Source organism: Streptomyces sp. NPDC015125 (genome assembly GCF_043080045.1).
In the GTDB taxonomy this organism is placed as follows: Bacteria; Actinomycetota; Actinomycetes; order Streptomycetales; family Streptomycetaceae; genus Streptomyces.
The window spans coordinates 57,672-156,236 of record NZ_JBIBVF010000025.1; the positions used below are offsets into that span (position 1 = coordinate 57,672).

The 98,565-nt window shown below is 70.8% G+C and carries 86 protein-coding genes, 2 tRNA genes and 4 pseudogenes; 31 read left to right on the forward strand and 61 right to left on the reverse strand.

Annotated elements, in window-relative coordinates:
* The first annotated feature begins 71 nt into the window (after window positions 1-71).
* Window positions 72-701 (forward strand): DNA-binding response regulator, encoded by a 630-nt coding sequence (locus ACF088_RS34945; RefSeq protein WP_392379898.1) that lies wholly within the window; start codon window positions 72-74, stop codon window positions 699-701.
* Between the two features lie 53 nt (window positions 702-754).
* Window positions 755-827, forward strand: a tRNA-Gly gene (locus tag ACF088_RS34950).
* Window positions 828-984: 157 nt separating this feature from the next.
* On the opposite strand, the gene ACF088_RS34955 is transcribed toward ACF088_RS34950, so the two are convergent.
* Entirely contained in the window at window positions 985-1,884 is a 900-nt protein-coding gene (locus ACF088_RS34955) for a phosphoribosylaminoimidazolesuccinocarboxamide synthase (RefSeq protein WP_392379900.1), read from the reverse strand.
* A 98-nt stretch (window positions 1,885-1,982) separates the two neighbouring features.
* On the reverse strand, window positions 1,983-3,371 hold the full coding sequence (locus ACF088_RS34960) for an MFS transporter (RefSeq protein ID WP_392379901.1): 1,389 nt from the start codon (window positions 3,369-3,371) through the stop codon (window positions 1,983-1,985).
* A 100-nt stretch (window positions 3,372-3,471) separates the two neighbouring features.
* Between ACF088_RS34960 and ACF088_RS34965 the strand changes: the two genes are divergently transcribed.
* Window positions 3,472-4,371, forward strand: a complete 900-nt coding sequence (locus tag ACF088_RS34965) for a LysR substrate-binding domain-containing protein (protein ID WP_392379902.1) — start codon at window positions 3,472-3,474, stop codon at window positions 4,369-4,371.
* Between the two features lie 109 nt (window positions 4,372-4,480).
* Here the strand turns inward: ACF088_RS34965 and ACF088_RS34970 are convergent, their stop codons facing one another.
* From ACF088_RS34970 to purD, 3 genes are all read right to left on the reverse strand, one after another.
* Window positions 4,481-5,962, reverse strand: a complete 1,482-nt coding sequence (locus ACF088_RS34970) for a N,N-dimethylformamidase beta subunit family domain-containing protein (RefSeq protein WP_392379903.1) — start codon at window positions 5,960-5,962, stop codon at window positions 4,481-4,483.
* A 303-nt stretch (window positions 5,963-6,265) separates the two neighbouring features.
* Entirely contained in the window at window positions 6,266-8,089 is a 1,824-nt protein-coding gene (locus tag ACF088_RS34975) for a hypothetical protein (RefSeq protein ID WP_392379904.1), read from the reverse strand.
* Window positions 8,090-8,653: 564 nt separating this feature from the next.
* On the reverse strand, window positions 8,654-9,928 hold the full coding sequence (gene purD / locus ACF088_RS34980; protein WP_392379905.1) for a phosphoribosylamine--glycine ligase: 1,275 nt from the start codon (window positions 9,926-9,928) through the stop codon (window positions 8,654-8,656).
* 419 nt (window positions 9,929-10,347) lie between these two features.
* On the opposite strand from purD, the gene ACF088_RS34985 reads away from it, so the two are divergent.
* Entirely contained in the window at window positions 10,348-11,115 is a 768-nt protein-coding gene (locus ACF088_RS34985; RefSeq protein WP_392379907.1) for an SLATT domain-containing protein, read from the forward strand.
* A gap of 413 nt (window positions 11,116-11,528) precedes the next feature.
* On the opposite strand, the gene ACF088_RS34990 is transcribed toward ACF088_RS34985, so the two are convergent.
* The 4 genes from ACF088_RS34990 to ACF088_RS35005 form a co-directional block, all read right to left on the reverse strand.
* Entirely contained in the window at window positions 11,529-12,179 is a 651-nt protein-coding gene (locus tag ACF088_RS34990) for a hypothetical protein (RefSeq protein WP_392379908.1), read from the reverse strand.
* 95 nt (window positions 12,180-12,274) lie between these two features.
* Window positions 12,275-12,952 (reverse strand): GntR family transcriptional regulator, encoded by a 678-nt coding sequence (locus ACF088_RS34995; RefSeq protein ID WP_392379909.1) that lies wholly within the window; start codon window positions 12,950-12,952, stop codon window positions 12,275-12,277.
* Between the two features lie 164 nt (window positions 12,953-13,116).
* Window positions 13,117-14,484, reverse strand: a complete 1,368-nt coding sequence (locus tag ACF088_RS35000) for an aspartate aminotransferase family protein (RefSeq protein ID WP_392379910.1) — start codon at window positions 14,482-14,484, stop codon at window positions 13,117-13,119.
* A 133-nt stretch (window positions 14,485-14,617) separates the two neighbouring features.
* Window positions 14,618-15,430: a VTC domain-containing protein gene (locus ACF088_RS35005; protein WP_392379911.1), complete on the reverse strand. Its 813-nt coding sequence runs from the start codon at window positions 15,428-15,430 to the stop codon at window positions 14,618-14,620.
* Window positions 15,431-15,907: 477 nt separating this feature from the next.
* On the opposite strand from ACF088_RS35005, the gene ACF088_RS35010 reads away from it, so the two are divergent.
* The gene (locus ACF088_RS35010) at window positions 15,908-17,599 is read left to right on the forward strand and encodes a protein kinase (protein WP_392379912.1); all 1,692 of its coding nucleotides are present in this window, start codon (window positions 15,908-15,910) and stop codon (window positions 17,597-17,599) included.
* Between the two features lie 225 nt (window positions 17,600-17,824).
* Window positions 17,825-19,648 (forward strand): serine/threonine-protein kinase, encoded by a 1,824-nt coding sequence (locus ACF088_RS35015; protein ID WP_392379913.1) that lies wholly within the window; start codon window positions 17,825-17,827, stop codon window positions 19,646-19,648.
* 139 nt (window positions 19,649-19,787) lie between these two features.
* On the opposite strand, the gene ACF088_RS35020 is transcribed toward ACF088_RS35015, so the two are convergent.
* The gene (locus ACF088_RS35020; protein WP_392379914.1) at window positions 19,788-21,074 is read right to left on the reverse strand and encodes an adenylosuccinate synthase; all 1,287 of its coding nucleotides are present in this window, start codon (window positions 21,072-21,074) and stop codon (window positions 19,788-19,790) included.
* Window positions 21,075-21,310: 236 nt separating this feature from the next.
* On the opposite strand from ACF088_RS35020, the gene ACF088_RS35025 reads away from it, so the two are divergent.
* On the forward strand, window positions 21,311-22,270 hold the full coding sequence (locus ACF088_RS35025; protein ID WP_392379915.1) for a hypothetical protein: 960 nt from the start codon (window positions 21,311-21,313) through the stop codon (window positions 22,268-22,270).
* 15 nt (window positions 22,271-22,285) lie between these two features.
* Here the strand turns inward: ACF088_RS35025 and ACF088_RS35030 are convergent, their stop codons facing one another.
* Entirely contained in the window at window positions 22,286-22,831 is a 546-nt protein-coding gene (locus tag ACF088_RS35030; protein ID WP_392379916.1) for a GbsR/MarR family transcriptional regulator, read from the reverse strand.
* A 91-nt stretch (window positions 22,832-22,922) separates the two neighbouring features.
* Here ACF088_RS35030 and ACF088_RS35035 point away from each other — a divergent pair, with 91 nt between their 5' ends.
* The 3 genes from ACF088_RS35035 to ACF088_RS35045 all read left to right on the forward strand — a co-directional run bounded on the left by ACF088_RS35035 (window position 22,923) and on the right by ACF088_RS35045 (window position 26,358).
* Entirely contained in the window at window positions 22,923-23,870 is a 948-nt protein-coding gene (locus tag ACF088_RS35035) for an ATP-binding cassette domain-containing protein (RefSeq protein ID WP_392379917.1), read from the forward strand.
* Window positions 23,867-25,507, forward strand: coding sequence for an ABC transporter permease (locus tag ACF088_RS35040; protein WP_392379919.1), 1,641 nt, complete (start codon window positions 23,867-23,869; stop codon window positions 25,505-25,507). Before ACF088_RS35035 ends, ACF088_RS35040 begins: the two co-directional genes overlap by 4 nt.
* Window positions 25,508-25,893: 386 nt before the next feature.
* Window positions 25,894-26,358 (forward strand): calmodulin-binding protein, encoded by a 465-nt coding sequence (locus tag ACF088_RS35045; RefSeq protein ID WP_392379921.1) that lies wholly within the window; start codon window positions 25,894-25,896, stop codon window positions 26,356-26,358.
* A 78-nt stretch (window positions 26,359-26,436) separates the two neighbouring features.
* Here ACF088_RS35045 and ACF088_RS35050 read toward each other — a convergent pair whose 3' ends face one another.
* The 14 genes from ACF088_RS35050 to ACF088_RS35115 all read right to left on the reverse strand — a co-directional run bounded on the left by ACF088_RS35050 (window position 26,437) and on the right by ACF088_RS35115 (window position 41,336).
* Window positions 26,437-27,093, reverse strand: a complete 657-nt coding sequence (locus ACF088_RS35050; RefSeq protein WP_088798580.1) for a response regulator transcription factor — start codon at window positions 27,091-27,093, stop codon at window positions 26,437-26,439.
* Entirely contained in the window at window positions 27,090-28,406 is a 1,317-nt protein-coding gene (locus ACF088_RS35055; protein ID WP_392380004.1) for a sensor histidine kinase, read from the reverse strand. The genes ACF088_RS35050 and ACF088_RS35055 overlap by 4 nt, the downstream gene beginning before the upstream one ends.
* A gap of 115 nt (window positions 28,407-28,521) precedes the next feature.
* The gene (locus tag ACF088_RS35060) at window positions 28,522-29,358 is read right to left on the reverse strand and encodes an alpha/beta hydrolase family protein (RefSeq protein WP_392379922.1); all 837 of its coding nucleotides are present in this window, start codon (window positions 29,356-29,358) and stop codon (window positions 28,522-28,524) included.
* A complete protein-coding gene (kynU, locus tag ACF088_RS35065; protein ID WP_392379924.1) occupies window positions 29,355-30,662 on the reverse strand; it encodes a kynureninase in 1,308 nt (435 codons plus the stop codon). Before kynU ends, ACF088_RS35060 begins: the two co-directional genes overlap by 4 nt.
* Window positions 30,655-31,563, reverse strand: coding sequence for a tryptophan 2,3-dioxygenase family protein (locus ACF088_RS35070; protein WP_392379926.1), 909 nt, complete (start codon window positions 31,561-31,563; stop codon window positions 30,655-30,657). Before ACF088_RS35070 ends, kynU begins: the two co-directional genes overlap by 8 nt.
* Window positions 31,564-31,843: 280 nt before the next feature.
* The gene (locus tag ACF088_RS35075) at window positions 31,844-32,257 is read right to left on the reverse strand and encodes a DUF3151 domain-containing protein (protein ID WP_392379927.1); all 414 of its coding nucleotides are present in this window, start codon (window positions 32,255-32,257) and stop codon (window positions 31,844-31,846) included.
* A gap of 226 nt (window positions 32,258-32,483) precedes the next feature.
* On the reverse strand, window positions 32,484-34,049 hold the full coding sequence (locus ACF088_RS35080; protein ID WP_392379929.1) for an MFS transporter: 1,566 nt from the start codon (window positions 34,047-34,049) through the stop codon (window positions 32,484-32,486).
* 162 nt (window positions 34,050-34,211) lie between these two features.
* Window positions 34,212-35,234 carry a class II fructose-bisphosphate aldolase gene (gene fbaA, locus ACF088_RS35085; protein WP_392379930.1) on the reverse strand — a complete coding sequence of 341 codons (1,023 nt, stop codon included), beginning with the start codon at window positions 35,232-35,234 and terminating at the stop codon, window positions 34,212-34,214.
* A gap of 217 nt (window positions 35,235-35,451) precedes the next feature.
* Complete coding sequence (pyrE, locus tag ACF088_RS35090; protein WP_392379932.1) at window positions 35,452-35,994, reverse strand: orotate phosphoribosyltransferase; 543 nt, start codon at window positions 35,992-35,994, stop codon at window positions 35,452-35,454.
* A 99-nt stretch (window positions 35,995-36,093) separates the two neighbouring features.
* Window positions 36,094-36,957, reverse strand: coding sequence for an aldose 1-epimerase (locus ACF088_RS35095; RefSeq protein WP_392379934.1), 864 nt, complete (start codon window positions 36,955-36,957; stop codon window positions 36,094-36,096).
* A gap of 76 nt (window positions 36,958-37,033) precedes the next feature.
* Window positions 37,034-38,032, reverse strand: coding sequence for a carbon monoxide dehydrogenase subunit G (locus ACF088_RS35100; RefSeq protein ID WP_392379936.1), 999 nt, complete (start codon window positions 38,030-38,032; stop codon window positions 37,034-37,036).
* 130 nt (window positions 38,033-38,162) lie between these two features.
* Complete coding sequence (locus ACF088_RS35105) at window positions 38,163-39,890, reverse strand: polyamine aminopropyltransferase (protein ID WP_392379937.1); 1,728 nt, start codon at window positions 39,888-39,890, stop codon at window positions 38,163-38,165.
* Between the two features lie 265 nt (window positions 39,891-40,155).
* The gene (locus tag ACF088_RS35110) at window positions 40,156-40,677 is read right to left on the reverse strand and encodes a DUF2617 family protein (protein ID WP_392379938.1); all 522 of its coding nucleotides are present in this window, start codon (window positions 40,675-40,677) and stop codon (window positions 40,156-40,158) included.
* 374 nt (window positions 40,678-41,051) lie between these two features.
* On the reverse strand, window positions 41,052-41,336 hold the full coding sequence (locus tag ACF088_RS35115) for a hypothetical protein (RefSeq protein ID WP_392379939.1): 285 nt from the start codon (window positions 41,334-41,336) through the stop codon (window positions 41,052-41,054).
* 198 nt (window positions 41,337-41,534) lie between these two features.
* Between ACF088_RS35115 and ACF088_RS35120 the strand changes: the two genes are divergently transcribed.
* Complete coding sequence (locus ACF088_RS35120) at window positions 41,535-42,713, forward strand: pyridoxal phosphate-dependent aminotransferase (protein ID WP_392379941.1); 1,179 nt, start codon at window positions 41,535-41,537, stop codon at window positions 42,711-42,713.
* A gap of 526 nt (window positions 42,714-43,239) precedes the next feature.
* Here the strand turns inward: ACF088_RS35120 and ACF088_RS35125 are convergent.
* Entirely contained in the window at window positions 43,240-43,776 is a 537-nt protein-coding gene (locus ACF088_RS35125; RefSeq protein ID WP_088798597.1) for a YbjN domain-containing protein, read from the reverse strand.
* A 166-nt stretch (window positions 43,777-43,942) separates the two neighbouring features.
* Entirely contained in the window at window positions 43,943-46,573 is a 2,631-nt protein-coding gene (gene clpB / locus ACF088_RS35130; protein WP_392379943.1) for an ATP-dependent chaperone ClpB, read from the reverse strand.
* Between the two features lie 264 nt (window positions 46,574-46,837).
* Between clpB and ACF088_RS35135 the strand changes: the two genes are divergently transcribed.
* The 3 genes from ACF088_RS35135 to ACF088_RS35145 all read left to right on the forward strand — a co-directional run bounded on the left by ACF088_RS35135 (window position 46,838) and on the right by ACF088_RS35145 (window position 48,720).
* Window positions 46,838-47,419, forward strand: coding sequence for a Uma2 family endonuclease (locus ACF088_RS35135; protein ID WP_392379945.1), 582 nt, complete (start codon window positions 46,838-46,840; stop codon window positions 47,417-47,419).
* Window positions 47,420-47,469: 50 nt separating this feature from the next.
* Entirely contained in the window at window positions 47,470-47,874 is a 405-nt protein-coding gene (locus tag ACF088_RS35140; RefSeq protein WP_392379946.1) for a pyridoxamine 5'-phosphate oxidase family protein, read from the forward strand.
* A gap of 441 nt (window positions 47,875-48,315) precedes the next feature.
* Window positions 48,316-48,720 (forward strand): hypothetical protein, encoded by a 405-nt coding sequence (locus ACF088_RS35145; RefSeq protein WP_392379948.1) that lies wholly within the window; start codon window positions 48,316-48,318, stop codon window positions 48,718-48,720.
* 178 nt (window positions 48,721-48,898) lie between these two features.
* Here the strand turns inward: ACF088_RS35145 and ACF088_RS35150 are convergent, their stop codons facing one another.
* Genes ACF088_RS35150 through dnaK form a run of 4 tightly spaced genes read right to left on the reverse strand, consistent with a single transcriptional unit; the run spans window position 48,899 to window position 53,083 of the window.
* The gene (locus ACF088_RS35150) at window positions 48,899-49,351 is read right to left on the reverse strand and encodes a heat shock protein transcriptional repressor HspR (protein WP_088798603.1); all 453 of its coding nucleotides are present in this window, start codon (window positions 49,349-49,351) and stop codon (window positions 48,899-48,901) included.
* Window position 49,352: 1 nt separating this feature from the next.
* The gene (dnaJ, locus tag ACF088_RS35155; protein ID WP_392379950.1) at window positions 49,353-50,528 is read right to left on the reverse strand and encodes a molecular chaperone DnaJ; all 1,176 of its coding nucleotides are present in this window, start codon (window positions 50,526-50,528) and stop codon (window positions 49,353-49,355) included.
* Window positions 50,529-50,573: 45 nt separating this feature from the next.
* Window positions 50,574-51,224 carry a nucleotide exchange factor GrpE gene (grpE, locus tag ACF088_RS35160; RefSeq protein ID WP_392379952.1) on the reverse strand — a complete coding sequence of 217 codons (651 nt, stop codon included), beginning with the start codon at window positions 51,222-51,224 and terminating at the stop codon, window positions 50,574-50,576.
* Complete coding sequence (gene dnaK / locus ACF088_RS35165) at window positions 51,221-53,083, reverse strand: molecular chaperone DnaK (protein WP_392379953.1); 1,863 nt, start codon at window positions 53,081-53,083, stop codon at window positions 51,221-51,223. Before dnaK ends, grpE begins: the two co-directional genes overlap by 4 nt.
* 289 nt (window positions 53,084-53,372) lie before the next feature.
* On the opposite strand from dnaK, the gene ACF088_RS35170 reads away from it, so the two are divergent.
* The 4 genes from ACF088_RS35170 to ACF088_RS35185 all read left to right on the forward strand — a co-directional run bounded on the left by ACF088_RS35170 (window position 53,373) and on the right by ACF088_RS35185 (window position 58,860).
* Complete coding sequence (locus ACF088_RS35170) at window positions 53,373-55,640, forward strand: heterodisulfide reductase-related iron-sulfur binding cluster (protein WP_392379954.1); 2,268 nt, start codon at window positions 53,373-53,375, stop codon at window positions 55,638-55,640.
* A gap of 208 nt (window positions 55,641-55,848) precedes the next feature.
* A complete protein-coding gene (locus tag ACF088_RS35175; RefSeq protein WP_392379956.1) occupies window positions 55,849-57,168 on the forward strand; it encodes an FG-GAP repeat domain-containing protein in 1,320 nt (439 codons plus the stop codon).
* 72 nt (window positions 57,169-57,240) lie between these two features.
* A complete protein-coding gene (locus tag ACF088_RS35180; RefSeq protein WP_392379957.1) occupies window positions 57,241-57,804 on the forward strand; it encodes a GNAT family N-acetyltransferase in 564 nt (187 codons plus the stop codon).
* 99 nt (window positions 57,805-57,903) lie between these two features.
* On the forward strand, window positions 57,904-58,860 hold the full coding sequence (locus ACF088_RS35185) for a Yip1 family protein (protein ID WP_392380005.1): 957 nt from the start codon (window positions 57,904-57,906) through the stop codon (window positions 58,858-58,860).
* Window positions 58,861-58,972: 112 nt separating this feature from the next.
* On the opposite strand, the gene ACF088_RS35190 is transcribed toward ACF088_RS35185, so the two are convergent.
* The 4 genes from ACF088_RS35190 to ACF088_RS35205 all read right to left on the reverse strand — a co-directional run bounded on the left by ACF088_RS35190 (window position 58,973) and on the right by ACF088_RS35205 (window position 62,282).
* The gene (locus tag ACF088_RS35190) at window positions 58,973-60,493 is read right to left on the reverse strand and encodes a ricin-type beta-trefoil lectin domain protein (protein WP_392379958.1); all 1,521 of its coding nucleotides are present in this window, start codon (window positions 60,491-60,493) and stop codon (window positions 58,973-58,975) included.
* Window positions 60,494-60,814: 321 nt separating this feature from the next.
* Window positions 60,815-61,312, reverse strand: a complete 498-nt coding sequence (locus ACF088_RS35195) for a phosphoribosyltransferase (protein WP_088798612.1) — start codon at window positions 61,310-61,312, stop codon at window positions 60,815-60,817.
* Window positions 61,313-61,396: 84 nt separating this feature from the next.
* The gene (gene dcd / locus ACF088_RS35200) at window positions 61,397-61,972 is read right to left on the reverse strand and encodes a dCTP deaminase (protein ID WP_392379959.1); all 576 of its coding nucleotides are present in this window, start codon (window positions 61,970-61,972) and stop codon (window positions 61,397-61,399) included.
* A 151-nt stretch (window positions 61,973-62,123) separates the two neighbouring features.
* Window positions 62,124-62,282: a hypothetical protein gene (locus ACF088_RS35205; RefSeq protein ID WP_016573140.1), complete on the reverse strand. Its 159-nt coding sequence runs from the start codon at window positions 62,280-62,282 to the stop codon at window positions 62,124-62,126.
* 291 nt (window positions 62,283-62,573) lie between these two features.
* Here ACF088_RS35205 and ACF088_RS35210 point away from each other — a divergent pair.
* The 3 genes from ACF088_RS35210 (at window position 62,574) to ACF088_RS35220 (ending at window position 65,933) form a co-directional block, all read left to right on the forward strand.
* Window positions 62,574-62,647 (forward strand) — tRNA-Gly (locus tag ACF088_RS35210).
* Window positions 62,648-62,949: 302 nt separating this feature from the next.
* Window positions 62,950-63,276: a trypco2 family protein gene (locus ACF088_RS35215; protein ID WP_392379960.1), complete on the forward strand. Its 327-nt coding sequence runs from the start codon at window positions 62,950-62,952 to the stop codon at window positions 63,274-63,276.
* A gap of 8 nt (window positions 63,277-63,284) precedes the next feature.
* Window positions 63,285-65,933 carry a serine protease gene (locus tag ACF088_RS35220; RefSeq protein WP_392379961.1) on the forward strand — a complete coding sequence of 883 codons (2,649 nt, stop codon included), beginning with the start codon at window positions 63,285-63,287 and terminating at the stop codon, window positions 65,931-65,933.
* Between the two features lie 47 nt (window positions 65,934-65,980).
* Here the strand turns inward: ACF088_RS35220 and ACF088_RS35225 are convergent, their stop codons facing one another.
* From ACF088_RS35225 to ACF088_RS35235, 3 genes are all read right to left on the reverse strand, one after another.
* A complete protein-coding gene (locus tag ACF088_RS35225) occupies window positions 65,981-67,132 on the reverse strand; it encodes a tyrosine-type recombinase/integrase (protein ID WP_392379962.1) in 1,152 nt (383 codons plus the stop codon).
* Complete coding sequence (locus ACF088_RS35230; RefSeq protein WP_392379963.1) at window positions 67,132-67,356, reverse strand: excisionase family DNA-binding protein; 225 nt, start codon at window positions 67,354-67,356, stop codon at window positions 67,132-67,134. Before ACF088_RS35230 ends, ACF088_RS35225 begins: the two co-directional genes overlap by 1 nt.
* A 199-nt stretch (window positions 67,357-67,555) precedes the next feature.
* Window positions 67,556-68,071, reverse strand: coding sequence for a helix-turn-helix domain-containing protein (locus tag ACF088_RS35235; protein ID WP_392379964.1), 516 nt, complete (start codon window positions 68,069-68,071; stop codon window positions 67,556-67,558).
* Between the two features lie 364 nt (window positions 68,072-68,435).
* On the opposite strand from ACF088_RS35235, the gene ACF088_RS35240 reads away from it, so the two are divergent.
* From ACF088_RS35240 to ACF088_RS35255, 4 genes are all read left to right on the forward strand, one after another.
* Window positions 68,436-69,896: a DnaB-like helicase N-terminal domain-containing protein gene (locus ACF088_RS35240; RefSeq protein WP_392379966.1), complete on the forward strand. Its 1,461-nt coding sequence runs from the start codon at window positions 68,436-68,438 to the stop codon at window positions 69,894-69,896.
* A 260-nt stretch (window positions 69,897-70,156) separates the two neighbouring features.
* On the forward strand, window positions 70,157-71,005 hold the full coding sequence (locus ACF088_RS35245) for a DUF2637 domain-containing protein (protein WP_392379968.1): 849 nt from the start codon (window positions 70,157-70,159) through the stop codon (window positions 71,003-71,005).
* Window positions 71,006-71,121: 116 nt separating this feature from the next.
* Window positions 71,122-71,724, forward strand: coding sequence for a MobC family plasmid mobilization relaxosome protein (locus tag ACF088_RS35250; protein ID WP_392379969.1), 603 nt, complete (start codon window positions 71,122-71,124; stop codon window positions 71,722-71,724).
* Between the two features lie 4 nt (window positions 71,725-71,728).
* Complete coding sequence (locus ACF088_RS35255) at window positions 71,729-73,429, forward strand: mobilization protein (RefSeq protein WP_392379971.1); 1,701 nt, start codon at window positions 71,729-71,731, stop codon at window positions 73,427-73,429.
* Here ACF088_RS35255 and ACF088_RS35260 read toward each other — a convergent pair.
* The 11 genes and pseudogenes from ACF088_RS35260 to ACF088_RS35310 all read right to left on the reverse strand — a co-directional run bounded on the left by ACF088_RS35260 (window position 73,409) and on the right by ACF088_RS35310 (window position 84,206).
* Window positions 73,409-74,266: a hypothetical protein gene (locus tag ACF088_RS35260; RefSeq protein WP_392379973.1), complete on the reverse strand. Its 858-nt coding sequence runs from the start codon at window positions 74,264-74,266 to the stop codon at window positions 73,409-73,411. The genes ACF088_RS35255 and ACF088_RS35260 overlap by 21 nt on opposite strands.
* 6 nt (window positions 74,267-74,272) lie before the next feature.
* Window positions 74,273-75,445, reverse strand: a complete 1,173-nt coding sequence (locus ACF088_RS35265; RefSeq protein ID WP_392379974.1) for a cupin domain-containing protein — start codon at window positions 75,443-75,445, stop codon at window positions 74,273-74,275.
* Window positions 75,446-75,618: 173 nt separating this feature from the next.
* Window positions 75,619-75,816, reverse strand: coding sequence for a hypothetical protein (locus ACF088_RS35270; protein WP_392379975.1), 198 nt, complete (start codon window positions 75,814-75,816; stop codon window positions 75,619-75,621).
* 1 nt (window position 75,817) lies between these two features.
* Window positions 75,818-76,201: a DUF6415 family natural product biosynthesis protein gene (locus tag ACF088_RS35275; protein WP_392379976.1), complete on the reverse strand. Its 384-nt coding sequence runs from the start codon at window positions 76,199-76,201 to the stop codon at window positions 75,818-75,820.
* Window positions 76,202-76,358: 157 nt separating this feature from the next.
* Window positions 76,359-77,837: a helix-turn-helix domain-containing protein gene (locus ACF088_RS35280; protein WP_392379978.1), complete on the reverse strand. Its 1,479-nt coding sequence runs from the start codon at window positions 77,835-77,837 to the stop codon at window positions 76,359-76,361.
* Between the two features lie 654 nt (window positions 77,838-78,491).
* The gene (locus ACF088_RS35285) at window positions 78,492-79,541 is read right to left on the reverse strand and encodes a hypothetical protein (RefSeq protein ID WP_392379979.1); all 1,050 of its coding nucleotides are present in this window, start codon (window positions 79,539-79,541) and stop codon (window positions 78,492-78,494) included.
* A 1,289-nt stretch (window positions 79,542-80,830) separates the two neighbouring features.
* A complete protein-coding gene (locus ACF088_RS35290) occupies window positions 80,831-81,160 on the reverse strand; it encodes a hypothetical protein (protein ID WP_392379981.1) in 330 nt (109 codons plus the stop codon).
* A 415-nt stretch (window positions 81,161-81,575) separates the two neighbouring features.
* A pseudogene (locus ACF088_RS35295) lies at window positions 81,576-81,683 on the reverse strand (aminoglycoside phosphotransferase); the annotation flags it as partial.
* A 388-nt stretch (window positions 81,684-82,071) separates the two neighbouring features.
* Window positions 82,072-82,482 (reverse strand): hypothetical protein, encoded by a 411-nt coding sequence (locus ACF088_RS35300; RefSeq protein WP_392380007.1) that lies wholly within the window; start codon window positions 82,480-82,482, stop codon window positions 82,072-82,074.
* Between the two features lie 95 nt (window positions 82,483-82,577).
* Window positions 82,578-82,691: pseudogene (locus ACF088_RS35305) on the reverse strand (hypothetical protein); the annotation flags it as partial.
* Window positions 82,692-83,234: 543 nt separating this feature from the next.
* Window positions 83,235-84,206, reverse strand: coding sequence for a hypothetical protein (locus ACF088_RS35310; RefSeq protein ID WP_392379982.1), 972 nt, complete (start codon window positions 84,204-84,206; stop codon window positions 83,235-83,237).
* Window positions 84,207-84,449: 243 nt separating this feature from the next.
* On the opposite strand from ACF088_RS35310, the gene ACF088_RS35315 reads away from it, so the two are divergent.
* On the forward strand, window positions 84,450-84,590 hold the full coding sequence (locus tag ACF088_RS35315; RefSeq protein ID WP_392379983.1) for a hypothetical protein: 141 nt from the start codon (window positions 84,450-84,452) through the stop codon (window positions 84,588-84,590).
* Window positions 84,591-84,785: 195 nt separating this feature from the next.
* Here the strand turns inward: ACF088_RS35315 and ACF088_RS35320 are convergent.
* Window positions 84,786-85,254, reverse strand: a pseudogene (locus tag ACF088_RS35320) (site-specific integrase); the annotation flags it as partial.
* Window positions 85,255-85,455: 201 nt separating this feature from the next.
* Here ACF088_RS35320 and ACF088_RS35325 point away from each other — a divergent pair.
* Window positions 85,456-86,151: a DUF4232 domain-containing protein gene (locus tag ACF088_RS35325; protein ID WP_392379984.1), complete on the forward strand. Its 696-nt coding sequence runs from the start codon at window positions 85,456-85,458 to the stop codon at window positions 86,149-86,151.
* 66 nt (window positions 86,152-86,217) lie between these two features.
* On the opposite strand, the gene ACF088_RS35330 is transcribed toward ACF088_RS35325, so the two are convergent.
* The 5 genes from ACF088_RS35330 to ACF088_RS35350 all read right to left on the reverse strand — a co-directional run bounded on the left by ACF088_RS35330 (window position 86,218) and on the right by ACF088_RS35350 (window position 89,655).
* Complete coding sequence (locus ACF088_RS35330; RefSeq protein ID WP_392379985.1) at window positions 86,218-86,388, reverse strand: hypothetical protein; 171 nt, start codon at window positions 86,386-86,388, stop codon at window positions 86,218-86,220.
* 186 nt (window positions 86,389-86,574) lie between these two features.
* On the reverse strand, window positions 86,575-87,591 hold the full coding sequence (locus ACF088_RS35335) for a hypothetical protein (protein ID WP_392379986.1): 1,017 nt from the start codon (window positions 87,589-87,591) through the stop codon (window positions 86,575-86,577).
* Complete coding sequence (locus ACF088_RS35340; RefSeq protein ID WP_392380006.1) at window positions 87,588-87,965, reverse strand: PadR family transcriptional regulator; 378 nt, start codon at window positions 87,963-87,965, stop codon at window positions 87,588-87,590. Before ACF088_RS35340 ends, ACF088_RS35335 begins: the two co-directional genes overlap by 4 nt.
* 481 nt (window positions 87,966-88,446) lie before the next feature.
* Window positions 88,447-88,893, reverse strand: a complete 447-nt coding sequence (locus ACF088_RS35345) for a cupin domain-containing protein (RefSeq protein WP_392379988.1) — start codon at window positions 88,891-88,893, stop codon at window positions 88,447-88,449.
* Between the two features lie 30 nt (window positions 88,894-88,923).
* A complete protein-coding gene (locus ACF088_RS35350) occupies window positions 88,924-89,655 on the reverse strand; it encodes an SDR family oxidoreductase (protein WP_392379989.1) in 732 nt (243 codons plus the stop codon).
* An 869-nt stretch (window positions 89,656-90,524) separates the two neighbouring features.
* Here ACF088_RS35350 and ACF088_RS35355 point away from each other — a divergent pair.
* Window positions 90,525-91,652 carry a zinc-dependent alcohol dehydrogenase family protein gene (locus ACF088_RS35355; RefSeq protein WP_392379990.1) on the forward strand — a complete coding sequence of 376 codons (1,128 nt, stop codon included), beginning with the start codon at window positions 90,525-90,527 and terminating at the stop codon, window positions 91,650-91,652.
* A gap of 196 nt (window positions 91,653-91,848) precedes the next feature.
* Here ACF088_RS35355 and ACF088_RS35360 read toward each other — a convergent pair whose 3' ends face one another.
* Entirely contained in the window at window positions 91,849-92,376 is a 528-nt protein-coding gene (locus ACF088_RS35360; protein ID WP_392379991.1) for a MarR family winged helix-turn-helix transcriptional regulator, read from the reverse strand.
* Between the two features lie 258 nt (window positions 92,377-92,634).
* Here ACF088_RS35360 and ACF088_RS35365 point away from each other — a divergent pair, with 258 nt between their 5' ends.
* A complete protein-coding gene (locus ACF088_RS35365) occupies window positions 92,635-93,705 on the forward strand; it encodes an alkene reductase (RefSeq protein WP_392379992.1) in 1,071 nt (356 codons plus the stop codon).
* A gap of 83 nt (window positions 93,706-93,788) precedes the next feature.
* Window positions 93,789-94,694 carry an NADP-dependent oxidoreductase gene (locus tag ACF088_RS35370; protein ID WP_392379993.1) on the forward strand — a complete coding sequence of 302 codons (906 nt, stop codon included), beginning with the start codon at window positions 93,789-93,791 and terminating at the stop codon, window positions 94,692-94,694.
* A 210-nt stretch (window positions 94,695-94,904) separates the two neighbouring features.
* On the opposite strand, the gene ACF088_RS35375 is transcribed toward ACF088_RS35370, so the two are convergent.
* Window positions 94,905-95,318 carry an ATP-binding protein gene (locus tag ACF088_RS35375; RefSeq protein ID WP_392379994.1) on the reverse strand — a complete coding sequence of 138 codons (414 nt, stop codon included), beginning with the start codon at window positions 95,316-95,318 and terminating at the stop codon, window positions 94,905-94,907.
* 651 nt (window positions 95,319-95,969) lie between these two features.
* On the opposite strand from ACF088_RS35375, the gene ACF088_RS35380 reads away from it, so the two are divergent.
* Entirely contained in the window at window positions 95,970-96,308 is a 339-nt protein-coding gene (locus ACF088_RS35380; RefSeq protein ID WP_392379995.1) for a MerR family transcriptional regulator, read from the forward strand.
* 301 nt (window positions 96,309-96,609) lie between these two features.
* On the opposite strand, the gene ACF088_RS35385 is transcribed toward ACF088_RS35380, so the two are convergent.
* The 4 genes and pseudogenes from ACF088_RS35385 to ACF088_RS35400 all read right to left on the reverse strand — a co-directional run.
* Window positions 96,610-97,275, reverse strand: coding sequence for a hemolysin III family protein (locus ACF088_RS35385; RefSeq protein ID WP_392379997.1), 666 nt, complete (start codon window positions 97,273-97,275; stop codon window positions 96,610-96,612).
* 278 nt (window positions 97,276-97,553) lie between these two features.
* The gene (locus ACF088_RS35390) at window positions 97,554-97,862 is read right to left on the reverse strand and encodes an SCO5918 family protein (protein WP_392379998.1); all 309 of its coding nucleotides are present in this window, start codon (window positions 97,860-97,862) and stop codon (window positions 97,554-97,556) included.
* Between the two features lie 15 nt (window positions 97,863-97,877).
* On the reverse strand, window positions 97,878-98,063 hold the full coding sequence (locus ACF088_RS35395) for a hypothetical protein (RefSeq protein ID WP_392379999.1): 186 nt from the start codon (window positions 98,061-98,063) through the stop codon (window positions 97,878-97,880).
* Window positions 98,064-98,200: 137 nt separating this feature from the next.
* Window positions 98,201-98,565: pseudogene (locus ACF088_RS35400) on the reverse strand (ATP-dependent helicase); the annotation flags it as partial.

Consider the following 98,565-nt stretch of genomic DNA (forward strand, 5'->3'; position numbering starts at 1 on the left):
GACTCGGCCCGGAGACTCGGCTCGGAAATTCGGCTCGGAAATTCATGAGGGGCGGAGAGGTGGGGCGGCCGGTGAGTGACGGGGTGCATGGCGAGGTGATCCGGGTGTTGCTCGCGGATGACGAGCATCTGATCCGGGGAGCGCTGGCGGCGTTGCTGTCGCTGGAGAACGATCTGCTGGTGGTGGCCGAGGCGGCGTCGGGGCCGGAGGCGCGGGCGATGGCCCGGGCACACGGGCCGGATGTGGCGGTGCTGGATCTGCAGATGCCGGGGGCGGACGGTGTGGCGGTGGCCACATCCCTGCGGGGTGAGGTGCCGGGGTGCCGGTCCATGATCGTGACGAGTCACGGCCGGCCGGGACATCTGAAGCGCGCACTGGCAGCCGGGGTGCGGGGGTTTGTGCCGAAGACGGTGTCGGCGCAGCGGCTGGCGGAGATCATACGCACGGTCCATGCCGGAAACCGTTATGTGGACCCGGAGTTGGCGGCGGATGCGATCAGTGCCGGGGAGTCACCGTTGTCGGCCCGGGAGGCGGAGGTGCTGGAATGCGCCGAGGCCGGGGCGCCGGTCGCGGAGATCGCGGAGCGGGCCTCGCTGTCGCCGGGGACGGTGCGGAACTACCTCTCGTCGGCGACCGCGAAGCTGGGCGCGGAGAACCGTCACGCCGCGGCGCGCCTCGCCCGCGAGCGAGGTTGGCTATAGTGGTGCCCGCACCGCGCGGCGGCGACTGATGTCAGGAGCTGTGCACGGAGCATGCGGACGTAGCTCAGTTGGTAGAGCGCAACCTTGCCAAGGTTGAGGTCGCGAGTTCGAGCCTCGTCGTCCGCTCAGCAGGAGAAGGCCCCGGCCGGCAGTGATGTCGGACGGGGCCTTTTCGTGTTCCCGGGGTGCGGTGTCGCCTGGGCCTGCACAGGTCGTCCCGCCCGGGTACGGACCGGGTACGAACCGGAACCGGCCCGGGTGCGCACCCGGGCCGGAAACGGGTTCACGACCAGCTGAGACCCGTGAGGCGCTCATAGGCCTCGACGTACTTGGCGCGGGTGCTCTCGACGATCTCGTGCGGGAGGGCGGGCGGCGGCAGCTCGCCCGTGCGGTCCCAGGCCGCGGCGGGAGAGGTCAGCCAGTCGCGGACGAACTGCTTGTCGAAGGACGGCTGGGCGCGGCCCGGCTGCCACAGGTCGGCGGGCCAGAAGCGCGAGGAGTCGGGCGTCAGGACCTCGTCGGCCAGGGTCAGCTGCTCGCCGTCGAAGCCGAACTCGAACTTGGTGTCCGCCAGGATGACGCCGCGCTCGCGAGCGATGTCGCGGGCCCGGCCGTAGACGGCGAGGGTCGTCTGCCGGAGCTGGGCGGCCACGTCGGCGCCGATCTGGTGGACGACCTCCTCGTAGGAGACGTTCTCGTCGTGGTCACCGACGGCAGCCTTGGTGGCCGGGGTGAAGATCGGCGCGGGGAGCTCGGAGCCGTCGACGAGGCCTTCGGGGAGGGCCAGGCCGCAGACGGTACGGGTCTGCCGGTATTCGGCGAGGCCGGAACCGGTGAGGTAGCCGCGGGCCACGCACTCGACGGGGACCATCCGCAGCGACTTGCAGACCAGGGTGCGGCCCGCCCAGTCGGCGGGAGCGCCGGCCGGGAGGTCGGTGGAGACGACGTGGTGGGGGGCCAGGTCGGAGAGCTGCTCGAACCACCACAGGGACAGCTGGGTGAGGATGCGGCCCTTTTCGGGAATCTCGGTGGGCAGCACCCAGTCGTAGACGGAGGTGCGGTCGCTGGCGACCATGATCAGGTCGCCGGCGGCGTTCTGGTAGAGGTCGCGCACCTTGCCGGTGTGAAGGTGGGTGAGCCCGGGAACCTCCACCGGCTCAGGCTTTTCTACAAAACCGGGCACGCTTCCTCCGCGTAGGTTGATCCAGGAGTCATACCGATTCTCCCTTACCCGGGCCGGTGGTGGCGGACGGGGGGCCGGGGACGCCGGGGAGCTGGGCGTCAGGCGGTGGAGCGGGGGCCCTGGTGGGCACCCCGGCGGGCGACCAGCGCGAGGGTGGCCGTGGCCGGGACGACCACCGCGAGCAGCACCGTGGCCGGGGCGACCAGGCGGGTGAGCAGCGTGATCGCGTACGGGGTGCAGAAGCCCAGGTAGCACAGCGCCCAGAAGCGGGCGGTCAGGTGGGCCAGCCGGTCGGGGGGCGCGAGGGCGGCGACCTCGGTGAGGCCGTACGCCACACACAGTCCGTATCCGGCGCCGAGCACGGCGGCGGCGAGCAGTGCGGCATCCGGCCGGACGCGGGCGACCGCGAAGGCGGCGAGGAGCAGGCCGGCGATGACGGCGGCGAGTCCGGCCACGGCGGTGGCGACGCGGTGGCGGGCGGCAAGGCGACGGGCGAGGGGTGCGACGAGCAGGCCGGCACCGGGGGTGACGGCGGTGACGATCCCGGCGTACACGGTCTGCCAGCCGGTGAGCCCCGTATCGACGAGCCCGGGGAGGGTGGCGAGGGCGATGCTGGGGGCGACGAACACCCAGGGGGCGACGGGGGCGACCAGACGGCGGAAGGCCGGGCCGGGGGCGGGTGATGCTTCGGGTGCGGGGCCGTGCGCCGCGGAGAACGGTTCCGGCGCAGGGTCGTGCGGCGCGGACGACAGCCCTGCCGCCGGGCCGTGCGGCGCGGAGGCCGGTGCCGTCGCGGGTGCGTCGGGCGTGCGGGCCGCGCCCCGCCCGCCGGTACGGGCCGCCCCCTGCCCGCCCGTGCGGGCCGTTTCCGGTGTGCGGGCCGCCAGGAGCGCGGCTGTCACGGAGAGAACGAGGTGGGGCAGGTATGCGGTGATCATGGGCGCCGGGGCCCACTGGGCTATCAGCGCCGCCACCAGCCCTCCGGTGGCGAAGCCCGCGGAGAGGAAGAGCCCCGAACGGCGGGCCGCGGCACCGGCCGTCGAGTGGGTGTCGTACGGAGCCGAGGACAGCTCCTTGATCCAGGCGCTGCCGGCGCTGAGCAGGGCGCCGGCCCCGATACCGGTCAGGAAGCGGCCGGGCCACAGCAGGCCGGTGGCCACCGAACCCGCCATCAGCAGCACGGTCGCCAGCGCGGAGAGCGCGAGAGCGGCGAAGACGACGGGGCGGCGGCCCCGGCGGTCGGCGGCCGGACCGCCCAGCAACAGACCGGGGATCAGGCCCAGGACATAGATGCCGAAGAGGGCGGTGGTCGTGGCCGCGGTGAGACCGAGATCCGAGTGGTAAGCGCCGAGGAGGGCGGAGAACTGATTGGCGCTCCAGCCCGAGGTGGTCATCACCCAGCCCGTGCGCAGCCAGTGACGGTGACGGAGGTGACGGATCGGACGGCGGGTGGTCCGGGAGGTGGCGGGGGGTGCCGTGGTCGTCATGGAACGTTTGTACGGGCCGCGCGGGCGGCGGCGCCTCCCCCGTTCAGGAAAACTGAACGGCCCCCGTTGGCAGCGCGAGCCCGGAATTATCGTGGGCTGCATGGATCTGCGGCGGCTCTCCTCCTTTCTTGCCGTGGTCGAGGAGGGGCACTTCGGGCGGGCGGCGGCCCGGCTGTTTCTGTCTCCCGCGGCGGTGACCGGCCATGTACAGCAACTGGAGCGGGAGTTCGGCACCCTCCTGCTGGAGCGCAGCCCCGTGGCGCCGACCGCGGCGGGGCGGCGGCTGGTCTCCCACGCCCGTACGCTGCTCGCCGCCGCCAACGCCGCGATGGACGATGTGGCGGACGTGGCGCAGGGGGCGGCACCGGCCCGGCCGCTGCGGGTCGGCGTCATGGGGCACGGGTCGGCCGAGGTGACCCCGGCCGCGATCAGCGCCTTCCGCCGGGCGCGGCCCGACGTCCCGTTGTCGCTGGTGCAGTTGACCTTTACCGAGCACTGCAGTGCGCTGTGCGAGGACCGGGTGGACGTGGCGTTCGTTCGGCCGTTGGTCCGGAGTGCGGAGATCGAGTCCGATGTGCTGACGACCGAGCAGCGGATCGTGGCAGTGCCGGCGGCGTCCTCGCTCGCGGACGCCGCGCACGAGGGGGTGCGGATGGCGGACATCATCGACCTGCCGTATCTGCGGCTGCCCTCGCACACGCCGCAGCCCTTCACCGACTACCTGTACTTCAACGAGGGCCGACGGCGCGGCCTCGACTACGCGCTGACCCCGCAGGATGTGCTGACGAGCGTGGCGGCGGGCCGGGGAGCGGGCTCGGGACTGAAGTCGTTCGCGCGCTACTACCCGTGGCCGGGGGCGGTGTTCGTACCGGTCTTGGATGCGCCATGGGCGCAGAGCGTGCTTGCCACTCGTGCCGGGGACCCGAATCCGGAGGTGCGGATCTTCCGGGCGCTGACGATCGCACTGGCACGGGAGTTGGGGCCGGCCGCCGCGCGGTAGCGGGCGGGCCCCCGCGCAGCCGGGCGGGGGCGGACGGCAAGGGCGGGCAGACCCCGGCGGGCGCGGCGTTGCGCGGGTGGGGCGGGCTGCGGGCGGGCTGCGGGCGAGGTCAGTCGCTTTTGCAGATGCGGTCGAGGAGGTTGGCGGTGGCGCGTTGGATGCGCTCGTCGACATGGCCGGGGCGGTCGAGAGCGGGGGACCAGGCGAAGGTGCCGGAGGCGAAGACCCAGGCGCCGCTGGGGGCACGGTAGAGGGAGGTCTCCTGATGGCGGCGGGCGCCTTCGCTGTCGCGGTAGGGGGAGTGGGCGAGCAGGATGCGTTCGGTGTGCTCGGGGAGGCTGGTGCGCGGGAAGTAGCGGTCGGCCTCGCCGGCGACCAGACCGGGGAGCTCGTCGCCTTCGTGCGCGCCGGTGGCATCCCACAGCCAGTGGCTGCCGTTGCGTACGACCATGGGGGCCGGCTCGGGGACCCGGCCGGCGTACTGGATGCCCATCAGCCGTTGTTCGGGGTTCCCCAGCTCCCGCCAGAGCGCGGGACGTCCGGGGCCCTGCCGCTTGCGGCAGTGGAGCAGCGCGTCCGGGCCCGAGGGCGAGGGGGCGAGATCGACCTGCCAGTACATGGTGTTGGCGGAGAGGAAGACGAGGGAGGTGCCGGTGTCGCGGGCGTGCTCGACCGTACGGCGCATGGGCACCGACCAGTACTCGTCGTGGCCGGGGAAGACCAGGCCGCGGTAGCGGGACGGGTCGACGCGTCCGGCGTGCAGATCGCGGGCGTCGGCGTAGGCGAGGTCGTAGCCGTAGCGCTCGGCCCAGCGGATGAAGTCGTAGGCATGGCCGACGTGGAGGGGCAGTCCCGCGCCGGCGTAGGGGCGGTCGAAGGAGACGGTGGTGGCGGCGTCCCCTTCGCCGAGCAGCGCACCCTCCTCGTCCCACGCGTGGTAGAGGCTGGCGCCGGTCCGGCCGTCCTCCGGGTAGAGGTTGTAGGCCTGCCAGGTGATGTCGGGCAGCAGCAGGAGGAGGTCGGCGGGCTGGTGGTCGCGGACCGTGAAGGGGATGTGGGAGCGGTAGCGGCCGTCGGCGGTGGTGAGCACCGCGACATAGGCGCCGAGCTGCCAGGACAGCGGGACCTGGAGGCGCCAGGACAGCCACCAGTGGTGGCAGGAAGCCGTGCGGTCGGCCGTCAGCGGGGGCGGCTGGACGATGCCCGCCAGACGGGGGCTGGTGGTGATCTTGGAGGCGCCGGTGCCCGCGTAATGGCCGATGCGGTAGATGTCGATGTTGAACGGCTGGGGCGGATCCACCGAAACGCGGAAGTCGATGGCCTCGCCGGGGGCCACCGCGCCCGGGCCGGCGAAGCCTTTGATCTGACGGTGGACGTCATCGGCGGTACGCGGGCCGTTGTGCTTGCCGGGGTCGCGCACCGGCAGTGCGCCCTGGGCGACGGCGGGGTCGACGTACCAGGGAATGATGCGGCCGGAGTCGAAGTAGTTCTCGCTGCCGCGCAGCCAGGGCAGCGGGCCCTGCCCGAACGGGTCCGTGACCGCGTGGGCGAGCGCACCCGACTCCCAGCGCCTGATCTGATCCGTCGCCACCTTCCACTCCCCTCCCGCATCCCCCATCGGCCGCAGCCGATCGAGCCGGTGCTGCGTCCGACCGGGCGAACCCGGCCGGCCATCCCTCAGCACATCACATTACGCACTCACTTCGTCACCCTTCGTCGTGAATTTAGAGGGTGCAACCCCCGAAATGCGAACTGGAAGGGAACATTCAGCCGGTGGTGCGGGAGGCCCGGGACGAGGTGCCCGGCCCCCGCCCGGCGGATAAGCGCGACCTTGAGTGTGAACTTGAGCGCGACCTTGAGTGCGACCTTGAGCGCGGCTTTCCGGGCGTTCCGGTCATACCAGCCGGACCGGCTTCTCGGGCCGTACGCCGACCGTCGTCAGCCAGCCGCGGAGCGGCTCCGCATCGCCGTCGTCGACCAGGCTGAGCACCGGGCGGCCGAGGTCGGCGCGGCGGGCGCCGTCGACCAGCAGCGCCGGACCGTCGAGCCAGTCCAGGCCGGGGGCGGCACCCGCGGTGTCGACGGCGGCACAGCAGACCATGGCGGTGACGTGGTCGGCGAGCAGCTCGCGGCCCGTACGGGGCGGCTGCAGTGGGAACAGCGGGAGGCCGCCCTCGGACACCATGCCGTCCCCCCAGGCCACACCGATGCCGGCGTCCTGCGCCGAGCCGCAGCGGGCGGCCTGGCGGGCCGCTTCCTCGCGCTCCTCGCGCTCGACCTCCGCGCCCAGCCGGGCGGCGACCAGATCGCCCGCCTGCTCGTCCTGGGCGAGCCGGTCGATGACGCGGGCCAGCGTGGGGCCCGGCGCCGGTGCGGCCGGCGGGTCGCCGCGGCGGCCCTCGGACGGGCCGGCGGGGCGGTCCGCCGGGTGGTGGCCCACGGGCGTACGGGGGGCGGAGCGGGCGTACGAGAGGGGCGGGGCACAGGCGGGGTCCGGGGCGGCCGGCGTGGGCGGGGCCGCCGGGAGCGCGGTCGCCGGAAGGTTGTCGAGGACGCGGTGGAGGCGGGCGGCCTCCAGGCGCCACTTACGGTCCACGACCTCTTCCGGGTACTGGCTCCAGCCGACCGGCGACCAGTCGGGCCCGGGCTCGGCCGGGCCGCCGTGGAAGAGGCGGGCGGCCAGCAGGGAGGCGGCGCGGTCGATGGCGCCCGGCTCCTCCAGGAGGTCGCAGGCGGGGCGCTCGCCGAGACGGGAGGTGAAGCCGTTGGCGAGGCGGTCGCGGCGGGAGAGTTCGGTGAGCGCGGAGACCACACCGGCGTCCAGCCGGGACGGCCAGCGGCCCATCCGCCAGGCGGGCAGCGCCACCCGGGTCAGCAGCCGGTCCCAGCCCGCGTAGGCGAGACCGACCTGCTCCTGGGCGACGATCCGCAGGCCGTAGTCGACGGTCTGTGCGCGCTCGGAGGCGGCGGTGGCGACGGCGCGCTCCATGATCGTGGCGTGTTCGCGGCCCGCCCGCAGCAGCAGTCGCGCCACCCGGCCCACGAACCGGAGCGGGAGTGCGCGCAGCGGGCCCCGGGCGCGGGCCGATACGGCGACGGCGGCGTCCAGGCCGCGGATGAAGCGGCGGGCGGCCGCTATGTCGGGGTGGGCGGACGGGCCGGTGCCGGCGACGACCGGGGCCAGCAGGGCACGCAGCTCGGCGACCCGCATCCACCACAGGAAGGGGGAGCCGATGACCAGGACCGGCGCCTCGTCCGTCCGGCGCCCTTCGCGCTGTGTCACTCCCCGGCCGCGGCGCGGCGGGCCGTGGGCACGGTGCGTACGGTCCTCCAGCCAGCTGTCGCAGTCCGGGGTGAGCGCTATGGCCGAGGGCGCGGGCACCTCGAGACGGTCGGCGAGATCGCGGACGAGGCGGTAGAGATCGGGGGCCGATTTCTCGGAGATCGGCACGGACGGGCTGAGCGCGGGTCTGGCGCACGCGACGACGGCCGTGACCAGCACCGCCAGGAGCAGGCTGAGCACCGCGAGGCCGCCGACGATCCAGCGGGCGAGGTCCCAGCCGGCGCCCGCGCCGAGATGGCCGGTCGCCCGGCCGGCGAACAGCACCACGGCCACGGCCGCCGGCAGCAGTGCGACGGCCAGCGCCGTACTGCGGATCCGCAGTACGGCAAGGGCGCGGGCACGCGCCGCCAGGACGCCTGTTTCCGGACTTGCCACGAGCCTGTACACCCCCTGCTGTCCTGATGGAGCCGGACGGAGAGAACACGGGACGGACGTACGAGAATTGCGCGGTGAGTGGAGCAAGGGCACTCCACCACCACTCTGGCACCGGCCACTGACATCGCAATGCCGGTGAGCCACTTGCCGGACGCCACCGAGGCAACCGTGCCGGATTCCGGCCCGGTGACCACAGGACGCTTGCGCCGCACCCTAGTTGGGGGTGTGGGCCTCGTCAGCCGTATACCTGGTGCGGTCACTCGATGGAATGGCTTTGGGGAAAGCCGGGAACCCGTGCCCGGTGGGTATGGGCCGTGGACACTTCGGCCGGGTCTGCACCTGGAGGCCTGGGGCATATGTCACGGTATGTGGCATATGCCCCAGGAGAGATGTCACCCAAGAGGTCACCGAAAAGGTCACCGAAGCCGAAGACGGCACCGGACGCGGCGGTCGCGACGGGCACGTCCGTGCGGCCTGCGCGCTCCCCGCCCGCACGGACGTGCCCGCCCGGCGGGTCGGGGCCGGACGGGTCAGGGCCGGACGGGTCCCAGGGGGAGGCACCCCCTAGGCGTCCTGCGCCTCCGCCGCCGCGTCCGCGACCTTGGCGGCGATGTCCGTGCGGTGCTGCGAGCCGTCCAGGGAGATCCGGCCGACGGCACGGTAGGCGCGCTGCCGGGCGGTGGTGAGGTCGGAGCCGGTGGCGGTGACGGACAGCACCCGGCCGCCCGCGCTGAGTACCGCGCCGGTCTCGTCACACCGGGTGCCGGCGTGCAGGACGTACGCCTTGGGGCCGTCCTGCTCCGCGACGTCGGCCAGGCCGTCGATCGGGTCGCCGGTGCGCGGGGTGTCCGGGTAGTTGTGGGAGGCGATGACGACGGTGACCGCCGCGCCGTCGCTCCAGCGCAGCGGCGGGAGGGTGGCGAGGGTGCCGGTGGCCGCGGCGTGCAGCAGACCGGCGAGCGGGGTCTTGAGGCGGGCGAGGACGACCTGGGTCTCCGGGTCGCCGAAGCGCGCGTTGAACTCGATCACGCGCACCCCGCGGGAGGTGATCGCCAGGCCCGCGTAGAGCAGCCCGGAGAAGGGGGTGCCACGGCGGCGCAGCTCGTCGACGGTGGGCTGCAGGACGGTGGCCATGACCTCGTCGACGAGCTGGGGGTCGGCCCAGGGCAGCGGGCTGTACGCGCCCATGCCGCCGGTGTTGGGGCCCTGGTCTCCGTCGTAGGCGCGCTTGAAGTCCTGGGCGGGCTGCAGCGGGACGACGGTGACGCCGTCGGTGACCGCGAAGAGCGACACCTCGGGGCCGTCGAGGAACTCCTCGATGACCACGCGGTCGCAGGCCAGGGCGTGTGCGCGGGCCGCCTCGACGTCGTCGGTGACCACGACGCCCTTGCCGGCGGCCAGGCCGTCGTCCTTGACGACGTACGGGGCACCGAAGGCGTCCAGGGCCTCGTCGATCTCTTCCCCGGTGGTGCACACATAGCTGCGGGCGGTGGGGACGGCCGCGGTGGCCATCACGTCCTTGGCGAAGGCCTTGGAGCCCTCCAGCTCGGCGGCCTGGGCCGAGGGGCCGAAGACCGGGATGCCGCGGTCGCGTACGGCGTCCGCGACGCCCGCCACCAAGGGGGCCTCGGGACCGACGATGACCAGGTCGGCCTGCAGACCGGCGGCGAGTTCGGCGACGGCTGCGCCGTCGAGGGCGTTGACCCCGTGCAATTCGGCCACCTCGGCGATACCGGCGTTGCCGGGAGCGCAGTGCAGCGCGGTGACGTCGGGGTCGAGGGACAGAGAGCGGCACAGGGCGTGTTCGCGGGCGCCGCCGCCGATGACGAGGACCTTCACGGTGGCAGCCTAAACGAGAGCGCCGGGCGGCCGGACGTCGGCCGGGCCCGGGCGGCTCGGGGGCCCGCAGCGGCTGGAAACCGTGCGTCGCCGCGTCGGCAACTCTTTCGGGTGAGATCCCCGGCGGCCTTATATCGGATCCCGCCCCACTTCCGGGCGGAAAGAGCGTGATCGTGGGGCCGACGCCAGCCGTTCGGCGGTAGGAAGGGGCTGTGCGCAACGGCCGTCTCGTACGTCACGCATGCATCGTCACGTCTACGTCACGCACGTACCGCACGGATACGTCCTGCGTAGACGTCACGCACGCACCGCACGCACCGCACGGACACGTCACGCGAACGCGTCACGCGTATACGTCACGCACCGCACGTGTCCGTGGAGAGCTACAGAGGCTGTGGAGACAGAGAGGGAGTGCACGGGTGAGTCATCCGGAGATGCAGCCCGAGGGGCCCCCTCGGGAGGGCAGCAGCCCCACCCGGGAGAGCGGCAACCGGGGCCGCGGCCGGAGGGATCTTGCGGGGCGGGTCTTTCCGCTCGGCGACTGGGGCGAGCCGGCCGACCGCCTGGACGCGCTCTATCTCTGGACCGAGGAGGGCGCGCTGCGCAGCGCCGACTGGTATCTGCGCGGCCGGCTGGCCAAGCGCCGCGGCGCGCGGATGCTGCGGCTGGGGGCCGCGGCCGGGGTGACGGTGGGCGGGGTGCTCCCGCTGCTGGAGCTGGCCGGGATCCGGCAGGGCGGGGCGCCTTGGGGCGCTCTGTCGCTGCTGCTGGCGGCGGTGTGTGTGGGCTGCGACCGGTATTTCGGGGTGACCGCCGGCTGGATGCGGGACCTGGCGACCGCCCAGGCGATTCACCGGCGGCTGGAGGCGCTGCAGTTCGACTGGGCGGTGGAGAGCATGCGCGAGGTGCTCGGGCCGGCCGAGGGCACGGCGGGTGAGGCGGCCGAGCGCTGCCTGGGCGTGCTGCGGCGGTTCAACGAGGACCTCGGGGAGCTGGTGCGGGCCGAGACGGCCGACTGGATGGCGGACTTCCGGGCCGATGCGCTGCGGTGTGCCGCGGGGCACGGTGGTGGCTCCGCCGCCAGGGGGGCGCGGCAGGAGGAGCCGGGGCCGCCGGGGCGGTTTGCGGTGCCGCAGCGGGCGCGGCCGAATATGCCGCGGCAGCGGCCGCCGGAGGCACCTCGCTGAGCGCTTGGGTTGCTTCCCACGTTTCCGGCTTTCCCGCCGTGGGGGCTCCCCGCCGTTGCGCCTGGCGGCGGGCCGGTTCGCTGCGCTTTGCCTCGCCCCGTTTTGACTTTCCCGCCGTTGCTCCCCCACTGCCCAAGGGGCGTGGGAGGTACCCCCAGCGGCGGGCGGGTCCGCTGCGCGGGGCTGTGGGTGCGGTGACGGGCCTGCGGGCCTGGTGTGTGGACTGCTTCGCCTTACGCTCCGCTGCGCTCCGCCTTCGCGCTTTCCTGGAGCCTTCGGAAGCAAAGCCCACACACCGGGCCCCTCCGGCCCGTCCCCTCCCGTGGGTGGGTGGAGATCAGGTGATGGGTGGAGATCAGGTGATGGGTGGGGACGGCTGGTGGGTGGAATGCGGGTGGTGCGGGTGGTGCGGGTCAGCTGAAGACGATCATGGAGCCTTGGCCCAGGCTTCGGGTGGCGGCCGCGTGCAGGCCGAGCCATACGTGCCGTTCCCGGGCGAACGGGCTGTCGTCCAGGGGGACCGCGCCCGCCCGCTCCTCCAGGGAGGTGGGGCCGGCCGGGGGTGCGGGGGCGGCCGGCGGATTGGCCGGATCGATACCGAGGGATGGCGCAACCAGTTCGAGGTCGCGCAGCAGACCGTGCGAGGAGCCCAGCGGGCCGCCGCCCTCCAGCAGTTCGTCGTGGGCGAGCGGGTGCGGGAAGTCGACGGGGACGTATGCGCCCGCGTGGTCGTAGTGCCACACGAGATGGGACTGCTGCGCGGTGGTCTCGAACATCTCCAGCAACTGCTCGTAGTCACCACCCAGTTCGTCGACCGGGGTCACTTCCAGGTTGCACAGTCGCAGCAGGTAGGCGCGGCGCAGGAAGTGCAGTGCGTCGTAGTCGAAGCCCGCGACGGGGGCGACGTCACCGGACAGGCCGGGCATGTAGCTGAAGACCGGGACCGGTGGCAGACCCGCTTCCGTCAGGGCCTTGTCATAGGCGGCGATCTCTTCGGAGAACGGGTTGTCGGGGCTGTGGCACAGCACATCGACGAGGGGTACCAGCCACAGGTCACATGCCACGAGTGAGGGCTCGCTTCCGGTCGGGGACGGGGACACCGGCGCACGTACAGGTACGGGTACGGCCCATTACGGCCGATGGTCGGGACAGCGTAGTGCTAGCCGCGCGTTCCGACGAGAGCGAGGGAGTGCTCGTTGTACTCGGCGATCAGTCGCTGGGCCGCGGGCAGGTCGTGCTGGAGCAGGGCGTCGGCCAGCGCGCTGTGGCCCTGCCACAGATGCCCCTTGAGGTCGCCCTCGCGGCGCAGCAGCGGCACCGCGAACATCCAGGTCTGGACGCGGATCCGGTCCAGGAAGTCACTGATGTAGGCGTTGTTCACGATGCTGCTCAGCTCGCGCCAGAACCGCAGGTCGTAGCCGATCAGGACGTCCAGGTCGCCGCCCCGCGCGGCCCGTTCGGCCTCGTCGGCGCGGCGCCGGATGGAGATCAGCACCCCGGCGGGGGTGTCCCGCAGGGCAACGTCGGCGCCGCTGCGGAAGATGCCCTCGATGATCAGGGTGCGGGCCTCGACCATGGCGCGGAAGTCGTCGGCGGTGAAGGCGTGCACCTTGAAACCGCGGTGTTGTTCGACGTCGAGCAGGCCTTGGGCGCAGAGATCGAGCAGCGCCTCGCGCACGGGGGTGGCGGAGACGCCGTACTGCTCGGCGATCTCCTTGACGGTGAAGGGGTGGCCGGACGGCAGCCGGCCGGCCAGGACCTCGTCGCGCAGTGCCTCGGCGATCTGCTGGCGCAGGGTGCTGCGTCGTATGACTGAGCTGTCTCCGCCGGCGGCCATCGTGTGCGTCTCCTTCGACGTCCCTGACCGCGCAGGTGGGTGCGGCCCCCGCCCACGATAGGCGAGGGCCGTGCCGGGCCGCCGCCCGAGGTTACCGTCGGTCCGCCGGACGGCACGTCCGTGACCTGCGGTTCCGCTCCCCCGGGACGTGTCGTACGGCGGGCTCAGACGGTGTGGGCGTCGGCCGCCGTCAGCGCCTCGTCGAGGGCGGCGAGGCCCTCCTTGGCCTCGGCCTCGGTGATCGTGCAGGCCGGGACGACATGCGTCCGGTTCATGTTCACGAACGGCCACAGACCGCCGCGCTTGCAGGCCGCGGCGAATTCGGCCATCGGGGCGTTGGCCGCACCGGCGGCGTTGTAGGGGACCAGCGGCTCGCGGGTCTCCTTGTTCTTGACCAGGTCCAGGGCCCAGAAGACGCCCATGCCGCGGACCTCGCCGACGGACGGGTGCCGCGCGGCGATCTCGTGCAGCGCGGGGCCGATGACCCGCTCGCCGATCTCGGCGGCGTTCTCCACGATCCGCTCCTCGGCCATCGCGTTCATGGTGGCGACGGCGGAGGCGCAGGCCAGCGGGTGGCCGGAGTAGGTCAGACCGCCCGGGTAGGGGCGCTGGTCGAAGGTCGCGGCGATCTCCGCGCTGATCGCGACGCCGCCCAGCGGGACATAGCCGGAGTTGACGCCCTTGGCGAAGGTCAGCAGGTCGGGGGTGACACCGAAGTGGTCGGCGGCGAACCACTTGCCCGTACGGCCGAAGCCCGCCATCACCTCGTCGAGGATGAAGACGATGCCGAAGCGGTCGCAGATCTCGCGGACCCCGGCGAGGTAGCCGGCCGGCGGGACCATGATCCCCGCGGTGCCGGGCACGGTCTCCAGGATGATCGCCGCGATCGACTGCGGGCCCTCGAAGGCGATGGTCTGCTCCAGGTGCGCGAGGGCGCGCTCGCACTCCTGCGCCTCGTTCTCGGCGTGGAAGGCCGAGCGGTAGAGGAACGGGCCCCAGAAGTGCACGACACCGGCCGAGGCGGTGTCGGAGGGCCAGCGCCGCGGGTCGCCGGTCAGGTTGATCGCGGTGGCGGTGGCGCCGTGGTACGAGCGGTAGGCGGAGAGCACCTTGGCCCGGCCGGTGTGCAGCCGGGCCATCCGGACCGCGTTCTCCACGGCCTCCGCACCGCCGTTGGTGAAGAAGATCTTGTCGAGGTCGCCGGGGGTGCGCTCGGCTACCAGCCGGGCGGCCTCGGACCGTACGTCCACGGCGAAGCCGGGCGCGATGGTGCACAGCTTCGCGGCCTGCTCCTGGATCGCCGCGACGACCTTGGGGTGCTGGTGGCCGATGTTGGTGTTGACCAGCTGCGAGGAGAAGTCGAGGTAGCGGTTGCCGTCGTAGTCCCAGAAGTACGCGCCCTCGGCGCCGGCGATCGGCAGCTGGTCGATCAGGCCCTGCGCGGACCAGGAGTGGAAGACGTGCGCGCGGTCGGCGGCCTTGACGGCCGCACCGGTGGACGGGTCGGCGGAGGCGGAGGGCGTCGTGGTCACGGTCAGTACCTCGGATCGGGTCGCTCGGGTCCGCCGGGGATGGGCACGGCGAACGCCCTCAGACTAGGGATCACGGTCCGGCGACCGGTACCGACACTGTGTATGGCGCTCACCACGTGCGCGGACAGAATGTCTACGGGCCGGCGGGCCGGCGGAAGCTTCCGGGGAAGGCGGTCCGTACCGCCTGCCGCCAGTGATCGGCGGCCAGGTCCGGGCGCAGTGCGGACAGCCCGCCGCAGTACCGGGTGAAGGCGGCGGCAGGCACACCGTGGCCGCGCAGCAGCCGGTCCGCGTCGGCCGGCCGGCCGGTGGTCCGGATTTCGACGAGGACCAGCCCGCCGTCGGCGCGTACCGTGCGGCCGGACTCCGGGTCCCGGCAGCGCAGCGCGGCGTCACAGGTGATGCGCCGGCCGTCCGCGACGAGGGTGGCCCGGGTGTAGTCGGTCTCCAGAAAACGGTCCAGGTCGGTGGGGGCCACGATGCCGTAGGTGCGGTCCAGTACGGCGGCGAGGAAGCCGCGCGGGGCCGCACCGAGGGCCGGGTCGCCCGGCAGCAGCGGCCGCCGGTACTTGACCGTCTCGCCGCGCCGCCCCGTGAGCTTGACCTCGAACTGCCGCTCCCCGATGTCCTCGTACCGCCGCTCGCGGACCGTGTAGCGCAGTGGCAGGCCCTGCCGGTGGTCGTGGAAGGAACGCAGGTCAGGGGTGTCGTAGTGGATGGAGCGATAGCGGAACCAGCGGCGCCCGTTGATGCACAGCGCCGCGAACGGGCCGCCCGGCCTGCGGCGGTCGGTGAGTTCGGCCGCGAAGTCGGCGAAGACCTCGACCGGGACGAGATAGCGGCGGTCGAAACGGGCGAGGAGTTCGGCCCGTGCCTGGACGTCGGCGAGCGGCACGGGGCGCGCGGCCATGGCGGCGCGGGCGATGGCTCGTACGGCGGGGATCACACGGTCTCCTTGGCAGTCGGGAACGGGAGCGGGGGCGTGCGGGGCCGGCAGGCACTGTTCCGTGGGCGTGGTGCCGAGGTCGGTGGCGGGGTGGTCGCGGTGCCCGCCGTGGGCGTGGTGGGCGTGGTGGGCGTGGTGGGCGTCGGGGTACGCGTACGACGATCCTCGCCCGTCGGAAAGTTCCGGGACGCGAAAACAGACATCCGGGAACGTCGCATCCCGGCCACGGGCGGGCGGTTCATGGCGGTGCTGCTGGAACTCTCGGCGGCGCGGGAAGAGTTGGGCGGCGGCGCGGGAAGAGCCGGCCGGTCCCCCCGGACACCACCGGCTGCGGGGACAGGAAGGGCCCGCGGCCTGCCGGGGGCCAAGGCGCCCTCGCTATCCTCACCGCGGAGGAGGGGGCGCGGGCAGCCCGTGTGCACAGGCGGCCCGCCCCCCTCGCCCGGGGGCGGATTCGGGGGGAAGGGGCGGAAGATCGTGGAACGGCCAGGACATGCGGGGCGACAGGGGTGGCAGGCGCTGCTGGGGCGCGCAAACGGGCCGGCGGGGCTGATGCCGCTGGGTGCGCAGGATCCGCCGCGGATCGGGGACTACCGCCTGATCGGGCGGCTCGGCGAGGGCGGCATGGGGCGGGTGTTCCTGGCCCGTTCGGACCGCGGCCGTACGGTCGCGGTCAAGCTGGTGCGTGCGGAGCTGGCCGGTCAGGAGGAATTCCGGGCGCGCTTCCGGCGGGAGGTGCGGGCCGCGCAGCAGGTCGCCGGGGAGTGGACCGCGCCCGTACTGGACGCGGACACCGAGGCCGAGACGCCCTGGCTCGCCACGGGCTATATCGCGGGGCCTTCCCTGCAGCAGGTCATCGGCGGCAGCGGCACCGCACTGCCCGAGCGGACGGTACGGATCCTGGCCGCCGGGCTGGCCCGTGCGCTGGAGTCGATCCATGCCGCCGGAATCATCCACCGCGACCTCAAACCGTCCAACGTGCTGCTCACCATCGACGGACCGCGGGTCATCGACTTCGGCATCGCACGGGCCCTGGAGGCGGTGTCCGGCAACGGCGTGACGCATACCGGCGGAACGATCGGCTCGCCGGGCTTCATGTCGCCGGAGCAGGTGCGCGGCGCGCCGATCACACCGGCCTGCGACGTCTTCAGCCTCGGTGCCGTGCTGGCGTACGCGGCCACCGGGCGGCAGCCGTTCGGGACGGCCGACAGCGTCGCGCACGCGGTGATGTTCCGCATCGCCCAGGAGGAGCCCGACCTCTCCGCGGTGCCCGAGGGAATGCGCGGGCTGATCGCCGGCGCTCTCGCCAAGGACCCCGAACAGCGGCCCACGCCCGCGCAGTTGGTGGCGCAGGCGGAGGGCGGCAGCAGTGACGGGGACGGGCCGGGTGCGGACGACGAGCCGTGGCTGCCGGGGGCGTTGACCGCCCGGCTGGGGCGGCACGCCGTGGAACTGCTGGCGGCGGAGAACCCGCAGAACCGGGACACCGCCCGGGACGGGGAGCCGCCCACCGCCGTCGTGCCCACGCCCTCCGCCCCGGGCCGCGCCCCGGCGATGGCGCCACCGCTGTCTCAGGGCCCGGCGGCGTACTCGCCCGCCACCACACCCCACTCCGACACGGCGTCGGCTCCCGCCCCGGCCGGTAAGCCGCCGCGCCGCCGCGGTGCCGGTACCGTCCTGGCCACCGCGGCCGCGCTGGTGCTCGCCGGGGCCGGTGCGGTCGCTGCGTACGCCCTGATGAGCGCCGACGGCAGCGGCCTGCGGTCCGCGGACGCCGCGGCCGGCGACGCAGGCGGCACCGGAGCCCAAAGGACGGCGGGGTCCACCGCGAAGGGCAGGCTTCCCGCGGACTACCTGGGCACGTGGGAGACGACGCTGGGCGACTCCCACGACGAGGTCCGGCGCTTCACCCTCAGGCAGGGCAAAGCCGGTGACATCGTGCTGACGATGACGGCGACCGGGGCGGAGTACCGCTGTGAGTTCGCCGCCGCCCTTGCCCATGCGGGGCCGCCGGTCCGCCTCGGCCCCTCCACCGTGGTCTCCGGGCCGGACGGCTGCTCTCCGGGCTCGCCGAGCACCCTGGAGATGGTGCACGGCAAGCTGCGCCGCACCTCCGACGACGGGAAGGCGCTGACGTACCGCAAGCTGCCGTCCGACAAGGGGAGCTGACGGCCCCGAGCCCCGGAGAAGCAGACGGCCCGGAGAAGCTGACGGCCCGTGGGGGCGCGCTCGGCTGCGCGCCCCGTCGCGCCGCTCGTTCCCGTCCGGGCACCGATTGTTCTCCCGTCGTGACGATCCCTCGGCCATGGCGCGATCCGCGGCCGCCTACGCTCGGAGCACGCCTGCTGCCGGAACGCGCCTCAGGCACACCACGAGACGGGGGAGGGCGCCCGGATGGACGGCCTGCGCGGGCTGACGGCCGACGATCCGCAGTGGATCGGGGACTACCGGCTGCTCAGCCGTCTCGGCAGCGGCGGGATGGGGCGGGTCTACCTCGCCCGTTCCGAGGGCGGCAGGACCGTCGCCGTGAAGCTGGTGAAGGCCGAACTCGCCGCGGAGGAAGAGTTCCGGGACCGTTTCCGTGCCGAGGTCGCGGCCGCGCGGCGGGTCGGCGGGCGGTGGACCGCGCCGGTGCTGGACGCGGACACCGAGGCAGCCGTCCCGTGGGTCGCCACCGGCTATATCGCGGGCCCGACACTGAGCGAGGTCGTCGGCGGCACCTACGGCCTCATCCGGCGCCCGGGCCCGCTGCCGGAGTATGCGCTGCGGCGGCTGGCGTACGGGCTGTCCTGCGCGCTGCGCGACATCCACGGCGTCGGCCTGGTGCACCGCGATCTCAAACCGTCCAATGTGCTGGTCACCATCGACGGGCCGCGGGTCATCGACTTCGGTATCGCGCGCGCCCTGGACGCGGTCGGCGACCGGACCCGGACCCGCACCGGCAGGGTGCTCGGCTCGCCCAGCTTCATGTCGCCCGAGCAGGTACGGGGGCAGCACGCCGGCCCGGCCAGCGACGTCTTCTGCGTGGGGTCGGTGCTGGCGTACGCGGCGACCGGGCGGCAGCCGTTCGGCAGCTCCGCCTCGGGCTTCCACGCGGTGATGTTCAAGATCGCCCAGGAGGAGCCCGAGCTGACGGGGGCGCCGGACGGCATCCGCGGCCTCATCCAGGGCTGTCTGGCCAAGGACCCGGCAGCGCGGCCCACCCCCGGGGAGATCGCCGACCGCATGGGGCCGGTACCCGCCGGCTCCTTGGCCGCACCCTGGCTGCCGGCGGAGCTGATCGCGAGCCTGGGCCGGCACGCCGTACGCCTCCTGGACACCGACACCCCGCCCGGGGGCCAGCCGCCGACGCTCACGTCCACCCGGGTCTCCACCGGCCCCGCACCGCCGCCCCCGGCCGAGCCCTCCGTCACGACGCCTCGCCGCCGCCCCCGCCGGCTCCCCCTCCTCCTCGCCACCGCCGTCGCCGCGGCCGCCGCCACCGCCGTCGCGGTCCCACTGCTGAGCGGCGGCGCGGGCGCCGACCGGAGCGCGTCCGACATCCCGGCCCGCTTCGTCGGCACCTGGTCGGGCCCGGTGCTGCGGGACGGGGAGCCCACCGGGCAGCAGCGGCGGTTCGTGATCACCAACGGCACGGCCGGCGAGGTGGTCGCCAACAGCACCAGCCTCGGCGCCACCTATGAATGCCGCAGCGACGGCAAGCTGGTGTCCGTCACGGCGCACGACGGGCACCCGGCGCTCCGGCTGGACACCACGGTCGTACGGTCCGTCCCCGCGGGCCGCTGTGCCGCGCTCGGCGAGCACACCCTCGAAGCAGGCAACGGCACCACCCTGACCTGGGCGGCGGCCGGTCGCACCGCGACCCTGCACCGCACCGGCCCGGCCCAGTCCACCGTCCCGGCCGGCTACCTCGGCACCTGGCAGCGGCCGAACGCCGACGGCTACGGCAACCAGCGCCTCACCCTCGCGCAGGCCCCGGCGGGCAGCACGGTCCTCACCACCGTCGTCGTCGGCCGGGGCGGCCGCTGCACGGCGCATGCCGACCTGTTCGCGGCGGAGGGCGGCAAACTGACCGTCGGCCCGTCGGTCGTCGACCGGCCCGCGCCCGGCTGCGCGCCGAGCAGCAGCTCCGTCCTGCGCCTGAACGGCGACGGCACCCTGCACCGCGAGTTCCTGGGCGACGACAAACAGCCGCGCGCCTACTCCAGGGCGGAGTAGGCGCGCGGCTGCTGCTGCGCTGCGGTGTCCCCGGGGAACCGCGGGCCGTCCTCGGGCGGCCGCGGACGTCCCGGGAAACGCGCGGGGTCGCCCGACGAAGGGTCCCTGCAAGGCGTCCCTACGACAGGACCAGGCGTCCCTACGACAGGAACGAGTTGATCTCGATCGTCTCGTCGCGGCCGGGGCCGACGCCGATCGCGGAGATCGGGGCGCCGGACATCTCCTCCAGCGCCTTGACGTAGGCCTGGGCGTTCTTCGGCAGGTCGGAGAAGGACTTCGCCTTGGTGATGTCCTCGGACCAGCCCGGCAGCGTCTCGTAGACCGGCTTCGCGTGGTGGAAGTCGGACTGGCTGTAGGGCAGCTCCTCGACGCGCTTGCCGTCGATCTCGTAGGCCACGCAGACCGGGATCTGCTCCCAGCCGGTGAGTACATCGAGCTTCGTCAGGAAGAAGTCCGTCAGACCGTTCACCCGCGTCGCGTACCGCGCGATGACCGCGTCGAACCAGCCGCAGCGGCGGTCGCGGCCGGTGGTGACACCGCGCTCGCCGCCGATGCGGCGCAGCGCCTCGCCGTCCTCGTCGAACAGCTCGGTCGGGAACGGACCGGCGCCGACGCGCGTCGTATAGGCCTTGAGGATGCCGATGACGCGGTTGATCTTCGTGGGGCCGACGCCGGCACCCGTGCAGGCGCCGCCCGCGGTCGGGTTCGAGGACGTGACGAAGGGGTACGTGCCGTGGTCGATGTCCAGCAGCGTGCCCTGGCCGCCCTCGAAGAGCACGACCTTGTCGTCGTCGAGCGCCTTGTTGAGGATCAGGGTGGTGTCGGCGACATAGCCCTTGATCTTGTCGGCGTAGCCCAGCAGCTCCTCGACGACCTGGCCGGCCTCGATGGCGCGGCGGTTGTAGAGCTTGGTCAGGAGCTGGTTCTTGACCTCCAGGGCCGCCTCGACCTTCTGGACGAGGATCGACTCGTCGTAGAGGTCCTGCACCCGGATGCCGACGCGGTTGATCTTGTCGGCGTAGGTCGGGCCGATGCCGCGCCCGGTGGTGCCGATCTTCCGCTTGCCGAGGAACCGTTCCGTCACCTTGTCGACGGTGATGTTGTACGGCGTGATCAGATGCGCGTTACCGCTGAGCAGCAGCTTGGACGTGTCGACGCCGCGCTCGTTGAGTCCGCTCAGCTCGGAGAGCAGGACCGCAGGGTCGACCACGACACCGTTGCCGATGACCGGGGTGCACCCCGGGGAGAGGATTCCGGAAGGGAGAAGGTGCAGCGCGTACTTCTGGTCGCCGACGACGACCGTGTGGCCGGCATTGTTGCCGCCCTGGTAGCGCACCACATAGTCAACGGACCCACCGAGCAGGTCGGTGGCCTTTCCCTTGCCCTCATCACCCCACTGAGCACCGAGCAGCACAAGTGCGGGCACAGGCGTACACCCCTTCCGGGCGGGGCATGTCCAACGTGCGTGGATGGCGTCGGCGTGCGTGTGCACGCGTACGTCATCGCTGGAGACGTCGGACCGGTGCCCCGGAATAGACGAAGCCCCTGGCGCAATAGCGCAAGGGGCTCTTGCACCGAGATGCTACCTGAGGAAGGACCGAGGTGTCGGCGCAGCCTTCTGGGCACTTTCCCGTGGACTCCGTTCGGGGGTACCCCCTGCTCGTGGTCATCGACCCGGTCGCCCGCAGTACGGACGGTGAGTCCGTACGGATCGCGAAGGATGTCCTGTGCGCGGGCGCGGGGGCGAAGATCTGCCTTCCGGAAGGGCCGGAGGAATTCGCGCGGGCCCTGGCCCGGCGCGGCCACCGGCGGCCGGTGGTGATCGGTGACGACCGGGCGCTGCTGCGGGTGGTGAGCCTGCTGCACAAGGAACGCGAGCTGGCCGCGGTGCCGCTGTCGATGGTCCCGGTGGGCGCTCCGGCCGCCGTCGCGCTCAGCCGCGCGCTGGGCATCCCCACGGACACGGTGGCCGCCGCGCGCGCCGTCCTGGACGGCGGGGAGCGGCCGCGGGACCTGCTCACGGACGACAGCGACGGCATCGTGCTCGGCGGGCTGCGGATCCCCTGCGGGAGCGAGGCGCCCCGGCAGGCCCATGGGGTGTACCTGCCGACCGCCGTCCCCGCGGCGGCCCCCACGGATCCGCGGGATGCCCTGGAGGCACCGGACGGCCCGGAGGCACCGGACGGCCCGGCGGGCGGGCTCGGCGGGCACCGGCCGTGGTGGCGGCCGGCCGCGCGGACCGCCCGTACGGCGCTGGCGCTGCTGGCGGCGCCGGCCGCCGGGCTGGGCGGGCGGCGCGCCCGGGTGCCGGGACAGCGGCTGCGGATCGAGGCGGACGGGGTGCTGCTGGCGGATCTGGACCGGCCGGTGCGCGGGGTGTCGGTGATGCCCGGCGGACGGGCGGGGGCGGACGGGCCGCCGCCCGGGGCCGGTGACGCGCTGGCCGAGGTGGTGGTGCACTGGCCGGGCGGGGGCCGTCCGGTACGGACCCGGGCGCGGGCGGTGACGGTGTCCGGCGCGGACTTCCACTACCGGGCGGATGCGGTGGTCGGCGGGCCGGTCAGGACCCGTACCTGGACCCTGCAGCCGGGGGCCTGGCGGCTCCAGCTGCCTCGGGGGTGAGCGCCGGCCGGCGCCTCAGCGGGCCGCGTTGTCGTATTCGGCCCGCATCTGGTCGCGGTGCTCGCGCCAGCGCTGCAGCATCCCGGCGAGTTCCTTCTGCAGGAACTCGAAGAAGACCAGCGTCTCGCCCACCCTGCGGCCCGCCGGGGAGTCCTCGCCGAGGCTTTCGACGCCCTCGCGCAGGGTGCCCTCCCAGCGGGTGAGGATATTGTCCCGGCGCGCCATGGCCTCGTACCACTGGTCGCTGTGCACGCGGTAGCGGTCGCGACGGGAGCCCGGCTCCCGCTCCCGGCTGACCATGTCGACCTGGGAGAGGTAGCGGATCGCACCGGAGACGGCGGCGGGGCTGACCTGGAGGCGCTCGCCGAGTTCGGCGGAGGTCAGCACGCCGGAATCGGAGGCCAGCAGACAGGCGAAGACGCGGGCGGACATCCGCTGCATACCGGCGTCGACGAGCTGGGCCGCGAACCGCTCGACGAACTGCGAGACCGCCTCGTCGTCGCGCTTGTCCCGGGCCGTCGGCGCGGTCCGGCCTGCGCTCTGCTGTCGCTGCTCGCTCATATCCGCATCATCTCCCCTGATCAGAGCCACTCAGCCAATTATGCGCTTTCTTAACTTCACAAATTTGTGAAACTAGCGTAATTTCCGAAGCATGACCAAGGCAATCTCTCCCGCTCCCGCGGTCCGGGTCGACGGTCTTCGCAAGTCCTTCGGCCGCACCCGCGCACTGGACGGCCTCGACCTGCAGGTCGAGGCCGGTGAGGTACACGGCTTCCTCGGGCCGAACGGCGCCGGGAAGTCCACGACGATCCGCGTCCTGCTCGGCCTGCTGCGCGCCGACGGCGGCACGGCCCGGCTCCTGGGCCAGGACCCCTGGCAGGACGCCGTCGAGCTGCACCGCCGTCTCGCCTACGTCCCCGGCGACGTGACCCTGTGGCGCAATCTCTCCGGCGGCGAGGTCATCGACCTCTTCGGCCGGCTGCGCGGCGGACTGGACGCCGGGCGCCGGGCCGAGCTCCTGGAGCGGTTCGAACTCGACCCCACCAAGAAGGGGCGGACGTACTCCAAGGGCAACCGGCAGAAGGTCGCCCTGGTCGCCGCCTTCGCCTCCGACGTCGACCTGATCGTCCTCGACGAGCCCACCTCCGGGCTGGACCCGCTGATGGAGGAGGTCTTCCAGAACTGCGTGGCCGAGGAGCGCGACCGCGGCCGCACGGTGCTGCTCTCCAGCCATGTGCTGTCGGAGGTCGAGGCGCTCTGCGACCGCATCAGCATCATCCGCAAGGGGCGGACCGTCGAATCCGGCTCGCTGGGAGAGCTGCGGCATCTGACCCGCACCTCGGTCGTCGCCGAACTCGCGGGCCCGCCCGACGGGCTGGCCGTCCTCCCCGGCGTCCACGGCCTGACCTCCGGGCCGATCCGGGGCAGCGGGGGCCACCGCGTCGAGCTCCAGGTCGACACCGACAAGCTCGACGCCGTCCTGCGCTCGCTCACCGCCTCCGGCGTCCGCAGTCTCACCAGCACCCCACCCACCCTGGAAGAGCTCTTTCTGCGCCACTACCAGGACGACACCCGCGGCGCAGCGGCGGTCGCGCGATGACCGCCGTGGCCGCAGCCCTCCCCGCGCCCGCCACCCGCTCCGGTCATCTGGCGGGCACCGGCGCCCTGTTGCGCCTCGCACTGCGCCGCGACCGGGTGATGATCCCGGCCTGGGTACTGGCCCTGGGACTGGCCGTCGCCGCCATGGGCTCGTCCTTCGAGGCGGTCTACGGCACCGCCGCCGAGCGCGCCCGCCTTGCCGTCTCGATGAACGGCAACGGCTCGATGCGCGCGCTGTACGGACCGGTCTTCAGCGACTCCCTCGGCGGCCTGGTCGCCTGGCGGATGGCCGGCTTCGGTGCCGTCCTCGCCGCGGTGATGAGCCTGCTGATCGTCGTCCGGCACACCCGCGAGGAGGAGGAGACGGGCCGTCAGGAGCTGCTCTCCGCCGCCATGGTCGGCCGCCGCGCACCGCTGACCGCGGCCCTGCTGACGGCCGCGCTCGCCAACGCCGGACTCACCGTGCTGATCGCGGGCGGCCTGACCGCCTCCGGCCTGCCGGGCGCCGGCTCCCTCGCGCTCGGCGCCGCCATCGGCAGCGCCGGCCTGCTCTTCGCCGGCCTGGCCGCCATCGCCGCCCAGTTGACCGAGAGCGCGCGACTGGCCAAGGGCCTGACCGGCGCGGCCCTCGGCCTCGCCTTCGCGCTGCGCGCCGCGGGCGATGCCGCAGACCCCGAGGCGACGTCGCCGCTCACCTGGGTCTCACCGATCGGCTGGTCGCAGAACCTCCGGCCGTACGCGGGCGAGCGCTGGTGGATCGTCCTGCTCTTCCTGGCCGCGGCCGCCCTGGCCGTCCTTGCCTCCTACGCCCTGACCGCCCGCCGTGACCTCGGCATGAGCTTTCTGCCGGCCCGCCCCGGACCGGCGCTCGCGTCGCGCTCCCTGAGCGGCCCCTTCGGCCTGGCCTGGCGGCTCCAGCGGGCCACCCTGCTGGGCTGGACGCTCGGCTTCCTGTGCGCCGGCGGGATCTTCGGCGGCATCGCCCGGGGCGCCTCCGATCTGGTCGGCGGCAACCGGCAGACCCGCGAGATCGTCGAGCGGATGGGCGGTCAGCAGGGCCTGACCGATGCCTTCCTGGCCACGATGACCGGCATGCTCGGGATGGTGGCGGCGATCTATGCGGCGGGTGCGGTACTGCGGCTGCGCGGTGAGGAGACCGGGGAGCGCGCGGAGCCGGTGCTGGCCGGTGCGGTGGGGCGGCTGCGCTGGGCGGCCGGCCATCTGGCCTTCGCCTACGCGGGCACCGTCGTCATCCTGGCCGCCGGCGGTCTGGGCCTGGGCCTCGCCTACGGACTCTCGGCCGGCGACCTGGGCGGCGCACCCGGCCCGGTCCTGGCCGCCGCCCTCGCTCAGGTCCCGGCGGTCTGGACGCTCACCGGCCTGGCGGTCCTCGTCTTCGGCCTGCTCCCCGGGGCCGCCGGCGCCGTCTGGGCCCTGGTCGGCGGCTGCCTGGCCATCGGCTGGATCGGCCCCTCCCTCAAGTTCCCCGGGTGGGCCATGGACCTCTCCCCGTACAGCCACCTCCCCAAGCTGCCCGGCACGGATGCCACCGCCGCCCCGTTCGTCTGGCTGCTCGCTCTCTCCGCCGCCCTCGCCCTCCTGGGCCTGGCGGGCCTGCGCCGGCGCGACATCGGCTGATCCCCCGGCGGCCGGCTCGCCCGCAGCCGGCCGCCCCCGCATACGTGCGCCGCCGGAGCTGTAGCGGACTCCGGCGGCGCACTTGCGTGCGTCGTGGCGCCGGGTCGGCGTTCCGCTGGACGGCGCCGAGCCGGCCTTCCGCGGCAGGGCGCCGGGTCGGCCTTCCGCGGTACGACGCCGAGTCGGCGTCCCGCCGTACGGCACAGCGTCGGCGCGCTCTGTCCACACCCTGTGGACAGAGCACAGAAATCTGCCGACGGCCAGTAACTCTTCGCGATTTCACCTGCCCGCGCGTTAACCCGTAGTAACTCTGGAGCAATGTGTGACGCGCCCGTTACTTTCCGTACGCACGGCCGTGACCACGGCCCGCGGCACCGGAGGGGTTCATGCGAGGTATCACCACCAAGGTCGGCATGCTGGCGGCGGCGGCACTGCTCGCCATTGCGGCGGCCGGGCCCGCCCAGGGCAGGCAGGCGAGCGACGCCGCACACCGCACCGGGGCCGAGTCGGCGGCCTACTTCGTGATGACCGACATCACGCACGAGGAATTCGTCATCAAGCTCACCGACCCCCGCAAGATCCAGCACGCCCGGGACCTGCTGAGCGGCGCGTCCTACTCGGAGCCGCATGTCATCGGCCGGATCGAGAAGCGCCCCGCCCCGTACAACTGGCGCTGGAGCTTCCACCTCCGACCGGAGACCATCGACTTCTTCGACTTCGCCGTCGAGGTCTGTGACGCCACCACGCCCTATGTCGAAGAGCATCTGGACGAGGCCGGCGGCCCGTTCCTGCCCGGGCTGGTGTGGTGTCCCTGGACCTCGCGGCTGGTGCGGGAGGTCCCCCAGCCGTAGGGGCCGGCTCGACGGCCGCCGGCCGGGCCCCGCCCGGCCGGCGGCCTTCGCCGTGCGCCCCGCCGAAAGCAGCGGGCCTCAGCCCCCCGGCGTCACCAGCCGCGCCTCGTACGCAAACACCGCCGCCTGGGTGCGGTCGCGCAGCCCCAGCTTCACCAATATCCGGCTGACGTGCGTCTTCACGGTGGATTCGGCCACGACGAGATGCTCGGCGATCTCACCGTTCGAGAGGCCCTGGGCCACCAGCACCAGGACCTCGGTCTCGCGCTCCGTGAGATCGGCGATGCGCTCCTGGGCCGGGGCACGGGGAGTGCCCAGCCGGGAGAACTCGGAGATCAGGCGCTTGGTGACGGTGGGGGCGAGCAGTGCCTCGCCGGAGGCGACGATGCGGACGCCGTCGGCGAGCTGGCCGGCCGAGGCGTCCTTGAGGAGGAAGCCGCTGGCTCCCGAGCGCAGCGCCTGGTAGACGTACTCGTCCAGGTCGAAGGTGGTCAGCACCAGGACCTTGGCATCCGCGTCGGCGGCCACGATCTCGCGGGTCGCCTCCAGGCCGTTCATCTCCGGCATCCGGATGTCCATCAGGACGACATCGGGCTTGAGGACCGCGACCTTGTGCACCGCCTGGCGGCCGTCGACCGCCTCCCCGACGACCTCGATGTCCGGCATGGCGTTGAGCAGGACGGAGAAGCCCTCGCGGACCATCACCTGGTCATCGACGATCAGTACCCGGATCATGCCCTGCCCCCCACCGTGTTCTCGCCCGCCTTGCGTACCACCGGGATGAACGCCGCGACCTCGAAGCCGCCGTCCTCGGTGTGGTCGGCGGTTATCTCGCCGCCCAGCATCTGTACCCGCTCCCGCATGCCCAGCACCCCGTGGCCCGCGCCCGGCGAGGGCTTGGCGAGGCGGCTCGGCGGGCCGTTGACGATCCGTACGCCCAGCCCGCCCAGCACATAGGAGATCTCCACGTGTGCCTCGGCGCCCGGCGAGTGCCGCAGCGCGTTGCTCAGCGCCTCCTGCACGATCCGGTACGCGGACAGCTCCACGCCCTGCGGCAGCGGCCGGGGCGCACCGGTGGTCACCGTCTCGACGGTCAGCCCGGCGCTGCGGACACTGGCGAGCAGCGCGTCCAGGCTGCCGAGCGTCGGCTGCGGGGCCTCCGGATCGCCCTCGGCGAAGGCGTCCGGGTCCGCGGAGCGGACCACCCCCAGGATGCGGCGCAGCTCGGCGAGCGCGGCGACGGCGTTCTCCCGGATCGTCGAGAAGGACGTGGCGAGCTCGGGCGGGGTGTCCTTGACGCGGTAGGGCGCCGCCTCGGCCTGGATGGCGATCACGGACATATGGTGGGCGACGACATCGTGCAGCTCACGGGCGATCAGGGCGCGCTCCTCCAGGAGCGTGCGCCGGGAGCGCTCCTCGGCCGTGACGGTCCGGGTCTCGACGACCTGCCGGCGCTCCTCACGCCAGGCACGGACCGCGGCGGCGGAGACCAGCACCACACCGCAGAAGACCGCGACCGGCGGCAGATCGCCCGGGTCCTTGCCGAGGAGCGCCGTCAGCACGGCCGCCGTGGCGAAGGTGACCAGCCACATCTCGATGGCCAGCCGGGCCCGGGTGCGCAGCACCACGAGGACCATCACGACGAGGTGGGTGGGGAAGGCCGCCGCCCCGACGACGCTGGCGAACGGAGACGAGATGCTCGCGTAGGTGACCGCCGACACCACAAACGCGCCCACCGACAGCCAGTAGGCGCCCACCGGGCGGAAGAGCGTGAGCATCGGCCCCGCGGCGACCAGCCCGCTGAAGCCGGTGACCAGGATGCCGCGCAGCGCGCCGGACCCGGACTCGTCGGTGAGGATCGCCAGGAAGACGCACACCGAGAAGAAGCCGACGACGAAGTGCGGCGCCCAGCGCGCCCAGTGCCGCAGCCGCCGCGGCAGGAACGGCACCCACCGGGACACCTTGGCGTCCAGCGGCGGCATCGGACGGAAGGCGAAGGCGTCGACGAACAGGTCCTGGCGCAGCCGGTGCAGCGCGCCTTGGGCCATCCGGGCCTCTGAACGCAGGTCGCTCTGCGTCTGGGTCGTGTCGTTCACGCTGACAACGGTAAGCAACGACGAGCACCGGGGCGTCCCCACCAGTGAGGATCTGCCAAGGTCCGCCTCAAGTACTACAGGTTCGGTGCAGTTGGGCAACGAGTGTGTGACAGCTGGGGTTGCCGGGAGTGACGGGGCCGTAGTGGCCGACGCCGGACAGCTCGTGCAGGTCCGTGGTGCCGGGGCTGTGGGCGGCGTAGCGGCGGGAGAGGTCGAGCGGGACGTCCGGGTCGTCGGTGCCGTGCAGGATCGTGACCGGGACGCCGGCGGGCGGGTGGCACGCCGGGTCGGCCGCGGCGATCCGTTCCGCGAGGCCGGGTCCGTCGCCGAGCAGCTCGGAGACCGCGCCGTTGCTCAGGCCCAGCGCATGGGCGCGGGCGAGGTCGGCGACCGGTGAGACGGCGAGGACGCGACGGACGCGGGTGCCGGGGCGGGCGGCGGCGAGCAGCGCGAGCTGGCCGCCCGCGGAGTGGCCGACCAGCACCGGATCCCCGTCGCCCGGCAGCGCGCGCACCGCCGCCGCAAGGCCCGCCGTGACGTCGCCGAAGGTCTGCGGCGCCCCGCCGCCCGCACCGACCCTGCGGTACTCGGCGAGCGCGACCGGCAGCCCCCGCCCGGCCAGATCGGCGGCGAGCGGCGACAGATGGCGGCGGTCGTAGGCCGCGCGCCAGAAGCCGCCGTGCAGGAGGACGACCAGCGCGGGCCCCGCCGCCGGCGCCCGCGCGCCATCGGCCGCCCGCGGGTTGTCCGCCTCCTGCGCTCCGCCGACCGCCCGTTCGCGATCGGCCGCCCGCGGCACATACAGGTCGACGATCTGGTCCGGATGCGGCCCGTAGGCCACCGTCCGGTCCGGCGCCACCGGGGCCAGCCCCAGCAGCGCCGCCTCCTCGTCCGCCACGCTCACCCGCCGGCCCCGGCCGCCCCGGGCTCGACGTCGGGCAGCGCCCTCAGCACCTCGCCGAGCACCCACGCCGCCCGCTCCGCGTCCGCGAAGGAGGTGTAGAGCGGGGTGAAACCGAAGCGCAGCACGTCGGGCGGGCGGAAGTCGCCGACCACCCCGCGCCGGATCAGCTCGTCCATCACCTCTTCCGCGGGGGAACACTCCAGCGACACCTGGCTGCCGCGCCGCTGGTGGTCGTACGGCGTGACGGAGCGGGCCCGGCCCGCCGGTACGTAGGCGTTCACGCACTCCAGGAAGAAGTCGGTCAGGGCGAGGCTCTTGGTGCGTACGGCCTCGATGGACACCCCGTCCCAGACCTCCAGCGCCGCCTCCAGCGCGAGCAGCGACAGGATGTCGGGGGTGCCGACCCGGCCGCGCGCGATGCCCTCGGCGGGGGCGTATGCCGGGTCCATGGCGAATGGATCGCTGTGCGAGTTCCAGCCCGGCAGCGGCGATTCGAACCGCTCCTGGAGGCTTTCGCGGATGTAGAGGTAGGCGGGCGAACCCGGGCCGCCGTTGAGGTACTTGTACGTGCAGCCCACGGCGAGGTCGACGTGGTGCGCGTCGAGGCCGACCGGCAGCGCTCCGGCGCTGTGGCACAGGTCCCAGACGGCGAGCGCGCCCGCGGAGTGCAGCGCGTGGGTGATGCCGGGCAGGTCGTTGAGCCGGCCGGTGCGGTAGTCGACGTGGTTGACCAGCGCCAGCGCGGTCCGCTCGGTGACCTCGTCGGCGATCCGCGCGGGCTCGACCGGGCGCACCGCGAGGCCGGTCATCCGGGCCGCGGACCGGGCGATATAGCCGTCGGTCGGGAAGGTCGTGGCATCGACGAGGATCTCCGTACAGCCCTTGCCGGCCATCCGGACGCCGCCCACCACGGCCTTGAAGAGGTTGACGCTGGTCGAGTCGCCGACCACCACCCGGCCCGGTGCCGCTCCGATCAGCGGCGCGATCTTGTCGCCGACCCGCTCGGGCGCGGTCCACCAGCCGGACTCGGTCCAGGACCGGATGCGCAGCTCGCCCCACTCGCGGGCGATGACATCGGCGATCCGGCCGGGCACCGTACGGGGCAGCGCACCGAGGGAGTTGCCGTCCAGGTAGACCCCGGCATCGCCGGAGGCATGATCGGGCGCGGCGTCGAGGACGAAGCGGTCGCGGATCGCGGCGAGCGGGTCGGCGGCGTCCCACTCCGCGGCACGCGCGGCCTGTTCACGGGCGCCGGAAGGCTCCTGGAGGCCGGCGTGGTCGGGGTATTCCGGGGTCTCAGACATGGCTGCGCGCCGTCCACAGCTCCGGGAAGACGTTCTTTCGGGCCCGCTTCTCCAGCCAGGCCACCCCCGCGGAACCACCGGTGCCCATCTTCGCTCCCATGGCCCGCCGGGTCGCGACCAGATGGTCGTTGCGCCAGCGCCAGACCAGCTCGGCCACATCGGTCAGCGCCTCGCCGAGCCGGACGAGGTCGGACTCCTGCGACCCGGCGTAGATCCCGGCCCAGACGGCCTCGACGGCCGGGTCGGCCTCGTAGCGCAGCGCGGGGTCCCGCCGGAGGACGGCCTCGGGCACGGCGTGGCCGCGGCGGGCGAGCAGCCGCAGCACCTCGTCCCACAGGCTCGGCTCCTGGAGGGCCTTCTCCAGTTCGGCGTGCTCCCGCGAGGCGCCGCGGTGCGGCACCAGCATCGATGCGGACTTCTCACCGAGCAGGAACTCCAGCCGCCGGTACATGGCGGACTGGAAGCCGGAGCCCTCGCCCAGCGCGCTGCGGTAGGCGTTGAACTGCGCCGGGGTCAGCCGGGCGAGCGGTTTCCAGGCGGCGTTCAGCGCCTCCAGCTCGTAGGTGGAGCGGCGCAGCGCCTCCTCTGCCACCGTCAGGTCGTCGCGGCGCAGCGCCTCGGCGGCGGTGCTCCACTCGTGGACGATGACCGTGAACCACAGCTCCATGACCTGGGTGGTGACCAGGAAGACCATCTCGCCGGGGTCGTCGGAGAGCGGGTGCTGCAGGTGGGTGAGGAGATCCGCCTGGACGTAGTCCTCGTACGGGGTGGTGCTGCTGCTGCCGATGCTGAGATCCGGGGCGAACGGCGGGTCGGGCTCGGCGGCGCCGACCGGTGCGGGACCCGCTGCGGGTGCGGTCGACGCGCTGTCCACGGGGTCGATGGGAGACGGCTGCGACATGAGGGACTCCTCAAGTGCGAACTACCGGGTAGCGGTCCGCCCCTTCCTCGTCGGCTCGGGAGCCCCGGTCCCCTCGGGCGCGGGATGACCCGGCCCACTGGAAATCATCCGTGCTGGACAGCGACCGCGCAAGGGCCGACCGCGATCATGCGGCCGGCCCGTTGATCTTGCCCGGCGCTCCCCGGCGGGAGAGCTACTGCGGTTCCCCGCAAGGAAACCTGACGGCGGCCCCTCGGGTGCCGTCAGGTGCCGTCAGGTGCCTCAGGCGCCGTCAGGTGCCTCAGGTGAGGGTGTCGGCCGCGGTCGGCGAGGAGTCCCGCAAGAAGGTCGAGCAGCGCTCGTACTCCGCCTCCTCACCGATCGACTGGGCGGCGCGGGCGAGGGCGTGCAGCGCCCGCAGGAAGCCGCGGTTGGGCTCGTGCTCGAAGGGCACCGGGCCGTGGCCCTTCCAGCCGGCCCGGCGCAGCGCGTCCAGGCCGCGGTGGTAGCCGGTGCGGGCGTAGGCGTACGACTCCACGACCCGGCCTTGTTCGAAGGCGTCGTCCGCGAGCTGGGCCCAGGCCAGGGAGGAGGTCGGGTACTTCGCGGCGACATCGGACGGCGCCGTGCCCGAGGCGAGCAGCTCGCGGGGTTCCGGGTCGTCGGGCAGATGGGTCGGGGGCGGTCCCCCGAGCAGATTCTCGTGAATGGCCATGGTTCCCAGTCTGCCTGGTCGCCGGGGCGGGGCGGGCGGCGGCCGGGATCTTGTGCCCCGGGTGGCAGGGCGGGACGGAAGGCGGAGGCGGGCCGGAGGCCCGGGCGGAAGCCTGGGCGGAAGCCTGGGCGGAGGCCCGGGCGGAAGCCTGGGCGGAAGCCTGGGCGGAAGCCTGGGCGGAAGCCTGGGCGGAGGCCCGGGCGGATACGGCCGGAGGCCCGGGCTCCTAGCTTTCCTCGGCCGGCCGGCCCGGCCCCCCGTGGTCCGGCAGCCGCTCCGCCCTCCGGACCGTGGTCTCGCCCGGATCCAGCGGCGGTGCGCTCACCCCGCAGTGGTAGGTCGTCTCCGCCCGGCACGGCTCCTCGGCCCCCGCTGCGGCGCGCAGCACGTTGCTGCGTACGGTCAGCACGGCGATCAGCGCGCCGATCACCAGGATGCCCGCGCACAACGGCATGGCCCGCTTGAACGCCGCGCCGAATGCGTCCGCCGAGCGGTAGGCCTCCGGGCCGATGCCCGCCAGCAGCGGAAGTGCGGCCACCGCCATCAGGCTCGCGGCCCGCGCCGCCGCATTGTTGATACCGCTGGCCAGGCCCGCCCGGTCCACGTCCACCGACGCCAGCACGGTCGAGGTGAGCGGCGCGACCAGCGTCACCATCCCCGCGCCCAGCACCACCAGCGCGGGCAGCACATCGGCGAAGTACGAGGCGCCCCGGCCCGCCCGCGTCATCAGCAGCATCCCCGCGGCGCACAGCAGCGGTCCGACGGTGAGCGGAATGCGCGGTCCGATGCGCTGCCCCAGCTGGCCCGAGCGGGCGGACAGCAGCAGCATCAGCACGGTGGTGGGCAGCAACGCGGTACCGGCCTGCAGCGCCGAGTACCCCACCACGACCTGGAGCTGGAGCACGGCCAGGAAGAAGAAGCCGCCGAACGCGGCGTACACGCACACCGTCACGGCATTGACGGCCGAGAACAGCCGGATGCCGAAGATCGCCGGGGGCAGCATCGGATCCTTCCGCCGCCGCTCGACATGGACGAAGAGCACCCCGAGCAGCACCCCGGCCACCGCCGGAACGATCACGCCGGGCCCGGCGCCCCCGGTCGGGGCGGCGATCAGTGCATAGGTCACCCCGGCCAGCGCCAGCGCCCCCAGCATCGCGCCCAGTACATCGAAGCCGCGGCGCTCGCGGGCGTCCCGCTCCCGGGTCTCGGGGACGTGCCGCAGCGCCACCGGTACGCACACCGCCGCCAGCGGCACGTTCAGGAAGAACACCCAGCGCCAGCCGGCCCCGTCCACCAGCCAGCCGCCGATGAACGGGCCGACCGCCGCGGCCACGCCGCCGAGCCCCGACCAGGAGCCGACCGCCCGCGCCCGGTCGTCGGGGTGGAAGACGGCCTGGATCAGGGCCAGCGAGCCGGGGGTGAGCAGCGCCCCGCCGACGCCTTGCAGCGCCCGGGCCGCGACCAACACCCCGGCGTCGGGCGCCAGCCCGCACAACAGCGAGGCCGCGGCGAACCACACCACACCGATCACGAACACCCGGCGCCGGCCGAAGCGGTCACCGAGGGCACCGCCCAGCAGGATCAGCGAGGAGAGGGTGAGCATGTAGGCGGTGACGGTCCACTGGAGGACCGCCAGATCCGCGTTGAGGTCCTCGCCGATCCTGGGCAGCGCCACATTGACGACGGTGCTGTCGAGCATGGCCATGCCGGACCCCAGCACGGCCGTCGTCAGCACCCACCGGCCCTGTGCCGAGGCCAGCCGGACCCCGCCGGGCGCACTCGGTTCACTCATACCGCGAGCATGCCCGTATCCACGCCCGCTCGCCCGCCCTGAGCACACGGCATGCGCCGGGTCCGGGCACGCCGAAGGCTCCGCATCACACCGAAGGCTCCGCATCACGGCGGATGCGGAGCCCTGGTGCGCAGCGGGACCGGCCGTGCGGGCCGACCGCGCTTACTTGATCTTGGTGCCCGTGGAGCGCAGGTTCTCGCAGGCCTGGGTGACGCGCTGCGCCATCCCGGCCTCGGCCAGCTTGCCCCAGCTGCGCGGGTCGTAGGCCTTCTTGTTGCCGACCTCGCCGTCGACCTTCAGCACACCGTCGTAGTTACGGAACATGTGGTCCGCGACGGGGCGGGTGAAGGCGTACTGGGTGTCGGTGTCCAGGTTCATCTTGACCACGCCGTTCTCCAGCGCGGTGGCGATCTCCTCCGGGGTGGAGCCGGAGCCGCCGTGGAAGACGAAGTCGAACGGGGCGGTCTTGCCGTACTTGGCGCCGACGCCCTCCTGCAGGTCCTTGAGCAGCTCGGGGCGGAGCACGACGTTGCCCGGCTTGTAGACGCCGTGGACATTGCCGAAGGAGGCGGCGAGCAGGTAGCGGCCCTTGTCGCCCAGGCCCAGCGCCTCGGCGGTGCGCAGCGCGTCGTCGACCGTGGTGTAGAGCTCGTCGTTGATCTCGTGGGTGACGCCGTCCTCCTCGCCACCGGTCGGGGTGATCTCGACCTCAAGGATGATCTTGGCGGCGGCGGCCTTGGCGAGCAGCTCCTGACCGATGGCCAGGTTGTCGGCCAGGTTCTCGGCCGAGCCGTCCCACATGTGGGACTGGAACAGCGGGTTCTGGCCCTTGGCCACGCGCTCCGCGGAGATGTCCAGCAGCGGGCGGACATAGCCGTCGAGCTTGTCCTTGGGGCAGTGGTCGGTGTGCAGCGCGACGGTGATGTCGTACTTCTCGGCCACGACGTGCGCGAACTCGGCGAGCGCGACCGCGCCGGTCACCATGTCCTTGTTGTACTGGCCGCCCAGGAACTCCGCACCACCGGTGGAGATCTGGATGATGCCGTCGCTCTGAGCCTCGGCGAACCCACGCAGCGCGGCGTGCAGCGTCTGCGTCGAGGTGACGTTGATGGCCGGGTAGGCGAACTTTCCTGCCTTCGCCCGGTCAAGCATCTCGTTGTAGACCTCGGGGGTTGCGATGGGCATCTGTCCGCTCCTTCAGGTGTGCGGGTGTGCTTTCTTGGCCCTGACCAGGGGGCGAGGACTTCGCCGAGCACATCTTCCCAGACTCGGCGGATTGCTCCACATCCCGCGCCCGGCCGTCCCGCAGTGTGGGCGGCCGGTTTCACGTGAAACCAGCCGCCCCTCGGTAAAGCCGCAGTTCAGCGCGCTTCTGCCGGATTTCGCGCGGCCTCGGCCGCGGTCAGCTCAGGCCGAGGTCGCCGAGCTGGTAGCCGGTGAGGTAAGGGACTCCGGCCTCCGCGATCGCGGACGCGGCACCCCGGTCGACGATCGTTGCCACCGCAACGACCTCGGCGCCCGCCTCGCGCGCCGCCTCGACGGCGGTCAACGGGGAACCGCCGGTGGTGGAGGTGTCCTCGACGACCAGAACCCGGCGGCCCTTGAGGTCCGGACCCTCGATACGGCGCTGCATACCGTGCGCCTTCTGCGCCTTGCGGACCACGAACGCGTCCAGCCGGCCGCCGCGGGCGGCGGAGGCGTGCAGCATCGAGGTCGCGACCGGGTCGGCACCGAGCGTCAGCCCGCCGACCGCGTCGTAGTCCAGATCGGCGGTGATCTCCAGCATCAGCTGTCCGACCAGCGGCGCGGCCTCGCCGTCCAGGGTGATCCGGCGCAGGTCGATGTAGTAGTCGGCCTCCTTGCCGGAGGAAAGCGTCACCTTGCCGTGCACCACGGCCTTGTCCTTGATCTGCTGCAGCAGCTCGCCGCGCACGTCGTCACTCATGCGCACGAGCTTAAGGGCTGTCCCGTCGCCCCCGGCAGCCGCACATAGCCCCGCGACAGGCGCACGCAACGCCGCGGCAGACACGCACGACGACGGCCCTCAGCCGGTGTCCTGCGACAGGCTCCGCCAGCTCCAGGTCGTGGAGATCTCCAGCGGGTCGATGGGCGTGACCAGGCGCGGCACGGTGTTGAGACCGTTCGGCGGGCCGGACTGCGGCTCGACGCAGACCGCGGCCTCCTGCTCGTCGTAGACCACGACCCACTCGGCGCGACTGCTGACCGTCAGCTCCAGCCGGCCCGGCCAGGTGAGGGTGGCCTCGACCCCTTGCGGCATCCCGAAGCAGTCGTCCCAGGGCCCTGGCTGCGGCGTGATCCGCCGGCCGGTCGGGAGGTGGTCGTCGCCCCGCTCCTCCTGCCACTCGGGGGTGAAGTCGAGGCGTACGTCCTCGCCTCCCTCGCCGAGGTTCCGCAGGAACCAGGGGTGCCATCCGGCCTGCGCGGGGAAGGAGTCGGCGGTCGCCTCGACACCCATGGTGAGGGTGAGCGAGCCGCCGTCCGCGGCCAGCTCGACGAGCTGGGTCACCCGCCCCGGGTACGGCCAGGGCGCCGCCGGATCGGCGAGGTCGTAGGTGAAGACCGCCTCCGTGGCACTCGAACGCGCGGTCCGCCAGCGGAGGTTGCGGCCGGTGCCGTGGATGGCATGCGGCGCGGCATTGAGGGGCAGCTGATGCCGCTCCGCCCCGTTGCGGAACTGCCCGTGTGCGATCCGGCCGCACCACGGAACCATCGGGAAGCAGCCGTACTTGGCGCCCTGCCGCAGCAGCTCCGTACCGCCCACCCGCAGGCCGGCGATCCGGCAGCCGTTGTCCGGGTGGACGGTCAGTTCGGTGTCTCCGGCGGCCAGCCGTACGCCTGGTGACGCCTGCTCCGGCGCCGCGTTCTGCGTGGTGTTGTCGCTACTCACGGGACCGACCCTAACGGTGCACCGGCGCCCTGCGCGGGACGCCGGGACGGGGCGCGGACCGCCCGTGAACGCCGGGTCAGCGCCGCCGGCGCAGCACCCGGCCGACGACCACGGCGGACGCCAGCACCACGGCGGCGGCGGGCGCCGCCCAGCGCAGGGCCACCGAGGTGCCGTGCGGCTCGGGCGCGGGCACCGGTGCGTACCGCCCGCGCGGCGGGGCGTGGTCGACCTCCTCCGCGCTGCGCCCGATCATCGTCCGGCGGGCGTGCGCGGCCTCGGCGGGGGCGAGGCCGTCCGCATCGTGACCGTAGGCGTGCTCGGGGTGCCCGTCGTGCAGCGCGTGGAAGGCTTCCTCGGCGTCCCCCGCATCGAGATCCCCGACGTCCTCGGCCGCATCACCGAGGTCCGCCGCTTCCCCGGCGTCCTCGTCACGGCCCGGCTCCTCGTCACGGCCCGGCTCCAGCGACGACGGCGGCACCTCGGTGCCGAACACCCCCGGCCCGGCCGTGTCGGCGGCGCCCCCGGCCGAGGGGCCGTCGCCGGTCCGCCCCGCCACCGGCCGCTTCCGCAGATCGGCCGCGAGGTTCTCCGCGAAGCGGTCCAGCAGCCGGCGGCCGGCCGTCCGGGCGGACTGCTCGGTGGCCTCGGCGAGCCGGCCGTCGCCATCGACCGTGCCGGAACAGGCCAGGGTCGTACCGGGACCGGGTTCGGTGGCCGGGGAGAGCCGCACGGCCAGGGTCAGCGCGACCGACCCGTCGCCCCGCGTCTCGGTGCCCTTCGCCTCGACGGTCACCACGGCCGCCGCACCGCCGTCGCCCGGTCCGCCGTCGCCCCGATCTTCGTCGCCCGGACCGTCGTCGCCCGGACCGTCGTCGGCGGTGGCACTGACCGTCAGCGTGCCGCGATAGGTGATGGTGGAGCTTCCGATACGCAGCCGCAGCCGGCCCACCGGGGTCCGGGGGGCCGCATCGGCGTCGAGCTGGACTCCCGGGACACAGCGCGCCACCCGCTCCGGCTCGGTGAGCGCCTGCCGCACGGTCCCGACGGGAAACGGAACGTACACCTCATGCTCCATGACATGGGAGCCTACCCAGCACCCCCGCACCCCGTGCCGCCCACACAGAACTTTCTGCGCAGCGGCCCCGGCTCACCCGCCGCGCCCGTGTCCGCCGCACCCTCCCCGGGCCCGCACCGGCCCCGCCCGCTCAGTCGAGATACCGCGGATGCATCAGCGTCGACGCCGGCAGCCCGGGCATCCGGTCGTGGGCCTCGCCGCGCCGCCCGGCCTGCAGCTCCGCGCGGGTGAGCCCGGCCGGTGGCGGCGCATCGGGCGCCAGACCGAACCGCGGCCGGTGCCGCGCAGCCAGCACGAAGCCCCAGTACCGGTCCGGGCCGGCCGTCGGCGCGCCGGCGGCGGGCACCTCCGCGTCCACCGACGCCACGGGAGCGGCCGTGCGGTCCGGGCCGCCGTAGAACGACGCGGGCCGGCCGGCCAGGCGGTACGGCACGGTCGCCAGGCCCACCGACCGGACCGTCGACTCCACCGTCCAGTACAGGCGCGCGCGCTCGACCGGCGGTCCGGCATGCACCACCAGCCGCCCGTCGGGGGACAGCAGCCGCGCCGCGAGACCGTAGAACTCCTGTGAGTAGAGCTTGGTGCTCGCCGCGATCCCGGGGTCGGGAAGGTCGGAGACGATGACGTCGTACGGCGCCTGCCGCCGGCCGCGCCCGCACAGGCCCTGCTGCCGCAGCCACTCGAAGGCATCGGCGGTCACCACCCGCACCCGCGGATCGCTGAGCGAGTGATGGTTGAGGCGGGAGAGGCCGGGGTCGCTGCGCGCGAGCCGCAGGACACCGGGGTCGAGTTCGACGACGGTCACCGAGCGGACCGAGCGATGGCGGAGGATCTCGCGTACCGCGAGGCCGTCGCCGCCGCCGAGGACCAGCACCCGGCCGTGCGGGCCGCCCGCCATCGCCGGATGCACCAGCGCTTCGTGGTAGCGGTACTCGGTCTCCGCGCTGACCCGGAGCCGGCCGTCCAGATACAGCGCCAGCGGTCCGCCTAAACCTTTCCTCCCCCGCCCCGCACCGGCTCCGTCCCCGGTGCCGCCGGTCATCACCACCTCCTGGATGCCGGTCTGCACCGCGACCCGCGCCGAGGAGCCGTACACCGCCTGCCGGGCGGCCCGCTCGAACGGCGTGGCCAGCAGCACGCCCGCGCCCAGCAGCGCGAGGACCAGGGCGTTGGCGGCGAACAGCGCCCAGCGGGCACGGGCGCCGAGATCGTCACGGAAGAGCCACAGCACCAGTACGCCGCCGGCCACCGCGTTGACACCGCCGGTGAGCAGGGCGCCGGTCAGCTGGCCGAAGCCCGGCAGCAGCAGAAAGGGAAAGGCCAGGCCCCCGACGAGCGCACCGACGTAGTCCGCGGCGAAGAGGTCGGCGACCGCGCCGCCCGCGTCCTGCCGGCGCACCCGCTGGATCAGCGTCATCAGCAGCGGCACCTCGGCGCCGATCAGGATGCCGATGGCCAGGGAGAAGCCGACGAGCGCGGAGCGGGACTGGCCGAACCAGGCGAAGCAGGCGTAGAGCGCCATGGCGGAGCTGCCGCCGACCAGCGCCAGGGCGGCCTCGACCGCGCCGAAGCCGACCGCCGCCCGGCAGCGCAAGCGCTTGGCGAGCAGCGCGCCGACGCCCATCGCGAAGACCATGACGGACAGCACCACCGACGCCTGGGTGACGGAGTCGCCGACCAAGTACGTGGCCAGCGCGACCAGTTCGAGTTCGTAGACCAGGCCGCAGGCGGCGCAGACGAAGACGACGGCGAGGACGAGCAGCCGGCCGGGCCCGGCCGGCACGGGCAGCCGCGCCGGCGTCATGGCCTCCGGCGGCCCGGGGACGCCGGTGAGAACGGGCTCTGGCGGGTCGATCATAAAGTGAACGCTACGTGACGGTTCGGTACCCCTCCGTCACCCACACGGGTGCAGTCTGCGGGCCACACACACCAGTCGGGGCACCGTCCCCACGTGGGGCACGCGGGGCGCTGCCGCACCACATCGGCCGGTCAGGCCGCGCACACCACACCGCCCGCGCCCCTCCAGGCACCCACGCCCCCGGCGCGCAGCCCGTACGCCCCTCGCACCGCCCATGACCGCACACCCTCCCGCCGAGCGGACCGGTTACTTTTACCCACCCCGGCTAGACCGCCGCGACCGCCGCCCGTACGCCCACCCGGGTCCGCGTGGCCACCAAGCGGCCCTCCTGCGGATACGCGTGCCAGGTCCGCCAGCGCACCTGCCCCTGCTGACGCTGCGCCAGCATCGCCGTGAAGGCGTGCGGGGAGCCGGGGAACGTACCGGCAAGGCCGTGCGGATGCTCGGCCACCAGCGCGAGCAATTCCTGCGCACGCCCTGCGAACGAGCCTCGCGACAGCGTCTCCACATGGGCGGCGAATTCGTATTCCCAGTCTCCGAGCCGCTTCGCCACCCCCAGCGGCAGCGGCGTGCTGCTGCCCGGCATACAGGCGACCGTTTCGGAACAGGTGCCGCGCTCCTCTTCGAGAAGCACCTGGTGAGAAGCGCCGAGCAGCCTCAACTGCACCTGTGAGCCATGGAGTTGGAGATCGAGTACGGCGAGGGCCGGCAGGGGTTCCCTGCCCAGCGCCCAGGCCAGGTCGGAGGCACGGGTATCGGTGTACGCCGTCTGCAAAGTGGTGAGCATGGGTCGGCTCCGCAAGCACGCAGTGGAATGGTGGGCCGGCCCGCCCGTTGAAGGCCAGGGATGGATGTCCGAATGCCTGCCGGCTCGTGCCCACGTGGGAACGGAGAACGTGGGGGATTCTCCAGGGAGAGGGAATCATGAAAGCCCTGCCGCCCACAGCGCTTTTACCCATCTCCTCCGGGTTTCCATCCGCCCGGGGGCCCTGCAGTTCATCTGTTCAACAACCAAGCGCCTGGCGGGTGTTGATGTCTTCATCAGAACCCGCCAGGCGCATATGCGGTAAGCAACAACCCTTCCGCACAAGTGGAGTTGGAGAAACCGGCCGCCGGCTCAGGAGCAACCGACCCTTGACTCAGGAGCAACCGGCCATCGGCTCAGGAGCCGCCACCACCGCAGCCGCCACCGCCACCACCGCCGCCACAGCCGCCCCCACCACAGGAGGAACCGCCACCACAGCCGCCCCCACCGTGGTGCCCGCCGCCGTGGTGCCCGCCACCCGAGCTCGACCCCCCGTCACCGCCGGCCCACCAGCTGCCGCCGCCCGCCGCGGACGCACCACTCCGGCCCCCTCCGCGCCCTGCGCCGGTGATGCCCCGCGAGACCAGGGCCACCAGGCCGATCACCACCGCGCAGATCACCAGGAAAACCACGATCCCCATCTGCCTCACACTCCCTTTCGCTCCCCCGAAGCGAGGCACCCGCTCCGTCCGGCGCCCGGTGCGCCGCTCCGGCGCCGTCCCGCGCCGGGGCCGTCCTCGTCGACGGCCGTCACTGTCTTTCGTACGGGCTGCTGCCCCGGCCCCGCGATCTCAAAGCACTGTTGAGGAATTCCAGAGGTTGGACGGAGGATGGCACCCATGGACCGACCGCTGCTGAACCGCCGCCTCGCCGAATTCGGCACCACGATCTTTGCCGAAATGTCGGCACTCGCCGTACGGACCGGCTCCATCAACCTCGGCCAGGGCTTCCCCGACGCCGACGGCCCGGAAGAAGTCAGGGAGGCGGCGGTGCGCGCCCTGCGCGACGGCCGCGGCAACCAGTACCCACCCGGCCCCGGCATCCCCGAGCTGCGCACCGCCGTCGCCGCCCACCAGCAGCGCTTCTACGGGCACCGCGGGCTCTCCTACGACCCCGACACCGAGGTCCTGGTCACCGCGGGTGCCACCGAAGCCCTCGCCGCCTCGCTGCTGGCGCTGCTGGAGCCGGGCGACGAGGTCATCGCGCTGGAGCCGTACTACGACTCGTACGCGGCCGGCATCGCGCTGGCCGGCGGCCGCCGCGTCCCGGTCACCCTGCGCGCGGACCCGGAGTCCGGGACCTACCGCCTCGACCTGGACGAACTGCGCGACGCCATCACCTCCGACACCCGCCTGATCCTCCTCAACACCCCGCACAACCCCACCGGCACCGTGCTCTCCCACGAGGAGCTCGCCGAGATCGCCCGCCTCGCCTGCGAACGCGACCTCCTCGTCATCACCGACGAGGTCTACGAGCACCTCGTGTTCGAGGGCGAGCACCTCCCCCTCGCGTCGTTCCCGGGGATGCGCGAACGCACCGTCACCATCGGCTCGGCCGGCAAGACCTTCTCCTTCACCGGCTGGAAGGTCGGCTGGGTCACCGCACCCCCGGAGCTGGTCAGCGCCGTCCGCTCGGCCAAGCAGTTCCTCACCTATGTCTCCGCCGGGCCCTTCCAGTACGCCGTCGCCGAGGCGCTGGCCCTCCCCGACAGCTACTTCACCGCCCTGCGCGACGATCTGCGCGCCAAGCGCGACATCCTGGCCACCGGCCTCGCCGACGCGGGCTTCACGGTCTTCCGCCCCTCCGGCACCTACTTCATCACCACCGACATCCGCCCCCTCGGCCACGACGACGGCTTCGCCTTCTGCCGCGCCCTGCCCGAACGCGCCGGCGTCGTCGCCATCCCCAACGCCGTCTTCTACGACCACAAGGACCAGGGCGCGCCGTACGTCCGCTTCGCGTTCTGCAAACGGGAGTCGGTCCTGCGGGAGGCGGCGGACCGGCTGCAGAAGCTCTGACCCGAGGCACCACCGGAAGCCCTGCCCCCTCGTCGTCACATCCTGCACTTCCCGGGCGGCGGGGCCTCCGGTGCCGGATTCCGGACCGTGCGTCACCGAGGGGCGACCGGCACGGCCTCGAAATCGTCGAAGAGAGCGTGGTGTTCCGCAGGTCGGCCTCGCCCTCCGGCCCGTCCTCGCGCTCCGGATCCTGCGCCGGGCGGTACACCCCGTACAGCAGACCGCGCGTCGAGAAGTCCGCGTAGACGTAGTTCGCTTCACCGCCGGGGCGGTACGGCCGCCTGGGATCGATCGTGATCGCCGTGGCCCTTCCCCGGCAGTTCTCGCCCTCTCCGTAATCCGCCTCGAACGGCAGAATCGGCGAGAGGTCGTGTTCCTCGGCGCCATTTCACGCAGGGTTCGCCCTCACCGCCGAGGACCTTCCGTGCCCTCACTCGGCCGCCACCGGTCCGCCCCGCCACAGACAGACGCGGGCCCCGGAGCAAAAGCTCCGGGGCCCGCGCAGCCGAGGTGGGTGAGACGGGGCTCAGGCCTCGTCGTCGCCCGGCTTCTCGTCGGAGTCGCCGTCGATCTCGGCCTCCAGGCCGAGCTGCTCGACGATCCACTTGTCGAATTCGATCGAGGCGCGGACCCAGCTGACCGTGCTCGACACAAAGTGTTCGAGCGAGACACCGGTGCCGATCAGCATCGATGCTTCACCGATCAGACGGACCGTGCCGTCGTCATGGGTGTGGGTGTAGGCCTTGGGCCACAGCGTCCGGCGGTTCCAGTCGTCGATCGCCTCCAGCAGCTTCGACTTGTCGTCGATGCCGTGGGCACGGTCGTAGAACGTACGGACGGAGAAGATCTGCTGCTCCTCCTCGCCCCGGAACATGAAGTACGTGCGGAACTGCTCCCACGGAGCGGCGAGGTCACCCTCCTCGTCGACGACGTACTTCAGCTCCATCTGGTCGAGGAGCTGCTTGACCAGGTCCTGGTCAGGCACGACGGGACCCTCAGGCCCCGAGGGCTCGGGTTCGGGCTGGCCCCCGAAATTCGGAATCGAGGACGGGTCGATGCTCACCGTGGAATTCCCTTCGTCTGGTCACTGCCATCCTCCCCCACATCCGCCCCGTCCTGGCAACCCGGGACGGAGCGGATACGGGCAAGATGCCGGTCAGGTGCCGGTCAAGGAAATGATCAGGGACACGACCGGGCGGCGCAGCCGTACACCCGGATCACGGCCCCGGTCAGGCCACGGCCCGTCCGGCCGGCTCCACCGACAGCTGATCACCGTCCACGTCCACCCGCACGGTGTCCCCGTCCCGCACCTCGCCCGCCAGGATGGCGCGGGCGAGCGGGTCGCCGATGGCGGTCTGGATCAGCCGGCGCAGCGGCCGGGCACCGTAGGACAGGTCCGGCGCGGGGGCGTCGATGACCGGCTCCTGTCCCAGCCAGGCGAGCCAGGTCAGGGCGCGGTCGGTGACGTCCAGCCGCAGCCGGCGGTCGCCGAGGCGGCGCTGCAGGTGGTCGAGCTGGATCCGGGCGATCCGCTGGAGCTGGTCGGTGCCGAGCGGGTGGAAGACCACCACGTCGTCGAGCCGGTTGAGGAACTCGGGCCGGAAGGAGGCCCGGACCGTCTCCAGCACCTTCTCCTTCTTCTGGTCCTCCTTGAGCAGCGGGTCCATCAGGAAGGCGGAGCCGAGGTTGGAGGTCAGGATGAGGATGGTGTTGCGGAAGTCGACCGTGCGGCCCTGGCCGTCCGTGAGCCGGCCGTCGTCGAGTACCTGCAGCAGGACGTCGAAGACGTCGTGGTGTGCCTTCTCGACCTCGTCCAGCAGGACGACGGAGTACGGGCGGCGGCGGACCGCCTCCGTGAGCTGGCCGCCCTCCTCGTAGCCGACATAGCCGGGCGGCGCGCCGACCAGCCGCGCGACGCTGTGCTTCTCGCCGTACTCCGACATGTCGATACGGACCATCGCCCGCTCGTCGTCGAAGAGGAAGTCCGCGAGCGCCTTGGCCAGCTCGGTCTTGCCGACACCGGTCGGGCCCAGGAAGAGGAAGGAGCCGGTGGGGCGGTCCGGGTCGGCGATGCCGGCGCGGGTGCGGCGTACGGCGTCGGAGACCGACCGTACGGCCTCGGTCTGGCCGATCAGGCGCTTGCCGAGCTCCTCCTCCATGCGCAGGAGCTTCTGGGTCTCGCCCTCCAGCAGCCGGCCGGCCGGGATGCCGGTCCAGGCACCGACCACATCCGCGATGTCGTCGGGACCGACCTCCTCCTTGACCATGGACTCCTTGGACGCCTCCTGCTCGGCCTCGGCGGCGGCCGCCTCCTCCAGCGCCTGCTCCACGCCCGGGATCTCGCCGTAGAGCAGCTTGGAGGCGGAGTCGAAGTCGCCGTCGCGCTGGGCGCGCTCGGCCTGGCCGCGCAGCTCGTCGAGCTTCTCCTTGAGCGCACCGACCCGGTTGAGGCTCTCCTTCTCCTTCTCCCAGCGGGCGGTCAGACCGCGCAGCTCCTCCTCCTTGTCGGCGAGGTCCTTGCGCAGTTTCTCCAGCCGCTGGAGGGAGCCGGCGTCGGTCTCGTTGCGCAGCGCCAGCTCCTCCATCTTGAGACGGTCCACGGCGCGCTGGAGCTCGTCGATCTCCACCGGGGAGGAGTCGATCTCCATCCGGAGCCGGGAGGCGGCCTCGTCGACCAGGTCGATGGCCTTGTCCGGCAGGAAGCGGGAGGTGATGTAGCGGTCGGAGAGGGAGGCGGCGGCGACCAGCGCGGAGTCCGCGATCTGCACCTTGTGGTGGGCCTCGTAGCGGCCCTTGAGCCCGCGCAGGATCGCCACCGTGTCCTCGACGGTCGGCTCGGCGACCAGCACCTGCTGGAAGCGCCGCTCCAGCGCCGGGTCCTTCTCGATGCGCTCGCGGTACTCGTCCAGCGTCGTCGCGCCGACCATCCGCAGCTCACCGCGGGCCAGCATCGGCTTGAGCATGTTGCCGGCGTCCATCGAGGAGTCGCCGCCGGCGCCCGCGCCGACGACGGTGTGCAGCTCGTCGATGAAGGTGATGATCCGGCCCTCGCTGGACTTGATCTCCGCCAGGACGGTCTTCAGCCGCTCCTCGAACTCGCCGCGGTACTTGGCGCCCGCGACCATCGCCCCGAGGTCCAGCGCGACCAGCCGCTTGTCGCGCAGCGACTCGGGCACATCGCCCTTGACGATCCGCTGCGCCAGCCCCTCGACGACGGCGGTCTTGCCGACGCCCGGCTCACCGATCAGCACGGGGTTGTTCTTCGTACGGCGGGAGAGCACCTGCACCACGCGCCGGATCTCGTGGTCCCGGCCGATGACCGGGTCGAGCTTGCCCTCGCGGGCGGCCGCAGTGAAGTCCGTACCGAACTTCTCCAGCGCCTTGTACGTGCCCTCCGGGTCGGCGTTGGTCACCCGCTGGCCGCCCCGGCTCGCCTCGAAGGCGGCCAGCAGCTTCTTGGCGCTCGCCCCCTGGTCGGCCAGCAGCTCACCGGTGCGCCCGCCCTTGGCGGCGATCCCGATGAGGAGGTGCTCGGTGGAGACATAGGCGTCACCGAGCTCCTTGGCGCGCTGGGTGGCGTCCGCGATGGCGGAGAGCAGATCGCGGTCCGGCTGCGGCGGCGCGACCGTCGAGCCCTGCACGCTCGGCAGCCCCGCGAGCTGCCGCTCGGCGCCGTTGCGCAGCACGGCGGCGTCCGCCTCGACGGCGGACAGCAGATCCATGATGTTCTCGTTGTCCTGCCCGGCCAGCAGCGCGAGCAGGAGATGCGCGGACGTCATGTCCGCATGCCCGGCGGTGACCGCCCGCTCATTGGCGGCGCTCAGCGCCTCCCGGCTCTTGTTGGTCAGCTCGGCGTCCACGTCCTCGCGATCCTCCTCGACTCGTCCTGAACAGCGTCTTTGCCCAGTCTGACCCCGCCTGGGGCCGGACGCGGGAAATGCTGCTCATACCGCAATCCTGCTCACACCAGCGTGCGATAAGTTGAGTCTAGGGCACTCAAGGCGGATTCGGGGCGCCACCCACGCGTTCCCTCGCTCACTCGTGCGAGGGAACCGGCGTCGGACGCGCCCGCCCCCGTCCCCGCCGCCCGGCGACACTGGCCTTCGACCACGAGGAGGTGCAGCATGACGGCTATGGCACACGAGCCGATGCCCACGCAGGACGACATCCTCCTGGAAGGCTTTCTGGCGCTGGAGACCCCGATGGGTTTCCGGGCCGAGCTCATCGAGGGGGAGATCGCTGTGACACCGCCGCCGGATGGCGACCACGAGGACTACCTGAGTCTCGTCTTCGAGCAGGTGATGCAGATGTCCGCCACTGCCATGCAGTTCTCGGGACACAAAGGACTCGTCCTCTCCCACGCGGCGGGCCAGCCCGCGGACCACGTGATCCCCGGCGCCACCATCGCCCCACGCGCGCTGCGTCTCTTCCGCGGCGCCCCTCCCTGGATGCCCAGCGACGGCGTTGCCATGGTCGTCGAGGTGACGTCGAGCAAGCCCCACAAGGACCGGGTCGCCAAGCGCCACGGCTACGCCCGCGCCGGTATCCCGCTCCACCTGCTGGTGGACCGCAGCAAAGCCACCCTCACGCTCTTCAGCGATCCCTCCCGGGACGACTACGTAGGGAACAACACCGCCCCCCTTGGCAAACCCGTCCCCCTCCCCGCCCCCTTCTCCTTCGATCTGGAAACCGCCGACTTCCTCTGACCCCCGGGCCCCGGCCTATGACCCCCGGGCCCCGGCCTACCCTTGCTCCCATGGCCCACGACCTCAGCGCCCTCAGCCCGGAATACCTCGCCTTCTGGGGCGAGTACCTGATGCCGACGCTCACCACGCTGCGTACGAACGGGACGCCGCACGTCGTCCCGGTAGGCGTCACCTACGACGCCGGGCAGCGGATCGCGCGGATCATCACCCGCAAGGACAGTGCCAAGGTCAAGAACATCCTCGCCGCCGGGGCGGACGGCGCCACCGTCGCCGTGTGCCAGGTCGACAAGGGGCGCTGGGCGACCCTGGAGGGCATCGCACGGGTGCGTACGGACGCCGAGCCGGTGGCCGACGCGGTGCGCCGGTACGCCGAGCGCTACGGCCGGACGCCGACGCCCAACCCCGATCGCGTCATGATCGAGATCGCGGTCACCAAGGCGATGGGACGGGCCTGAGGACCGGCCCACCGCTCCCGCCTCCCTCCTCTCGCCTCCCTCCTCTCGCCTCCCACCGACTCCGCCGGGCCCCTGGCCGAAAACGGACCCTCCCGCTCCGCCTCCGGCCGTCCACCTGGTACTCAGGACCGACGGGAACCGAATAGCTCCGTGCAAGGACGGGCGGCATCGGGCCTGTCCCAGGCAAAAGACGGCAGCTGGAGGCCGCATGGCGTCGGCAGTGCGCATCGTGACGACCGCTCCGCGCCGTCCGTCCCCCACCCGGCCGCACCCGCACGCCGAGCTCTGCCCGCGCTGCGGCGGCCAACTGGCCGTCAGCCAGGACGGCTGGAAGATCTGCCACGCCTGCGGTTACGCTTCGCCGCCCGGTACAGCCCCTCCTCCACGGGCCACCCGCGGGGGTATCGTCGCCCCCACAGTCGCCACGCCCCGGAGGGCACGATGAACTCGGTCCGAGTGACGGCGATCGCCTGCCTGATGCCGCTGTCCGAGCTGGACGAGGATCCGTTCCTGGTGGATGACCGCGGCCAGCACGACATGTGCACACAGTGGGCGGCAGCCCGTGACTACCACCTGACCTGCCGGCTCAGCCTGCACCACCTGCGCGCCGACCACGGCGCACTGTGGCGCGATGTCGAAGAGGGCCTGGTGGACGTGTTCGTGGCGCCCAACCACCGGGCACTGGAGAACGCCATCGACGGCACCGCCGAGTTCACCGCACGGTGCGCCGAGGCCGGGGTGCGTCTGGAGACCGCCGACCTCGACGAGCCGGTCTACACCCTGGCGATGAAGTCGCATGTGCACCGCCGGCTGTCGATGCCGACGGCGGGGTACAACGGCTGCTGAGCGGGAGCGGCCGTACGCCAACGGACGCAAAGCGGCACGGCACCACGCCGCACTACGCGCACCGCACACCGCACACCGCACACCGCACACCGCACACCGCGCGCAAACGCGACAAGGGCCGGGTTTCCCCGGCCCTTTGCCACCTCTTGCGCCGGGTGCCGCGCCCCGGCCGGCCGGATCACTCCGGCCGCTTGGGCCGCCACACCACCAGCGCGCTGGTCTGCTGCACGTCGTGATACGGCACCAGATCACGCCGGTAGGAGGCGTGCACCGCCGCTTCCCGCTGCTGCATCGCACTGGCCGCGCCCTCCAGGGCGCCCTGCAGTTCGACGACCCGCTGCTGCAGGGCCGCGACCTGGTTCTCCAGCTCGATGATGCGCTTGATGCCGGCGAGGTTGATGCCCTCGTCCTGGGACAACTGCTGCACCGTACGGAGCAGTTCGATGTCCCGGGCCGAATAGCGGCGGCCCCGCCCGGGCGTGCGGTCGGGCGAGACCAGCCCCAGCCGGTCGTACTGCCGAAGAGTCTGCGGATGCAGGCCGGAGAGCTGAGCCGCGACGGAGATGACGTACACCGGCGACTCTTCGGTCAGTTCATAGGGGTTACGACGCTGCCCGCCCCGGCTGTCCATCTCAAGCTCCCTTCGCGGCCTGGAACAGCTCTGCCCGCGGGTCCGGGCCCGCGGTCGCCTCGCGATAGGACTCCAGCGACTCCTTCGCCTTGCCGCTGAGGTCGCTGGGGACCAGCACCTCTATGGTGACCAGCAGATCACCCCGTGTGCCGTCCTTGCGGGTCGCACCCTTGCCCCGGGCGCGCATGGTGCGTCCGTTGGGGGTGCCGGCCGGCAACTTCAGCGTCACCGGCGGGCCGCCCAGCGTCGGCACCTTGACCTCACCACCGAGCGCGGCCTCCGGGAAGGTGACCGGCACCGTGACGGTGAGGTTGTCGCCCTTGCGGCCGAAGACCGGGTGGGCGTCGACATGCACGACCACATACAGATCGCCGGCCGGGCCGCCCTGCTCACCCGGAGCGCCCTTGCCGCGCAGCCGGATGCGCTGCCCGTCGGAGACACCCGCGGGGATCCGGACCTGCATCGTGCGGGCACTGGTCGCACGGCCACTGCCCTTGCAGACCTCGCAGGGGTCCTGGGCGATCAGGCCCCGGCCCTTGCAGTCGGCGCACGGGTCGGTGAGCGAGAAGCCACCGCCCGCGCCCCGGCTGACCTGGCCGGTGCCGACACAGGTCGGACAGACCCGCGGCGTACCGTTTTTGTCGCCGGTGCCCGAACACGCCTTGCACGGCGCCTGGCTGGACATCCGCAGCGGGACCGTGGCCCCGTCGACCGCCTCGGTGAAGCTGAGCGTCACCTCGGACTCGATGTCCTGGCCGCGGCGCGCGTGGGTACGCGTACCGGCGCCGCCGCGGTTGAACAGGCCGCCGAAGACATCCCCGAGCCCGCCGCCGAAGCCGCCACCGCCCCCGCCACCCTGACCGGGCGTGCCCCCGAAGAGGTCGCCCAGGTCGAAGTTGAAGGAGCCGCCGCCGGCCGGACCCGGCCGGTAGCCGCCGTTGCCGAACAGCGCGCGCGCCTCGTCGTACTCCTTGCGGCGTTTGGTGTCGCCCAGGATGTCGTGGGCCTCGGAGATCTCCTTGAAGCGCTCCTCGGCCTTGGCGTCGCCCTTGTTGGCGTCCGGATGGAACTCGCGGGCGAGCTTGCGGTACGCCTTCTTGATCTCCGCCTCGGTGGCGTCCTTCGGGACGCCGAGGACCTTGTAGTAGTCCTTCTCGACGAAGTCCTTGGTGCTCATCCCCGACGTCCCTCCTCCCGCACGGATTTTCTCTCTGTCCTCACGTCAGCCCTCTTCCGGGCCACCGCTCTCCTCGTCCGAAGCCTTGGGGTCCTCGTCGGAGGCGGACTTGGCGCCCTGGGCGCCCGGCTGCGGTTCGGCGACGGCGACCCGCGCGGGGCGGATCGTTCGTTCACCGATGCGATACCCGGGCTGCAGGATCGCCACGCACGTCGTCTCGGTGACATCCGGCGCGTACGAATGCATCAGCGCCTCGTGGATCGTCGGGTCGAAGGGCTCGCCCTCCTTGCCGAACTGCTGCAGACCCAGCTTGGCGACCACGGTCTCCATCGATTCGGCCACCGACTTGAAGCCGCCGACCAGTTCACCGTGCTCACGGGCACGGCCGATGTCGTCGAGGGTGGGAAGGAGCTCGGACAGGAGGTTCGCCGCGGCGATCTCCTTGACCGTGACCCGGTCCCGTTCCACCCGACGGCGGTAGTTCTGGTACTCCGCCTGGAGCCGCTGGAGGTCCGCCGTGCGCTCGTTGAGCGCCGTACGTACCTGGTCCAGCTGCGCCTGGAGCGCTACGTCCGGTACGTCCCCGGCCGGGGCCGAGCCCGCCTTGTCGGCGGACTCGGCCTGCGCCGCGTCTTCGGGAGCGGCGTCGGAAGGGACGTCGGGCTTCTCGTCGAAGCCCGGGGTCTCCTCCGTCACGCGGCACCATCCTTCTTCGGCTTCTCGTCGTCGACGATCTCGGCGTCCACCACGTCGTCGGCGGCGTCGGACTGGGCCTGCCCGGCGCCCTCGGCACCGGCAGCGCCCTCGGCACCGGCCGCACCCTGGGCGTCGGCGTACATGGCCTGGCCCAGCTTCTGGGAGACGGCCGCGACCTTCTCGGTGGCGGTCCGGATCTCGGCCGAGTCCTCGCCCTTGAGCTTCTCCTTCAGCTCGTTGACGGCTTCCTCGACCTCGGTCTTCACGTCACCGGGGACCTTCTCCTCGTTGTCCTTGAGGAACTTCTCGGTCTGGTAGACGAGCTGCTCGCCCTGGTTACGGGATTCGGCGGCCTCGCGGCGGGCGTGGTCCTCGTCCGCGTACTTCTCGGCCTCCTGGCGCATCCGGTCGACCTCGTCCTTCGGCAGCGAGGAGCCGCCGGTGACGGTCATCTTCTGCTCCTTGCCCGTGCCCAGGTCCTTCGCGGTCACGTGCATGATGCCGTTGGCGTCGATGTCGAAGGAGACCTCGATCTGCGGGACCCCGCGGGGAGCCGGCGGCAGACCGGTCAGCTCGAACATCCCGAGCTTCTTGTTGTACGCCGCGATCTCGCGCTCGCCCTGGTAGACCTGGATCTGCACGGACGGCTGGTTGTCCTCGGCCGTCGTGAAGATCTCGGACCGCTTGGTCGGGATCGTGGTGTTGCGCTCGATGAGCTTGGTCATGATGCCGCCCTTGGTCTCGATACCGAGGGACAGCGGGGTGACGTCCAGCAGGAGGACGTCCTTGACCTCACCCTTGAGGACACCGGCCTGGAGGGTGGCGCCGATGGCGACGACCTCGTCCGGGTTGACGCCCTTGTTGGCGTCCTTGCCGCCGGTCAGCTCCTTGACGAGCTCGGCCACGGCGGGCATACGGGTGGAGCCGCCGACCAGGACCACGTGGTCGATCTCGGACAGGTTGATACCCGCGTCCTTGATCACGTTGTGGAACGGCGTCTTGCAGCGGTCCAGGAGGTCCGAGGTGAGCTGCTGGAACTGCGAGCGCGTGAGCTTCTCGTCCAGGTGCAGCGGGCCCTCGGCGGAGGCGGTGATGTAGGGAAGGTTGATCGTCGTCTCGGTGGAGGACGACAGCTCGATCTTCGCCTTCTCGGCGGCCTCGCGCAGCCGCTGCAGCGCCATCTTGTCCTTGGCCAGGTCGACGCCGTGGCCGTTCTGGAACTGCTTGACCAGGTAGTCGACGACGCGCTGGTCCCAGTCGTCACCACCGAGGTGGTTGTCACCGTTGGTGGCCTTCACCTCGACGACGCCGTCGCCGATCTCCAGCAGCGAGACGTCGAAGGTGCCGCCACCGAGGTCGAAGACCAGAATGGTCTGGTCGTCCTTCTCCAGGCCGTAGGCCAGGGCCGCCGCGGTGGGCTCGTTGACGATCCGCAGGACGTTGAGGCCCGCGATCTCACCGGCTTCCTTGGTGGCCTGGCGCTCGGAGTCGTTGAAGTAGGCCGGAACGGTGATGACCGCGTCGACGACCTTCTCGCCGAGGTACGACTCGGCGTCCCGCTTCAGCTTCTGCAGGATGAAGGCGCTCATCTGCTGCGGGTTGAAGCCCTTGCCGTCGATGTCGATCTTCCAGTCGGTGCCCATGTGGCGCTTGACCGACCGGATGGTCCTGTCGACGTTGGTGACCGCCTGCCGCTTGGCGACCTCGCCGACCAGCACCTCGCCGTTCTTGGCGAAGGCGACAACGGACGGCGTGGTCCTGGCGCCCTCGGCGTTGGTGATGACGGTGGGCTCACCGCCTTCGAGAACACTGACGACGGAGTTCGTCGTGCCCAGGTCGATGCCGACCGCACGTGCCATTTCAATTCCTCCAGCTGACTTGAGTGGAACAGGCTCAAGAGTGCAGTACCGAAGAAAACCTGTCAACAGACCTGAGCCTTGGGGGCTCAAGTTTTATGTCGCCCTTATCGTCACCGGGCCCCCGGCTCAGGACGCCAGGGGGCGCACACAGGGTTGCCTTCGCGACGCAGATCACCGGCCGGGCGGCTTCATGGCGCGGGGGAGAATGGGTAACCTCAGCGACAGACCAAAAAAGTTACCGCTTAGTAGTTACTCCGTTTTCCGCTCTCGCAGGTACGAGGAGCCTCCCATGCAACTCGCCGCGATCATCGTGTCGCTGGTGCTCATCGCGGTCGCCGTGGCGCTGTTCGGCCGCGCCCTCCTGCAGATCTACCGCTATATGCGACTGGGCCAGCCGGTGCCCGCGGGCACCCGCACCGACGCTCCCGCCCAGCGGACCGTCACGGTGGCCAAGGAGTTCCTCGGCCACACCCGGATGAACCGCTGGGGCATCGTCGGCGTGGCGCACTGGTTCGTGGCGGTGGGCTTCCTCACCCTGCTGCTGACGATCGTCAACGCCATCGGCCAGCTCTTCCGGGCCGACTGGCTGATCCCGTTCATCGGCGACTGGCTGCCGTGGGAGCTGTACGTCGAGGCGATGGGCACGCTGACGACCCTGGGCATCATCGCCCTGATCGTCATCCGCCAGCTGAGCCGCCCCGGCAACGCGGGCCGCAAGTCCCGCTTCGCGGGCTCGAACTTCGGCCAGGCGTACTTCGTCGAGGCCGTCATCCTCATCGTCGGCATCTGCATCGTCACGCTGCACGCCCTGGAGGGCGCCCAGCACGGCGTCGACCACTACGAGGCCGCGTACTTCGTCTCGTACCCGCTGGTCGCGGCCTTCAAGGGGATGAGCCTGGGCACCCTGCAGAACCTCACCTACTTCTTCGCCGGCCTCAAGATCGCGACGTCCTTCATCTGGATGATCACGGTCTCGCTGAAGACGGACATGGGTGTCGCCTGGCACCGCTTCCTGGCCTTCCCCAACATCTGGTTCAAGCGCGAGGCGGACGGCGGCGTGACGCTGGGCGCGCTGCAGCCGATGACCTCCGCCGGCAAGCCGATCGACTTCGAGGACCCGGGCGAGGACGACCAGTTCGGCGTCTCCCAGGTCGAGCACTTCTCCTGGAAGGGCCTGCTCGACTTCTCCACCTGCACCGAGTGCGGCCGCTGCCAGTCGCAGTGCCCCGCCTGGAACACCGGCAAGCCGCTCTCCCCCAAGCTCCTGATCATGTCGCTGCGCGACCACGCGCACGCCAAGGCGCCGTACCTGCTCGCGGGTGGCGGCAAGGACGACGAGGGCAACGAGAAGGCGAGTGCCGAGCAGCTCGCCGGCGTCCCCGCGGCCGCGCTGGCCGAGGCCGAGCGCCCGCTGATCGGCACCCTCGAAGAGAACGGCGTCATCGACCCGGACGTCCTGTGGTCCTGCACCACCTGCGGCGCCTGTGTCGAGCAGTGCCCGGTCGACATCGAGCACATCGACCACATCGTCGACATGCGCCGCTACCAGGTCATGATCGAGTCCTCGTTCCCGTCCGAGGCGGGCACGATGCTCAAGAACCTGGAGAAGAAGGGCAACCCCTGGGGCCTGGCCAAGAAGCAGCGTCTGGCCTGGACCAAGGAGGTCGACTTCGAGGTGCCGGTCGTCGGCCAGGACGTCGAGGACCTCACCGAGGTCGAGTACCTCTACTGGGTCGGCTGTGCCGGCGCCCTGGAGGACCGCGCCAAGAAGACCACCAAGGCCTTCGCGGAGCTGCTGTACATCGCGGGCGTGAAGTTCGCGATCATGGGCGGCGACGAGAAGTGCACCGGTGACTCCCCGCGCCGCCTGGGCAACGAATTCCTCTTCCAGCAGCTCGGCGCGGAGAACGTCGCCTCGCTGAACGCCGCCTTCGGCGAGGACGACGAGGACGAGTCGACCAAGAAGCCGAAGGCGTCGAAGAAGATCGTCGCGACCTGCCCGCACTGCTTCAACACCATCGCGAACGAGTACCCCCAGCTGGGCGGCGAGTACGAGGTCATCCACCACACCCAGCTGCTCCAGCACCTGGTGGACGAGGGCAAGCTCACCCCCGTCACCCCGGTCGAGGGTCTGATCACCTACCACGACCCCTGCTACCTGGGCCGCCACAACAAGGTCTACACCCCGCCGCGCGAGATCATCGCCAAGGTGCCGGGCCTGCGGAACGAGGAGATGCACCGCCACAAGGAGCGCGGCTTCTGCTGTGGCGCCGGCGGTGCCCGCATGTGGATGGAAGAGCGCATCGGCAAGCGCATCAACAACGAGCGCGTCGACGAGGCGCTGTCGCTGAACCCCGACATCGTCTCGACGGCCTGCCCCTTCTGTCTGGTGATGCTCACCGACTCGGTCAACGGCAAGAAGAACGACGGCAAGGCGAAGGAATCCATCCAGGTCGTCGACGTGGCCCAGCTGCTGCTGGACTCCGTCAGGACCCCCGTCGACCCGGCGGGCGACGAGGAGACCGAGGACGCCCCGGAGCCGGAACCGGTGAAGTGACGCAGTGCCGCAGTAACGCAGTGACGCAGTAACGGCACGCACCCGCGCGTCGGCCGACGGCCGGTCCCCTGTTTTGCACGGGGCCGGCCGTCGGCGGTTCCGTACCGCGGGCGCGGGCGGGCAGGGCGGGACGGCGGATACCCCGGGAGCACCGGGGCCGCGGATGACGACACGACAACAACAGCGGTACGGGTGGGGTGGGGACGCGATGCGCAGACGGATCGCCACGGCAACGGGGCTCGGGCTGGCCCTCCTTCTCGGCTCCTGCGGCCTGCTCTCCGCCGGCGACACGCGCCGCCCCGCCCCCCACCGCGCCTCGTCGCTGCCGGCCGCGCGCCCCGTCCCGGCCGGCCAGGGCAGCAAGGCCGCCGGCGACTTCAACGGCGACGGCCACCCCGATCTCGTCCTCGACAGCCTGCTCGCCCCCGCCCGCGGCCGCGACGACGACCCGGGCATCGGCATCCTCTACGGCAGCGCACACGGACTCGCCCCGGCCACCCGGGAGTTGCTCACCCCGGCCCGGAACGCCGCCCGCACCGGCCCGGCCGTCCCCGCCGCCTTCGACGCCGAGACCGTCTGCGACCTCGACCGGGACGGCTTCAGCGATCTCGTCGTCACCACCGACCCGCCCTACGACGGCGTGGGCCGCCCGCCCGTCCCCGTACAGCTGCTCTTCGGCTCGCCCCGGGGCCTCGGGGCCGCCCGCGCCGTGAAACTCCGCATCCCCGACCGGGCGCGGTTCGGCAACGAATGGCCCGACCAGCCGGTCTGCGGCGACTTCGACGGCGATGGCGCACCCGACCTGGCCGTCACCGCCTCCGGCCCCCGGATCAGCTACCTGAAGGGCCCGTTCACCCGTACCGGCGCCCCCGCGGCGGCCGGCGCCCCGCTCGCCGTCCCCGGCATCGCCCTGGCCGCCGCCACGCCCCTCGCCCCGTCTCCCGACATCGACCACGACGGCGCCGACGACCTCCTCGTACGCTCGGCCGGCCCCGGCCGCCGCGCCCGCAGCCGCCTCGCCCTCGGCGGCCCCCGAGGCCCGCTCAGGGCCGGCCCGGCCGCCTACCCGCCCGGCTACGCCACGGCCTTCGGGCGCTTCGCCGGGGCCGGGCGGGGCGTGACCTCCGTCACCGCCGACACCGGCGGTGAGCTGTCCGTCGGCGGCCGCCCCGGCAGGATCCGTACGGGTACGGGCGGGGTTCCCACCCTCGCCGCCGCCGATGTGGACCACGACGGCCACCCGGATCTGGTGATCGGCGGCACCCGCCCCGCCCTGCTGAGCGGCACCGCGAACGGGCTCGCCGCCACCGTCCGCCGCCTCCCCGTGCCCCGTCTCCCCGGTGCCGGGCGCCCGCACTCCACGGTTCTCGCCCTCACCGACTTCGACGGCGACCACCACGCCGACCTCGTCCTGTTCACCCGGCGCGGCCGCACCCACGACCGGGTGACGGTCCTCCCCGGCGGCCCGTCAGGCCTCACCGCGCGACCCGCCCTCTCCTTCACCACGGCGGACTTCACGGCCTCCTGACGGCCCGCCAGCTGATTGTGGCCGGTGGCTAATACACTTGCCCGGCGCCGGGACGCATCCGAGCATGACGCCATGAACACAGACACGGGCAGGGACACGGCCGACGGTCCGGGCGCCTTGGCGCGCCCCGCCCCAGAGGAGACGCCGCCCGCCCCGCCCGTCACGGTCCGGCTCGCGCTCCCCACCGACGCCCCCGCGATCGCCGCCGTCCACCAGGCGTCACGGCAGGCCACCATGCCCTACCTGCCGCCCCAGCGCCGTACCCACGACGAGGTCACCCGCTGGATCCGGGAGATCGTGCTGCCGCAGTGTCACACCTTCGTCGCCACCCGTGGCCCCGAGCTCCTCGGCTACGCGGCCGTCCAGGGCGACCTGCTCGACCAGCTCTACCTCCGCCCGGACGTCCGGCGGCGCGGCATCGGCACCCTCCTCCTCGCCGCGGCGCGGCGGCACCGCCCCGACGGCCTGTACCTGCACGTCTTCCAACTCAACACCGGAGCAAGGGCGTTCTACGCCCACCACGGTTTCCGGGTCGTGGCCGTCGACGACGGCAGCGCCAACATGGAGAACCTTCCGGACCTCACCCTCCGCTGGATCCCGGTCCCGGGTCCGCGGTTCCCTCCGGGAACCCCCTAGGGGATGTCACAGGTCAGATGCAAACCGGGGCCCGATCCCCCTGCCCGGCCACCCCATCCGCGCAGACCAGGTACTTTCGAGTACGTGGCTGGATTCAGGATGGGTCGCGGACGGGACACCCGCCCCGCGCAGAACGGACAGCAGGGGCACCAGGGGCAGCAGGCGCCGTACGGGCAGCAAGCACCGTACGGGCAGCAGCCCCCGCCGCCGCACGGGCAGTGGCAGCAGGCACCACAGCAGGCACCGCAGCAGTACGGCGGGCCGCAGGGGCAGCCACAGCCGCACGGGCAGCACGGTGAGCCCGAGTACTTCGGCGACGGTGGCTACCAGCCCCCGCAGCAGGCCTACGCGCCGTACTCGAACGACAACAACCCGGGCCACACCCAGCAGTTCAGCGTCGGTGACACCCCGGACGCCTACGGCCCGCCCCAGGGCGGGTACGACGACGGCGACGACGGCGCGTACGCGGCCGGCGGCACCTACCGCGCCGGCCAGGCCACCGCGCCGCCGGCCGGCCCCCGGCTGCACTGGAAGCAGCTGCTGTCCGGCATGGTGCTGCGCCCCGATGCCACGTTCTGGCAGATGCGCGACCACGCGGTCTGGGCCCCGGCACTGATCGTCACCTTCATCTACGGCCTGCTCGCGGTCTTTGGCTTCGACAAGGCCCGCGAGGACGTGCTGAACGCCACCCTCTCCAACAGCATCCCGTGGGTGCTGATCACCGCCGTGATGTTCATCATCGGCAGCCTGATCCTGGGCGCGGTCACCCACACCCTGGCCCGCCAGCTCGGCGGCGACGGCCCCTGGCAGCCGACCATCGGCCTGGCCATGCTGATCATGACGGTCTCGGACGCGCCCCGGCTGCTGTTCGCGATGTTCCTCGGCGGCGACAGCACCCTGGTCCAGGTCCTGGGCTGGCTGACCTGGCTCGCCGGCGGCTATCTGCTGACCTCCATGGTCAGCAAGACGCACGATCTGCCGTGGCCCAAGGCCCTCGGCGCCTCGGCGATCCAGCTGGTCGCGCTGCTCGCCCTGCTGAAGCTCGGCACCCTGTAAAGCCGTACCGGCCACGGCAAGGGGCCCGCCCCGGAGCACCAGGCTCCGGAGCGGGCCCCTTGCCGTACGGGCGGGTGACGCGATCAGGTCCCCGCAGGCTCCCTCAGCTCCCTCAGGCTCCCTGGACGAACCGCTGCCCCGCCGACCCGTCGCACCCCTGCAACCGCAGCGCTTCCTTCGCCGCACCCAGGGTCAGGCAGAGCGACGGCGCGGCGGCGGGCCGAATCGTGCCGCCACCGTCCCGTACGAACTGCTGGTTGGCCGCACCCGAGCAGTTCCACAGCACCAGACCGGCCCCGGCCCGGTACTGCGCCCCCGGCACATCCAGGCACCGGTCCTGCGTCAGCCCCCCGTGCACCGACCGCCGAGCGCCGTCGTACCACCAGTCCTGGTTGCGCTGACCATGACAGTCCCAGCCGCCGACCGCCGTCCCGTTACGGCTGGATCCGCCGGTCGCATCCACACAACTCCCCGTACCGGCGTTCCGCAGCGGCCGGTACATCTCGTCCCAGGCCCCTGCGTACAGCGTCGGCTGCCCGGTGCTCGCGGAGTCGGCGCAGGACGCCTCCCGCAGCCCCGTGGCGTACAGCTGGGTCAGACACGACGCGAACGCGCGGTGCCCGCGGGCGTTCGGGTGGAACGACTGCCGCACGGAATTCGAGTCCGGCGGAATGGGGTTGGTGAGATTCACATACAGCCCCCGGGCCCAGGCGTCCTCCATGCACACCTCGTGCCCGTGGAACAGCCGCGAGGCGTCGAGGTAGCTCGCCCCCGCGTCCCGCGCAGCCGTCCGCACCCCCTTCTCGAAGGCCGGCACGGCGGCATTGCGCCCCCAGCCCGCGTCGGAGGTGTAGCCCGTGCACCCGCCCGGCAGCTTCCCCGGGTAGTGCGGGTTGTCCTCGACATCCGGCCCGATCGGACTCGGATACGACATCACCACGAGCCGGTAGTCGCCGTCCGCGTACCCCGCGTCCCGCATCACGGTCCGCAGATCACCGACCGTCCGCTCGATCTTCGGCACCAGCCCGTCGACCCGCGCCTGCCAGCCCGGCTGGTACTTCGGCTCACAGGTGCCCTGCAGCAGGAACCAGCGCACCACGCAGTCCGTCATCACCGGCCCGAACTGCAGATCGTCATTGGCGCCGGCGACCAGCAGCACCATCTTCAGCCGGGTGTTACGGGCCGCGATGGCGAGAGCGTCGCTCTGCACCAGCTCATCGGCGTACTGCTTGCTGCCGCCGATCACGATGTTGCCGCTGAACGCGCCCGAGCAGGCGGCGTTGTACGTCACATCCGCCGCGATACCGGTCCGGTGAATCGCCGAGTCCGGCGACCGGTGGCACCAGTTCGCCGGCCCGTCCGTGCCCGGCTCATACGTCCCGACGCCCTCCCCGGAGATCTCACTGTCCCCCAGCGAGATCAACGAGGTCTTCCGCTCCCCGAGGGGCCGCTCGGCCGGGTCCCCGTAGAGCGTCGCCGCCTCCCGCGCCCGGATCTTCTCCAGCTCCGGCGACAGCGGCGTGGCGGCCGCGGCCCCGGCCGGCGTCGGGTGTGGCGCGGCCCCGGTGGCAGCACTCGCCCCGCCCGCCGCCACGGAGAACACCACGGCCAACGCCGCGGCCGAGACCGCCACACCGCCCCTCAGCCGCCGCCCGTGCCCGGCCCGCGCCCTGTCTCCCGTACACGACCCTGTTCCCGTACGGGCCCCTGCTCCCCTACGCCGCCCACGTAACGCCCACTGCCCGCGTAACGCCCACCGCCCGTGTCTCGCACGCACCATGGGGCCTCCCCTCCGGTCTGCTGTTACCGCGGGTTGTACTCGCAGGTGGCCAACAGCGGAACACTCGGAACGGGATTGGCCAAAACCGGCACAGGGCAGCCCACCCGGCCCACCCGACCGCCAACTCCCTTGCGCGGGGCGGCAATCGGCGAACGGCCTGGCCCGCCCGGCGCCTCAGGCGTCGAGAACCTGCCCCTCGCGCCGCACCACCGGCGGCTCGACGCTCCACGGGAAGTTGATCCAGTCGTCCGTGCGCTTCCACACGTACTCGCACTTCACCAGCGACTGCGACTTCTCATAGATCACCGCGCTGCGGACCTCCGCCACGGTCCCCTGGCAGAAGTCGTGCACGAGCTTCAGCGTCTTACCGGTGTCGGCGACATCATCGGCGATCAGCACCTTCTTCTCCGAGAAGTCGATCGCATTGGGCACCGGCGCCAGCATGACCGGCATCTCCAGCGTGGTCCCCACCCCGGTGTAGAACTCCACATTCACCAGGTGGATGTTCTTGCAGTCCAGCGCGTACGCCAGACCTCCCGCGACAAAGACCCCACCACGGGCGATCGACAGCACGACATCGGGCTCGTACCCGTCATCGGCAATCGTCTGCGCCAGCTCGCGGATCGCCCCACCGAACCGCTCGTACGTCAGGTTCTCCCGCACGTCACTCACGTATCTCTCTCAGACCTTCCGTGTGCACACCCTCTGCCACGCGCCCGCCCTGTCGAGCGCGCCCCCCGCACCGAAGCGGCTGTGTCATACCTGCGTCCGGTGAAAGTTCATGAACGACCGGGACGGCGTCGGACCGCGCTGCCCCTGGTAGCGGGAGCCGTACTTCTCACTGCCGTACGGGTGCTCGGTCGGCGAGGTCAGCCGGAACATACACAGCTGCCCGATCTTCATCCCCGGCCACAGCTTGATCGGCAGCGTGGCGACATTGCTCAGCTCCAGCGTCACATGCCCGCTGAACCCCGGGTCGATGAACCCGGCGGTCGAATGCGTCAGCAGCCCCAGCCGCCCCAGCGAGCTCTTGCCCTCCAGCCGGGACGCCAGGTCATCGGGCAGCGTGATGACCTCGTACGTCGAGGCCAGCACGAACTCACCCGGGTGCAGGATGAACGCCTCATCACCCTCGGGCACGACCTCTCGCGTCAGGTCGGTCTGCTCGACGGCGGGGTCGATGTGCGGATAGCGGTGATTCTCGAACACCCGGAAATAGCGGTCCAGCCGCACGTCGATGCTGGACGGCTGCACCATCGACTCGTCATAGGGGTCGATGCGCACCCGACCAGCGTCGATCTCGGCCCGGATGTCCTTGTCTGAGAGAAGCACGCAGATGAGGATACGCGCCCGCCCGGCCCCCCTCGCACGACGAGGGCCCGGCCCCCCACCTGGGAAGCCGGGCCCTGCCCACTCCTCGTCGCGCTTGCTCTGCCACCACCCCTCTCACGGGGCGGCGCAGCTCTTCCTGCCTTCTTGATCGCTACCGCTTGGCGTGCTCGACGGGCACCGAGTGCCGCAGCCGAGCACAGCGCGGGCAGCGCAACAGCCGTCCGGGACCGAGCCGGTCGGTGGTCTGCATCGGGAACGAAGCGGTGCTGAACACGTGGCCCTCGGCACAACGTACGACGGTGCGCTCCATCAAGTCCCTCTCCCAACTGCGTGGACAACAAAAGCCACATTAGGGGATGAACTGGGAGCCCTCACACGCGGCACTCCGAGGCCCCACGGTACGCCCCAACTCCCGCACCGGGCACCCGCATCCCACCCACGAAACACCCACACCCCACACCCGCCACACCGGCCCCCACACCCCCGCCGACCGCCCCCGCGCGCCCCCGCACACCGCACCCGGGCACGCCAAATGCACCACGAGGCGGCGATGGGGTAGAGTGTCCGACGATGTTCCGCTCTCGATCCGAGGCGGGATTACGCGGGTGTAGTTTAATGGTAGAACATGAGCTTCCCAAGCTCAGAGCGCGGGTTCGATTCCCGTCACCCGCTCCATACGGAAGCCCCAGGTCAGCGACCTGGGGCTTGTTTGTTGTCTAGACCTCCCCGGGGCGGGCGTGCCCTCCGCGTGCCCCAACTCCCCTCTACGGGTTAAACGGAGAGGGGCCGCACGACACCACTGGAGCCACGCGCCGAGCAGCGTCTCGAATCCCAAGACGCGATTCCTGTGACCTGCACCACTAACGCGTCAAATGGGTGTGAACTCACGTCTGCAAAGAGAGCGGTTTCCGCGCTTTAGGTAGCGCCCATCAGTCGCTGACTGGCCTACTGGAGTTCAGGTCTACGAGGGGGGACGCATGGAGTCGAGCGGAACGGAACTGGCCGAGGCGTTAAGGGCCGTTCGGGAGGGCCTCGCAGCAGCGCAACGCGATGGCGAGGGGTCACCCCTCCGCTTCAAAGTCAGTGATGTCACGCTCGAACTCAGCATCGAGTTGCGACACTCGGCGTCTGCGAGCGGCGGGGTCAAGGCTTTCGTCGTCTCTGCTGACACACGTGGTGAACGGACAAAGGCGGAGACACAAAAGCTGACCGTGAATCTGCAGGTGGATCGGCCAGACGACAACCTCATCGGGGATGAGGGACGCGGCTTCGATCCCCTGCCTGGCGAAGTGCCGCTGGGCTGAGGGCCCGAGTGAGCGCACACCTCCGCCAGCGGGCCGTAGAAGTCAGCAATCCCCGTGACGAGACATTCGGTTCAGGAACCATCATCGCGCCTGGCCTCGTGCTCACCGCAGCCCATGTCGCATGTCGTCAGGGTCCGGACGGTCAGCCTGTGCTGGTCCGCGCCCTCGACGGAGGACCGGCAGTCAATGCGCAGGTGACTTGGCACGACCAGGGCCTCGACAGCGCCATCCTGCAAACCGATCGGCAACAACTCGGTGTGGACGTACCGATCGTGAGGTGGGGTGAACTCACCTGCGAGCATCCAGCCGAACGGCCTGTCTGCACAGCAATCGGTTTCCCCAGGGCGATGCGGCGACGTTTCCTCCGCAGGTCACGGGAGGTCATGGTCAGCGATCCCAAGGTCGTCCACGGCTACATCTACCCGACGACGGCGGCGCGGTCCCAGCGTTACGCACTCGAAGTGAGTGACGCACGTCCATCCGAGCGCACCCTGTGGCAGGGGATGTCCGGTGCCGGCATCTTCTGTGAGGGACTTTTGGTGGGCCTGGCAACTCAGGCACCCGAGAATTGGGACGCATCGCTCCTTCTGGCAACTCCCATCTCGTGGCTCCTCGCAGCCGAAGGCTTCGCCAAGTCGGTCAGCGCTGCCACTGGACTGCCAGCCCAGCTTCAGCCTGCCGATCTGCAAGCACTGCTCGACGACGCCCCTAACCCACGACTCTCTGCCTCCTACCTACTCTCGGCCCAGGCCCAGATCGTGCCCATGTCAGGGTTAGAGGAGCAGTCCGAACGCTTGGCGCAGTGGTGTCACAGCGGACGTCGGATCGACGTTGCCGCGGTCACCGGCACCGGTGGCGTCGGCAAGACCCGGCTCGCCAGCGAATTGCTGCGCCAGCTGGGCGAGCCCCAGACCGGCATCGACTCACCACGGCCCTGGGCAGGCGGGTTTCTCTCCGAAACGCCGCTGCGGACGGCGCAATACGAGGCCCTCACCACAGCGAACCGACCGTTGCTTTTGATCGTCGATTACGCCGAAACGCGCCTTGATCAAGTCGATGAGCTGCTGAACATCGTGAGTGGCAGCGGCGGCACCGCTCAGCCCATTCGGCTCCTGCTGCTGGCTCGCGACCAAGGCAGTTGGTGGCAACCGTTTCGCCGCTCGCGCCAAGGCTCTGCCGCGATGGGGGCAGGTCTCGGTGTAGAGGTGAACGACTGCATCGACTCCACCGCCCCGCAATCGGCATTTGAAGCCGCGAAGCATGCATTCGCAGAGCGCATCCGCACCTTGAAGGCTGCGGGGGTCGAGGACGACTGGGGCTCTGCGGCAATCACGCCGGCAACACCAACGCGCATTGGCCCGATCGAGAGACACTCCACCGTCCTGACACTGCACATGGCAGCCCTCGCGGAAGTGCTCACCGAGATCAATCCAGCATTCGCCGAGTACGGACACCCAGTCGACGTGCTCTTGGCCCATGAGGAACGCTACTGGAAGCGTATTGCCCGTGCTCGTGGCCTGGACGGTGTTTTCGACCGTCAGCCTGGTCTCCTGCAAACCATGGTCGCGACGCAGAGCCTGGCCGGTGCCGACGATCGCGCGAACGCACGAGCCGCCATCGTCGCGGGGCTGGGAGCCCACCACCATGGACTTCCCGCAGGCGCCGGACCAGACGCGCATCTCGTGGATGCAGTTGAGGAGATGCTTACCGTGCTCTATCCGTCCGGCAGTGGCGCACGGTGGGGATCCATCGGCCCGGATCTGCTCGCCGGAGAGGTCATCAGGGAGGCCGAGGAGGCAAGCGACCACCAATTCATTGCCTGCCTCCTCCAGCATCCGTCGCTGGCGCAGGAACAACGGCAGCAGGGGCTCACAGTTATCTCCCGAGCAGCCGATGCTCAGCCCGAACTCGCAGTGAGCGCTGCAAAGGCCGTCGCAGAGGCTCCTGACGTACTCCTCTCACTGGCAACTCACGAAGTCGCCGATCAACTCGGCAAGAGTTCTGCGCTGCAATGGATCACCGAGGTCAAGACAGCCGTGGAGGACCGGGCGCAGCAAGCTGCCACAGACCCAGATCTCTCCAAGTGGGCGATCAGCATGACCCAGCACGCATTGAACAGGCTTCGCACCAGATCAGCTGCTGCAGCTGAGCCAGTGCCTCCCGCCGGCCCCCCGGACTGGGCAGACGTCCACGCCGAGGCCCAGCAAGTTCTCTCTCTGCTGCAAGATGCTCGGTCCCGCGCAATCCAGCACGGCCTGGCGTCCAGGGACGACTCGTCTGGTTCATCCGAGTACATCGCCGACATGATCGCGCAGCTCAGTTGGATTAACGGCGCGCGTGTTGACGCAACCGTTGTAGAGGACACCTTCGGGGGCAAAGTGGAATGTCTTGCCGACAAGCCGGTGGTCATCGGCATTGCCAATGCCTGCCACTCGATTGCTGGCGTCCCCTTCGACGACGGGCACACACGCGCACTCAGCGAAGCAGTAGATCGCGTGGTCACCCTCACGAGGCGAGTCCAAGCATCACAATCGAGACCTAGCCCCTCCCCGCCTGCGGGCCGGGTCGGCAATGGTGGCAGCTACATGTCGCTCGATGACTTCCTCCGTTTGCAGGGCGATCGCTACCGCAGTGGGCCGGAAAACCCAGACGAGTAGCCCACCTACCCTCAGGGGGACGACGTGCTGTCGTCCCCCTGAAAAGATCAGGCTTTTTTGGCGATCCGCCGCTGAGACGCCGCATTGTCGCGCGCAGCTCGCACCCTCGCGTCGATCCCCCCGGCAACCTCCTGCTGTCGCTCGTCAGGAGAGTGCTGGTAGATCATCGCTGCCTTCTCCGAGGACTGGCCCGCCCGGACCATCGTGTCCTTGAGCGTCGCCCCGGCCTGGGTGGACAGCGTGTGCCCGGTGTGCCGGAGATCGTAGAAGCGGAAGTCGTCCGGCAGGCCGGCCTTCGCGCGGGCCCGGCGCCATTTGCGGCCGAACGTGGAGCGTCGGAAGGGGGCTCCCTTCTCGCCGACGAACAGCAGACCGTTGAGGTCCTTCTCGGCGAACCAGTCAAGGTGCCGCTTCACCTCGATGTAGAGGAAGGCGGGCAGGTAGATGGTGCGCACGCCCGCATCCGACTTGGTGTCGCCCTCGACGCGGCGGCCGGTGGTCAGCTCTGGTGCTGCCTCGCTGACCTTCACAGCGAGGGGCTCCAACATGACGCTGGGCCGTCGCAGCGCCGCCTGCTCCTCCGGGCGCATCGGACCGTACGCGCCGAGGTACACCATCAGACGCCACCGCGGCCCCATGGCTTCCGCGACCGCGTCGACCTGCTCGACGGTGGCCGTCGGCCGCTCCTTGGCCCTTTCGCTGCCCGCCCCCTTGATCCGGCAAGGGTTACGGCGGATCATCTCGTCGTCGACCGCCGTCTCCATGATCGCCTTCAGGAGCCGGTAGGACTTGGCAACCGTCGTCGCGCCTGTCGCCTGCAACCGCTCGGCCCGCCAGGTGCGCACACCGGGCGGCGTGATCTCGTCCAGGTCCATGGACCCGAAGACGGGCAGGATGTGCAGCCGCAGGAGCCTGCGGTACAGCTCCTCCGTCGTCGCCGAAAGGCCCCGCTCATCGACCCATTTCAGCGCGTACGCCTTGAAGTTCACGGCGCCGGCGTCGGGGTCGACCCAGTGGTTGCGCTCGATGTCGGCCTGGGTGAGGGTCAGCCAGGTCTGCGCATCGGTCTTCGTGGCGAAGGTCTCCGGGGCGGTGCGGCGGCTGCCGTCCGGTGCCCAGTAGCGAGCCTGCCACCGACCGGAGGGCAGTTGGCGAGCAGTGCCGAACTCGCGCCGCCGCTGCGGCTTGCGGCCCGCCATCAGGCCGCCTTCCGGTAGGAGGACCGCGCCTCGCGGAGGGACGGGACGGTCCTCTCCGCAATGTAGGCGTTCAGTGCGGCATCGGGGATGCGCACGTGTCGGCCGACCTTGACGTATTGGATGCGGCGCTCCTGGATGAGGCGCCGGATGAAGCGGATGCCGGTCCGGAGGCGCTCGGCGGCCTCGTCGACGGTCAGGAGGGCACCGGTATCGGGTGTGATCACCTCCCTCCCAGCACGCAGGGAGCGGGCGGAGGCATGGGGTATCGCCGGTTGGCGCAAGGGGTGAGTCCTCGTCTGGCAGGTGCGGTGCGGCAACACCGATCTGCCGGGTCGTTCTGGAGGGATGGGCGGTGAGATCTCCCAGCCACTGAGGGTTTGCGGGCTCAGGGCAGGAGGCGACCAGGGACCGATCCTGGACGGCTCAGTCGCGCTGGTCGGCGTCGGGGTGTTCGCCGGGCGGCGGGGCGTCGTAGGGCCCTATGGCGAAGTTGGCGATGGCTTCCTCGGCCATGGCGTTGGACACCATGACGTCGGCTTCCTCGCGGATGTCGGGGTGTTCGGCGAGGTAGGCGTCCAGGGCGTCACGGGCCCGCGTGAGGCTGACACCGGCCCGCTGGGTCTCCCGGAAGGCGCGGACCACGTCGTCGATCAGCTCCATGGCTCGTGCCTTTGCTGCGAGTTGCGGTGGACCGACGAGGTTCTGCAGGGAGACGCCGAGAACCTCGGCGAATCCGATCGCCTCGTCGAGGTTGATCCGGCGCTTACCGTTCTCGATCCGCCACACGGCGGACGGGTTCATCTCGTATCCGGCTTCAACCAGGCGGTCCGACAGGGCGTTGGTGCTCCACCCGCGTGTCTCGCGTTCGATCTTGAGCCGCAGGGCGACGTTCTCCTCGCCGCGGAGCAGGACCCCCTCGTCCAGCTCGTCCTCTGCCACCGCACACCTCCTTTCTGCCTTGTCTGCGCTGCGGGCTGCATCGCCCCTTAAGCGTAACATGGATTCTGCGAAACGCAGAGGGCTTCTGCAATCTGCATTCATGTGGCATGCTGGTACCCCCACCGCCCCCACATGACCGCTGGAGACCGCTCCGAACCACGAAAAAAGCCCTCGGTGCTTGCCGGCACCGAGGGCTCAAGCGCAAACCTCACCAATCGCCCATCCCTGAACGATCTGCCTGCATGGCCGGGGTTGCCGCCCCGATGGCCTGCAGTTGAGGAGCTCTGTGCCCCACAGTACGACCCCTCCGCCGCACCTGTCATCCACCGCCGGGGCAGCAGGCCCTTCACCGGTGGATACAGCCATGCAGCCGCCGCACGACATCGACGCCGAGCTGGCGGTGCTCGGTGCGTGCATGCACAGCCGCGAGGCGATCAGCGAGGTACGGCCCGTACTCGGCGACGGCGCCTTCTACCGGCCCGCCCACGAAACGATCTGGCGTGTGCTGCTCGCCCTGCACGGCGAGGACAAGCCGACCGACCCGATCGCCGTGAACGACCGCCTCGGCGAGCAGGGGGACCTCCAGCGCGTCGGCGGACCCGCATACACCCACCAGCTCGCCGGAGCATCCCCCGGCATCAGCGGCGCCGCGTACCACGCGTCAATCGTGCGCAAAAAGGCAGACCTGCGCCATCAGCTCGCCTCCGGGCTGCGCATCGTCCAGCGCGCCCAGGAGCCGGGCGCCGATCCTGATGCGATACGCAGCGAGATCGAGGCGGACGTTCGCGCCGAGCGCGAGCGTGCGCTCGCCTCCGGCCAAGGACGCCTGTCCCGCCACCTCGTAAACGGCTATCGGTTCGTCACCGAGACCGGTGCGGAGACGGAGCCGTTGTGGGGAACCCCCGAGAAGACCGCATGGGCTTCTGGGGAGAGCCTGATGATCGTCGGACCGCCAGGCGTCGGCAAGACCACCCTGGCGCACCAGGTGATCCTCGCCCGCCTCGGCCTCCAGGGCACCGTCCTGAACATGCCGGTCGCCCCCAGCAATCGGGTGCTGTACCTGGCCATGGACCGCCCCAAGCAGATCGCCCGCGCCATGGCCCGTCGCATCGACCCCACCGCCGACGAATCGATCCTGCGGGACCGGCTCGCCGTCTGGCAGGGCCCGCTGCCCGCCACTCTCGACAAGGAGCCCGACCTCCTCGCCGACCTCGCCGCCGCGCACCAGGCCGACACCATCGTGATCGACAGCCTCAAGGACGCGGTCAGCACCCTGGTCGACGACGCCCTCGCGGTCGCCTTCCACAACGCCCGCAGCCGTGCTCTGCGCAACGGCGTCGAAATCATGGAGCTGCACCACCAGCGCAAGGCGGCAGCCGACGCCCCACGGGGCCAACGGCCCAGCCTCGACCGGGTGTACGGCTCCACCTGGCTCACCTCAGGTGCCGGCAGCGTCCTGTTCATCGCCGGGGAGGCAGGAGACCCGGCCGTGACCGTCCACCATCTCAAGACGGTCACCGGCGAGATCGGCCCGCTCCAGGTCATCCACGACCACGTGCGCGGCACCACGACCGTCGACCCCGCCCTGGACCCCTCCGGGCTCCTCCGGGCCCACCCCGGCGGCCTGACCACACGCGACCTGGCCACCATCCTCAGCGGCGAGCCAACGCCCAGCCGTGGCGCCGTCGAGAAGGCCCGACGCGACCTGGAGCGGCTGGTCAAGACCGGACAGGCCACCAAGGCCGAGGGCGTGGCCGGAGGCAGCGGAGGCGGGCAGCAGGCCCGCTACTACACCGCGGTCCGCCACATCAACGCCGTCTCCTGAGCCCACCGCACCGGCGCTCGGACCGTTCACGCGACCGTACACGCGCCCCCTGCGCGAACGTGCCCTCACGAGGCCCTCGCACCGTTCACGCTCGCGACAAAACCCCAGTTCAGGCGATCACGCGACCGTACACGCCGTACACGCGACAGAGCGTTCACGCGCGAGCCCCCCTTTAGAAGGGGGCTCGCGTGTACGCCCCCCTCGTGAACGCCGTGAACGCCCAACCTCTCCAGCCCGCACCACCCTGGAGCACCACCCACATGCCTTCCACTCCGGCCCCCCTGCCGGGTACCGCCACCATCCGCTTCGGCATCGCGCTGCTCGGCGCGATCGGCTTCGCGCTCTCCTACGACGCACTGCGTCAGATGGCCCTGGCCATCCACATCCGCGGGCCGCTCACCTATGCCTTCCCTCTTGTGATCGACGGGTTCATCGCCATCGGCATCTGCGCCCTGATCATCCTGCGCACCGCCCCGCTGCGCTCCCGCCTGTACGTGTGGGCGCTGGTCGGCACCGCCACCGTCACCAGCATCTGGGCCAACGCCCTGCACGCCATCCACCTCAACCACCGCACCCGCCTCCACCTCGACGACGTCACCGTCGGCGCACTCTCCGCCATCGCCCCGCTCGCCCTCGCCGGAGCCGTCCACCTCTACCTCGTCATACGCCGCCACCTCGCCACTCACCGCCCGCAGGAGGACTCGGCCACACACCGCCACATGGCCCCCGCCGGCCAACCCAGCCGAGCCGACACCCCTCTTCAATACGCCCACTCCGAAGGCAAGATCGGCCACCGAGCGGTCGCACCGGAAACCCCGGTCGACGAAGTGGCGGAGGACAGCACCGATCACGTGGCGGAAGACGCCGCCCTTGTGGCGGAGGCCCCCGCGTCGCCCGCCAAGCCCAGGGGCCGACAGCCCAGCGCCACGATGAGCGATCTTCTCGACATCGGCCGGACCGCGCCCCTGGGACGCAATGGCCGCGTCTCGCGCCGCCACATCGAAGCGGCCATCCGAGCCAAGGGCCTGCCCATCGGCAAGGACCGATTGAACGAGGTCAAGGACGCTCTGCAAGCCGAGTTCGACCGTGCGCCCGCTCGCGCCGCCTGATTCCCCCAGCTGGCGCTCGTACTGAGCGCCGGGCCGCTCGCTCGTCCTCGCTCGCGCAGGCATGTGTCCAGCGAAACGAGCCGCCGCCAGACCGCCAACACCCCGGAGAACCATCCATGCACGACAAGCACCAGGACGCCCGTATCGACCAGGAGGAGAGCCCCACCACCGCCACAGACGCAGCAAGTTGTCGGGTAAGGAGTCCTTACCCGGCCTCCGCCCCAGGGGAGGCGGAGGTATCGGGCGCCAAGGGGGCGCCGGAGTCGGCCGGCTCAGGGGAGCCGACCGAGGGAGGGGTCAGTCAGTCCTCGCCGAGCGCACCGCAGACACCTGCCCCTAGTCGTCGTCTGCGAGAGCCGCAGCTGCGTGAGAAGCGTGTGCACCCCCGCTACAACGACGACGAGTTCGACCTCCTCCAGGAAGCCGCTGGCCTGAGCCATATGGCGCTCGGTGGCTACGTAGCCGAGTCGTCGCTCGCCGCTGCCCGCTCCGACGATCCCACCGCAGCCGTCGCCGACTACCGCGCCGCGGTCAAGGCACTGATGAGCGCCAACGGACAGCTCGGCAAAATCGGCAGCAACCTCAACCAGCTCACCCGGCACCTCAACGAGGACGGGGCCTGGCCCCACCACGACCTCGTCCAGCGACTCCTGGAACGCATCGAGGCATCCATCGCCCGGCTGGACACCGCCATCGACCGCGTGACCACGGGCCGGTGATCCGGTGATACCCAAGATCATCCTCGGCAAGGGCCCACACGCCACACGCCGCACGATCGGCTACCTCTTCGGCAAGGGCCGGGCCAACGAGCACACCGACCCCCACCTGGTGGCCTCCTGGAACGGATTCGCCCCCGACCCCGGCCGCAGCCCGCACCGCAACCCCAAAGACGTGGCGGACCAACTCGCCAATCAGCTCGACCAGCCCATACGGATGCTCGGTGACAAGGCCCCGAAGTTCACCGTGTGGCACTGCCCCGTTCGTGCCGCGCCCGAGGACCCGATCCTGACCGACGAGCAGTGGGCGGATGTGGCGCGCCGGATCGTGGCCGCCGCCGGCATCGCGCCCGACGGAGATGAGGGGGCGTGCCGGTGGGTGGCGGTGCGCCACGCGGACGACCACATTCATATCGCCGCCACATTGGTGCGCCAGGACGGCCGGCGCCCGCGCCGCGACTACGACCAACGCGCTGTCCAGAAGGAGGCCCGCAAGATCGAAGGGGACTACGGGCTCAGGCGGCTCAAGCCCGGCGACGGCACCGCTGCCAAGCGCCCGACCAGCAAGGAGCACTTCAAGGCCAAGCGCCAGGGCCAAGACGCCCCGGCACGCGAGGTCCTGCGCCTGCGGGTACGCCGCGCGGTGGCAGCCGCGTCCAGCGAGGCCGAGTTCTTCGCGTTGCTGGACGCGATGGGCGTGACCGTGCGGCCGAAGACCGGGCCCTCCGGCGACGTCCTCGGCTACAGCGTCGCCCTGCCCGGCGACGTCAACAAGGACTGCGAGCCGGTGTGGTTCTCCGGCTCCACTCTCGCCGGTGATCTCTCCCTGCCCAAGGTCCGCCAACGCCTCGCCGACGCCGCCCCCGAGCCGATCGCTGTGCGGCCGGGCGATCCGTGGCACCAGGCCACAGCCGCCACCGAACGCATCCCCAGCCACCTCACCTTCGGCGATGACCACGTGGCCCAGGGGCAGCTGGTCGCGCTCGGCGTGGCCCTGGACCTTCTGCCGGTCACCGCACCGTCTGCGGCGAAGGCCGAACTGCAGCAGGCCGCAGCCGCCTTCGAGCGTGCCACCCGCTCCCGCATCACCGCCGACCGCGATAGCGCACGCGTCCTGCGCCGCAGCGTCCAAGCCATCTGGCGTGATCCCGGTACGGCGGGCGACGGTTCGGGGGCGGCGATGCTGTTGGACTCCGCGCTCACAGCGGTGGCCTTCGCGATGCACTGGCACCGCAGGCATCAGCACGCTCAGCAGGAGGCGGCAGCCCAGCAGGCCCTCGTCCACCTTCAGGCCGCATACGGACCGGTCACCGAACCCGTACTCGGCAACCTCGCCCGCCGCGCTCCCGGCCAGCAGACCAAGCACCGCTACGCCCACCACCTCCGGCAGGCCATCCCCGAGCACGCCGAGCGCATCGTGCAGGACCGGGCCTGGGACGCACTCACCACCGTGCTTGCCGAAGCAGAGGCGAGTGGCCACAACGCGGCCACGGTCCTCGATCAGGCGCTCAGCCAGCGTTCCCTGGACGACGCCCGTCACCCCGCCCGCGCGCTGACCTGGCGCATTCAGCGCCTCGGCCAGCGCCACGCCCCTGGCCCTCGGGCGCAGGCCGCCATGGCCCGCAGCACCGCGCTACAGCCCACCGCGTCGGCCTCCACAGCAGCAGCTCTCCCTACCTCGCAGCGCTCACCGGCCCGACGGCGCTGATCCGGGCCGTGAGTCCTTCAGCCGACCGAGGTGGTGCCGTACGCCGTCAGCGAGTTCGGCGTAGAACGGCACGCGTGCGGCTGCCTGGAGGATTTCCGTGCAGGCGGTCAGTTCGCCGATCCGGCCGGCCGGGGTGTCCAGTACGTGGGCGAATTCCTTGCGGATGCGTTCGGCGACGTCCGGCGCCGGCAGGGAGTGCAGGTAGAGGGTCGCGGCGTCGTAGCCGAGGGGCGCCGTGCCCCAGCCCTCCCAGTCCAGGAGGGTCAGGGCAGGGCCGGTGAGGTTGGCCCAGTGGAGGTCGCCGTGGGCCGTGGTCCAGGTGATCTCGCCAGGGGTGGCGCCGGTGAACTCCGGTACGCGACGGCGGATGTACTGCTCGCGCACCGCCTGGCGGTCCGTACCGACGAGCGCGATGTCCGTCAGGGTCCGGTGGAGGTCCTGCCACCAGGTGTCCGGGAGGTCTGCGGGGTGGTGGAGTACCGGGCTCTTGGCCACCGGCGGACTCGTGACGAATTCGTAGTGCTCGGCCCGGTAGTCCCAGCCGTCGGCCGACCAGTCGCGCAAACCGAGCAGCCGGGGCCGGGGAACTGCGGGTGGCATGGACTGTTCCGCCTCCCGGGGGCCTTCCCACAGCTTCCCGCCGCTCTTCCCCTGGGGATCGCTTACCAGTCGCAGCCATGCGACACCCGTGGGCGTGTGGACGGCCCCGGACAGCGTCCTGCCCGCGTATCCCCATACTTCTCCGCCCGTCGTCTCGACGAGGCCCATCAGGGCACAGGCGTGGCCTCGGGCGGAGAGCATGCGGTCCCTGACGGCAGGTTCAGGGGCGGTGAACATCGTCGGCTACCTTCTCCGGCTGACGGCGGCGACACCGGCCTCGACCAGCTCAGAGATAAGGGCTGCGGCGTGGCCGACGGGGAGCCCGGAGCTTACCGACAGTTCGCCCAGGGTTGCGGCGGTTCCGTTAAGAAGGAGCTTGATCACGGCGAGGACCGGCCTGCTGAACGTCCACTCCTGGCCGCCGGCGCTGAATACGACGTGGCCGATCTCGTCCACGCCATACCAGGCTCCGGCGGCGGTGAGCCGGACGCACAGATTTCCGTCCGCGGGGATGCCGTCCACGAACGGCAGGGACGGCATCGGCCGGCCAGGGTCCGTGCTGCCCCGTGCGTTGATGAACTCCTCGATCACCCCTTCGTGCAGGGCGTCGGCGAACTCCTTGCGCAGGGCTTGGAGATACGTGGTCCGTTCGTCCGCCGAGGCAAAGTACGGCAGGTTCGCGCGAACGGTGTTCGAGACCCGCAGCTGGTCCGAGAGCCACGACAGGAGGTCCGCTCCGGTGGTGGGCTTGAGGCCGCAGGTCAGGTGGAGGGACCGGCCCTCGGTGGCGGCGACGGCGTGCCACCACCCCCGGGGCAGATAGAGCATGTCGCCGGTCTGGAGCACAACCTCTGCGACCGGGGCCCCGGTTGGTGGCTCGGGTACCTCGGTGTCGACGCGCAGCGGGTCGACCCGGGTGGCACCGTAAAGCTTCCACCGCTTGGCGCCTTCGAGCTGGACGACCACCACATCGTGGTCGTCCCAGTGGACTCCGAAGCCTTCCTTCGGAGTCCATGAGGCGTAGAGGTTGACCTGCACGTCGGTGCGGAAGTGCCGCTCCAGTGCGGTCGCGAGGTCTTCCACGCCGGGGTGCAATGCGTCCACGGCGTCCAGGACGAGCGAGGCACCGTCCTTCAGCTGGTGGTGCAGGCTGGCCGGCTCGATCCGGTGCCAGACCGTGTGGCGCTTGGACACCACGGGATGGGCGTAGCTGTGTTGTGGGATCTGGCTGCCGTCGTTGAAGAGCCGCAGCCGTGGGGGTTCGAGGCGGTGCCGGGCGATGATCTGGTTGAGGTCGTCCCAGGTGAACAGGTCCGAGAAATCGCCGACGCGCGGCCAGAGGCGATAGGTGCGGCCGAACGCCTCGGCGGGGAAGTCCCCGCCGAGGCTCCGGACCGCCGAGGAGATGGCGGTCATCTACGGCTCCGATCAGTCGTTGCCGTCGCCCTTGCCGGTGCCGCCACCGTCGCTCAGCCGGTCCTGGCTGCGGGCGGCCTGCACGGAACGCTTCGAGACGATCAGGTCGTTCATCGCATGTTCCTTTCTCTCCGGTTCTCCCACCGGGGTTCCGGCGGGAAATCTGTGGGCGCCTAGACGGGCGGCGCCGGGTCGGTGTCGGGTGCGGAGACCGGGGCTGTCAGGGTGTGGTCCGCGTCCTGCTGCACGGTCAGGGCCAGGAGCGTGAGGGTGGCCGACGCACCCAGCAGCCACAGACGCCCCAGCCAGATGTCCAGTCGCGGCTCACCGCTGCGGTGGCGGCCCCTGGTTCCGTGCTCGGGCCGCGTCACCTCACGCCCCCTGTTCGTGGTGGATCTGGCGGAGCAGCTGCTGAACGGACCGGGCCAGCGACTGAAGGCGACGGGCGGCCGACACCAGCCCATCGCCAGGCCCGGACCGCAGCTGAATCTGGGCGTTGTCGATCTGGGCGTGTTCCCGGTACCAGGCGACCTCGCCCGGCCGGTGGTCTTGGACGTGCTCCTTGGCCTGTTCGACCAGCGGGCCGAGATGTCCCTTGAGGGTGTCGATCAGCCGGAGGACTTCGTCATATCGGGGAAGGACAATGGTGGAGCGCAGAGCTGCGGCGATGTCCGCCTGGATCTGGTCGATGCCGTCGGTGCCCGACGGGCGCAACTGACCCGGCAGCGGCTGTTGATCGGCACGGGTGGCATCCATGGTGCAACTCCTCGAAGACGGTGGTGGTCGTCACCGCCGCCAGGGGCGAGGAGAGGCCGGCCGTACGCGGCCCTTGGCGGCTGAGTACGAGTCAACCGCCGGAGCAACAGGCAGATCCGCAACCGGGTTGCGAGGTAGTAATCCCTTTGCGGGTGAGTCAGTTGACGGCCACGCCCGCGCGGGAGGCGAACGCCCGGACGCCCGGGAGGGTCCGGTCATGCCGAAGCAGACCGCTGGCCAGGTTCTTGACCGACCCGCGCCGGATCTCCTGCGGTGCGGCCCGTTCGGCCGCCAGCAGAGCTCGGTAGCACTGCTCGGGCTTGCCCCACTGGTCGAAGCACCGGGCCACGTCAGTGAAGAACCGCCCCTGCCGCTCGGCGGTCGGCAGGGCTGCGGGGTTGATGGTCTTGGCCAGGTCGATCGCCTGCCCGGCGTCACCGAGCAGGTAGTGGACGGAAAGCTGGTGCAGCAGCACTTGCTGGGTACCTGTGTCCGTGCGGGCCTCGGGACTCGTCCGGCCGATTTCGGCGGCTTCGGCTGCCTCGCCGATCAGCCCGTGCGCGGTGGGCCGATCACCCAACTTGGCCGCCGTGTACGCGGCAGTGGCCAGAAGCGAGACACTCGCGGACAGCCGCGCGGTCTCGGGGGTGCCGCGATCCCCCCGCACGTCCTGCGCTGCCTTGACGGCGATATCAGTGGCGCGTGCGAGGTGACCTTGGCGGCGCCATGCACTGGACACCATCCGGTGCGCCTCGGCGATCGTCAGGGCATCGCCGCCGATTCGCGCGGAGGTCAGCGCGCGGTCCGCAGTGATCGCCACAAGCCCGTCCTCGCCGAGCTTGATACACAGCCGAGTGGCGATGTTGTAGAGGTCGGCGACGGCGGTGGCCGACAGCTCCGCCGGTTCCAGGCCCTGAGCTTGCGCGATCCTGCCGGGCAGGTTCCGGGCCAGCGTGTCGTACCGGGCGGCTCGGAATTCCTCTCGGGACGCCTTCACTTCGGCAGCGACGCCGGCCGGGGACACCTCACCGCGCTTCGGCACGGTGGCAGTGCCGTAGAGCAGGTGATCTTCCAGGGGCGCGAGGGTGCTGGCCTCGGCTGGAGAGGCACCGGCCAGGGGGATGGTGAAGACCACCGCCGCAGCGGCCAGAAGTTCGCGGCGTCGCACGGGGTCGTCCCCCTCCTCTGGACCAAGATTGCGATCAACCCTAGCCGAGGTGGGCCGACGCCGGGTCGATGTCGACGCTGGCCCGGACGGCGCGACAGCGAGAAGCTCGGCCAGGGGGATACCCAAGGCATCAGAGATCTGACGCAGTGCGTCCAGACCGTTGACCGGGATGACATCCCGCTCGACCTGAGACACCCAACTCTCCGACCGGTCGATCATCGCAGCCAGGTCCCGCTGCGGCCATCCCTTGCGCCTGCGCGCCTTGGCGATCGTCTTACCGAGTGTCAGTTCGCTCCCTGCCACTGGGCACGCCCCCGAAGTCCCGTATCCGCATCGAGTGAGCATGCAACGGTACTGGTGGACGAGGCTCGACAGTAGGGGCAAGACAGCCAGACCAGAGCGTCCCGGCTGACTTTCACCCTCCTCAGTGAGGGAAAGCGAGCGCGTCGCGCCGATCAGGGCGGACACGACCGACGCTGCGCTCCGGGCCCGGGCACATCCGCAGGCCCCTCGGGTGAGGGGCCGCACTTCCCTACGCCAGCCGTGCGCCCACACGACTCCTGCCGAGGTCCCGACGGACGGTTCGGTGGCGCGCGAAGCAGACGATTCTTGTGCCACCGCCCAGGGCCGTCGACGAGAATTCACGAGATGTGGCCTCGAATTCGCATGCCGACCGGGAGGCCAGATCCGTTACGAAAGCCCGATGGCCCTCCGAAAAGTTGGCGGATCGGCCAGGTGAGTGCCGTGTGCCAACCTCAAAAAACCACGACACGGCGCGCCCGCTCGCCCTGGTGTGCCGAGGCCATCAGAACGCCGACCCAGGCCAGCCAACACGGGATGCCGAAGGACCGTTCCTTGAGGGAACAGGACAGCCGTTCCTCCAAGGAACAGACGGCTCGTTCCCTCGGGGAACGGCTGGGGGCGCTGCTCAGTCGCCGCTGCCAGTCTCGATGCTCTGTCGCGGTCCCCAGGGCCTGTCCGACGGGTCGCACGACCATCGCGCCGGTCTCTCGTTCTGCTTGGTGTGGGTCGGGGTGCGCAGGTGCGCTGCGGACGGCCCGTGGGACCAAAGGGCTGGAACGTGGTGCGGACGAGTCTGATCACAGACCCGCCGGACAGCCCTTAGCGGCTTGCCCCGCTGCCCTCTTGAGATGGTGAGAGTCCGAAGTTCTTGCCCCATGAGGCCACTACGAATGTGGTGACCACCGTGGCGACAGCGACGCCGAGTGCGGACGATGAGAGAAGAAGAGCGGCAACAATCCCGGCCAGCGCCAAAGTGAAGATCGCCAGGGTGAGTGTCCGGCGTCGCGTTACCGAGCGGTCGCGATGGGCGCTTAGCAGGCTCTCGTCGTCACTGTTGACTGGGACCAGGTCCCGGAGATTGGGCCCTGCGAGCACCGTGAGCATCCGCTCCACTTCAAGCAGGGCCTGCTTGCGGCCATCCTCCCGCTCCAGTTCGACCCCATCCCGGAGTGCGCGTACGTGTGCCGCCGCCGCAGCGTACTGCCGCACCACCTGCGGCATGGGGTTCTGGCCATCGGGAAGCGCCCGCTTCACTGCGTATTTCTCCAGGGAAAGCGCGAAGTCTTCCAATGCTCGAACCGCCGGGATGTGTGGGGAGTGATAGGGCTGCTCAGTCTCAGGCTCCACCCCTGACGTTTGGAAGGGAGCCAGCAGAGCCTCGTACGACCGTCGTGCCGTGGTGGAGACGACCTCGGTTGTCCAGCGCTGCATACCCGGACCCATGGCCAGCAGGTTCAGCCCCACGGTAATGAAGATCGGTCCGACCAGCAGGGCGTATGCGAGCGCCGCACGCCACTGGTACGAACTTCCGCCCACCACAACGGCAAATAAGGCTCCGCCGGCATTGAAAGCCAGTACGGACGTAGTGATCACCTTGATTGCCGTCGCTTGTGACGACGCTTGGAACAGCACGTCCTCTCGCTGCACGTAGTCCAAGGTTGGACCTGGCAGTGTCGCCAGATCACTCGCTTCGATCTTCTCCGCGAGGTCAGCTCGACGCCCTTGTGCTCGCTTGATCGCCCGCTTCCACAGCGCACGCTCCAGCAACGTCCGTTTGCCCCGCCGCTGCGATGTCGCGGTCATCATCACGACCCAAAGCGACATCGTCCAGGCGGTGATCGCGAGTGCCCCTAAATCGCCCCGGGTCATGGCTTCCTTCCACGTCGATTCACCTTGGTCACGGAGGAACGCTCTGTGTCCCGATGTTCCCCCCCAACCGCACGCGCTGAGATGGCGCTTCGGTTCCACAGGGGCCCCACACGACCCGTCGGACACGCCCTAAACCGTTCGGCGATCAGTACCACGATCGAGCGATCACGAACGGGGAGAGAAGGGACCTAACTCCCTCGCACGTCGGCTCGATGATGTTCTTCCGCATGCAGCTCATCCCCACCCCAAGCTTCCTGCGGAGAACATGAAAAGCGCGCCCATCTCTTGTGGTCCCGAAACCAGGGCCCACTACCAACAGCGACTACCGCTCAGAACACGGCAGCCGATTCTGCTCATGATCGCCGAACACTCGCACTGCCCATCAGGCGCGGAAACCAGCGTTTCCGCTGGAGCGAGTGCTCATGAATTCACGCTCCCTACAATCGCGAAGGCCCTACAAGATCGCCCGGACACGACCTAGCGGCCGCTACATGAGGCAGTGACCACATCGTTCCCATGCGACACGCGCTGCATTGCCGTGCGTCGCTTGGAGCGGGTTTTCGCGGCTGATCCCCTCCCAGAGCGCCTCATTTGGCTCCATCACCCATCCCCAGCCCGCCTCTTGGTGGCTCGTGTCGGGATGGTGGTTGCACTTGCCGGGCAGGTGCGCCATACCGTGGGGAGAAATGAGGATCATGGCGTACCGCGGTGGCGCTGTTCTAGGGCGAACTAGCGTTTCATCTCCAGCCGTTGTGCCGTGGAGAGACCTCGAAGCATCCATGGCATAGATCCTGCCAGCAAGCTGTTGCGGATACGACGGCGGTTCTTCACAAGTCCCTGGAAAGTGCTTCGCTCGCGCACACCGGTCTTCGGCACAGTCGCAGAGAAAGCCAGCCACGCCGACCGATGCCGCGAATCTCGCCGCCACCGCGCCCCGCTCCGGCGCCGTGCCCTCGGCGTGCCCTAACAGCCGGTAAATCACGGTCAATACGGGTAGCCCCCGGCACTCCGCACTCTGCCATTTAGTGGACGTTTACGCAGGTCAGAGGCCCATTGCAGCCACAAGCGCCCTTGATTCCCAAGCTCAGAGCGCGGGTTCGATTCCCGTCACCCGCTCCACAGTTGAGGCCCAGGTCGGAGACCTGGGCCTTGTTTGTTGTCCGGACCGGGCTAGGCGTCGCGCACCGGATCCGCACCACTTCCCCTCATTCGACTGGAGGGAGAGCGGTCGCGGCGCCCAGGCGGTCACACTGCTCGGTCTTCCCGCCTGCCCTGGCGAGTGCTCGCCGTCAGGCCGCGCAACGGGCGAAAGCCTGCACCCTGCCGGATTGGTTCGCCTCGTTTTCGAATCGAATCGTCCACCGTCTGTCGCTCACCGCGCGGTTGCCCGTCACGTCGATGCTGGCGGAGGACACGAGCCAGCCACCGCTGACGGCAAAGGTGCCCCTGGGGCAGGTGACCGTGACGGTCTCGGTCTGGTTGGCCCCGATGGACCGGACCGGGCTCTCCGCGGTGACGACGCGGGGGTGGGGGGTTTCGTCATCGGCCAGTGCGGGGGACGCCAGGGTGACGGCCAACGCGGGTGCAGCGGCCAGGGCGAGGAGCTTGGTGCGGGACATGCTGTGACCTCTCTGAGTGGTTCGTGCGCTCTCTACGAATCGAACGCACCCGCCCAGGCTAGGAATGGGGCGGACGGAACCGCCATCCGATGCACCCCATCAGAGTGACGTCATGCGTACGATCGATCACCGATCGTGGTGGCGCTGCCCGGGGGTCCGACCTCCAACCGGCCGACGCGCGGTCCTGTTGACCAGAGCTCGGCGACCGCCGCGCCCATAGGTCGCATCGAGGGGTGCAACAGCTCCCCCTCGGGCCGTCTGCGGGCCGCGAAAGGGCACTCAAGGGCGACCCACGCTGACCACCGATGACAGCTCAATCGCAGGCCAGAGCATTGATCGATGACGTGACCACGGAGCACAGAGGCGGCGCGTCACTGCTGCTGTTTCGAGACGCTCCGTGACCGTGGGACGTTCATCAGCGGCGGGCCGCCGCGCTGCGGCGTCGCAGGGCCGTAGGGGCGAGTGGGCCCCCGGTGGGTTTGCCGCCGGGGCGGCCGTGAACGCCGGCCTCTGCGATGCGGATGCCGCTGACACGAGCACATCAGCACAGGCCAGACGTCCTGACGCGAGCAGTGATCACTGATCACTGATCACTGATCACCGGCCGGGCGCGGGGCTTCCTCGGACCGATGTCGCACAGCGGCGATGGCCACTAGCATCCGCAGTGCCCGTGCACGGGCACTGCGGCGAGCGCCAGGAGAACGGCCCGACGACGCCAAGAGCCCTCTCCTTGCCCACACATGCCAAGCGCGTGCTCCCACCGTGCCCCTCACGGCGGTGAACAGCGGTCACCACGAGCGCCTTGAGTACGTGCCGACAACGCCTCCAGAGGCGATGAGCCCAGGTCAAGTGGCTTATCGAACCCTGCGACGCCCTTGATTCCCAAGCTCAGAGCGCGGGTTCGATTCCCGTCACTCGCTCCATAGTTGAGGCCCAGGTCGGAGACCTGGGCCTTGTGTGTTGTCCAGCTGCACACCTGCTGTCGGTCGGCGCAATCGTCGGTCCTCCAACGGCGCCGCCATCAGCAGGTCGTCCGTGGTCTGTGGCAGATGCGGGGCGTGGTTGACGAGCCGGGCCGAGTTCACCACGACGGCGATGCTGCTGGTGTTGTGCAGCAGGGCTGCAAGGACCGGGTTGATGGAGCCGCCGGCCCCGGCGACCAGGCCCAGAAGGTTGACGCCGATGGCGAGGCCGTAGTTCTGGCGTACAACGCACAGGTTGTGGCGGCTGAGTTCGACAACGCCGGGGACCTGTCGCAGATCGTCGCCGGGCGGGGCGATGTCGGCGGTTTCGAGGGCGACATGGGAGGGGTGTGCGCCCATGTCGATGCCGACGTCGGCGAGGGCGAGGGCGAGGGCGGGAGATCGTTGGTGCCGTCGCCGACCATGGCGACCGTGTGGCCCTCGGCCTGGAGGTCGCGGATCAACTGGAGCTTGCTCTCGGGCAGGGCGTGCGCATGCACTTCGGCGATGCCGAGGGCGTCGGCGACGGCCTGCGCTGTTTCCGGTGCGTCACCGGTGAGAAGTGCCATGCGCGTTACCCCCCGACACGGTCAGCTGTTGGATGACCGTGTCGGCCCCGGCCCGTGCGGCGTCGGAGACGCCGAGCAGTCCGACCAGTTCGTCGTCGTGGGCGATGCAGATGACGGTCTCGCTGTTTCGGGCTGATGGGGAGCTGGCAGCTGCCGCGCTGTGGCTAAGCCCGTCGTGAGCGCTCCGCTAGGTGCACCGCCGCTGGACTAGCCTCGCCCTGACTCGAACACGGCTGTCCCCCACAACGAGCCGACGCTGACTTCACGCCGACACGCGCAAGGCCACCGTCGAGGCATGGCCTTACACGGCCCCTTAAGCGCTTATCGGGAGCCACGGGCACCGCGGCTTTGCAGGGCACGAAAATGCACATCTGCACCTTTGGTATGCCCGATTGAGCCCAGGTCAGAGATATTCCGGTCCAACCCCCATCTACATACGTGATTTTCCGTACTGCTCCTCCATCCTGAATCGGACACCGCTTGACGCAATCTGAACACGATCTGGGAATCCATAACCAGAAGGAGCAAGCGCCGATAACACATCTAAGCGCGGAACTTCTCCGTGCCAATTACAGGGATGACGCCTTCGCCGTCGAGGGATTTGAGGGTGCCCATCAGCCTCCCCTGGGCCCAGCTATTCCATGATTTTGTGATGAGATTGTATGAAGTTCGGCGACCCGCACTAGTTCCCAGCAGGACACGGTCGCGAAAGAATCGGTTCCTGAGCACCAAGCGAGGGTCTTTCTGATCCATGTTTGCCCCCGAGATCAATCCGCTTGCCCAATCTTCGACCTTATCCGCATAGTCCGTTCGGGCGGCTTGTGCGAGAACCGCAAGATGGGTTGGTTGATTAATACCGGAAGCCCTATAAGCCGCGGCGGCGATTGGCGCCATCGTTTTTAGCTCGGGCCAAGCCGCCACCGCCTTTAGGATGTCAGAGGTGGATGCGCGCGAGTCGTAGAAGCCGTCAAAGAGTGTGACAGGGTCCCACATCTTGTACATCTGCCCGATGATTCGAGCGGCGGCTGCCACAATCACGCGGTGAGGAATCTTAAGTAGCTGCGCCGCCTGCCTGCGCTGTCCAGAGTCTAGAACGTCAAATGTTTCAGCATCACAGTCAGGGATGACCAGCATCTCGACCGAAACGCCTGAAATTTTGATACCCATTAGTCGATGCTGGCCGTCAAGCAGCATTCCACTCTTATCGAAAGCAATTCCCTGATGAGTTGTCCTCCATGCGCCACTTGTCATCGCCTTGGCATAACGCTCGTAAAACGTGTCAGATAGAACGCGATTGTGTGATGGATTGCAATGGGTCAGCCAAAGGTCAGCCATCTCGGGAGTGATGGTCATGTACTTAGGGCCCGTCGGCAAGGCGGGGAGGTCGATCATGGCGGGCTGCAACCCTTCCTTCCAGCGTACGTCCGGCGGATCATGGTTGCAGATCGACGATGCCCAATAGTGCGAATTGCTGACTTTTGATAGATAGAGATCAAAATAAATCGCTATTGACACTTTTACTGTCTCTCTCTCATCAAGACTGGCCGTGCGACCGTACAGCGCCGCAGCTCTAGTCCGGCAACCACCGCATCCCAAGCCGTGAAGCGGCCGGTATGACCGAAGCTGACCGATCCGGCTAGGGCTACGGATCAACATCGAAAGCTGACCGGATTCGTCGCTGACATCAATGGCAGCGGGCAGCGGGCAGCGGGCCACATGGCACGGTCAGCGGCGGCTCGCCGCAGGCGAGATGCGCCGATGAGCTGGCTGTACAAGCGGTCCGGCAGCAAGGGTGAGGTCACCGCGGTTAGGGGCAAGCGGCTCCCGCCAGGGCGCGAGCCGGGAGAGACGCTGGTCGACAACGCCAAGCACAAGGAAGCAACCCAAAACTGGGGTTAAACCACGGTCAATTGCAGGTCACCACACATAGGCCGGCACCACTACCCCGACCACTGTTCGCGCAGCTCAATCCCACAATCGGCGCGGAGCACACGGTGTTTCCCAAGCTCAGAAGCGCCGGTTCGATTCCCGTCACCCGCTCCATAGTTGAGGCCCAGGTCGGAAATCTGGGCCTTGTTTGTTGCCTGAACCACTTCAGGCGTCCCGCACCAGATCCGCACCAGAAGGCCCCTGAGCCGGCTTGCTGCGGGCGGCCCGCAGCAGGTCGTCCAGCCCGCTCGCGACGTCCTGTTGCCGCTCCAGATCCGAGTGCAAGTAGATCAGCGCGGCCTTCTCCGACGACTGGCCGGCGCGGACCATCGTGTCCTTGAGGGTCGCTCCGGACCGCGTCGCCAGGTGTGACCGGTGTGACGAAGGTCGTAGCAGCGAAAGCCCCTCCGGCATGCCGACGAGGGCGCATGCCGTGCACCACTTCCGCCCGAAGGTGGACCGCCGGAACGGCTTGCCCTTCTCCCCCACGAACAGCGGCCCGTCCGGCCCTTCTCCGCATACCGGTCGAGGTGACGTCGGAGGTCGGTCCGGAGGAAGGCCGGCAGGACCACAGTCACGTGCCCGCCTCCGACTTGGTGTCGCCGGGCGCACGACGACCGGGGGCAGGTGACGGTTCGGGGCCGCGTGCGGGCGCCAGATCCACGGTGCGGAACTCCAGGCCGCCCATGGCTCGGCGTCGCCCGTTCGCGCGCGGTTTGTTTGCGGGACGTGAGTGTGGCGTTTCCGAAACGTCAGTGGCCCCGGGAATGGTGGTGTCCACACCGCGGGAACGGCCAAAGAACACTCCCGCACGAAATACAGGGGGAACCCGATCATGCGTACTTCCCGGATCCGCACCGTCACTCTGGCCGCCGTCACCGCCGCGCTGGCGCTGGGCCTGACCGCCTGCGGCGGCGCCGACGGCGGCTCGAAGGCGGCCGGTGGAGACAACGCCGCCGGTAGCGCGCAGAGCCGGTCCGCGTCCAACGGGGACGGCAAGGACGGCGCGGGGCAGGCCACCAGCGGCGGTGACACCAAGGAGGGGGCGGGCTCGACGACAGCCTCGGGCGGGACGGGCGAGGTCGGGGGCAAGGGAGCAACGGCCGGCGGCCGGCAGTGCCGCGGCGACGAGATGCTGCTCACCGCGGTGCACCGGTTCGCCGGGCAGCAGGGCGACCACCTGCTGGTCACCGCGTCGAACAAGGGCACCAAGCCGTGCTGGGTCACCTCGTACCCGACCGTGAAGCTCGGCGACGTCGACGGCACCGCCCTGCCGCACTCGAAGAAGGACAACCCGGGCGGCGACAAGCACATCACGCTCCAGCCCGGCGGCACGGCATACAGCGCGGTGAACCTCTTCGACTCCGGCTCGAAGCACCACACGGCGCAGTCGATCGCCCTCGCGCTGCGTGGCGCGGACGGTCACAACGGCCCCTCCTACTCGGTCGATATCCAGGGCGAGAAGCCGCAGTTCAGCTGGAACGAGGCGGACGTGCTGAACTGGAACACCAAGAAGCCGTACGACTTCTGACGGAACCGTGTCGTTTCGACCACCACTTGGCACAGTGATGTGCGCCGTTGACCTGACACCCCCTCGTCAGGTGCGCCCCTCCACGGCGCTGCGAGGGTGCCGTTCCGCGTTGATACGGACCAGGTTGGCGGCGCCTGGCCTGAGCACGAAGACGGAGAACTCGTCGGCGTCCGGTCCATCGACCGGACTATCCGCCACGATGGAGCCGGCGGGGTCGTGCCCGCGGGACAGGTTCACGACGATGCCGTTCGGTGGCGTTATCCGGATCTCCTCGGCATCGAGTTGGGTCGGGATACCGCCGCAGATGACTTCGACGTGAAGCGGCGTGGATTCCCCTGGTGTGGGATTCGTTGTTCACATGCCGTGATTGTCCTTGTGGGACTGACTGCACCCGAAGCGGACTCGACTTCGTGGCTGCCTGGTTCAGCCGGTCCTGAACCGTGCGGTCATGCTGCGGGTGCCGGTGGTGGTCAGGGCTGCCGCCAGGACGGTGACGGCGCCCGCCTGCACGGTGGAGGCGGCGATGAGAGGGCCGGGGGCGTGGGCTTGGACCAGGGACGCCAGGGTGAGGGTCCGCTCCACGAGGACGGCGAGGCCGAGTGTGGCGAGTGCGAGGGGCAGTGCGGGATCTGCCACCTGCTTCGGTGACCGGTAGCGGGCGACCAGCCAGACGGCGGCCGCGGCAATGAATGCCGAGCTTTCGGACCATGCCGTGTCGGCAACGCCGGGCCACACCACGGTCGACGCGCCCATGAGGACGCAGGTGCCCATGAGGACCAGCCCGGGTGACGCCAGCGGGAGCCGGGCGGGCGGGGCGTCGGAGTGGAAGCCACAGCACAGTGTGAGGACGGTCAGCCAGGAGGACACCGCAGTCGCGAGCGGGAGGGCGACCGCCGCGGTGTCCTGTCCGCCGCCCGCGAGTTGCGTGAGGGGCAGCAGGGCGGGAAGGGCCGCGAGGACGGCGAAGACGAAGGCGGTGCGCCGATGGTCACGCAGCAGCGCCAGGTAGGCCACCGCCCAGGCCAGTGGGAGCAGCCAGAACGCCGCTTCGTACAGCCCGGGCAGACCGCCGTGGCCGGTGAAGTCGCCCAGGAACGACTCCCGGTACGGGGCGGGGGCGTCTTTGACCCAGGTGAGGAAGAGGGCCCGTTGGGTCAATGCGGAGGCTGCATGCAGCAATACGCTCAGCAGCGCGAAGAGGCGCACCGTCGCGCCGAGGGTGGCGTAGCGGGCCGGAGCGCCGGCGGCGCCCATCCGGGTGCGGATGGCCAGGGCGGCGATGCTGGCCACTTCGCCCAAGGCAGGGCGCATCTCGTCCCGATCCCGCTCGTCGATCCCGTGCAGGTAGGCATCCACCATCTCCTCCTCCCGCTCGGCGCGGTAGTAGGAGGGCAGCAGGCGCAGAGCGGTGCGGTAGCGCTGTTCGAGCACCGTCATCATGCGGTGCCTCCGGCGATGCCCGGGCGACGCGCCGAGCGGCTCGCGGGAGCCGGCCCGGCGGGGGCGGGGCGGTGGGCGGCCATCCGCTGGGTCGCCGCGCGTGCCCCGGCCGCCATCCGCTCCGCCTCGGCGGACAGCGCTGCCCCACCGGCATCGGTGAGGCGGTAGTACTTGCGCAGCCGACCCTGTTGCACCTCCTCGCGGTCCGGCTCGATGAGCCCGTCGGCCGTCAGCCGGTCCAGCACGCCGTACAACGTGCCGATCCGGAGCTGCACATGCCCTTCGGACAGCTCTTCGGCCACCTGCACGATCCCGTAACCATGTCGCGGTTCGTCGACCAGCGAGGTGAGGACGAAGAACGCCGCTTGCGTCATGCCTCTGGAAGCCATGCCCTCACCATATCCTGCCTTCCGATATATAGGGAAGAGAGGAGTATCGCCGCCGACCCGGTCATGAGCCTTCGGGTGGGCAACGGAAAACACGGCGTCCTGCGCACCCACTCGACGACCCCACTCGACGATCGACGGCTGCGCTCAGCGAGCGCAGCAACCGGGCACCTGAACTCCCTTCTGTATCAAGGGTGTTGCACTGGCAGTCGGCTTTTTCACCTCACGTTGACGCCTGCCCGCGAGGGAGATCTGGCGACGACAATCGGCAACCTTCCGGCGACGCTGTGCCCTCTGCGCGCCCTCCGCGTGCCCTGGCGGGCGGTCTGCCACCGTCAGTGCGGGTCCCCCCCCCGGCACTCCTCGCTCTGCCTCAGCGCCCATCCCGCCCGGGGCGCAAGCCGAAACGCCCGCCCCGCACCGATCGCGGTCCGGGGCGCCTGGCATGCGGAGACGACACAGCGGCGGGTCAGGTGCCCGGACGGGGAGCTCGCAGGTGTTGACGCTGTGTCAGCTCTTCGTCGTCGACCAGGGTGAGCATGGGCTGACCCGGCGCACACATCATGGTGACGAGGAAGCGGCTCCGGGAGTCCGACCGGTTGTTCCCGTCCTGGTAGTGGATGACATCGCCGCCCGGCTCCCAGAACGTCTCCCCGGCCTTGATCACACGCTCGGGCTCGCCTTCCAGCTCGAAGAGCATCTCCCCCTCCAGCATGTAGCCGAAGGCGGGGCCCGAGTGCCGGTGCGGAGGGGTACCGGGGTCGCCGGGAGGGAACTCGATGACGACCGTCATCGCCGCTGCCCCATCCGGAATGGACGGCGGTTTCACCGACTGCAGCACAGTGAGCGCCGTCTTCCACGCTTCCGAGCGCGGTTGGCTCTCAGCGCTGTCTCCTGCCGGCTCATTGTTCGACATGGTGAGGCCTCCGGTGAGGGGCTGGGTGGTTCAGGAGAGCCAGTCGTTGTAGTGGGTGGGGGCGATGCGGGCGTCGCCCCTGGCGGTGAGGGCATCGCCGTGGACGGCGGCGAACATGCCGGCGGTGTCGTCGGTGACGACCGTGCGGCCGTCGGGGTGGGCGTTCAGGGTGATCCGGCCGAGTTCGTCGAGGGGGAAGACGTCGGGTCCGGCGATGTTGAGGGTGCCGTTCAAGGGGGGACCGGCGGCGACTTCGGCGACGGTGTCGGAGATGTCCTGGGCGGCGATCGGCTGGAGCGGGGTGGTGGGCAGGCGGACGGTGCCGCCCTCGGTGGTCCAGGACAGGACGGCGTCGATGAACTCCATGAACTGGGTGGCATGGACAATCGAGTAGGGGACCGGCCCGGCCTTGAGAATGTCTTCCTGCAGGACCTTGGCCCGGTAGTAGGCGAGGTCGGGCACCCGGTCCGCGCCGACGATCGAGAGAATGACGACGTGCCCCACCCCGCCTTTGTGGCCGGCGGCCAGGAGGTTGTCCATCGAGGTCCGGAAGAACGCCGGGGACGCGTCGTCGAAGGTCGGGGAATTCGTCAGGTTGACGATCACGTCGGCGCCGGCCACCGCCTCCGCCAGGCCCTGGCCCGTGATCACGTCGACACCTGTGGACAGCGAGTGCGGCACGGCCTCGTGCCCGGCCGCGTTCAGCTTCTTCACGACCTGCGACCCGATCAGCCCGGTACCGCCGATGACTGCGATATTCATGGGGCACCTTTCGTCGCGCACCGATAGTCCATACGTCCAGATTGCGACGGTGCAGTGCGCGGCGCACGCGGACCGTGCGCCCCTGGGCATCCTGGTGGCGGTGTGCGCTGACGGCAACGCTGACCGCAACGCTGACGGCAATGAGTACATAGAGGCGACTGCGGAGGAGGTGAATCGAGCGGCCCTTGCGCGGCTCCAGTGGTACAGCAACCAAGTACCGCAACGAAGTACCGCGACTCCGCCGACCGCAGACATCCTGTACGGGCTCCAGAGCCAGGCACCAAGGACTGTAGGCCTGTACGCCTGTAGGCCTGTACGCCTGTACGCCTGTACGCCTGCATGACCACCGATGACCGATCCGCGCAGAGCTACGGATCAGAAGGTGCGGCCGCGCCCTTTGCGTGCCCGAACACGCGCTGAAGCAGGAGGTCTTCGGGTAGGCGGCGGGGCCGCCAGGCGAGCCGCTCAAGGCGCCGTCGCAGGAGGTCGGAGCCGAGCAGGCGGCCCTTGGCGGCTCCTGAGGTGCTGAGGGCATTTGCGCCGCGCCGCATCGTCCGCCGCCGGGAATCTTTCCGGGGCCGGGCGTAGCGTGAAATGGCGGATTCAACATCTGAACCGGAGGAGTGCGCTGCCGGCAGCCTGTCCTGATCACGGACCTCAGCAGGCCGCGCGCACGGGCCGGCTCCCTTGAAAGAGAGGGGCGGTCCCTTCAGAGGGAGGGGCCGGTTCTCTTCAGAGGGAGAAGGGAGGGTTCGGAGCCTGGACGCCAACGAGGATGCCGGCGCCGGTATCACCTTTTCCCAAAACGCCCACATTTTCCCAAAACACCCGCCGAAATGTGTCGGGCGCTGAGAGACGAAAGGTCACTCATGCCTCAATCGATGCGCGCGCTCGTAGCCGGACAGGTCGGCGAGCCCGCCGATGTCCTGCGGCTGGAATCCCGGCCTGTTCCCACGCCGGAAGCCGGTCAGGCGTTGATCCGTGTGAAGGCGGCTCCGATCCATGCCAGTGATCTGCACGTGCTGCGCGGCCGCTACGGCTTCTCCCCCGACTTTCCCGCTGTCGGGGGCCACATGGAATGCGTGGGCCGTATTGAGGCCCTGAGTCCGGATACCGAGGGACTAGAGGGAGTAGAGGGAGTAGAGGGACTGGAGGTCGGCGCGCGTGTGGTGGTCGCTGCCGTACCGGCGGTACCCGGGCCCCATGTGGCCGGAACTTGGCAGGAATACCTTGTTGCCGATACACGAAGGCTCCTGTCGGTCCCCGACCATCTGAGCGACTCCAGCGCCTGTCAACTCGCCGTCAATCCGTTGACCGCGCTGCTCCTGGTGACTCGCGAACTCGACGTACAGCCGGGTGAATGGTTGTTGCAGACGGCCGCGGGCTCCACCGTCGGCCGGCTCGTCATCCAGCTGTCCAGGCATCTGGGTATCCGCACGATCAATGTCGTGCGGCGACGTGGTGCCGTGGAGGAGATCAAAGCGTTTGGTGGTGACGAGGTCATCTGCACCGAGGACGAGGACCTGTTGCAGCGTGTGGCTGAGACAGCAGGACCGGCCGGCGTGCGCAAGGCCATCGACTGTGTCGCGGGACCCGTAGGTGCCCAGGTATCCCAGGCATTGGCTCCGGGGGGAGAGGTCGTGGTCTACGGCGCGCTCTCCACCCATCGGCAGACTGATCCGGCAGCGCTGACGATCCCGCTGCAGGCACGCTCGGTAATCTACGAGACCAAAGTGGTCCGTGGCTTCTGGCTGAACCGCTGGTTCGGCACTGCCTCACCTGAAGATGCGCTGCACGCGCTGTCCCAGGTCCGCAGTCTCGTCGCTGATGAAGTGCTGAGCATCCCCCAGGGTCGGCCGTTCCCGCTCGAACGCTTCACCGAAGCCATCGCGCTCGCCGAAACACCCGCACATGACGCCAAGCCGCTCTTCGTCTTCGAAGACGGCCGGGACGAAGACGGCCTGGACGAAGACGACCGGGGCAACGACTACAGGTAGGAAGCGGCCCTGCCGGCCCTGCCGGCGCCGGCGGTGCGGCTGCGGCTGCGGCGGGACAAGGACGCCAACGCCCGCGGCGCCGCCCGGCTCGGGCAGACCGCCGCCGCCGGGCGAGCCGTCGCCTCCTTATCGGCGGGGGACGGGTCGGCTGGGTCCTGGGCCGTCGCCGGGCCGTCGCCGGGCCGTCGCCGGGCCGCTACCCGCATGCTCCGTCGGGATCGGCGGCAGCCTGGACGAGGTTCTGTTCCAGGCGTTCGAGGGTGTGCAGGGCAGCGGTTCGCTCGTCGGCGGAGAGGCCCGCCGTGGAGAGGTCCTCCAGGTGGCTCCAGACCTGCTCGACCTCGCGGCGCAGGGCATGGCTGGCCGCCGTGGGTTCGATGAGCGAGGCGCGCTTGTCGGTGGGCGAGGGGCGGCGGCGGACGAAGCCGGCCTGCTCCAGGCGCCGGACGGTGCGGGTCATGGTGGCGGCGTCGGAGTCCATCAGCCGCACCAGGTCGGCCTGCCTCTGGGGACCGAGCTCCCACAGGTGCATCATCACCAGCTCCTGGCCCGGATGCAGGCCGATCCGGCGCAGTAGTTGTCCGGCGAACATGCGGTGCAGGCGGGCCAGGCGGAAGATCGCGTGACTGACCGGCCCGCCGCCGGCCGCGGCCGGTACCGGAACGGTGATCTCCTGCCCCGCCTCTGCGGGGCCCTTCCCGGTTTCCGGCGTGGACTGCGTCATCGGAACCTCACTTTCCTGCTTAGGCAGCATAAGCCTACCTTCCGGCGCCACACCTGGCGCACCTGGCGACACCTGCGCCGCCACCAGGGAATACATGGGCACCTGGCAACGTGTTACGTGCTTCACATGGGAAAGCGGGAAGAGATCCGGGACCGTTCCCTGTTCGGACAGGTGATTTACTTGTTCAGGCAGGCATCTGCTGGTGCGGGCTCGTGAGCGCCCGGCCGCGGAGCACTACTCACCCGGAGGAAGAAACCCATGACCACCGCTTTCGATCCGATCACCCTGGGCGGCAAGCGCCTGGCGAACCGCCTCGTGATGGCGCCGATGACCCGCAGCCGCGCCTACGGTCCCGGCGCCGAGCCGACCGAGCTGATGGCGACGTACTACGCGCAGCGGGCCACCGCCGGGCTGATCGTCACGGAGGGCATCCAGCCCTCGCCGGTCGGCCAGGGCTACCCCGACACCCCCGGCCTGCACACGCCCGGGCAGGTGCGGGCATGGCGGACGGTGACCGACGCCGTGCACCGCGAGGGCGGCGCGATCTTCGCGCAGCTGATGCACACCGGCCGGATCGGGCACCCGAGCCTGCTGCCCGACGGGCTGGTGCCGGTGGGGCCGTCGGCGGTGGCCGCCGAGGGGCGGGTCTACACCCACGAGGGGCCGAAGGAGTTCGTGACGCCGAAGGAGCTGAGCGAGGCGGAGATCCGGCAGACCATCGCCGACTTCGCCGACGCCGCCCGCAACGCGGTCGAGGCCGGGTTCGACGGCGTGGAGCTGCACGGCGCCAACGGCTACCTGATCCACCAGTTCCTCGCGCCCAACACCAACCACCGCACCGACGAGTGGGGCGGCACCACCGAGGGCCGGATCCGCTTCGCCGTCGCGGTCGTCACCGCCGTGGCCGAGGCGATCGGCAGCGACCGGGTGGGCCTGCGGATCTCGCCCGGGAACCAGTTCAACGACATCTCCGAGGACACCCCGGACGAGGTCTACCTCGCCCTGCTGGACCGGCTCGCCGGCCTGGACCTGGCCTACCTGCACCTGATGGAAGGACCGAACCGCGACCTGACCCCGCGGCTGCGCAAGGTCTGGCCCGGCGCGTTCGTCCTCAACCCGTTCACCTACCCCGACGTCACCGGCCCCGACGCGCTGGATCTGATCGAGGACCGGAGCGCGGACATGGTGACCTACGGGTCGCTGTTCCTGGCCAACCCCGACCTGCCCCGGCGCCTCGCCTCCGGCGGCCCGTTCAACGACCCCGACAAGGCCACCTTCTACGGCGGCGACCACCGCGGCTACACCGACTACCCCACCCTCACCGCCTGAGCGTCGACGCCACCGAGGCAGCCGCACCGTGCGTCACCGCGCGTGCGGTGCCTCTCCACTCGCCCCTATCCCGGGAGTTACCGATGTCCCAAGCAATCACCTTCTCCGAGTACGGCGCACCCGAGGTGCTGCGGCCGTCGGAGGTCACCCCGCCGGAGCCAGGGCCGGGCCAGGTCCGGATCCGGGTGCGGGCCGCCTCCGTGAACCCCCTCGACCTCAAGATCCGGTCCGGTCTGATGGCGCAGGCCGCCCCGGCGCGCTTCCCCGTGGTCCCCGGCCTGGACGCGGCCGGTGTCGTCGACGCCGTCGGTGAGGGAGCCGGTGCGGCCGTGGGGGACGAGGTCCTCGGCGCCGCCGTCGGCGGCAGCTATGCCGAGTACGCCCTGCTGGAGCGGCCGGTGGCCAGGCCCCGGGCCCTGTCGTGGGAGGTCGCCGCCTCGCTGGTCACGGTCGGCGAGACCGCGTCCCGTGTCCTGCGGCAGCTGGGGGCGCAGGCCGGGCAAACCCTGCTCGTCCACGGCGCCGCGGGCAGTGTGGGCACCCTCGCGGTGCAACTGGCCGTCGCCCGCGGCATCACCGTCGTCGGGACCGTCGGCGAGCCCGACGACGAGCGCCTCGGCGCGCTGGGCGCCACCACGGTCCGTTACGGCGACGGCTGGGCGGATCGGGTGCGGGCCGCGGCCCCCGAGGGAGTCGACTTCGTCCTCGACGCCTCCGGCGCCGGCGTCCTCGCCGACTCCGTCGCCCTGACCGGCGACAGCGCACGCGTGATCACCATCGCCGACATGTCCGCCGCCGAGCACGGTGTCCGCTTCAGCGCCGGCAGCGCCGACCACGCCGAAGACCCCCTGCCGCAGCTGGTGCAACTGGCCGCGGCCGGCGAACTCGACGTCCCCGTGTGGCGTACGTACCCGCTCGACCAGGCCGCCACCGCCCACCGGGACATCGAGGCCCGCCGCAACAAGGGCAAGGCTGTTCTCCTTCCCTGAACCGCCGTGCCGCCGCCGCGCCTTCCTCGACCGGCGCCGCGACCGACGTAACCCCATGCGTGGGGCCGGCAGCAGCGGTGCCGGTGCCGGCCCCACGCATGGCGCCCGCCGGGGCGGCGCCCCCGCCCCGGCGGCACAACCGTCGCGAGCGACCGTGCCGTATCCGCGCGGCAAGGCCACGACCGGTGTGCCAAATGCCAAAGGACCCCGCTACCGCGGGAGTCGGGCCTGGATGGTCTTGCCGGCTCCGGGGGCGGGGGTGATGGTCAGGTGACTGGTGAGGTGGCGGATCATGTGCCAGCCGAATCCACCGCCGCCGCCGTTGAGATCAGGTGTGCGGTCGCGGGGGACCGCGGAGCTGAGGTCGCTGACCGCAGCGGTCAGCGTGTCCGGGCCGGCAGAGAGTTGGAGGGTGTACCGGCCACCGCCGTGGCGCAGTGCGTTGGTGGCGAGTTCCGAGACCACCAGGAGGAAGGTGTCCGCGCGCTCGGGATCCGGTGCCGGAGTGAGGTGGTCGGTGAATGCGCGGGTCACCTCGCGGGCCCGGTGGATGCTGTCCGGGCTTTCGCCCCGCACCACGGCCGGTAGGGGACGAGGGGCGCTGGTGATCTTCATACCGTTCATGCGCGTACACCCCGCCTGTGATCTGTTGCGCCTTTTCTCCGTGGCAGGCAGTGTGCCCGCCCTCGCGGTTCCCACACCCCGGCAACGCGCTTCCTGGTGCAGGTTCCGTCAGACGCGGACGGCAGAAGCTCGGCCATCCCCCTCACAGAAAATCTGTCATGACGGTGGTAGACATGCGATCCCCCGAGGGTTAGGCTCTTCATCGTAGCCAAGAGATCGAAAGGCGCGGCAGAGGTCGAACTGCCGCGCATGCAGCACCAGAAGCGGCACGGCAGTGGAGTCGCAGGGCCGAAAGATCTGCACGTGGGCCCCGTGACTGGCTACCGGGCCGGGCGGCCCCCGGGGTCGCCGGCAGAACCGCAGGATCCGCATGAGCAAGCAGACCGACAGAAGGAAGAGAAGGAGGCAGACGCCATCAGGATCGCCCGGGCGAGGAAGTGAGCCGCTCGGGTACCGCAGGCCCCGGATTGGAAGGTGGTCCCCGGTCACGCATCCGCGATCCCCGCACTTCCCGCCCTCTCCCGGGCGACGGTGCGGAAACAGAAGGCCGGCTCCGCAGTAAGCCGGCAGATGGTGTTCAAATCCCTCGGGGCCCTGGTGCGTGTTCGGCACCAGGGCCCCACGATGCATTCCCCCGATTCAGAGGTGCAAATGACCGCAGATATCTCGCACGACCGTCTCAACGACGAGGACTACCCCGCCTACACCATGGGGCGAGCCGCCGAAATGCTCGACACCACCCCCGCCTTCCTGCGGGCCCTCGGTGAGGCCAAGCTGATCACGCCTTTGCGTTCCGAGGGCGGCCACCGCCGGTACTCCCGCTACCAGCTGCGTATCGCCGCACGCGCCCGCGAACTCGTCGACCAGGGCACCCCCGTCGACGCCGCCTGCCGCATCGTCATCCTCGAAGACCAGCTCGACGAAGCTCGGCGCATCAACGAAGAACTCCGCACTTCACCCTCCGGGCCCCGCCTCGAAACCGACGTCTGAACTCCGTTCCCGCGCCCGCGCACGGCCGCCGCCCCGGGGACCTTCCGTCGGCGTCGGACAGGCCGGCGCCCACAGCTCACCCACAGCAGCCACGCAGACGAGCTCCGTCGATATCGTCGCCGGAGCTCTTCGCCGTCAGCCCGACGCCGGCCGGGCCGCGCACCGCGGTCGAGGGCCGCTGACCTCGCGGCAGCGTCCGTGGCTCCGCGCCGCTGATCCATCGGGGACGGGCGGACCAACGGGGCGGGCGGACCATCGGGACATGGACTGACGAGGCCCACGAGCCGGCACACCGCTGTGGTCAGCAGACGGCGAGGGAGATGGCGAGGTAGTGCGCGGTGAAGCCTGCCACTGTCAGGGCGTGGAAGACCTCGTGGAAGCCGAACCAGCGAGGCGAGGGGTCGGGGCGCCGGAGGGCGTAGACCACCGCGCCCACGCTGTAGAGGAGACCGCCCGTCACGATCAGGGTGAGTACGGCCGCTCCGCCGGTGTGCAGGAAGTCGGGCAGGTAGCGCACCGGTGCCCAGCCCAGGGCCAGGTAGCAGGGGGTGTACAGCCAGCGGGGAGCTCCGACCCAGAGGACGCGGAAGGCGATGCCGACCAGCGCCCCCGTCCACACGATCCACAGCAGGACGGGCCGCTGAGCCGAAGGGAGGAGGAGCACGGCCAGGGGGGTGCAGGTGCCGGCGATGATGAGGAAGATATTGGCGTGGTCGAGACGGCGCAGAACGGCCTCGCCGAGCGCCCCCCAGGTACCGCGGTGGTAGAGGGCGCTCGTCCCGAACAGCAGCAAGGCGGAGACGGCGTACACGGTGCAGGCCAGGGTGGCCTGCGGGGTCCGGGCCAGGCGGATGAGGACGACGCCTGCAATCAGCGCGGCGGGGACCGTTGCGGCGTGGAGCCAGCCGCGAAGCTTTGGCTTCATCGGCTCCACCAGGTCGGCCGCCCGCTCCGCCAGAGCGGCCATCGGGTGAGGGCCCTCCCCGGCACTGTCACGGTGCGCTCCGCGGGGTTGGCCGGCCGGAGCACATTCCCCCCTCACCGGGGCGAGGGGCACACTTCCGGATTCGGCAGCGTCGCGGGACACGGCTTCCGGCCTCCTTCGGACTGTTGGGCCTCGCTGACCACCAGGTAGCCACGCCAGGAGTCACCCCGCAACAGCGCTTGGGGTGGCCGGCCCGGACCGCCGGGCCTGGCATGGCAAGGCAGGGGCCGTGGGCGGATTCTGTGCCCACGGCGGTCCGGTCAGGCCCCGGCCGGGTGCCCCAGCAAGGCCGACGCCGTCTCCAGTGCTGTGAGACCGGTCGGTGGCACGAGCGCGGCAGCCGGGCGGCACACAAAGCCGAGGCGGCGCAGGGCTCGGGTCACTTCACCGGCGGAGAAGTCACGGCGGTCCTGCCGGGTGATGATCTCCCCGACCTGCTTGACGGGGTAATGGCGGCGGCCGATGAGCACGGACTCGCCCGTGACGGGTTCGGGTGTGATGCCCTTCATCGCTTCCTGCACCTCGGTCTTGAGCAGGTCGAAGGGGAAGCGGGCGATGACGACGCGCATGGTGCCTCCACAAGGTCAAAGAGAAGCCGGAAACGGGTCGCCGGCCGGGGCGGAGAGGGATGAACGGGTGAGGACGACGACGCCCGGGGCGTGCGCGTCCTCGTCACGGACGAGGAGATGGCCGACGCGGACCCCGATGAGAACGGACAGGGCCAGGTCGACGACCATGTCGTCGCCGACCTGTGGTCCCGGCGAGGGCATGACGTCGCCCTGACCTGTGGTCCCGGCGAGGCCCGACGTCGCCCTGACCTGTGGTCCCGGCGACGGCCCGACGTCGCCGGGTGCCTTGCCGGAGCAGTCCGCCTGGGGGTAGCTGAACGTGATCGTCCGGGACCGGCCTAGGCGGCCGGGGCCGAGGAGGTCTGCCGCCCCGTCGGTGTCGCGGTCCGGGCTGCCCCGGCGGCACGGCGGGCCTGGGCGGGGCGGCTGCGGCGGCCGCGCGTGGAGGAGCCGCTGCGCTTGGCGCGTTCGACGACCGGTGCGGCGATGGTGACCGGGATGCCGGAGGGGGCCTGGGCGCCGGTGATACGGCTCAGCTCGGCCTCGCCGGAGCGGACCTGGGTGGACTGCGGGGTGATGCCCGCGTCCGCCATCAGGCGATTCATGGTGCGGCGCTGGTTGGGCAGGACGAGGGTGACGACGCTGCCGGACTCGCCGGCCCGGGCGGTACGACCGCCGCGGTGCAGGTAGTCCTTGTGGTCCG

Bases quoted from the DNA above. Each gene is read 5' to 3' on its own strand.
- ACF088_RS34960 (WP_392379901.1), bottom strand. From the start codon at position 3,371: ATGACGACCACGGCACCCCCCGCCACCTCCCGGACCACCCGCCGTCCG.
- ACF088_RS34965 (WP_392379902.1), top strand. From the start codon at position 3,472: ATGGATCTGCGGCGGCTCTCCTCCTTTCTTGCCGTGGTCGAGGAGGGG.
- ACF088_RS34995 (WP_392379909.1), bottom strand. From the start codon at position 12,952: ATGGCCGCCGGCGGAGACAGCTCAGTCATACGACGCAGCACCCTGCGC.
- ACF088_RS35015 (WP_392379913.1), top strand. From the start codon at position 17,825: ATGGACGGCCTGCGCGGGCTGACGGCCGACGATCCGCAGTGGATCGGG.
- ACF088_RS35030 (WP_392379916.1), bottom strand. From the start codon at position 22,831: ATGAGCGAGCAGCGACAGCAGAGCGCAGGCCGGACCGCGCCGACGGCC.
- ACF088_RS35035 (WP_392379917.1), top strand. From the start codon at position 22,923: ATGACCAAGGCAATCTCTCCCGCTCCCGCGGTCCGGGTCGACGGTCTT.
- ACF088_RS35040 (WP_392379919.1), top strand. From the start codon at position 23,867: ATGACCGCCGTGGCCGCAGCCCTCCCCGCGCCCGCCACCCGCTCCGGT.
- ACF088_RS35045 (WP_392379921.1), top strand. From the start codon at position 25,894: ATGCGAGGTATCACCACCAAGGTCGGCATGCTGGCGGCGGCGGCACTG.
- ACF088_RS35050 (WP_088798580.1), bottom strand. From the start codon at position 27,093: ATGATCCGGGTACTGATCGTCGATGACCAGGTGATGGTCCGCGAGGGC.
- ACF088_RS35055 (WP_392380004.1), bottom strand. From the start codon at position 28,406: ATGGCCCAAGGCGCGCTGCACCGGCTGCGCCAGGACCTGTTCGTCGAC.
- kynU (WP_392379924.1), bottom strand. From the start codon at position 30,662: ATGTCTGAGACCCCGGAATACCCCGACCACGCCGGCCTCCAGGAGCCT.
- ACF088_RS35070 (WP_392379926.1), bottom strand. From the start codon at position 31,563: ATGTCGCAGCCGTCTCCCATCGACCCCGTGGACAGCGCGTCGACCGCA.
- ACF088_RS35075 (WP_392379927.1), bottom strand. From the start codon at position 32,257: ATGGCCATTCACGAGAATCTGCTCGGGGGACCGCCCCCGACCCATCTG.
- ACF088_RS35080 (WP_392379929.1), bottom strand. From the start codon at position 34,049: ATGAGTGAACCGAGTGCGCCCGGCGGGGTCCGGCTGGCCTCGGCACAG.
- fbaA (WP_392379930.1), bottom strand. From the start codon at position 35,234: ATGCCCATCGCAACCCCCGAGGTCTACAACGAGATGCTTGACCGGGCG.
- pyrE (WP_392379932.1), bottom strand. From the start codon at position 35,994: ATGAGTGACGACGTGCGCGGCGAGCTGCTGCAGCAGATCAAGGACAAG.
- ACF088_RS35100 (WP_392379936.1), bottom strand. From the start codon at position 38,032: ATGGAGCATGAGGTGTACGTTCCGTTTCCCGTCGGGACCGTGCGGCAG.
- ACF088_RS35105 (WP_392379937.1), bottom strand. From the start codon at position 39,890: ATGATCGACCCGCCAGAGCCCGTTCTCACCGGCGTCCCCGGGCCGCCG.
- ACF088_RS35110 (WP_392379938.1), bottom strand. From the start codon at position 40,677: ATGCTCACCACTTTGCAGACGGCGTACACCGATACCCGTGCCTCCGAC.
- ACF088_RS35115 (WP_392379939.1), bottom strand. From the start codon at position 41,336: ATGGGGATCGTGGTTTTCCTGGTGATCTGCGCGGTGGTGATCGGCCTG.
- ACF088_RS35120 (WP_392379941.1), top strand. From the start codon at position 41,535: ATGGACCGACCGCTGCTGAACCGCCGCCTCGCCGAATTCGGCACCACG.
- ACF088_RS35135 (WP_392379945.1), top strand. From the start codon at position 46,838: ATGACGGCTATGGCACACGAGCCGATGCCCACGCAGGACGACATCCTC.
- ACF088_RS35140 (WP_392379946.1), top strand. From the start codon at position 47,470: ATGGCCCACGACCTCAGCGCCCTCAGCCCGGAATACCTCGCCTTCTGG.
- ACF088_RS35145 (WP_392379948.1), top strand. From the start codon at position 48,316: ATGAACTCGGTCCGAGTGACGGCGATCGCCTGCCTGATGCCGCTGTCC.
- ACF088_RS35150 (WP_088798603.1), bottom strand. From the start codon at position 49,351: ATGGACAGCCGGGGCGGGCAGCGTCGTAACCCCTATGAACTGACCGAA.
- dnaJ (WP_392379950.1), bottom strand. From the start codon at position 50,528: ATGAGCACCAAGGACTTCGTCGAGAAGGACTACTACAAGGTCCTCGGC.
- dnaK (WP_392379953.1), bottom strand. From the start codon at position 53,083: ATGGCACGTGCGGTCGGCATCGACCTGGGCACGACGAACTCCGTCGTC.
- ACF088_RS35170 (WP_392379954.1), top strand. From the start codon at position 53,373: ATGCAACTCGCCGCGATCATCGTGTCGCTGGTGCTCATCGCGGTCGCC.
- ACF088_RS35175 (WP_392379956.1), top strand. From the start codon at position 55,849: ATGCGCAGACGGATCGCCACGGCAACGGGGCTCGGGCTGGCCCTCCTT.
- ACF088_RS35180 (WP_392379957.1), top strand. From the start codon at position 57,241: ATGAACACAGACACGGGCAGGGACACGGCCGACGGTCCGGGCGCCTTG.
- ACF088_RS35185 (WP_392380005.1), top strand. From the start codon at position 57,904: ATGGGTCGCGGACGGGACACCCGCCCCGCGCAGAACGGACAGCAGGGG.
- ACF088_RS35205 (WP_016573140.1), bottom strand. From the start codon at position 62,282: ATGGAGCGCACCGTCGTACGTTGTGCCGAGGGCCACGTGTTCAGCACC.
- ACF088_RS35215 (WP_392379960.1), top strand. From the start codon at position 62,950: ATGGAGTCGAGCGGAACGGAACTGGCCGAGGCGTTAAGGGCCGTTCGG.
- ACF088_RS35225 (WP_392379962.1), bottom strand. From the start codon at position 67,132: ATGGCGGGCCGCAAGCCGCAGCGGCGGCGCGAGTTCGGCACTGCTCGC.
- ACF088_RS35240 (WP_392379966.1), top strand. From the start codon at position 68,436: ATGCAGCCGCCGCACGACATCGACGCCGAGCTGGCGGTGCTCGGTGCG.
- ACF088_RS35245 (WP_392379968.1), top strand. From the start codon at position 70,157: ATGCCTTCCACTCCGGCCCCCCTGCCGGGTACCGCCACCATCCGCTTC.
- ACF088_RS35250 (WP_392379969.1), top strand. From the start codon at position 71,122: ATGCACGACAAGCACCAGGACGCCCGTATCGACCAGGAGGAGAGCCCC.
- ACF088_RS35260 (WP_392379973.1), bottom strand. From the start codon at position 74,266: ATGTTCACCGCCCCTGAACCTGCCGTCAGGGACCGCATGCTCTCCGCC.
- ACF088_RS35265 (WP_392379974.1), bottom strand. From the start codon at position 75,445: ATGACCGCCATCTCCTCGGCGGTCCGGAGCCTCGGCGGGGACTTCCCC.
- ACF088_RS35275 (WP_392379976.1), bottom strand. From the start codon at position 76,201: ATGGATGCCACCCGTGCCGATCAACAGCCGCTGCCGGGTCAGTTGCGC.
- ACF088_RS35285 (WP_392379979.1), bottom strand. From the start codon at position 79,541: ATGACCCGGGGCGATTTAGGGGCACTCGCGATCACCGCCTGGACGATG.
- ACF088_RS35290 (WP_392379981.1), bottom strand. From the start codon at position 81,160: ATGTCCCGCACCAAGCTCCTCGCCCTGGCCGCTGCACCCGCGTTGGCC.
- ACF088_RS35300 (WP_392380007.1), bottom strand. From the start codon at position 82,482: ATGGGCGCACACCCCTCCCATGTCGCCCTCGAAACCGCCGACATCGCC.
- ACF088_RS35315 (WP_392379983.1), top strand. From the start codon at position 84,450: ATGAGCTGGCTGTACAAGCGGTCCGGCAGCAAGGGTGAGGTCACCGCG.
- ACF088_RS35325 (WP_392379984.1), top strand. From the start codon at position 85,456: ATGCGTACTTCCCGGATCCGCACCGTCACTCTGGCCGCCGTCACCGCC.
- ACF088_RS35335 (WP_392379986.1), bottom strand. From the start codon at position 87,591: ATGATGACGGTGCTCGAACAGCGCTACCGCACCGCTCTGCGCCTGCTG.
- ACF088_RS35340 (WP_392380006.1), bottom strand. From the start codon at position 87,965: ATGACGCAAGCGGCGTTCTTCGTCCTCACCTCGCTGGTCGACGAACCG.
- ACF088_RS35345 (WP_392379988.1), bottom strand. From the start codon at position 88,893: ATGTCGAACAATGAGCCGGCAGGAGACAGCGCTGAGAGCCAACCGCGC.
- ACF088_RS35350 (WP_392379989.1), bottom strand. From the start codon at position 89,655: ATGAATATCGCAGTCATCGGCGGTACCGGGCTGATCGGGTCGCAGGTC.
- ACF088_RS35355 (WP_392379990.1), top strand. From the start codon at position 90,525: ATGCCTCAATCGATGCGCGCGCTCGTAGCCGGACAGGTCGGCGAGCCC.
- ACF088_RS35360 (WP_392379991.1), bottom strand. From the start codon at position 92,376: ATGACGCAGTCCACGCCGGAAACCGGGAAGGGCCCCGCAGAGGCGGGG.
- ACF088_RS35365 (WP_392379992.1), top strand. From the start codon at position 92,635: ATGACCACCGCTTTCGATCCGATCACCCTGGGCGGCAAGCGCCTGGCG.
- ACF088_RS35370 (WP_392379993.1), top strand. From the start codon at position 93,789: ATGTCCCAAGCAATCACCTTCTCCGAGTACGGCGCACCCGAGGTGCTG.
- ACF088_RS35375 (WP_392379994.1), bottom strand. From the start codon at position 95,318: ATGAACGGTATGAAGATCACCAGCGCCCCTCGTCCCCTACCGGCCGTG.
- ACF088_RS35380 (WP_392379995.1), top strand. From the start codon at position 95,970: ATGACCGCAGATATCTCGCACGACCGTCTCAACGACGAGGACTACCCC.
- ACF088_RS35385 (WP_392379997.1), bottom strand. From the start codon at position 97,275: ATGGCCGCTCTGGCGGAGCGGGCGGCCGACCTGGTGGAGCCGATGAAG.
- ACF088_RS35390 (WP_392379998.1), bottom strand. From the start codon at position 97,862: ATGCGCGTCGTCATCGCCCGCTTCCCCTTCGACCTGCTCAAGACCGAG.
- ACF088_RS35395 (WP_392379999.1), bottom strand. From the start codon at position 98,063: ATGCCCTCGCCGGGACCACAGGTCGGCGACGACATGGTCGTCGACCTG.